The 88,184-nt window shown below is 69.2% G+C and carries 94 protein-coding genes and 3 pseudogenes (1 of these 97 only partly in view); 37 read left to right on the top strand and 60 right to left on the bottom strand.

Features of this window, described 5'->3' with window-relative positions:
* The 3 genes and pseudogenes from ACFRAQ_RS16675 to ACFRAQ_RS16665 form a co-directional block, all read left to right on the top strand.
* Positions 1–401, top strand: a 401-nt coding sequence (locus ACFRAQ_RS16675) for a preprotein translocase subunit SecY (RefSeq protein ID WP_379100147.1), incomplete at its 5' end; no start/stop codon positions are given.
* Between the two features lie 14 nt (positions 402–415).
* Complete coding sequence (locus ACFRAQ_RS16670) at positions 416–1,264, top strand: LuxR C-terminal-related transcriptional regulator (RefSeq protein WP_379100145.1); 849 nt, start codon at positions 416–418, stop codon at positions 1,262–1,264.
* Between the two features lie 60 nt (positions 1,265–1,324).
* Positions 1,325–1,711: pseudogene (locus ACFRAQ_RS16665) on the top strand (response regulator transcription factor); the annotation flags it as partial.
* 174 nt (positions 1,712–1,885) lie between these two features.
* Here the strand turns inward: ACFRAQ_RS16665 and ACFRAQ_RS16660 are convergent.
* Positions 1,886–2,098, bottom strand: coding sequence for a hypothetical protein (locus tag ACFRAQ_RS16660; RefSeq protein WP_379100143.1), 213 nt, complete (start codon positions 2,096–2,098; stop codon positions 1,886–1,888).
* A gap of 30 nt (positions 2,099–2,128) precedes the next feature.
* Here ACFRAQ_RS16660 and ACFRAQ_RS16655 point away from each other — a divergent pair, with 30 nt between their 5' ends.
* The gene (locus ACFRAQ_RS16655) at positions 2,129–3,262 is read left to right on the top strand and encodes a hypothetical protein (RefSeq protein ID WP_379100141.1); all 1,134 of its coding nucleotides are present in this window, start codon (positions 2,129–2,131) and stop codon (positions 3,260–3,262) included.
* Between the two features lie 60 nt (positions 3,263–3,322).
* Entirely contained in the window at positions 3,323–3,811 is a 489-nt protein-coding gene (locus ACFRAQ_RS16650) for a YfbM family protein (RefSeq protein WP_379100139.1), read from the top strand.
* A 27-nt stretch (positions 3,812–3,838) separates the two neighbouring features.
* Here ACFRAQ_RS16650 and ACFRAQ_RS16645 read toward each other — a convergent pair whose 3' ends face one another.
* The 18 genes from ACFRAQ_RS16645 to ACFRAQ_RS16560 all read right to left on the bottom strand — a co-directional run bounded on the left by ACFRAQ_RS16645 (position 3,839) and on the right by ACFRAQ_RS16560 (position 19,785).
* Positions 3,839–4,387 carry a CAP domain-containing protein gene (locus ACFRAQ_RS16645; protein ID WP_379100137.1) on the bottom strand — a complete coding sequence of 183 codons (549 nt, stop codon included), beginning with the start codon at positions 4,385–4,387 and terminating at the stop codon, positions 3,839–3,841.
* A 62-nt stretch (positions 4,388–4,449) separates the two neighbouring features.
* On the bottom strand, positions 4,450–5,160 hold the full coding sequence (locus ACFRAQ_RS16640; protein WP_379100135.1) for a DUF6390 family protein: 711 nt from the start codon (positions 5,158–5,160) through the stop codon (positions 4,450–4,452).
* A gap of 86 nt (positions 5,161–5,246) precedes the next feature.
* Positions 5,247–6,326 carry a hydrogenase expression/formation protein HypE gene (gene hypE / locus ACFRAQ_RS16635; protein ID WP_379100133.1) on the bottom strand — a complete coding sequence of 360 codons (1,080 nt, stop codon included), beginning with the start codon at positions 6,324–6,326 and terminating at the stop codon, positions 5,247–5,249.
* A complete protein-coding gene (hypD, locus tag ACFRAQ_RS16630; protein WP_379100131.1) occupies positions 6,319–7,431 on the bottom strand; it encodes a hydrogenase formation protein HypD in 1,113 nt (370 codons plus the stop codon). The genes hypE and hypD overlap by 8 nt, the downstream gene beginning before the upstream one ends.
* Entirely contained in the window at positions 7,428–7,751 is a 324-nt protein-coding gene (locus tag ACFRAQ_RS16625; RefSeq protein WP_379100129.1) for a HypC/HybG/HupF family hydrogenase formation chaperone, read from the bottom strand. Before ACFRAQ_RS16625 ends, hypD begins: the two co-directional genes overlap by 4 nt.
* Positions 7,752–7,768: 17 nt before the next feature.
* Positions 7,769–10,072: a carbamoyltransferase HypF gene (hypF, locus tag ACFRAQ_RS16620; protein WP_379100127.1), complete on the bottom strand. Its 2,304-nt coding sequence runs from the start codon at positions 10,070–10,072 to the stop codon at positions 7,769–7,771.
* The gene (locus ACFRAQ_RS16615) at positions 10,069–10,311 is read right to left on the bottom strand and encodes a HypC/HybG/HupF family hydrogenase formation chaperone (RefSeq protein WP_379100125.1); all 243 of its coding nucleotides are present in this window, start codon (positions 10,309–10,311) and stop codon (positions 10,069–10,071) included. The genes hypF and ACFRAQ_RS16615 overlap by 4 nt, the downstream gene beginning before the upstream one ends.
* Before the next feature lie 3 nt (positions 10,312–10,314).
* Positions 10,315–10,830 carry a hydrogenase maturation protease gene (locus ACFRAQ_RS16610; RefSeq protein ID WP_379100123.1) on the bottom strand — a complete coding sequence of 172 codons (516 nt, stop codon included), beginning with the start codon at positions 10,828–10,830 and terminating at the stop codon, positions 10,315–10,317.
* The gene (locus ACFRAQ_RS16605) at positions 10,796–10,915 is read right to left on the bottom strand and encodes a DUF6893 family small protein (RefSeq protein ID WP_379100121.1); all 120 of its coding nucleotides are present in this window, start codon (positions 10,913–10,915) and stop codon (positions 10,796–10,798) included. Before ACFRAQ_RS16605 ends, ACFRAQ_RS16610 begins: the two co-directional genes overlap by 35 nt.
* Positions 10,903–12,288, bottom strand: a complete 1,386-nt coding sequence (locus tag ACFRAQ_RS16600; RefSeq protein ID WP_379100119.1) for a hypothetical protein — start codon at positions 12,286–12,288, stop codon at positions 10,903–10,905. Before ACFRAQ_RS16600 ends, ACFRAQ_RS16605 begins: the two co-directional genes overlap by 13 nt.
* Positions 12,285–12,935: a DUF6084 family protein gene (locus ACFRAQ_RS16595; protein ID WP_379100117.1), complete on the bottom strand. Its 651-nt coding sequence runs from the start codon at positions 12,933–12,935 to the stop codon at positions 12,285–12,287. Before ACFRAQ_RS16595 ends, ACFRAQ_RS16600 begins: the two co-directional genes overlap by 4 nt.
* Complete coding sequence (locus tag ACFRAQ_RS16590) at positions 12,932–13,576, bottom strand: DUF5947 family protein (protein WP_379100115.1); 645 nt, start codon at positions 13,574–13,576, stop codon at positions 12,932–12,934. Before ACFRAQ_RS16590 ends, ACFRAQ_RS16595 begins: the two co-directional genes overlap by 4 nt.
* Positions 13,573–14,472 carry a NifU family protein gene (locus ACFRAQ_RS16585; protein ID WP_379100113.1) on the bottom strand — a complete coding sequence of 300 codons (900 nt, stop codon included), beginning with the start codon at positions 14,470–14,472 and terminating at the stop codon, positions 13,573–13,575. Before ACFRAQ_RS16585 ends, ACFRAQ_RS16590 begins: the two co-directional genes overlap by 4 nt.
* A gap of 30 nt (positions 14,473–14,502) precedes the next feature.
* Positions 14,503–16,299, bottom strand: coding sequence for a nickel-dependent hydrogenase large subunit (locus tag ACFRAQ_RS16580; RefSeq protein ID WP_379100111.1), 1,797 nt, complete (start codon positions 16,297–16,299; stop codon positions 14,503–14,505).
* 10 nt (positions 16,300–16,309) lie between these two features.
* A complete protein-coding gene (locus tag ACFRAQ_RS16575) occupies positions 16,310–17,365 on the bottom strand; it encodes a hydrogenase expression protein HypE (RefSeq protein ID WP_379100109.1) in 1,056 nt (351 codons plus the stop codon).
* Positions 17,366–17,453: 88 nt separating this feature from the next.
* On the bottom strand, positions 17,454–18,296 hold the full coding sequence (gene hypB, locus ACFRAQ_RS16570) for a hydrogenase nickel incorporation protein HypB (protein ID WP_379100107.1): 843 nt from the start codon (positions 18,294–18,296) through the stop codon (positions 17,454–17,456).
* Positions 18,254–18,628 (bottom strand): hydrogenase maturation nickel metallochaperone HypA, encoded by a 375-nt coding sequence (locus ACFRAQ_RS16565; RefSeq protein ID WP_379100105.1) that lies wholly within the window; start codon positions 18,626–18,628, stop codon positions 18,254–18,256. Before ACFRAQ_RS16565 ends, hypB begins: the two co-directional genes overlap by 43 nt.
* Positions 18,629–18,663: 35 nt before the next feature.
* Positions 18,664–19,785: a HoxN/HupN/NixA family nickel/cobalt transporter gene (locus ACFRAQ_RS16560; protein ID WP_379100103.1), complete on the bottom strand. Its 1,122-nt coding sequence runs from the start codon at positions 19,783–19,785 to the stop codon at positions 18,664–18,666.
* Between the two features lie 702 nt (positions 19,786–20,487).
* Between ACFRAQ_RS16560 and ACFRAQ_RS16555 the strand changes: the two genes are divergently transcribed.
* On the top strand, positions 20,488–20,934 hold the full coding sequence (locus tag ACFRAQ_RS16555) for a response regulator transcription factor (RefSeq protein ID WP_379100102.1): 447 nt from the start codon (positions 20,488–20,490) through the stop codon (positions 20,932–20,934).
* 189 nt (positions 20,935–21,123) lie between these two features.
* Here the strand turns inward: ACFRAQ_RS16555 and ACFRAQ_RS16550 are convergent, their stop codons facing one another.
* The 3 genes and pseudogenes from ACFRAQ_RS16550 to ACFRAQ_RS16540 all read right to left on the bottom strand — a co-directional run bounded on the left by ACFRAQ_RS16550 (position 21,124) and on the right by ACFRAQ_RS16540 (position 22,740).
* On the bottom strand, positions 21,124–21,909 hold the full coding sequence (locus ACFRAQ_RS16550; protein WP_379100100.1) for an SDR family oxidoreductase: 786 nt from the start codon (positions 21,907–21,909) through the stop codon (positions 21,124–21,126).
* Between the two features lie 29 nt (positions 21,910–21,938).
* A pseudogene (locus ACFRAQ_RS16545) lies at positions 21,939–22,568 on the bottom strand (alpha/beta fold hydrolase); the annotation flags it as partial.
* A gap of 43 nt (positions 22,569–22,611) precedes the next feature.
* Positions 22,612–22,740 carry a hypothetical protein gene (locus tag ACFRAQ_RS16540; RefSeq protein ID WP_379100302.1) on the bottom strand — a complete coding sequence of 43 codons (129 nt, stop codon included), beginning with the start codon at positions 22,738–22,740 and terminating at the stop codon, positions 22,612–22,614.
* Between the two features lie 200 nt (positions 22,741–22,940).
* On the opposite strand from ACFRAQ_RS16540, the gene ACFRAQ_RS16535 reads away from it, so the two are divergent.
* Positions 22,941–23,942, top strand: coding sequence for a LysR family transcriptional regulator (locus ACFRAQ_RS16535; RefSeq protein ID WP_379100098.1), 1,002 nt, complete (start codon positions 22,941–22,943; stop codon positions 23,940–23,942).
* Positions 23,943–23,945: 3 nt separating this feature from the next.
* On the opposite strand, the gene ACFRAQ_RS16530 is transcribed toward ACFRAQ_RS16535, so the two are convergent.
* The 6 genes from ACFRAQ_RS16530 to ACFRAQ_RS16505 all read right to left on the bottom strand — a co-directional run bounded on the left by ACFRAQ_RS16530 (position 23,946) and on the right by ACFRAQ_RS16505 (position 29,950).
* Positions 23,946–24,668, bottom strand: coding sequence for a hypothetical protein (locus ACFRAQ_RS16530; protein ID WP_379100096.1), 723 nt, complete (start codon positions 24,666–24,668; stop codon positions 23,946–23,948).
* A gap of 84 nt (positions 24,669–24,752) precedes the next feature.
* Positions 24,753–24,971 carry a hypothetical protein gene (locus tag ACFRAQ_RS16525; RefSeq protein WP_379100094.1) on the bottom strand — a complete coding sequence of 73 codons (219 nt, stop codon included), beginning with the start codon at positions 24,969–24,971 and terminating at the stop codon, positions 24,753–24,755.
* A 102-nt stretch (positions 24,972–25,073) separates the two neighbouring features.
* Positions 25,074–27,827 (bottom strand): AAA family ATPase, encoded by a 2,754-nt coding sequence (locus ACFRAQ_RS16520; RefSeq protein WP_379100092.1) that lies wholly within the window; start codon positions 27,825–27,827, stop codon positions 25,074–25,076.
* Positions 27,828–27,869: 42 nt separating this feature from the next.
* Positions 27,870–28,748: an alpha/beta fold hydrolase gene (locus tag ACFRAQ_RS16515; RefSeq protein WP_379100090.1), complete on the bottom strand. Its 879-nt coding sequence runs from the start codon at positions 28,746–28,748 to the stop codon at positions 27,870–27,872.
* 67 nt (positions 28,749–28,815) lie between these two features.
* Positions 28,816–29,268 carry a hypothetical protein gene (locus tag ACFRAQ_RS16510; protein ID WP_379100088.1) on the bottom strand — a complete coding sequence of 151 codons (453 nt, stop codon included), beginning with the start codon at positions 29,266–29,268 and terminating at the stop codon, positions 28,816–28,818.
* A 37-nt stretch (positions 29,269–29,305) separates the two neighbouring features.
* Positions 29,306–29,950 (bottom strand): VOC family protein, encoded by a 645-nt coding sequence (locus ACFRAQ_RS16505; RefSeq protein ID WP_379100086.1) that lies wholly within the window; start codon positions 29,948–29,950, stop codon positions 29,306–29,308.
* Positions 29,951–30,192: 242 nt separating this feature from the next.
* Between ACFRAQ_RS16505 and ACFRAQ_RS16500 the strand changes: the two genes are divergently transcribed.
* Positions 30,193–31,212, top strand: coding sequence for an alcohol dehydrogenase catalytic domain-containing protein (locus ACFRAQ_RS16500; RefSeq protein WP_379100085.1), 1,020 nt, complete (start codon positions 30,193–30,195; stop codon positions 31,210–31,212).
* Positions 31,213–31,456: 244 nt separating this feature from the next.
* Here the strand turns inward: ACFRAQ_RS16500 and ACFRAQ_RS16495 are convergent, their stop codons facing one another.
* Positions 31,457–32,410, bottom strand: coding sequence for an SDR family NAD(P)-dependent oxidoreductase (locus ACFRAQ_RS16495; protein WP_379100084.1), 954 nt, complete (start codon positions 32,408–32,410; stop codon positions 31,457–31,459).
* Positions 32,411–32,554: 144 nt separating this feature from the next.
* Between ACFRAQ_RS16495 and ACFRAQ_RS16490 the strand changes: the two genes are divergently transcribed.
* The 5 genes from ACFRAQ_RS16490 to ACFRAQ_RS16470 are packed head-to-tail and all read left to right on the top strand — an operon-like array spanning position 32,555 to position 37,377.
* Entirely contained in the window at positions 32,555–33,145 is a 591-nt protein-coding gene (locus tag ACFRAQ_RS16490) for a lipocalin family protein (RefSeq protein WP_379100082.1), read from the top strand.
* Positions 33,133–34,476 carry an NAD(P)/FAD-dependent oxidoreductase gene (locus ACFRAQ_RS16485; RefSeq protein ID WP_379100080.1) on the top strand — a complete coding sequence of 448 codons (1,344 nt, stop codon included), beginning with the start codon at positions 33,133–33,135 and terminating at the stop codon, positions 34,474–34,476. Before ACFRAQ_RS16490 ends, ACFRAQ_RS16485 begins: the two co-directional genes overlap by 13 nt.
* Positions 34,473–35,198, top strand: a complete 726-nt coding sequence (locus tag ACFRAQ_RS16480; RefSeq protein ID WP_379100078.1) for a DUF1365 domain-containing protein — start codon at positions 34,473–34,475, stop codon at positions 35,196–35,198. The genes ACFRAQ_RS16485 and ACFRAQ_RS16480 overlap by 4 nt, the downstream gene beginning before the upstream one ends.
* A complete protein-coding gene (locus ACFRAQ_RS16475; RefSeq protein WP_379100076.1) occupies positions 35,195–36,502 on the top strand; it encodes a class I SAM-dependent methyltransferase in 1,308 nt (435 codons plus the stop codon). Before ACFRAQ_RS16480 ends, ACFRAQ_RS16475 begins: the two co-directional genes overlap by 4 nt.
* Positions 36,499–37,377, top strand: coding sequence for a MerR family transcriptional regulator (locus tag ACFRAQ_RS16470; RefSeq protein ID WP_379100074.1), 879 nt, complete (start codon positions 36,499–36,501; stop codon positions 37,375–37,377). Before ACFRAQ_RS16475 ends, ACFRAQ_RS16470 begins: the two co-directional genes overlap by 4 nt.
* Here ACFRAQ_RS16470 and ACFRAQ_RS16465 read toward each other — a convergent pair.
* A complete protein-coding gene (locus ACFRAQ_RS16465; protein ID WP_379100072.1) occupies positions 37,355–38,215 on the bottom strand; it encodes a MerR family transcriptional regulator in 861 nt (286 codons plus the stop codon). The two genes, ACFRAQ_RS16470 and ACFRAQ_RS16465, sit on opposite strands and share 23 nt — an antisense overlap.
* 50 nt (positions 38,216–38,265) lie before the next feature.
* On the opposite strand from ACFRAQ_RS16465, the gene ACFRAQ_RS16460 reads away from it, so the two are divergent.
* The gene (locus ACFRAQ_RS16460) at positions 38,266–39,714 is read left to right on the top strand and encodes an SDR family oxidoreductase (protein WP_379100070.1); all 1,449 of its coding nucleotides are present in this window, start codon (positions 38,266–38,268) and stop codon (positions 39,712–39,714) included.
* Between the two features lie 319 nt (positions 39,715–40,033).
* Positions 40,034–40,228, top strand: a complete 195-nt coding sequence (locus ACFRAQ_RS16455) for a hypothetical protein (RefSeq protein WP_379100068.1) — start codon at positions 40,034–40,036, stop codon at positions 40,226–40,228.
* A 400-nt stretch (positions 40,229–40,628) separates the two neighbouring features.
* Here ACFRAQ_RS16455 and ACFRAQ_RS16450 read toward each other — a convergent pair whose 3' ends face one another.
* The gene (locus tag ACFRAQ_RS16450) at positions 40,629–41,051 is read right to left on the bottom strand and encodes a CBS domain-containing protein (protein WP_379100066.1); all 423 of its coding nucleotides are present in this window, start codon (positions 41,049–41,051) and stop codon (positions 40,629–40,631) included.
* A gap of 563 nt (positions 41,052–41,614) precedes the next feature.
* On the opposite strand from ACFRAQ_RS16450, the gene ACFRAQ_RS16445 reads away from it, so the two are divergent.
* Positions 41,615–41,944, top strand: coding sequence for a Zn-ribbon domain-containing OB-fold protein (locus ACFRAQ_RS16445; RefSeq protein WP_379100064.1), 330 nt, complete (start codon positions 41,615–41,617; stop codon positions 41,942–41,944).
* Positions 41,945–42,123: 179 nt separating this feature from the next.
* On the opposite strand, the gene ACFRAQ_RS16440 is transcribed toward ACFRAQ_RS16445, so the two are convergent.
* Positions 42,124–42,279: a hypothetical protein gene (locus ACFRAQ_RS16440; protein ID WP_379100062.1), complete on the bottom strand. Its 156-nt coding sequence runs from the start codon at positions 42,277–42,279 to the stop codon at positions 42,124–42,126.
* Between the two features lie 21 nt (positions 42,280–42,300).
* Positions 42,301–42,798, bottom strand: coding sequence for a hypothetical protein (locus ACFRAQ_RS16435; RefSeq protein WP_379100060.1), 498 nt, complete (start codon positions 42,796–42,798; stop codon positions 42,301–42,303).
* A 213-nt stretch (positions 42,799–43,011) separates the two neighbouring features.
* Here ACFRAQ_RS16435 and ACFRAQ_RS16430 point away from each other — a divergent pair, with 213 nt between their 5' ends.
* Positions 43,012–43,557, top strand: coding sequence for a DUF2267 domain-containing protein (locus ACFRAQ_RS16430; RefSeq protein WP_379100058.1), 546 nt, complete (start codon positions 43,012–43,014; stop codon positions 43,555–43,557).
* Between the two features lie 438 nt (positions 43,558–43,995).
* Here the strand turns inward: ACFRAQ_RS16430 and ACFRAQ_RS16425 are convergent, their stop codons facing one another.
* From ACFRAQ_RS16425 to ACFRAQ_RS16400, 6 genes are all read right to left on the bottom strand, one after another.
* A complete protein-coding gene (locus ACFRAQ_RS16425; protein WP_379100056.1) occupies positions 43,996–45,531 on the bottom strand; it encodes an FAD-dependent oxidoreductase in 1,536 nt (511 codons plus the stop codon).
* A 167-nt stretch (positions 45,532–45,698) separates the two neighbouring features.
* Entirely contained in the window at positions 45,699–46,304 is a 606-nt protein-coding gene (locus ACFRAQ_RS16420) for a UdgX family uracil-DNA binding protein (RefSeq protein WP_379100055.1), read from the bottom strand.
* Positions 46,301–46,936, bottom strand: coding sequence for a flavodoxin family protein (locus ACFRAQ_RS16415; protein WP_379100053.1), 636 nt, complete (start codon positions 46,934–46,936; stop codon positions 46,301–46,303). Before ACFRAQ_RS16415 ends, ACFRAQ_RS16420 begins: the two co-directional genes overlap by 4 nt.
* 185 nt (positions 46,937–47,121) lie before the next feature.
* On the bottom strand, positions 47,122–47,328 hold the full coding sequence (locus ACFRAQ_RS16410; RefSeq protein ID WP_379100051.1) for a hypothetical protein: 207 nt from the start codon (positions 47,326–47,328) through the stop codon (positions 47,122–47,124).
* Positions 47,329–47,644: 316 nt separating this feature from the next.
* Entirely contained in the window at positions 47,645–48,073 is a 429-nt protein-coding gene (locus ACFRAQ_RS16405) for a CBS domain-containing protein (protein WP_379100049.1), read from the bottom strand.
* Positions 48,070–48,489, bottom strand: coding sequence for a hypothetical protein (locus tag ACFRAQ_RS16400; RefSeq protein ID WP_379100047.1), 420 nt, complete (start codon positions 48,487–48,489; stop codon positions 48,070–48,072). Before ACFRAQ_RS16400 ends, ACFRAQ_RS16405 begins: the two co-directional genes overlap by 4 nt.
* Before the next feature lie 327 nt (positions 48,490–48,816).
* Between ACFRAQ_RS16400 and ACFRAQ_RS16395 the strand changes: the two genes are divergently transcribed.
* Positions 48,817–48,966, top strand: coding sequence for a hypothetical protein (locus tag ACFRAQ_RS16395; protein WP_379100045.1), 150 nt, complete (start codon positions 48,817–48,819; stop codon positions 48,964–48,966).
* Between the two features lie 22 nt (positions 48,967–48,988).
* A complete protein-coding gene (locus tag ACFRAQ_RS16390; protein ID WP_379100296.1) occupies positions 48,989–49,453 on the top strand; it encodes a CinA family protein in 465 nt (154 codons plus the stop codon).
* A gap of 43 nt (positions 49,454–49,496) precedes the next feature.
* On the opposite strand, the gene ACFRAQ_RS16385 is transcribed toward ACFRAQ_RS16390, so the two are convergent.
* Positions 49,497–49,907, bottom strand: coding sequence for a low affinity iron permease family protein (locus ACFRAQ_RS16385; protein WP_379100043.1), 411 nt, complete (start codon positions 49,905–49,907; stop codon positions 49,497–49,499).
* Positions 49,908–50,103: 196 nt separating this feature from the next.
* Positions 50,104–50,274: a hypothetical protein gene (locus tag ACFRAQ_RS16380; RefSeq protein WP_379100041.1), complete on the bottom strand. Its 171-nt coding sequence runs from the start codon at positions 50,272–50,274 to the stop codon at positions 50,104–50,106.
* A 214-nt stretch (positions 50,275–50,488) separates the two neighbouring features.
* Here ACFRAQ_RS16380 and ACFRAQ_RS16375 point away from each other — a divergent pair.
* Both ACFRAQ_RS16375 and ACFRAQ_RS16370 read left to right on the top strand, forming a co-directional pair.
* A pseudogene (locus ACFRAQ_RS16375) lies at positions 50,489–50,622 on the top strand (NAD(P)-dependent oxidoreductase); the annotation flags it as partial.
* A gap of 289 nt (positions 50,623–50,911) precedes the next feature.
* Positions 50,912–51,286, top strand: coding sequence for an STAS domain-containing protein (locus ACFRAQ_RS16370; RefSeq protein WP_379100039.1), 375 nt, complete (start codon positions 50,912–50,914; stop codon positions 51,284–51,286).
* A gap of 54 nt (positions 51,287–51,340) precedes the next feature.
* On the opposite strand, the gene ACFRAQ_RS16365 is transcribed toward ACFRAQ_RS16370, so the two are convergent.
* Positions 51,341–51,619 carry a 1-deoxy-D-xylulose-5-phosphate synthase N-terminal domain-containing protein gene (locus ACFRAQ_RS16365; protein WP_379100037.1) on the bottom strand — a complete coding sequence of 93 codons (279 nt, stop codon included), beginning with the start codon at positions 51,617–51,619 and terminating at the stop codon, positions 51,341–51,343.
* A gap of 414 nt (positions 51,620–52,033) precedes the next feature.
* On the opposite strand from ACFRAQ_RS16365, the gene ACFRAQ_RS16360 reads away from it, so the two are divergent.
* Positions 52,034–52,591, top strand: a complete 558-nt coding sequence (locus tag ACFRAQ_RS16360) for a hypothetical protein (RefSeq protein ID WP_379100035.1) — start codon at positions 52,034–52,036, stop codon at positions 52,589–52,591.
* The gene (locus tag ACFRAQ_RS16355; RefSeq protein ID WP_379100294.1) at positions 52,588–53,331 is read left to right on the top strand and encodes a cobalt-precorrin-6A reductase; all 744 of its coding nucleotides are present in this window, start codon (positions 52,588–52,590) and stop codon (positions 53,329–53,331) included. The genes ACFRAQ_RS16360 and ACFRAQ_RS16355 overlap by 4 nt, the downstream gene beginning before the upstream one ends.
* A gap of 24 nt (positions 53,332–53,355) precedes the next feature.
* Here the strand turns inward: ACFRAQ_RS16355 and ACFRAQ_RS16350 are convergent, their stop codons facing one another.
* From ACFRAQ_RS16350 to ACFRAQ_RS16335, 4 genes are all read right to left on the bottom strand, one after another.
* Positions 53,356–53,901, bottom strand: coding sequence for a PadR family transcriptional regulator (locus tag ACFRAQ_RS16350; RefSeq protein WP_379100033.1), 546 nt, complete (start codon positions 53,899–53,901; stop codon positions 53,356–53,358).
* 54 nt (positions 53,902–53,955) lie between these two features.
* On the bottom strand, positions 53,956–55,614 hold the full coding sequence (cobJ, locus tag ACFRAQ_RS16345) for a precorrin-3B C(17)-methyltransferase (RefSeq protein WP_379100031.1): 1,659 nt from the start codon (positions 55,612–55,614) through the stop codon (positions 53,956–53,958).
* Positions 55,611–56,246 carry a precorrin-8X methylmutase gene (locus tag ACFRAQ_RS16340; RefSeq protein WP_379100029.1) on the bottom strand — a complete coding sequence of 212 codons (636 nt, stop codon included), beginning with the start codon at positions 56,244–56,246 and terminating at the stop codon, positions 55,611–55,613. Before ACFRAQ_RS16340 ends, cobJ begins: the two co-directional genes overlap by 4 nt.
* Positions 56,247–56,354: 108 nt before the next feature.
* A complete protein-coding gene (locus ACFRAQ_RS16335) occupies positions 56,355–56,792 on the bottom strand; it encodes an Lrp/AsnC family transcriptional regulator (RefSeq protein ID WP_379100027.1) in 438 nt (145 codons plus the stop codon).
* Between the two features lie 176 nt (positions 56,793–56,968).
* Here ACFRAQ_RS16335 and ddaH point away from each other — a divergent pair, with 176 nt between their 5' ends.
* Positions 56,969–57,841 (top strand): dimethylargininase, encoded by an 873-nt coding sequence (gene ddaH, locus ACFRAQ_RS16330; protein ID WP_379100025.1) that lies wholly within the window; start codon positions 56,969–56,971, stop codon positions 57,839–57,841.
* Here ddaH and ACFRAQ_RS16325 read toward each other — a convergent pair.
* Entirely contained in the window at positions 57,810–58,361 is a 552-nt protein-coding gene (locus ACFRAQ_RS16325; protein WP_379100023.1) for a hypothetical protein, read from the bottom strand. The two genes, ddaH and ACFRAQ_RS16325, sit on opposite strands and share 32 nt — an antisense overlap.
* Positions 58,362–58,837: 476 nt before the next feature.
* On the opposite strand from ACFRAQ_RS16325, the gene ACFRAQ_RS16320 reads away from it, so the two are divergent.
* Positions 58,838–60,046, top strand: a complete 1,209-nt coding sequence (locus ACFRAQ_RS16320; RefSeq protein WP_379100021.1) for a cytochrome P450 — start codon at positions 58,838–58,840, stop codon at positions 60,044–60,046.
* 487 nt (positions 60,047–60,533) lie between these two features.
* The gene (locus tag ACFRAQ_RS16315; RefSeq protein ID WP_379100019.1) at positions 60,534–62,282 is read left to right on the top strand and encodes an acyl-CoA dehydrogenase; all 1,749 of its coding nucleotides are present in this window, start codon (positions 60,534–60,536) and stop codon (positions 62,280–62,282) included.
* Between the two features lie 102 nt (positions 62,283–62,384).
* Here the strand turns inward: ACFRAQ_RS16315 and ACFRAQ_RS16310 are convergent, their stop codons facing one another.
* Positions 62,385–63,347, bottom strand: coding sequence for an AraC family transcriptional regulator (locus ACFRAQ_RS16310; RefSeq protein ID WP_379100017.1), 963 nt, complete (start codon positions 63,345–63,347; stop codon positions 62,385–62,387).
* Positions 63,348–63,697: 350 nt separating this feature from the next.
* Between ACFRAQ_RS16310 and ACFRAQ_RS16305 the strand changes: the two genes are divergently transcribed.
* Positions 63,698–65,158, top strand: coding sequence for a DUF6345 domain-containing protein (locus ACFRAQ_RS16305; RefSeq protein WP_379100015.1), 1,461 nt, complete (start codon positions 63,698–63,700; stop codon positions 65,156–65,158).
* A 153-nt stretch (positions 65,159–65,311) separates the two neighbouring features.
* On the opposite strand, the gene cobG is transcribed toward ACFRAQ_RS16305, so the two are convergent.
* Together cobG and ACFRAQ_RS16295 are read right to left on the bottom strand one after the other, a co-directional pair.
* Positions 65,312–66,511, bottom strand: a complete 1,200-nt coding sequence (gene cobG / locus ACFRAQ_RS16300; protein ID WP_379100013.1) for a precorrin-3B synthase — start codon at positions 66,509–66,511, stop codon at positions 65,312–65,314.
* Positions 66,512–66,707: 196 nt separating this feature from the next.
* Complete coding sequence (locus ACFRAQ_RS16295) at positions 66,708–66,938, bottom strand: hypothetical protein (RefSeq protein WP_379100011.1); 231 nt, start codon at positions 66,936–66,938, stop codon at positions 66,708–66,710.
* Between the two features lie 343 nt (positions 66,939–67,281).
* Here ACFRAQ_RS16295 and cobN point away from each other — a divergent pair, with 343 nt between their 5' ends.
* Complete coding sequence (cobN, locus tag ACFRAQ_RS16290; protein ID WP_379100010.1) at positions 67,282–70,917, top strand: cobaltochelatase subunit CobN; 3,636 nt, start codon at positions 67,282–67,284, stop codon at positions 70,915–70,917.
* A 306-nt stretch (positions 70,918–71,223) separates the two neighbouring features.
* The gene (locus ACFRAQ_RS16285) at positions 71,224–71,763 is read left to right on the top strand and encodes a hypothetical protein (protein WP_379100008.1); all 540 of its coding nucleotides are present in this window, start codon (positions 71,224–71,226) and stop codon (positions 71,761–71,763) included.
* Positions 71,764–71,838: 75 nt separating this feature from the next.
* Here ACFRAQ_RS16285 and ACFRAQ_RS16280 read toward each other — a convergent pair whose 3' ends face one another.
* Together ACFRAQ_RS16280 and ACFRAQ_RS16275 are read right to left on the bottom strand one after the other, a co-directional pair.
* Entirely contained in the window at positions 71,839–72,219 is a 381-nt protein-coding gene (locus tag ACFRAQ_RS16280; RefSeq protein WP_379100006.1) for a PPOX class F420-dependent oxidoreductase, read from the bottom strand.
* Positions 72,220–72,228: 9 nt separating this feature from the next.
* A complete protein-coding gene (locus tag ACFRAQ_RS16275; protein WP_379100004.1) occupies positions 72,229–72,969 on the bottom strand; it encodes an alpha/beta fold hydrolase in 741 nt (246 codons plus the stop codon).
* Positions 72,970–73,061: 92 nt separating this feature from the next.
* Between ACFRAQ_RS16275 and ACFRAQ_RS16270 the strand changes: the two genes are divergently transcribed.
* Positions 73,062–73,646, top strand: coding sequence for a TetR/AcrR family transcriptional regulator (locus ACFRAQ_RS16270; RefSeq protein ID WP_379100002.1), 585 nt, complete (start codon positions 73,062–73,064; stop codon positions 73,644–73,646).
* Positions 73,647–73,733: 87 nt separating this feature from the next.
* Positions 73,734–74,432: a glyoxalase gene (locus ACFRAQ_RS16265; protein ID WP_379100000.1), complete on the top strand. Its 699-nt coding sequence runs from the start codon at positions 73,734–73,736 to the stop codon at positions 74,430–74,432.
* On the opposite strand, the gene ACFRAQ_RS16260 is transcribed toward ACFRAQ_RS16265, so the two are convergent.
* A complete protein-coding gene (locus ACFRAQ_RS16260; RefSeq protein ID WP_379099998.1) occupies positions 74,433–75,089 on the bottom strand; it encodes a TetR/AcrR family transcriptional regulator in 657 nt (218 codons plus the stop codon).
* 111 nt (positions 75,090–75,200) lie between these two features.
* Positions 75,201–76,151, bottom strand: coding sequence for an FkbM family methyltransferase (locus ACFRAQ_RS16255; RefSeq protein ID WP_379099996.1), 951 nt, complete (start codon positions 76,149–76,151; stop codon positions 75,201–75,203).
* A 221-nt stretch (positions 76,152–76,372) separates the two neighbouring features.
* On the opposite strand from ACFRAQ_RS16255, the gene ACFRAQ_RS16250 reads away from it, so the two are divergent.
* A complete protein-coding gene (locus ACFRAQ_RS16250) occupies positions 76,373–78,103 on the top strand; it encodes an amidohydrolase (protein ID WP_379099994.1) in 1,731 nt (576 codons plus the stop codon).
* A gap of 4 nt (positions 78,104–78,107) precedes the next feature.
* Here ACFRAQ_RS16250 and map read toward each other — a convergent pair whose 3' ends face one another.
* On the bottom strand, positions 78,108–78,875 hold the full coding sequence (gene map, locus ACFRAQ_RS16245; RefSeq protein WP_379099992.1) for a type I methionyl aminopeptidase: 768 nt from the start codon (positions 78,873–78,875) through the stop codon (positions 78,108–78,110).
* 79 nt (positions 78,876–78,954) lie between these two features.
* Between map and ACFRAQ_RS16240 the strand changes: the two genes are divergently transcribed.
* Positions 78,955–79,224, top strand: coding sequence for a helix-turn-helix domain-containing protein (locus ACFRAQ_RS16240; RefSeq protein WP_379099990.1), 270 nt, complete (start codon positions 78,955–78,957; stop codon positions 79,222–79,224).
* 29 nt (positions 79,225–79,253) lie between these two features.
* Here ACFRAQ_RS16240 and ACFRAQ_RS16235 read toward each other — a convergent pair whose 3' ends face one another.
* The 4 genes from ACFRAQ_RS16235 to ACFRAQ_RS16220 form a co-directional block, all read right to left on the bottom strand.
* On the bottom strand, positions 79,254–80,156 hold the full coding sequence (locus ACFRAQ_RS16235; RefSeq protein WP_379100292.1) for a S1C family serine protease: 903 nt from the start codon (positions 80,154–80,156) through the stop codon (positions 79,254–79,256).
* Between the two features lie 191 nt (positions 80,157–80,347).
* Positions 80,348–80,944, bottom strand: a complete 597-nt coding sequence (locus ACFRAQ_RS16230; RefSeq protein ID WP_379099988.1) for a dihydrofolate reductase family protein — start codon at positions 80,942–80,944, stop codon at positions 80,348–80,350.
* 130 nt (positions 80,945–81,074) lie between these two features.
* Positions 81,075–82,472 carry a metallopeptidase TldD-related protein gene (locus tag ACFRAQ_RS16225; RefSeq protein WP_379100290.1) on the bottom strand — a complete coding sequence of 466 codons (1,398 nt, stop codon included), beginning with the start codon at positions 82,470–82,472 and terminating at the stop codon, positions 81,075–81,077.
* Between the two features lie 21 nt (positions 82,473–82,493).
* Complete coding sequence (locus ACFRAQ_RS16220; protein ID WP_379099986.1) at positions 82,494–84,020, bottom strand: TldD/PmbA family protein; 1,527 nt, start codon at positions 84,018–84,020, stop codon at positions 82,494–82,496.
* Positions 84,021–84,207: 187 nt separating this feature from the next.
* On the opposite strand from ACFRAQ_RS16220, the gene ACFRAQ_RS16215 reads away from it, so the two are divergent.
* Complete coding sequence (locus ACFRAQ_RS16215) at positions 84,208–84,939, top strand: TetR/AcrR family transcriptional regulator (RefSeq protein ID WP_379099984.1); 732 nt, start codon at positions 84,208–84,210, stop codon at positions 84,937–84,939.
* 6 nt (positions 84,940–84,945) lie between these two features.
* On the opposite strand, the gene ACFRAQ_RS16210 is transcribed toward ACFRAQ_RS16215, so the two are convergent.
* Complete coding sequence (locus tag ACFRAQ_RS16210; protein WP_379099982.1) at positions 84,946–85,713, bottom strand: TSUP family transporter; 768 nt, start codon at positions 85,711–85,713, stop codon at positions 84,946–84,948.
* An 88-nt stretch (positions 85,714–85,801) separates the two neighbouring features.
* Between ACFRAQ_RS16210 and ACFRAQ_RS16205 the strand changes: the two genes are divergently transcribed.
* The 3 genes from ACFRAQ_RS16205 to ACFRAQ_RS16195 all read left to right on the top strand — a co-directional run.
* Positions 85,802–87,025, top strand: coding sequence for a sensor histidine kinase (locus tag ACFRAQ_RS16205; protein WP_379099980.1), 1,224 nt, complete (start codon positions 85,802–85,804; stop codon positions 87,023–87,025).
* Positions 87,026–87,102: 77 nt separating this feature from the next.
* The gene (locus ACFRAQ_RS16200) at positions 87,103–87,765 is read left to right on the top strand and encodes a response regulator (protein ID WP_379099978.1); all 663 of its coding nucleotides are present in this window, start codon (positions 87,103–87,105) and stop codon (positions 87,763–87,765) included.
* Positions 87,766–87,847: 82 nt separating this feature from the next.
* Positions 87,848–88,184, top strand: the 5' portion of a protein-coding gene (locus ACFRAQ_RS16195) for an FxsA family protein (protein WP_357085757.1). The gene runs 158 nt beyond the window's last position; 337 of the gene's 495 nt are visible here — the first part of the coding sequence; the start codon lies at positions 87,848–87,850; the stop codon falls past the right edge of the window.

Here is an 88,184-nt window from a genome sequence, read left to right as displayed (position 1 = left end):
AGAAGTATCTGGTCAACCCGAGCAACCCGGTCTATGTGGCGATCTACTTCGCCCTGATCGTGTTCTTCACCTACTTCTACGTCGCGATCACCTTCGACCCGGAGGAGCGCGCGGACGAGATGAAGAAGTTCGGCGGCTTCATTCCGGGCTACCGGCCGGGCAAGCCGACCGCCGATTACCTGAACTATGTCCTGAGCCGGATCACCCTCCCCGGCTCCCTCTACCTCGGTGCTGTCGCGGTCCTGCCGAACGTGTTGCTGCGCTTCGGCTCCGGCGGCCCGGCCCAGAACCTCGCGTTCGGCGGCACGTCGGTGCTGATCGTGGTGAGCGTCGCCCTCGATACGGTCAAGCAGCTCGAGAGCCAGCTGATGAACAGGAACTACGCGGGATTCCTGCGCTGAAGCAGACTGTGCGTATGTCCACGACTCCATCGACATCCCCGCTGCTGCTGCGGCTGGTGTCCACGCTCGTGCTCGCGATCAGCGCCACCATGCTGTCGGCGCCCAGCGCGCAGGCCGCCACCCCGGTCGCCGGTCGCAGCGCCGCGGTGGGCTCGGACCCGCTCGCCGCGGGCAGCGATAGCGTTGCCGCCCGGCAGGATTCGACGATCTCGGTGCTGCTCGCCAACGATCAGATCATCTTCCGCTCGGGCCTGCGGTCGGTGATCGAATCCGAACCGGACCTACGATGCGTCGCGGAGGTCGGCGACGGCGCGGCCGCGATTCGCGACATGCGGCGGCTGCGACCCGATATCGCCATCCTCGATCTCGACATGCCCGGTCTCGACGACCCGACCGCGATCGACACGGTCGCGGAACTCGGCAGCACCAGCCGCATTCTCACCCTCGCCACCGAGGACACCGACGAGAACCTCTACCGCGCGCTACGTCTGGGCACCAGCGGATTCTTCACCAAAGCGGTGCCCGCGGCGGACCTGGTCGCCGCCATCCGGACCGCCGCGCACCGTGACGCGTTGATCGACCCACGCCGGACCAGCCGTCTGATCACCCGCCTGACCCACGGCGGCGAACCGTTCCCCGCCGCGCCCGAAATCGCCACGCTCACCCCGCGCGAGCATCAGGTCCTGGTGTTGATGGCCGAGGCCCGCACCAACCCCGAGATCTCCGCGGCCCTCGGCGTCGGCGAGCAGACCGTCAAAACCCATGTGTCCAACGTTCTCGCCAAACTCGGTGTCCGTGACCGCGTGGAAGCGGTCGTCTACGCCCACACGCGCCGTATCGTCACCGGCAGCCGTCCAGGCTGAGCGCATGGGTGACGAATTCGTGGTCACCGCAACGCTTCCGATCGAACTCGACGCACGCCGATGATCGCCGTTCTCATTGTCGACGACCAGGCCATGGTGCGGACCGGGTTCACCACCTTCCTGAGCTCCCGGCCCGACATCGACGTCGTGGGTGAGGCGGCCGACGGCCGGCAGGCGGTCCGGCGGGCCGCCGAACTCGAGCCCGACGTCGTGCTCATGGACGTGCGAATGCCGGTGATGGACGGGCTAGAGGCGACCCGCGCGATCGTGTCCGCGTCCACGGACCCGCCGAAAGTCCTCGTCCTCACCACTTTCGACCTCGACGACTACGTCTACGCGGCGTTGCGGGCGGGTGCGAGCGGCTTCCTGTTGAAAGACGCTTCCACCGAGCAGCTCGCCGAGGCGGTTCGAGTCATCGCTGCGGGCGACGCGCTCCTCGCCCCGTCATGATCGTCTACGCCTACGAAACCGGTCTGGTCCGTCCCGGTTGGTGAATCATGGGCGCCCGGCGGGATGGTAAGGCTCCCCGCAGGATTCGCATTCGGCGCCCGGATACAGGTCGTTGAGGAATTCGCCCAGGTCGGCCTGCCCCCGCAGGCGGGATCGAGCGAGCCGAGGCGATCAGGTGTGGCACCGCGGATAGGCGGCCGGCCAGGCGGTTCCCTCGGAACACAGGTACGGCCATAGGTCGTCGAAGCGTTTCGCATCCTGCGGATCCTCGGCGATCCACCGCTGCTCGTGCGGTACGAACACGACCTCGCCGCCGAGAGGCCGACCGTTCGACCAGTGGCGGTGGTCGAGTTCGAGCCCGCGCGGGTCATCGAGGGGCAGCATGGGAACGAGAGTGGAGAGTAGATTCCGGTCGTGACCGTCGACATCGATGCCGCGCAGTTCGGCAACCTCCTGCACGCGTACGGACGGTCCACCGATACACCTGCGCACCTGGCTGCGCTGGCCGGTGCGGACCCGGACGCGCGTCGCGCCGCGCTGGAACACTTGTGGTCGGCGGTCATTCACCAAGGCACGCCGTGGACCGCCACACCGCCCGCGGCCGTCGTGGTCGCCGAGCTGCTGGCGGGCCGGTTGCTGGCCGACGCCGAGTTGCGGGCCGACCTGCTCGGTTTCCTGGCGGCCGTCGCCGAAGCCGGTTGGGTGTACGAGGACCTCGACGAACTGGCCCCACCAGCGGATTTCGATTTCGACTCGGCCCTCGCTGCGGCGCTCGACAGCGGCGACGAGGAGGAGCTGTACGGCGACGAGATCATGGCGAACGCGCTCTACGGCCGTGCTGTGGGCGGTTGCCGCGCCGCCGTCCCCGCTCTCCTCCCGGCCATCATGTCGGCACTGTCCGACCCCGAGGCCCCGGTCCGCGCGGCAGCAGCCCACGCGCTCGCCGCCTGCCGCGCCTCGCTCACCGACCCGGACACGGGTGATCGGCTCGACGAATTGGCCGCCCGATCCGGCTCCGACGAGCGAGCCGCGCTGGTGCTGGCCATGGGCGAGCTCGGTCTGAAACCCCGTGCGTACCTGGATGATCCGCACCCCGGCGTGCGGGCGTGCGCCGCGCTGGCGCCCGGCTTGGCCGGCGACGAGGTCGCGACCGCCGAGATCCTCGCCGCGCTGCGGGACCCGGCGGCCACCGACGACTGGTTCACCCGACGTCCGCCGCAGCTGGGTATGCGCATTCGCTTCACCCTGGTCGCGGCGGCGATCGACCGCATCGAGGACACAGCCCGATTGCTCCCTGCCGCACTGGCCATCGCCGCGATCGCCCACCGCCACACCGTCGACCACGACTGGGGACCGCTCCTGCGCGCCTTCTTCGCCGACTACACCGGCGGCAGCCCGACCGACATCCAAACCGGCTTCCTCGCCGCGCTGATCGACAACCCCGACCTGTGGGACCCCCGACACGGCAACGCCGGCCTCGTCTTCCGCGACGCCGGGCTGCCGTATGACCGCGACACCTGCCGCGAGCTGATCCGGGCGGGAGAGTAGCGCGCGACAGCTGTGCGCGTGACCGAGTCTGCACCGATTCATTCGGATACCGTCGAGTCCATGTTGGGAGTGCACTTCGCCATTACCGCCGAGCAGGAGCGGGCGCTACTCGCCGCCGACGACCGGGATGATGTGGACGCGATCGACGAGTTGCTCGGCGACATCGAGGAATCCTGGTCGGAGCCCGACCTGAAAGTCGACACCGACAAGGCCTGGGACGCTATTCATCGCAGCCTGACCGACGGCACTCTCGACCCCAGCAGCGGGCAGTATCCGCTTTCGCCCGCCATTCTCGGCGGCCGGCATCTGCATGACGACTACTACGCGGTATATGTCGGAGCGGAGCAGGTGCGGGACGTCGCGAAAGCGCTGCACGAGGTTGTCCGTGCCGATATGCGGTCGGCCTTCGACGCCATCGATGACGAGGAATACGCCGGGGCACTCGACGACGAGGACTTCGAGTACACCTGGAGCAATTTCGTCGACGTCCGGTCCTTCTACCACCGGGCGGCCGCGGCGGGACGAGCCGTGATCTTCACTGCGCAGTGACGATCCCACCGTGATCGGAGTGGCGGGTCATAGCGGGGCGCCGAAATCTTGTGTCCACAAGGGTCCGTCGGCGCCGAAGTGGACTCCGATGCCGATATCGGTGTACGCGCAGTTGAGGATATTGCCGCGGTGGCCGGGGCGCGACAGCCACTCGGCCATCACCTCGGCGGCGTCGGCCTGGCCGTGGGCGATGTTCTCGCCGATGGTGCGCCACAGATAGCCGGCGGCCACGACTCGCTGGTGCGGCATCCACCCGTCGGGGTCGCGATGATCGAAGTAGCTGCGAGCGGCCATATCATCGGAATGGCGCTGTGCCGCGTTCTGCAGGCGCGCGTCGGGCCGTAGTGCGCCGCATCCGTGCTGCGCGCGTTCACTGTTCACGAGTTCGAGCACACCGGCTCGCGCCGCATCGGTCTGTGGATCGGACGGAGCGGGCTGCGCCGAACCGACGCCCGGTCCCTGGGACGAGCCGGTTCCGATCCACACGGGCGGGTCCGACAGGGCAGCGGCCTGGGAAAGCGCTGCCCCGGCCATCACGCAGGTGATGACGGTGGCGGATCGCTTGAAATACACCACTGATGCTCCCATTGTCGTGTTGCTCCCGGATGTTTCGAGAACGGTCGGCGGCACCGGCACGACTATTCGTCGACGTCGAGGCGGTGATTGGTGGCGGCCAGCTGTCGGAGGGTGCTGTCGGTCAGGTTCGCGGTTTGGGTGCTGTTCAGCAGCGCCGTCAGCCGATCCCAGTGGAGGGCAACGTGATCACCGGGTTGCGGGTCCGTGGTCAGGCGGCCGTCGGCGGTGAGGGTCGCGGTGCTGGTGCCGGGTGGGCCCAGGTCGAGGTGGTGGCCGTCCCAGGTCAGGTGGCTGGCTTCCAGCCGGACGTGGGAGCCGTCGCGGGCCACGACGCGCGCCGGGGTGATGCGGCATTTGTCGAGGACTTCCAGGGCGGTGGGGGTTGCCGCCGTGCCGAGCAGGCGGCTCCACGGGTAGACGCCGAAGACGTGGAAGCAGTGATTGGGGGCGGCTTCGGGGGCGAGCCGGGGGGTCAGGTGGGTCCAGTACAGGCCCGCGGCGGGGCCCAGGATGGCGAGCAGTTCGGCGCAGAAGGCTGCCGGATCGAGGGTCGAGCCGATTCCTCCGCCGTGCCAATAGGATTCGACCAGGCGCAGGTCGAGGGGGTCGGCGATGCCGGTCATGGCGGACATGACCTGGAGGTAGGGCCAGGCGCCGGTGAAGCGGCGGGCGGCGGCGCGGATCAGCGCGGGCGATCCGTCGGACAGGGCCGTCGTGTCGGGTGGTCCGCAGTAGCCCAGCGCGTTCGGCGGGTAGGCGTAGCGCGCGAACATCGTCTCCCCGGCCCCCGGGTCGGATGGCTGGGACCTGCTGGAATGCGGGCGGGGGGCGGTGATGGCGGGCCTCCGTGAGTGGGGGGTCAGCAGATGCGTGGAAGCTGTTCTCCTGCGGGTAGATCGACGACTCGCGTGCCACCGAGCGCGGTGTGCGCGGTCACCATGCCGGGATGCTCGGCCACACAGCGGCCGATGATCTCGGCGTGCACCCCGAGCGGATGGGCGCGCATGGCGGCGAGCACCCGATCCGCGTCCGCGGCGGGTACGAAGGCCACCAGCTTGCCCTCGTTGGCCACGTACAGCGGGTCCAGGCCGAGCAGCCCGCACGCGTCGCGGACCCCGGCGGGAATCGGAATCGTGTTCTCGTCCAGCGCGATTCCCACGCCCGCTGCGCGCGCGATCTCGTTCAGGCTGGCGGCCAGTCCACCGCGGGTCGGGTCGCGCATGGTGTGCACGGTCGCGCCGGTCGCCAGCATCGCCGCGACCAGACCGTGCAGTGGAGCGGTGTCGCTGCACACGGTGGTCCCGAATTCGAGTCCCTCGCGGCACGACAGTACCGCGACACCGTGCAATCCGATCTCCCCGCTGACCATGACCACGTCCTCGGGCGCGGCGAGTTCGGGCCGGATGTCGACTTCGGGATCGAGGACGCCGATGCCCGCGGTATTGACGTAGATGCCATCCCCGTGCCCGGCGTCGACGACCTTGGTGTCGCCGGTGACGAGCGCGACCCCGGCGCCGAGCGCCGCGGTGCCCATGGCCGAGGCCACTTCCGCGATCCGCACGAGCGGCGTGCCCTCTTCGAGAATGAACGCCGTCGACAGAACCAGCGGCCGCGCCCCGGACATCGCGAGATCGTTGACCGTGCCGTTGACGGCCAGATCTCCGATGGATCCGCCGGGAAACGTCAACGGCTTCACCACGAACGAGTCGGTGCTGAACGCCAGCCGCGTCTCGCCGACCGTCACGACCGCCGAGTCACCGAGCCCGGCCTGCGCCGCCGCTCCGAACGCCGGCAGGAACAGGTGCTCGATCAGCTCGCCGGACATCGCGCCGCCGCCACCGTGCCCCATCACGATGGTGGGTGAGTCGCGCAGCGGCATCGGGCATACCCAGTTCTCGAAATCGACGGCGCCGTTGCCGGTTCCGGCAATGTCAGGCATGAGCCACCTCCGCGGGCAGATCCAGCCGCCGGTACAGGTAGTAGGCCGCGCAGGCGCCCTCGGAGGACACCATGGTGGCGCCGAGCGGATTACGCGGTGTGCACTCCTTGCCGAAGGCCGCGCACTCGTGCGGTTTGATCAGGCCCTGCAGCACCTCGCCTGACCGGCAGATCGGCGATTCCTCGGTGTGCAGATCACTGACCGCGAACCGGTGCTCGGCGTCGAACTCGCGGTAGCGCGGCGAGAGCCGCCAGCCGCTCTGCGGGATCACCCCGATGCCGCGCCAGCCCCGGTCGGTGATTTCGAAGACGTCGGCGAGCATGGCTTTGGCCGCCGGGTTGCCCTCGGTGGTGACCGCGCGCCGGTAGGCGTTCTCCACTTCGGCGCGGCCGTGTTCCAGCTGGTCCACGGTGCGCCGGATGCCCTCGAGGATGTCGAGCGGCTCGAATCCGGTGACCACCACCGGAACCCGGTACTTCTCGGCCAGCGGCGGGTATTCGGCGGTGCCCATCACGGTGCACACGTGCCCGGCGGCCAGGAAGGCCTGGACCCGGCAGCTCGGCGATTCCATGATGGCGGCGATCGCCGGGGGCACCAGCACGTGCGAGACGAGCAGCGAGAAGTTGCGTACGCCGAGCTTCTGCGCCTGGTAGACGGTCATGGCATTGGCCGGTGCGGTGGTCTCGAACCCGATGCCGAAGAACACGACCTGGCGGTCGGGGTTGGCGCGGGCGAGTTCGAGAGCGTCGAGCGGTGAGTAGACGACGCGGACGTCGCCGCCTTCGCTCTTGATCCGGAACAGATCCTTGGAACTGCCCGGCACGCGCAGCATGTCGCCGAAGGAGCAGAAGATGACATTCGGCTGGGCGGCGATGGCCAGGGCCTTGTCGATCAGCTCGAGCGGGGTCACGCAGACCGGGCAGCCGGGCCCGTGGATCATCTCGATCTGGTCGGGCAGCAGTTGGTCGATCCCATGGCGGATGATCGAATGCGTCTGCCCGCCACAGACTTCCATGATCGACCAGCGCCGCGTGGTGGTGGAGCGGATCCGATCCAGCAGCAGCTTCGCGAGTTCCGGATTACTGAATTCGTCGAGGTATTTCATGGTTTCACCTCCGGATCGGCGGTCGGGGTGGTTTCCGGGTTGGCCACTCCGGCCTGGGCTGCGGCGATCGCGAATCCGTCGCCGAATTCCTCTTTCAGCACGCCGAGGTGTTCGAACTCGGCGAGCGTCTGCATGGCCGACTCCTCGTCGAGCCGCTGGATGGCGAAGCCGACGTGCACGATCACGTAGTCGCCGACGGCGATGTCCGGGATGTACTGCAGGCAGACATCCTTCTGGACGCCGCCGAAGTCGACCACCGACATCCGCGTGCCATCCCGCTCGTGAACACTGAGCACTTTGCCGGGGACTGCCAGGCACATCGCTGTTCTCCTTCCGCTCAGCTCGCCGCGACGGCGAGTAACTGGCCGAACGCGATCCCACCGTCGTTGGGTGGCACGCGATGGTGGGTGAGGACGTGGAAACCGTGCTCGCGCAGCAGCCGCAGCACGGTGGTGAGCAGCAGCGCGTTCTGGAACACGCCGCCGGACAACGCGACCGGTTGCTCCGGATCGCCGTAGCGCGTCGCCAGATCCAGGACCAGGTGGGCGACGCCCGCGTGGAACCGCGCGCCGATGACACCGGCGGGCACCCCGCCGCGCACATCGGTGATCACCGCGGCGAGCACGGGCGCCGGATCGATGGCGGCCGTCTCGTCGGCGGGGTCGCCGGGCAGGGCGAACCGGTAGGCGACCGCACCCGGGTCGGCGTCACGGGACAGGCCCTCCCATTCGATGGCGGCCTGCGCCTCGTAGTCGACCTCGTGCCGCACCCCGCACAGCGAGGCGACCGCATCGAACAACCGGCCCATGCTGGAGGTGGGCACGCAGCCGAGCCCGGTGTCGAGCTGATGCGCCAGCACCTGTGCCTCGCGCGGCGGGCAGGCGCGCACGCACGGCAGATCCGGCGACCAGTCGAGGTTCGCGGACCGCAAGTGCGCCAGGGCCATTCGATACGGCCGCTGCACGCTGAGGTCACCGCCGGCGAGCGGGACGTAGCGCAGGTGCGCCAGGCGGCGGAACCCCTTGTAGCTCGCGGCGAGCACCTCCCCGCCCCAGATGGCGCGGTCGGGCCCGTAACCGGTGCCGTCGAAGGCGAATCCGAGCACGGTCGCGCTCGCGTCCAGGCCGTGCTCGCCCATGACGGCCGCGACGTGCGCGTGATGGTGCTGCACCAGCCGGATCGGCCGCCGGCCCGCGTGTTCCGCGGCCCAGGCGGTGGACCGGTAGCGGGGGTGGGCGTCGGCGGCGAGCTGCTGCGGGGCGACGCCGGTGAGTTTCTCCAGATGCCGCTCGGCGGCGGTGAACGCGCGCAGGGTCGCGACGTCGTCCATGTCGCCGATGTGCTGGCTCAGCCAGGCGTAGCGGCCGTCGGCGACGGCGCAGGTGTTCTTGAGGTCCGCGCCCACGGCGAGGGTCGGCCCGGCGGGCATCGGCAGGGCGAGCGGCAGGGGGGCGTAGCCGCGGGAGCGCCGGAACGGCACCTCGACGCCGTCGACCACCTTGACCACCGAGTCGTCGCACGGGACCAGGATCGGGCGGTTGTGGGACAGGACGGCGTCGGCGAGCCCGGACAGTCGTTCCCGGGCGTCGGAGTCGGTGTGGCAGATCGGTTCTCCGCCGAGGTTGCCCGACGTCATGACCAGCACGCGCGGGCCGGGGGCGTCGCCGGGCAGTCCGAACAGCAGCAGATGCAGCGGCGTGTAGGCGATCATCACCCCGAGATCGCGGTTGTGCGGCGCGACCGCGTCCACGGGCTGCGGCGGCGCGTCGGGGTCCGCGGACGCGCAGGTCCGGCGCGGTAGCAGCACGATGGGCCGGGCCGGGCCGGTGAGCAGGGCGGCGGCGGTCGCGTCCACCTCGGCGATGGCGGCGGCGGTCGCCAGATCGGGCACCATGACCGCGAAAGGCTTGTCGCCGCGGCGTTTCCGGCGGCGCAGCTCCGCCACCGCGGCGCTGTCGGCGGCGTCGCAGGCCAGGTGATAGCCGCCGATGCCCTTGACGGCCAGAATTCCGCCGTCGCGCAGCATGTTCCGTGCCGCTCGCAACGGCTCCCCGGCCTCGGGGTCGGAGAAGGTCAGGGTCGGGCCGCACTCGTTGCAGGCGATCGGCTGGGCGTGGAAGCGGCGGTCGCCGGGATCGGCGTACTCGCGCGCGCAGTTCTCGCACATGGCGAACCCGGCCATCGAGGTCTGCGGGCGGTCGTAGGGCAGCGCGGCGATGATGGTGAACCGCGGACCGCAGTTGGTGCAGGTGATGAACGGATGCCGGTAGCGCCGGTTGCCCGGATCCTGGAGTTCGGCAGCGCATTCCGCGCAGATCGCGACATCGGGCGACGCGAGGGTGCGCCCGTCGCCCCGGGTGGTGCCGGAGATCTGGAAGCCGGTTCCGCCCCGGACGGGGATCTCGGTCTGCTCGACGGTCTCGACGACCGCCAGCGGCGGCGGCCGGTCCCGCAGGCGCGCGACGAAGGCGTCCACGCCGTCCGCCGCCCCCTCGATCTCGATGACCACCCCGGAGCTGTCGTTGCACACCGATCCGGTCAGCGCCAGCTCGGCCGCCGTGGTGTACACGAAGGGCCGGAACCCGACGCCCTGCACCACGCCGCCGACGATGATCCGCCGCCGGACCCGGGCCCCGGTCACGGTTCCTCACCCGACCCCATCAGCCGCAGCCCCGCCAGCGCGGCGGCGGCCCCGGCCTCGTCGGTCTTCTCGACCGCGAACCCCATGTGGATGATCACCCAGTCGCCGGGCCCGGCCGGATCGTCCTCCAGCAGGCCGACATTGACGGTCCGCCGCTCGCCGGAGACGTCGACCAGCGCGATCTGACCGTGATAGCCCTCGACCGGTCCGACGACGCGGCCGGGAATGCCCAGGCACATCGTTCACACCTCCTGCGGGTGCCGCAGCGCGGTCACCACGGATTCGACGGCGGCCATCGCGGGGTCGACCGCGGCGGCCACGGGTTCGGTCAGGCCGATGCCGTCGGCGACCGAGCTGATCTGGCAGCCCACGATCACCGTCGGCGGAATGGTTCCGCCCATCGCCCGGACCACGGCGAAGACCGCGTCCGGGTGCATGGCGTGCGCGTCGAGACCGACGCCGCCGCCACCCGGATCGGCGTGGAACACGTCCACCTGACCGGGCATGCCGCGGTCGGGCAGCGCGTCGACGAGCACCAGCGCGTCCCAGCCGTCGAGCAGGTCGTAGGCCAGGTGCAGACCGCGGATGCCGTAATCGGTCACGCGCACATCGGGTTCGGTGCTCGCCGGCATGCGCCGTACCACCTCGGAGCCGAACCCGTCGTCTCCGAGGAAGATGTTGCCGATGCCGGCGACCAGCACTCTCGTCGTGGGAATCACCCCGCTACATGTGCCGGATTCGTATGTATCGGCGCACATCCGGTATCGACCGGATGCCCACCGCTGCCACCAGCAGCGCTGCCAGGGCCACGAGCACGACGGCGATCACACCTACGATTTCCATGGCGGGATTCCTTTCTCGATCGGTTCGACTTCGTCGGGCGCGAAATACAGGTAGCGGCCGTACCATTCGTGCAGTTCGGCGGCGGGATCGTCCTCGACGACCACCGCCAGGTGGAGCTGCCCGTCGACGTCCTCGTGCACCGAGGCGACGCGCGCGGTGCGGCCCGCGTAGAACAGGTCCTGCGCGTCGGCGCGGCGGGAGGGATGCAGCCGCACCCGGCTGCCACGGGCGACCGGCGTTCCGCCGATCACCACGGTGTCGGAGTCGGGATCGACGGCGGTGTCGGACAGCGGATCCCACCACGGGGTGTCCGGGTCGAGCGCCGGCAGGACGCGCGGCGATCCCGGTGCGGCGTCCACGAGCCGGTTGTCCTCGCGCAACAGGCTGTCGTCGCGGAGAAGTCCGTGCAGCCCCTGCATGCTCTCCGGTGTCATGGCCTCGCAGCGGTCGATCAGCTCGGCGGCGCGCGGATCGGTGGCGCGGGCCTGCTCCTTCTCCTCGTCGGTGAGCGTGAGCACGCGCAGGGTCAGGATCTCGTCGATCTCGGTGGAATCGAACAGCGGCCCTTCGCTCTGCTCGGCGATGCGCGGATGGTCGTAGAGGATGATCGGTGAGATCAGCAGCAGGTCCGAGGTCCCCTCGGGACCCGCGAGCACGGGGAAGCAGCGGCGCTGGGTGCACGCCTCGGCCGCCTCGACGGCGTCCTCCGGCGGGTCGATCAGCGACAGGAAGACACCGTCGCGCAGTTCGCAGAGTACGTGCGCGCCGAGGAAGGATCGGGTGACGGCATCGTCCTTGTCGACCGGGGGGACACCGAGATTGCGGACGGTGACGCTGATCCGCTGATAGCGGCCGACCGGCTCGACGACGGTCTCGGCCAGGCCGGTCAGGGTTCGGCGCGTGCGCACGAGGCTGCCGAAGGGTGTGCCGTCGTCGTCGGCGAAGTCCTCGATGTCCACCCCGCCGTCGACGTCGATGCGGAACGTGGTGTCCGACAACGGTCTCGGCCCCGAGTCGATCTCCTGCTCGACGGCCTCGTCCCATCCGGTCCAGACTCGCGCGCCCGCCCGTAGTTCGGGCACCGTCCGCCCGGTGGCGTCCTCGACGGTGCGGCGTTGCAGTTGCAGGAACCGGACCGTCAGGCGCAATGTCGCGGCGGGGCTCGCGTCGACCAGGAATTGCGCGGCGAGCGCGGACTCCTCACCGAAGCCCGCCGCGGCCGCGCCCTCGGGACCCAGGACCCCGAATTGCCAGCGGGACTGGTTCTTTCGCGCATTCGCGTGGTACGGGTAGAGCAGGTAGCCCTCGTACAGCACGGCATCGGCGACCGCCCGCGCCTGGTCGCGGACGCTGCCGGGCTCGTGCCCGCTCACGACGGCTCCCGCGACGGGGTCGACAGCAGTTCGGTGACCGCCTGGTCGTAGTCGAGAAAGCCGTGCCCGGACTTGTAGACGGTGAGGGCGTCGACGGTCTCCCGCCGCATCCGCACCCAGCCGGTGTCGGGGTAGTGGGTGTCCATGAGCTGCCGCCACACGGACACAGGCATTTCGAAGCGGTCGTCGCGGTCCCACGGGATCTGCTGCACCGAGAAACCCGACGCGCCTTTGAAGAACACGGTTCCGCTGAACAGGAACAACAGCGGTACCGTGCCGTCGCGCAGGGCGTGCAGGTACTTCGATCCGGTCACCTCGAGGTCGTAGGTGCACGGCAGCGGCAGGTCCACCTCGGCGCCGCCGGTGAAGCCGGGCACCGTCGTCGTGGTGTGCATCCACAGGAAGGTTCGCTGGGTGTCGTGCCAGCGGTCGCGGGTGCCGAAGAGGTCGAGCAGTCCACTGCCCTCGGCGTCGGTGTAGGCGCGCCGATTGGGCTCGATGCGAACCTGGGCCCGTAAGGCGATGGCGTGCACCGGTTCCTCGCCGAGCGCCGCGATCCCGACGCGCGCCGACAGCGTCGGCCCGATGGCGTAGGGCTCGGGTTTGATGTCGAGCACCGCGAAGGTGATCGAGTAGGCGGGGCTCACGGCCGCCCACCGCCTCGGGCGAGAGCGCGGGCGTTCATGGTGGCGAAGAACTCGTCGATGTAGTGCCGGGCCTCGGAACCGCCGTCGAATCCCTTCCACAGCAACCGCATTCGCCCGACGAACTCGTAGCAGGTGTCGATGGGAAGCAGCAGGCAGTCGCCGGGGCTCTCGCGCCCGGCGCTGCCGGGCATACGGATCAGCAGCGCTTCGACATCGTCGGCGAGCACGTCGAGTTCGGGATGGTTGCGCAGCAGGTCCCGCCAGTGCTCGGGCGGCAATTCCGATTCGGTCGCGCCGGCCGGGCCCGGATAGAACGCGACGGTCCGGCCCTGCGCGGAATTCGCGAACAGGAACGCCAGACCCACCGGGATCTCGAGCGCGTCCCACTCGGCGGCCGTGATCGCGGTCTGCCCGAACGCCAGATACCGGTCCGGGACCGCGCGGTAGCGCAGTGCCGCGGCCGGCTCGGTGAACAGCAGATAGCAACTGGTGCAGACACATTGCAGGTGGCGGCTCTCGACATCGACCACATGCCGGTGCGGTGCGCCGATGAGCTCGGCGCACATCTCGCAGCGCTCACCGGCCGGGGCTGGATCCGGCCGGTTCGCGAGTCGGCGCAGCACCGAGAACGAGGCGCTCATGCGGTGGGCTCCAGCGCGGGCACCGCCACCGTGGGCACGCCCTCGCGCAGCAGCACCGGCAGGGGTCGCAGGTGGCCCTCCCCGTCGAGCCGGTCCCCGGCGTGCACGGCGTCGTAGTGCGCCCGGCACGACGGGCAGCGCAGCACGGCGTCGCCGACCGGATACCCGGGCCGCCGATGCAGCTGGGCGCCGGTGAGCGAGCCGCCGCACGCCGGGCAGGTGTCGCGGTACACCAGCAGGTTGTCACCGACGCGGCAGGCCAGCAGGGCCTGCCCGGCGACCTCGTAGCCGGCGACCTCGCCCGGACTCAGTTCCGCCAGCTCGGGCACGGGAATCCAGTCGGCGGCGGGCGCGGCGTGCACCCGGGTGAACAGGGACTCGGCCGGAATCACCGCCGAGGTCGAATCGGTCTGCGCGGCAACGACTTCGATCCGCTCGATCTCCGGCGCCGCGGCCCGGACGGCTTCCTCGACCGCCAGTTCCAGGGTCACCGAGGACGACGGGCAGCCGCGGCAGCTGCCCGAGAGCTCCAGCCGCACCACGCCGTCCTCGACGTCGACCAGGCTGACGTCGCCGCCGTGGGAACCCAGGTAGGGGCGGACGCTGTCGAGGGCGGACCGCACCCGGGTGGGAACGTCGTCGGGGTGCAGTCCGTGCACGATCAGCAGGCTGGCCACCAGTTCGTCCGCGGCCAGCCGCCGCACCGCGTCGTCGTCGAGCAGGTCGACGACCCGTCGCAGTCCCGCGCCGTACAGCTCGACGAGTTCACCGACGAGTTGTTCGGCGCGCTCGCGGGCGATCGGCCCGCCCGCGGAGCTCGCGTCGAGGAGGTCTTCGATCCGGTCGCCGGCGTGCCGCCAATGGTCGTCGCGCGCCGCCGGACGATCGTCTCCCATCGATGTCCCTCCTCACGGTCGGGGTCCTCGTCACTGGGTGACGGGCGTCTGGGTGGGGGAGTGCAGCAGGTCCAGCGACTTGCCACCGCCCAGATACATGTGCACGCCACACGGCAGGCACGGATCGAAACTGCGCACGGTGCGCATGATGTCGATCCCCTTGAAGTGCTCCCGGTCGTTCTCCTCGAAGATGGGCTGACCCTGCACCGCGTCCTCGTAGGGACCCGGCGTGCCGAAGCTGTCGCGCGGGCTCGCGTTCCAGGGTGTCGGCGGGTACGGGTGATAGTTGGCGATCTTGCCGTCGCGGATCACCATGTGATGCGACAGCACCCCGCGGACCGCTTCGGTGAATCCGCATCCGATGCCCTCGTCGGGGACCTCGAACGCCTCCCAGGTCTTGGTCCGGCCCGCCCGGATCTCGACGAGCGCCTGCTCCGCGAAATGCAGGGCGCAGGCAGCGGCGTAGGCCTGGAAATAAGTGCGAGCCCGGTTCCGCTCGATGGTGTTCGAGCCGAAAGCCGGTATCTTCCACTCGAATTCGACCGGCCCGCGCAGGGCGGTCTTGGGCAGGTTGATCTGCACGCTGTGGCCGGTGGACTTCACATAGCCGATGTCGACCAGCCCGGCCAGCGCGGTGGCCCACAGCCGGGCCAGCGGTCCGCCGCCGGTATCGAGGGCCAGATGGTCGGTGCCGTCGAACCAGCGCGGCGACATCACCCAGCTGTACTTGTCCTCCAGATCGCGTTTCTGCGGTTGAGGGTTGGTGTGCTGGTTCCACGGGTGCCGCCGGTCCACCGGATTGCCCAGCGGATCCTGGGTCACGAACATCTCCTGATCGGTCCAGTCCTCGTAATACGAACTGCCCAGCAGGATTCGGAGGCCGAGGTTGATGTCGACCAGCGAGGTGGTGAGGAGCTTGCCGTCCACGACCACGCCCGGTGAGACGAACATGTGCCGACCCCAGTCCTCCATGTCACGGTAGGAGAAGTTGCAGAACTCGGGGTCCTGGAAGGAGCCCCAGCAGCCGAGCAGCGTGCGCCGCAGACCGACCTTGTCGTAGCCGGGCAGGGCCTCGTAGAAGAAGTCGAACAGGTCGTCGTGCATGGGTACGACCTTCTTCATGAACTCCACGTACCGCATCAGCCGCGTCATGTAGTCGGTCATCAGCTGGATCGTCGCCACGGTTCCCACACCGCCGGGATACAGCGTCGACGGGTGGACATGACGTCCCTCCATGAGACAGAACATTTCTCGCGTGTACCGGCTGACCTGCAGCGCCTCCCGATAGAAATCGCCGGTGAAGGGATTGAGCGCGCGCATGATGTCGGCGATGGTGCGATAGCCGTGCGCGTCGGAGTGCGGCGCGGCGGTCTTCTCCGCCAGCGCGAGCACGCCGGGATTGGTCTCGGAGACCATCTTCTCGCAGAAGTCCACGCCGACCAGGTTCTCCTGGAAGATATTGTGGTCGAACATGTATTCGGCGGCCTCGCCCAGATTCACGATCCATTCGCCGAGGTTCGGTGGCTTCACGCCGTAGGCCATGTTCTGGCAGTAGCACGAGCAGGTGGCGTGATTGTCCCCGCAGATGCCGCAGATGCGGCTGGTGATGAAGTGCGCGTCACGCGGATCCTTGCCGCGCATGAAGATGGAGTAGCCGCGGAAGATCGACGACGTGCTGTGGCATTCGACCACTTCGCGATTCGCGAAATCGATTTTGGTGTAAATGCCCAGACTGCCGACGATGCGGGTGATCGGATCCCACGCCATTTCCACGAGCGAATCGGGCTCGATGAGGCGATGTGAGGGTTCCGGAATGATCTGAGTCATCGGAATTCTCCTACCAGGTGCGTCGCGCACCCGTCTCGAGCTCGGTGCCCCGATGCCGCCAATGCGGCTCCTTGTCCACGGTGCGCGCCGTGATGTGGCGCAGACTGCGGATCACCGATCCGTATAGTCCGGAGGCGGCGGAGGACAGCTTTCCGCCCGGCGGTTCGTCCATGAACGGCATGAACTTGTCCGGGAATCCGGGCATGGTGCAGCCGATGCAGATACCGCCGACATTCGGGCACCCACCCACGCCGTTGAGCCAACCGCGCTTGGGCACATTGCATTTCACGACCGGACCCCAGCAGCCGAGTTTGACGATGCACTTGGGTGAACCGTATTCGTGCGCGAAATCGCCCTGCTCGTAATAGCCGGCCCGGTCGCAACCCTCGTGCACGGTCGCGCCGAAAAGCCATTTCGGGCGCAGCGCTTCGTCGAGCGGAATCATCGGCGCCTGGCCGGTCGCCATGTACAGCAGATAGGTCAGGGTCTCGGAGAGATTGTCCGGTTGGATCGGGCAGCCGGGCACGCACACGATCGGGATGCCCGCCTTGCTCTGCCAGTCCCAGCCGAGATAGTCCGGGACACCCATGGCCCCCGTCGGATTGCCCGCCATGGCGTGGATGCCGCCGTAGGTGGCGCAGGTGCCCACCGCCACGACCGCGGTTGCCTTGGGCGCCAAGCGATCCAGCCATTCGCTGGTGGTCATCGGTTGACCGGTGTCGGGGTTGTTGCCGAAACCGCACCAATAGCCTTCGGTGTGCAGCTGCTCGTTGGGAATGGAGCCCTCCACGACCAGCACGAACGGCTCGAGTTCACCGCGGTCGGCCTTGAAGAACCATTCCAGGAAGTCATCGGCGCCCCCGGTGGGGCCACATTCGTAATCGATCAGCGGCCAGTGGACGGCGACCTTCGGCAGTCCCGGAAGGGATCCGAGAGCGATCTCCTCGACACTGGGTTGGGTGGCGGCAGTCAACGCCACCGAGTCACCGTCACAACTGAGGCCTGCGTTGATCCACAGAACATGGATCAGCGTCTCTTCGGCTTTGACTGCTTCGCCAGTTGGCATGAATGCCGCCCTTCAGAAGCTGGTGGCCACCTGCGTGGTTCCGGTACAGCTCGGAATCCCGTCGAAATGTGACCCTGATCACGCCAGTCTATTCTCGGCGCAGACCTTCCTCAAGATCGCTGAGCAGGGCGGACGTCTGTTCGAACAGCCATTCGTACCAGTTCGCCAGGCCCATTCCTGTCGTCGCCGACACCGTCAGCACGCCGATCCCGGGATTGATGGAATTCGCGTACTCGCGGCACCGCTCCACATCGAAATCCACGTACGGCAGCAGGTCCATTTTGTTGATCAGCACCAGTGAGGCGGCCGCGAACATGTGCGGATATTTCAACGGTTTGTCGGTGCCCTCGGTCACCGAGATGACCACGACTTTCGCGTGCTCGCCCAGGTCGAAAAGGGCGGGGCAGACCAGATTCCCGACATTCTCGATGAACAGCAATGTGCCCGGGTCGGGGGACAGCGCCGTGAGCGCGGTGTCCATCATGGCGGCGTCCAGGTGGCATCCGGCGCCGGTATTGACCTGGACCACCGGCCGCCCGGTCGCGCGGATGCGCTCGCCGTCGAGCATGGTCTCCTGATCGCCCTCGATCACCGCGATCGAGGTGTCGGCGAGGTCGCGCAGCGTGCGCTCGAGCAAGGTCGTCTTGCCCGAGCCGGGGGAGCTGGTCAGGTTGATCGCCAGGATGGCCTGCTCGGCCAGCCGGCGCCGGACCGAGTGGGCCAGTGCGTCGTTCTTCGCGAGCACCTTCTGTTCGAGGGTGATCGTCTCGGTCGGCGCGAGGTGCACGTGCTCGCCGGGACCGTGCCCGTGCACATGGTCGCCCGTGTCGCCGTCGTGCCGGTGCGGATGATCGTGCTCGGGTGAATGATGGTGGGGGACAACGGTGATCACGGCTGATCCGTCATCACCGCAGCCGCAGGTGGCGCACATTCCCGGCTCACCTCCAGGGACCGGATACGCAGCTCGCGCCCCGCGGTGATTTCCACGTCGGCGCTGCCGCAGGGACACAACAGGATCGGATCGGCGACCTGGAATCGGTCGCCGCAGGTTCGACACGACGCACTGCCCGGAATCACGGCGATCTCGAGCCGCGCGCCCTCGGCCACGGTTCCCTCCGCGGCGATCTCGAAACAGAACTCCATCGCGGCGGGGATCACCGCGCACAGCACCCCGACCTCGACGGTCACACCGTGCACCCGCCGACCGGCCGCGTGTTCACACACCGCCTCGACCAGGCTGCAGGTTATCGCCATCTCGTGCACACGTGCCTCGATTCGACGATCGGAGAAGACCCACGCTACTCCCCGGCCTCGGGTGCGCGGGCGGTTGTCTCCGCACGGGGCGCACCGGCCCACCGCTGCTCGATGCGGCCGAAGCGCCACCCGGCCAGCGCGATCACCCAGACGCCGACGAAAACACCGACGACCAGGCAACCGAGCAGCGTCGAATCGATGCCACCGGGGTCGGAACCCGCGCCACGCAGGCTCAGCAGTTCGACCGTGCCCACGATCAGGGCGACCGCCACCGACAACGCCGTCACGGTGAGGTTGTAGTAGACCTTGCGCAGCGGCTGCGTGAAGGCCCAGCCGTAAGCGAAGTTCATGAAGGTGCCGTCGATGGTGTCGAGCAGGCTCATGCCGGCCGCGAACAGCACCGGCAGGCACAGGATGGCGTACCAGGGCAGCCCGGCCGCCGCGCTGGTCCCGGCCAGCACCAGCAGCGCGACCTCGGTGGCGGTGTCGAAGCCCAGGCCGAACAGCAGGCCGATCGGGAACAGCTGCCATGGCCGGGAGATCGACTTCATCACCGGGCCCAGCAGCCGGGTCACGAATCCACGCCCGGCGAGCCGGTCCTCCAGCTCCGCCTCGTCGAAGCGGCCCGAGCGCAACCCGCGCACCGACCGCAGAATCCCGGTCAGCACAACGAGATTGATGATCGCGATGAGATAGAGGAAGCCGCCCACCACCACGGTGCCGATCACGCCGGAGTAGTGGTGCAGCGCCGAGGAATCGTCGGACACCGGCCCGGCCACCGCTTTCACGCCCACCGACAGCAGCAGCGCCAGACCGAACACCACGGTGGAATGCCCGAGCGAGAAGTACAGCCCGACCGACAGCGGCCGCTGCCCGTCGTGCATGAGCTTTCGGGTGGTGTTGTCGATGGCGGCGATATGGTCGGCGTCGAAGGCATGCCGCAGCCCCAGCACGTAGGCGGTGAGCCCGACCCCGAACCCGAGCGTCCGGTCGCCGACGCTGAAATGCTGTGGGGCCACGATCCCGATCAGCGTGCCCCAGCCGATCACATGCAACCCGACGACCACCGCGACGATCCCGGCCAGGCGGAGCCATTCCTGCCTGGTGATGGTGAACCGATCGGTCAGAAATCCGATCGGACCACGTCGCTGCACTGTCGACGCCACGGCTGACTCCCTGCGACCCGGGTTCCTCGACCGTAGACTCCGCCGACCGCGCGCGGCAAGACCGCTCGATGCTCGGCGTTCGGACAGCGCCCGGGATCTGATCCGCCTTAGCCCGAGGCCAGGCCCGATTGCGGGGTGTGTCGGCTCGATGCGTTGACCGCACCCCAGCAGGACGCGCTGCGGATCGCGTTCGGGCTCGCCGACGGGTCGGCGCGGGATCGCTCGCTCGTCGGCTTGGCGGTGGTGGGCTGCTGTCCGAGATATCCGGAACATCGCCGCTGCCGTGCGTGATCGACGACCATCAATGGCTTGATCAGGAGTCCGCGCAGGCGCTCGGCACCCCTGCGCGCGGTCAACCGCCGTGAATTCGATTGGGTCAGTACGCCGCGATCGGCTCTGTCCCGGCAGCGCTTATGTCGAACGCCTGCAACGCAATTCGATGGCGAGCTCTCACGTGGGGGCTGCGTGATCGAAAATTGTCTCGACACTTACGGGCTGCGCATCACCTGTCAGCGCACGAAGCGCTGGCATGTGAACGCCATGAAAACTGTCGACAAATTCATTGCCGAGAGATTGCTGGTTGACATAGTGTCGAAGAACATTCGATCGCGACGCTGCCATTTCCGGTGAAGCGCCGGTTTCTATTCAGCTTCGTAACGCTGCGGATTCGACGGTCGTGGACCCGGCAGCGAAGGATCCACCATGAGTCAATTCTCCTATTCTGCAACAGAATTCATGCTGTCGCCGATCGCTGCGGCTCAGCCCGGCAAGGTCCTTGTGGTCGAGAGCAACCCGGCGACGGCGGAAATTGCGGTACTGGTGCTGGCCAACGCCGGCGATGAGGTGATTTCGGCCAGCAGCGCGCAGCGCGCCCTGACCGTCGTCCAGCGATGGAATCCGGACTTGGTGCTGCTCGAGCTGGCCCTGCCGGACCAGCCAGGCGCGAGTGTGTGCCGACAGCTGCGAAAGCGATCACCGATTCCGGTCATCGCGACCTCTCTCGACGGCGATCCCGATGCCATCGACGACGCCTACGCCGCCGGCGCCGCGGACTACCTGGCCAAACCGCTGCGAAGCGATGAACTTCTCGACCGTATCCGAGTCCGTCTCGAGGCACCGCAGGCGGTTCGAGGCGATGCTGCCGCCTAGAGGACACCAGCCCGTTCAGCTCGGCGGGCGACATAACCCATCCATCGCGAAGTCCAGCAGGCGTTCGGCCTGCTCACATTGCTCGGGCTTGCCCGAGGCCCGGGCGATGCCGATGCATGCGGCGAACATGTCGGTTTGGCCCAGGTGTGATCCGATCGGGCCGCAAGGCCGAGCCTCGAGGACGGAGGCTCAGGTAGTCGTGAGCAGGCCGCCGTCGATCACGAAGTCCGAGCCGGTGATGTTCGCGGCGCGCTCGCTGGCGAGAAAGACCGCGAGGTCGGCGATCTCGTCGGGGCGGGTGAAGCGGCCGGTGACGGATGCCGCTGCCGCGGATCGCGCGACGTCGTCGGCGTCGCCGCCGGTGGCGTGGGCGATCGCGTGGGCGACACCGGTGTCGCCCAGCCACAGGTCGGTGGCGACGGGGCCGGGGCTGATGGTGTTGACCCGGATGCCGTTGGGGCCGAGCTGTTTCGACAGCGACTTCGCGGTATTGGTGAGAGCGGCTTTCGCGGCGCTGTAATCGATCACCGCCGGATCGGCGAGCGTGGCATTGACCGAACTGATCATGACGATGCTGCCCTGGCCCGCGCCGAGCATCGCGGGCAGCACGGCGCGGGTGGTTCGGATCGCGGCCAGTAGATCGAGGGTGATGGTCCCCAGCCAGTCGTCATCGGTGACGTCGAGAAAGCCGGTCAGGCGGGGCGTGACCTTGCCGACATTGTTGACCAGAATTCTTGTGTCACCGAGCTTCTCGGCGGCGGCAGCGACATCGGTCGCGCCTTCCGGGGTGGACAGATCGACCTCGACCGGATGCACCCGGCCGCCGCCGGCGAGTGCGCGCAACTCGTCGCCGGTGTGGCGGGCGGCGGCGACCACGATCGCGCCTTCCTCGACGAGGGTCCGGGTGATGGCCAGACCGATACCCCGGCTCGCGCCGGTGACCACCGCGAGAACGTCGGTCAGTCCGAGATCCATGGCAGGCGCTCCTTTGTCCGGTCGGTTACTTACAGGCCCTGGTCGGCCAGCCAGGCGAGTACGGCGTCAGCGACGTCCTTCCAGCCGCTGTCCACCGTCAGTGAGTGGCCACGGCCCTCGAACTGCTTCAACTCGGTCACCGCGGTGGAGTCGCGGTACTGCTTCAATGTCGATCGAGTGACCACATCGGGCACCGTGTGGTCCTCGAGACCCGAGATGAGCAGCAGCGGACCTCGATCCGCGTTGCCGGTGTTCACCTTCGCCTGCGAGTGCAGCACGAAGTTGGCGGCGGCGGCCTGGAACAGCGGGCGGGCCGGTGAGGGAATGGTCCACCGTTCGAACAACTCGTCGGATTCCTGCTCGGAGACCGCGTTCCCGAATCCGAACCGAAATTCCTTCTCGGTCAAGGAGACCGCCTTGTGCAGGTTGGCCGGGTTTCCCAATGCGGGCAGGCCGGCGCGCAGCTGCGCGAGAGGCAGCGGCAGGACTCCCTTGATCTGCGCCGGATCGATCGCGACTCCGGCGACGCCGCGTCCCTCGCCCAGGAGCTTCTCGGTGATGAGGCCGCCGAAGGAATGACCGACAATGATCGGTGCGGCAGGCAGAGCGTCGATCATATCGGCGAAATACGCTGTGGCATCGTCGATTCCAATGTCCGCGACCGCCTCCGGATGCTCGCGCGCGGCCGCGACCGTATCGGGCTCACCCGGCCAGCCGGGCGCGAATCGGGGCGTATCCGGCGGCGCGGAAGTGGTCGACCCACGGGCCCCAACTCGTGGCATGCAGCCACAAGCCGTGAATGAACATCACCGGGGTAGCGGACTGCGGCATGTCGATCCCTCTCTGCGCGAACCTTCGGCGGCGCCAGCGGTTCGACGGCGCATCGCCCGGCGCCCACGGCCCCTACCGAGTCCAGCATCGCGTCCGCACGGATGTCCAAGTCATATCCAGCCCAGATCGATAACCGAGACGGCATACTTGCTGGCGAAGATGCATTCGAGGCCGCGGGGACCGAAGAGTGAGGGCGAATTGTGGACCTGGACCTACGCCTGCTGCGCTACTTCGTCGGCGTCGCCGACGAGCTGCACTTCGGGCGCGCCGCGGCCAAGCTCTACATCAGCCAGCCGGCCCTGTCGAAGCAGATCCGCAAGCTCGAGGACCAGCTCGGCGTGCGACTGCTGGAACGTGACAGCCGCCATGTGACGCTGACCGCGCACGGACACCGGGTCCTCTCCGATGCTCGGGAGATGCTCGCCCTGGCCGCACGCATCGGCGAACACCCCGTCGAGTCCGCGACGGTGCGCATCGCCCACATCTTCGAGCTGCAGACCAGCCGGATCGTCGCGGACGCCTTCGCCGCCGCCTACCCCGATGTCCGGCTCGTCGAGCGCTCGCTGGACAGCCGGCGGCAATTGGACGCATTGCTGGACAAACGGCTCGATGTCGCGATATTGCGCGTCACGGCCGAGATGGTTGCGCTGAATCCGACCGGCTGGCAGTTTCATCGTCTGCGTCTCGAACCGATGTTGCTGGTCGGCCGCCCGGGCGATCCGCCGAAGGCCTCGGTATCGCTGTTCGAACGCCCGGTGGAGGTCTTCGCCGACACGCCCGCGTCCGGGCTGTACAACGCGCACGGCGACTATCTGACGACCCTCGAACGCGCCAGCGGGATGTCGATGCGATGGCTGGGCAACCCGGGTACCTTCGGGCATTGCCTGGCCGCCATGCACCGTGCCACCGAGTCGGGCTATGTCCTCGAATTCGAAAGTTACGCAGCACGATACGCAGAGTCTGGAATACCGGTTCACCATCCCGCGGAGCTGCAACCGTACTACCCGTGGTGTATCGCCTGGCGCGACGAACCACACAACGCAGCCGTCGCCGACTTCCTCCGCATCGCTGAACACACTGCCCGGCAGCACCATTGGCACCTCCCACCCCACCGTCCGGCGCGGCCCTGGGTGCCTCCTGACGACCCGACGGACTCGCCCCAAGCCGTGGCCGCGACCACCGCGCCGCGGCCACGGCCGTGAGGGTCAGCTGACCTTCACGTTGTCGAGGTCGATCGAGACCAGCACCGGCTCTTCGACGCGGTGCCCGGTCACGTCACGGCCGTAGACGACACGCTTGGTGGGTAGCACGATGCCATCGACGGTCAGGAAGTCGCTCGAGTAATGGGCGGCGGGCGAATTCGCCGAGATCTCGACGGAGTAGTCGCGCCGGCGGATCAGACCGTCGGCATCGATGTAGAGCACCTGGTGCGCGCTGTGGGTGGCGATGGCGTCCGGGTACCGGACAGCCAAACGCCGCCAGGTCTCGCCGTCCTCGTGCCAGGTGCTCAGTTGCTCGGTATAGACGCCGGGCAGGGTGAGCGAATACGGCTCGGACAGGTAGGTCCACATCGCGTAGCCCGAGAAGTAGGCCAATTGCACGGTCGACCAAGGGGTTTCCAGCACGTGCCCGGCGAACGAGTTGCGCGGCGTGGTCAGTTCCTCGACCGTGCGGGGTTCGGGTTCGTCGGATTCGATCGCCACGCGGTCGGGGCTGAACGACAGCCGAGTGCCGGGTGTGGGCGCCGGTCGGAGCCAGGTGCGCTGTTCGGGCAGCCGGATCTCGACGGTCGAATCGTTGATGATTCCGTCGACGCCCTTGAGCGCCCACAGCACCCCACCGACGCGCTGATGCACCGAGATGGCGTCGATCCGCCGCCAGCGCTCGACACCGCCGTACGCGCCGATCACATCGTCGAGTAGATCCATGACAATCGCTCCTTGTCTCGCCCGGCGGGAACCTCCCGCGGTATAACCACGGTCCGGCAATCCGGTCGTCCTTCGCGCCAGTGATCACCCCTGGCCCGTGGCCCGCGCTGCCCGAGCCAGGGATCGTCGATTCACCGGGCGCCCGAAGCCGTCCAGGTCCTCGGCCGGGACGTTGTGCCCGACTTCGAGCACCCGGTGGTCGTATCTGCCGGTGAAGGCCGCGTCGTCTCCGGGCGGCGTGAAGGAATCATGCTTGCCGTCGTGGTGATCGTCGGCACCGAGGTGTCCTTGGCGAATTCCCACGTGGGGGAGTTGAACTTCCAGATGAATCGGCCGAGGTCGTCACGGTTGGCGGTCAGCCCTGCCACGCCGCGATGATCCTGCGAGAGGGCTTGCGCGTCGGGATCAGGTGGCGCGCGCGACCTCCCGGTCCGGGAGCGCGTCACGCAACTCGCGTCGAGAGCTGATCCCGAGTTTGCCGAAGACCTTGCGCAGGTGCCATTCCACGGTGCGGGCACTGATGTACAGCTCGCTGCCGATCTCCTGGTTGGTGCGGCCGTCGCGCGCCATCCGGGCGATCTGGCCCTCCTGCGGGGTCAGATCATTGAGCGTGTCGGAGGTCCGCTTGCGGACCTTCTCGCCGGTGGCGAGCAGCTCGTGCCGGGTGCGTTCGGCGAAACCGTCGGCCCCCATCGCGACGAACTCCTCGAAGGCCGCCTTCAGGTGGGCGCGAGCATCGCTGCGCCGGCGTTCCCGCCGCAGCCACTCGCCGAACAGCAGTCTCGACCGTGCGAGCTCGAACCGCAGGCGCGTGCGGCCGAGGTGCTCGACCGCCTCCGCGTAGGAACGCTCGGCCGTGTCGCCCACGCTGACCAGGGCTCGTGAGCGCGCCAACAGCCCTGCTGCCCAGTCTGATTCGGGAACCGCGGCGTAGGCGGTCAACCGGTCCAGCGCGCTCATCGCAGTGTCGGTGTCCCCACCGCGCACGGCGGCCTCCACCAGATCCGGCAGCGCCTGCGCGGTGAATGGCCCCAGGTTGCCCTCGGCCGCTCGGACTGCGGCGTCGAACGCCAGGTCGTAGTGGCCGAGGCCGAGATGGAGAAGCGCGGTCGCGCGATCGGTGATCTGCAGCCCGAGCCCTTCGCCACGAGCCGTCGCCTCCGCGGCCGCGGCGGCGAGCACCGGCGCGGCCTGGGCGGCGTTTCCCTGATAGGCCAGGAGGAACAGATCGCCATAGGACGCTCGCAGCGTTCCGGTCACCTCTTTCACCCGCTGCTCCTCGAGGCCGAGGTCGCGCGCGTGCTCGACGTCGCCTCGCCACAATGCGACCACTCGATGCGCATTGAGCGCGTTGGCCAGCGGCGCGAGCGCTCCGGCTTCGCGCGCCAGCGCCACATGATGGCTGCTGGCCGCATCCCAGGCCTCGAAGTCCCACAGTGACAGAGCGGCGTTCGCGACCAGGACGCCGCGGCGCAGGAACACGTCGGGGGCGACATCGGCGTCGAGGAAGGACGTCACCGCCGCTCGGAGCGCGGGCGCCGCGGCGACCGTTCCGTCGGTGACCAGGGTGGCCAGTCCGAGGCCCAGCGAGTCGCCCGGGCTCGAGGAACTCGCCGACCGCGCCGAGCAGGCGGCTCGCGAGACCAGCGTCAAATCGCCGTCCGGATGCGCCAGGCCGCCAGCGACGAGTGCGGCGCCCCAGGCGTCGAGGTAGGTGTCGCGGGCCAGGCTCGGGTCCAGGGACTCGAGCCGCCGAGCCGCCCGCACCAGCGCGACCGGAGCGTCGCCGCTCGACCTCGCCGCGCGTCCGGTGAGCCCGCGCACCAGATCCGCGCGGGCGCGTTGCAGGTCGTCGACCGCGTATGCCTCGGCTTCGGCGACGAGTCCGAGCGCCGTGTCGTAGCGGCCCGCGTCGAGGTGGGCCTGGGCGGCCTCCAGGGTGCGTTCGGTGCGGTGGCGCGCATCGGCGGTGAGCGTCGCGGCGCGCTGCAGGAACGACGCGGCCGCGGCGACTCCGCCACGCGCCCTGGCCGATTCGGCGGCGTCGTGGAGCGCGGTCGCGACGTCTTCGTCGGGGCCGGTGGTCGCGGCGGCGAGGTGCCAGACGCGGCGTTCCGGCTCGGCCTGGGCATCGAGAGCATCGGCCAGCGCCGCGTTCACGGTGCGACGCTCCTGCGGCGTTCCGGCGGCGTAGGCGGCGCTGCGGATCAGCGGGTGGCTGAACCGTACTTGTTCCCCGGCCTCGAAGAGCCGCTCCTCCTCCGCGGGCGCTGCCGACGCCGGGCTCAGGCCCAGCGACCGGGCGGCCCGCCACACGACGGTGGCGTCTCCGGTGGGTTCCGCGGCAGCGAGCAGCAGCAGTCGGCGCGTCGGGTCGGGCAGCTCCCGGATACGCCGCACGTAGTGGTCGTGGAGGTTACCGGTCCCGACCGCGGGGAACGCGAACCCGCCCATCAGCTCGGCCGTCCCCCGCTGGGCCAGTTCCAGTAGTGCCAAAGGGTTTCCGTGAGTCTCGGCGACGATCCGGTCGCGGACGCGGCGGTCGAGCTGTCCGGGGAGGGTCGCGGTCAGCAGTGCGACCGCCTCGTCGTGGCCGAGACCGGAGATGGCGAGTGCCGGAATACCCGCGAGGAGTTGCTCGCCCGCGGGCTCGCGGACCGCAAATACCATCAGCACCGATTCGGCTGCCAACCTTCTGGCCACGAAGCCGAGGACCTGGACCGATGCCTCGTCGAGCCACTGGGCGTCGTCGACAAGGCACACGATCGGCCGGTTGGCCGCCGCTTCCGAGAGCAGACCGAGGACCGCCAGACCGACGACGAACTTGTCGGGTGCATCTCCCGCGACATGCCCGAAGACCACCCGGAGGGCGTGCGCCTGCGGATCGGGGAGAACGGGAATCAGGTCGAACATCGGCAGGCACAGTTGGTGCAGGGCCGCGAACGGCAGCTCGAGCTCGGACTCGATGCCGGTCACCTGGACGACCCGGCACCCGGTCGCCTGACCGGAGAGGTACTCCAGCAGTGTCGTCTTGCCGATGCCGGCTTCGCCGCGCAGCACGAGCGCGCTGCTCTCACCGGTGCGAGCGCCCCGCAGCGCCTCGTCGAGGCGGTGGCGTTCCTCCGTGCGCCCGCGAAAAGCGGTGGTCCGTGCGGCCATTCCGCCACACTAGCCACCGCCGTCGCGTTGTACCGCACGCTTCTATCGGGCCGGTCCGGCGAGGAACTCGTCGACGAGCGTCGCGAACTGGCCGGGGTACTGGAAGAGGAACCCGTGGGCGGCGTCGCTGAAGATGCGCAACCGCGCGTTCGGCAGGTGGTCGACGAGCAGCTGCGAGTTCACCGTGGGGATCATCAGGTCGTTGTCCCCGGTGGCCACGAGTGTCGGCTGGGTGATGCCGGCGAGGCGGGCCAGGCGGCTCGGGTCCGGGATTCCCCACTCCACGATCGCGTCGTACTGGGCTCGCGCGACCTCGGGGCCGGTCGGCCGATCGGCGTTCTCGGTGCGACCGAAAATGCGCTGCACATAATCGATTCCGAGGGCGCGGCTGCTCTCGGTGACCCCGAAGAAGATGTGCAGCAGATCCTCGAGACCGTTGTCGGCCTGATTCGCGGTGCGCTCGATGTCGAAGGTCCAGCCGTGCATCTGGCGGCCGCCGCGCGGCCCGGTGCCGGCCAGAACCAGCCGGCGCACGACGCGCGGGCGCAGGAGTGCGATCTCCTGGGCGACCATGCCGCCGAGGGAGAACCCGAGCAGGTCGACTTCGCCGAGGTCGAGTGCGTCCAGGAACGCGATCGCGTCGCGCGCCATCTCGGTCACCGTCACCGGGACCGTGCCGGTGGACAGACCGACTCCGGTGTTGTCGAGCAGAACGACCTCGCGGTGCTCGGCGATACCGTCGACCAGGATCGGGTCCCAATTGTCGAGGTTGCCTCGGAAGTGCTGCAGGAAGACCAGCGGTGGCCGGCCGGCGGCGGCATTGCCGAAGCGGCGGTAGGCATAGGTGACACCGTTGGCGGCGTCGATGGTCTGGATCCGGGCGGTCATCTGCGACTGCCCGGCGATCTGGGTGGTGGTCATCTTCTTCTTCCTTTGTTTCAGGCCCGGGCGGCGGGGACGATGAGGACCTTCACCTTGTCGACGACGGTCACGACCGCACTTCCTTCCGGGCCTCGATCGCGGACACCGAGTTGCGGAACGCCTTGGTCAGCACGCCTCTGCCGACGGTGGCGAGCACCGCGCCGAGGAACCAGCCGCGCGGGTTCTTGCCCTCGCGCACCACCACGTAGTCGATATCGGTGGTGCCGTCGGCGCGCCGGGTCAGGTCGTAGGTGTGGCCCGAGGCGCGGCCCCACGCATTGGACGCGGTGGTGGTCAGCACCACGTGTTGCGGGTTGCTCCAGTCGTACCGGAGCCGCTCCCAGACGCCGCCGGATCCTTCGGTGACGTCGGCGTGGTGGTCGTCCCGGGCGTGCACCTCGAGGTAGGCGTCGTCGCTGTTGCCGAACAGCTTCGAACGCTCCGGACCGAAGTCGGTGAGGGCCGCCACGAATTCCTCGGGCGTCACACGCGTGTTCGCGTGCATGCGGATGGTGGTCATGGTCGTTCTCCTTGCTGGATCTCGTTGTGGTGGTGTGTCATTCGGGCAACTGCTCGCCGTGGTGTTCCGCGACCATGTAGGCCGCGTACCACTCGGGCCAGGCCGCGTCGTACTCGCCGCCATTGCGGGCCTCGTGCTCGCCGTGCGCGGCGGCCGCCCGCTTCAGCGCGTCGACCAGGTCGCCCGTGGTCGCGTACGACGTCTCGGTGGCTTCGACGCGGCCCGGGATGCGGGCGGTGACCTCTTGGAGCAGGAAGGCATTGCCGTCCGGGTCGGTGAAGGTCGCGAACGATCCGTAGCTCGCCCGCTCGTCCGCGGGTCCCGCCACGCGCCCGGCGCCCGATGTGGGCTGGAACTGTGCCCCGGGGGCGCCGGGATGGAAGACCTCGCTGATCTCCGCGCCCTCGGCCGCGAGCGCGTCACGCGCCGGCTGAATGTCGGAGACCACCAGGTACAGGCCTTGGGCCGTGCCCGGGGCCGCGGTCGTGATGTCGGTGCCGAACTGGATCGACGTCGGCGAGCCCGGGGGTGTGAACTGCACGACCCGGAAGCCGTTGTCGAATTCGAAGTCGGCGTCGAGGCGCCAGCCCAGACCGTCGTAGAACTTCTTCGACCGGTCCACGTCGGCGACCGGGATGACGACCGCTTCGAGCTTCAGCGCGGGAACCCCTGTGGTTGTCATTGCCTGCACTCCCTGTTCTGTTGCCGGCGGTTGCTTACCTGTCCGAGTCTGCGATCCGGCCGGATTCGTCGAACCAGTGCCGAACCCTGGTCAGGCCCCGGGCACGGTCCCTGGCCGTCGGATGTCCATGTGCAGGAAGGGCTGGGGGCATTACCCTCGAAGGTGCCCCGGCGGTCCGATGGAGGACCGTGACCGACAGGACTGCGTTTCAGGCCCGATCACAGCCGGAGGGAGTTCTTCTGATGCCCAGCATCCGATCCGTCCAGGTGGACCATCCGGACGGCGAACTGTTCCTGACCACTCGCGACATACCCGATCCGGGGCCGGGACAGGTGCGGGTCACCGTCGAAGCCTGCGGTATCTGCCACTCCGACAACGCGTTCGTCACCAACGCGTTGCCGGGTGTGACGTTCCCGCTGACGCCCGGCCATGAGATCGCGGGTCGTATCGACGCGGTCGGCGACGGCGTACCGCGCTGGCGTCCCGGCGACCGGGTGGCCGTCGGCTGGTTCGGCGGTGCGTGCCTGTACTGCGACCACTGTCGTGATGGGGACTTCATACATTGCGAGAACCTCCAGGTGCCGGGCTGGCAGTATCCGGGGGGTTATGCGGAAGCGGTGGTCGTGCCGGCCAGCGCGATCGCCCGCATCCCCGACGAGTTCACCGCGGTCGACGCCGGACCGATGGCCTGTGCGGGAGTGACCACCTACAACTCGCTGCGCCGGAGCCAGGCCCGCCCCGGCGATCTGGTCGCGATCCTCGGCATCGGCGGGCTCGGGCACCTCGGTGTCCAGTTCGCCGCGAAGATGGGCTTCGACACCGTCGCGATCGCACGGGGGGAGGACAAGGAACCGCTCGCTACGAAACTCGGGGCCCGGCACTACATCGACTCCACAGCCCAGGATGTCGCCGCCGAACTCCGTCGTCTCGGCGGCGCCCGCGTCGTTCAAGCCACCGCCGCGAACGCCGAGGCGATGGCCGCCACGATCGACGGCCTGTCCACGGACGGTGAACTGATCGTCATCGGTGCGGTTCCGACGCCGATCCCGGTCAGCCCCTTCCAGCTGATCTTTCAGTCCCGCGCAGTGCGCGGGCACCCGTCCGGCACCGCCCGCGACATCGAGCGCACCCTCGACTTCGCCGCCGTCACCGGCATCCGGGCCATGATCGAGGAGCGGCCGCTCGACGACGCGCCCGCCGCATATCGCCACGCCCTCAGTGGGAAAGCCCGGTTCCGCGTGGTCCTGACAACAGGACTCTGACCGCAGCCCGGTCGCCGGGCGGAGTCGAGGCTGTGGGGCCGTCGGACGGTCGTGGCGAGATCGGCGGCTATGTGAATTCCCTTGCAGGATAGTGGGATTGGCTCATCGCTGATCCTTTGCATCTGTCGTGGCCTGCCATGTTCATCGCGGGGCGGTCGCGGCCATGGCACTGGGCGAGCCTCGGTCCAGCACTTTGCCGCTGCGGATACCGATGCACTGTTTATGCATCGATAAGCCGGTTGAGTCACCTGGCAGGCAGGCCCGCCGCGGCGGCGCAGTACTGCCACACCCGTTCCCGGTCGGCGGCCGACGTGCGGGTCCGCGCCCGGTAGTGCTCCGCCCGGGCGCGGCGATCATGCCAGAACCGCCCGGACGGGACGTCGGTGGCCGCCAGCCAGACCGCGGTGTCCGCGCCTTGCTCGGGTGTGCGCAGGAGTGGTCCGGCCAGCCGGCGGAAGCGGGGCAGTGCCGCCGAGATGCCGGGGGTGTCCACCCAGCCCGGGTGCATGCAGTGCACGGAAATACCCTGCGGCGCATACCGATCGGCGAGTATCGGGGTGAGGGCCACCTGGATGCGCTTCGAGCGCGCGTAGGCCGTCGCGCCGCGATAGGGGGTTGCCCGGTACTCGATGTCGCCGGGGTGCAGCGCCTGGGTGTACATGCCGCCGGAGGACATCAGGATCACCCGCGCCGCCGCCGAGCGGGCCAGCAGTGGTGTGAGCGCCTCGGTCATCAGCAGGGGGCCGAGCACGTGGGTCGCCAGGCAGAGTTCGTGGCCCTGAGGGTTCTCGGTTCGCCGCGGCGGCAGCACTCCGGCGTTGTGGACCAGCATGTCGACGCGATCGACCTGTCGGGCCAGGTCGGCGGTGAAGTCGCGGACGGCGGCCAGGTCGGAGATATCGCAGCACGTGACGCTGACCGCCGCGCCGGGCACGGCCGCGGTGATCTCCGCTGCCGCGGCGACGCCGCGCTCGCGGTCGCGCACGACCAGGGTGAGCGCCGCGCCGAGTTCCGCCAGGCCGGTCGCGATGGCCTTGCCGATCCCGGAGTTCGCGCCGGTGACCAGGGCGGTGCGGCCGCGCAGCGCATCGGTGGCGATCGGCGGCCACGACCCACGCCGGAGCCGGTGACCGAGGCGGCCGTAACCGAGGACGACCGTGCGGTCCAGGAGGTCGTCGAGGACGTGCTGTGCGCTCATGCCGTCGTCTCGCCTTTCGCTCGCATCGCTCGAAGCCGGGCATAGATTGAACCGATGCATCGTTTTTGCATCGATTGAATGCTAGCATCGACAGCCAGGAGCCGGGAACAACCGACCGGCGCACGCCCAACCGGCGGAGGAACCATGCACACCAGTCCATTGCGCGGCCGCCGATGGCTGCGCGCCGCGGCCGCGGCCGCGGTCCTGCCCGCCTGCTGGCCGCTCGCCGCCCGGGCGGCCGCCGCACCTCCGCCGCCCGTGCCAACGCTGGAGGTGTCCCGGTACACCGGAACCTGGCTGCAGCTCGCGGCGATCCCGCAGCCGTTCAATCTCGCCTGCGCACGCGACACCCGGGCCGACTACACCCCCACACCGGACGGGCTGACTGTGCGGAACTCCTGCACCACCTGGCTCGGCACCCGCGACGAGATCACCGGCACCGCGCGCATCACCGATCCGGACACCAATGCGCAACTGGGGGTGAGCTTCCGGGGCGAGTCCGATCCGGCGACCAACTACATCGTCACCGCGCTGGATCCCGACTACCGCTGGTCGGTCGTCGTGAACCCTGGCCGCACAGCCGGTTTCGTGCTCTCCCGCATGCCCGCACCCGACGCCGGGCAGTGGAGCGACATCCGCGCCGGCATCGACGCGGCGGGCATGGATCCCTGCCTGTTCCTGACCTCACCGGTGACCGGCGGCTTCGACGGAATCGAGCCGTTGTGCGCGCGCTGACCGGGGCGACCCGCCGCCGCGTCGCGGTGATCGGCAGCGGAGTGTCCGGCCTCACCGCCGCCTGGGTCCTGGCCCGCGACTGTGAAGTGGTGCTGTACGAGGCGGCTTCGCGGCTCGGCGGCCACGCCCACACCCATCGGGTGCCCGTGCGCGCGGACGGCTCCGGCGATCGCCTCGGCGTGGACTCGGGATTCATCGTGCACAACGACCGCACCTACCCGACGCTGCTGCGGTTGTTCGATGAACTGGGCGTGCGCACACAGGAATCCGACATGTCGATGTCGGTGCGCTGCGAGGGCTGCGGCCTGGAGTATGCCGGAGCGAAGGGGCCGCGCGGACTGATCCCGGAACCCGCCGCCCTGCTGCGCCCGCCCTATCTGCGCATGCTCGGTGAGATCACCCGCTTCCACCGGCTGGCGCGAGCCGAATTGGCCACCGGCGCAGACGAACCGCGCACCCTGGGCGAGTTCCTCACCGACTGCGCCTTCACGCCCTACTTCACAGCGCACTTCATGGTGCCGCTGGTGGCGGCGGTCTGGTCGTGCCCGCCACGACTGGCCCTGCGCTACCCGGCCCGCTATCTGTTCACGTTCCTCGATCATCACGGCATGCTCACCGTGTTCGGATCGCCCACCTGGCGCACCGTCACCGGCGGCTCGGCGAGCTACGTGCGGGCCGTGGCCGCCCGCCTGCACCAGGTGCGCGCGGGGGTTCCGGTCCGCTCGGTGCACCGTGGCGCGCACACCGTCGGCGTGCGCGACGATGCCGACGAGGTGGAGTTCTTCGACGCCGCGGTCATCGCCACCCACCCGGAACAGGCACTGTGCCTGCTGGATTCGCCGACCATCGCCGAGTCGCACATCCTCGGCGGGCTGCCCTATACGGCCAATCGAGTGCTGCTGCACACCGATGATTCGGTGCTGCCCCGGCGGTCCGGTGCGCGCGCCTCGTGGAACTATCGGCTGCCGCACTGCACGGCCACCCCGGAGCGGGTCCAGGTCAGCTACGACCTGACCCGGTTGCAACGCCTGCCCGATGGTCCGGGCGATCGGCGGTTCCTGGTCACCCTCGGCGACGACGGCCGGGTGGCGCCCGAAACCGTCCTCGCGACCATGGACTACGAACACCCCCGGTACACACCCGAATCCATGACCGCGCGCCGCCGGCTCGCCGAAATCGGGGACCACACCGTGGCGTTCGCCGGGGCCTACCACGGCTGGGGATTCCACGAGGACGGCGCACTCTCGGGCGTGCGCGCCGCCGAACGGATCGGCGGCCGGTGGCACGGGAGCCCGTCGACCCCGGCTGTCACCATCCGGGAGTCGTCATGACCCGAGCGAGGCTGGTGCGCACCGTCATTCACCACACGCGGCTGGCGCCGGTGCGACACGCCTTCACCTATCGCAGTTACAGCTGGCTGGTCGACCTGGACGAACTGCCCGCACTGCCGTGGCCGTGGCGCTGCTTCGCGAGCTTCCGGGCCCGCGACCACCTCGGCGACCCCGCTGCCACCCTGCGCGCCAACGTGATCGACTACCTGGGCGCAGCGGGGATCGAGCTGGGCGACGGACGCGTCCTCATGCTCGCCAACGCCCGGGTGCTCGGATACGTCTTCAATCCCCTCACCGTCTACTGGTGCCACGACGCGAACGGCACACTGCGCTGGGTGATCGCCGAGGTCCACAACACCTACGGCGAGCGGCACCGCTACCTGGCGCCCGCGCAGCCGGAAGCGATTGTCGCCAAGGAGTTCTCCGTATCCCCGTTCACTCCCGCCGCCGGGCGGTACCGGCTGCGGGCTCCGGAACCCACCGATCGGCTCCGGGTGGCGATCACGCTGGAAGGAACCGACGGCCGCGCCGTATTCGCCGGGACCGTCAGCGGGCGGGTGCTGCCCGCGAACCGGCGCACCGTGGCCCGGGTCCTGGCAGCGCATCCGGTCGAAACGCTGCGGGTGACCGCCCTGATCCGGTGGCAAGGGCTGCGGCTGTGGCGCCGGGGCCTGCCCATCACGCCGCGCCCGTCCGCTGCCTCCCGGGAGGTCCTGACATGAGCCGACGCTCGTTCGCGCGGCCGCCCGCCGTTTCCGGTGCCCACCGCATCGCACCGCCGCCGGTGCCGATCGGCACGCGGTCCGCACTCGGCCGCCCGGTCGTCCTGGCCCTGTTCGAGCGTGCGGTGCAACGCCTTCCGCTGCGGATCGAACTGCCCGGCGGCGCATGGTGGGGCGGCGCGCTCGACGATCCCGGTGCGCCCCGGCTGGTGCTCCACGATCCCGACGCCTTCGCCCGGCGGATCGCGGTCTCGGGTCTCATCGGGTTCGGCGAGGCGTACATGGCCGGCGAGTGGAGCGCCCCGGATCTGCCCGCGGTGCTGACGGTGCTGGCCGCCGACATCCGCGCCGTGGTGCCCAGGCCACTGCACGTGTTCCGGCCGCTGCTGCTCCCGCGGCACCCGCGGGCCACCAAGGCGACCGCCTCGGGTGCCCGCCGCAACGCGGCGCACCATTACGACCTGTCCAACGACTTCTTCGCGGCCTTCCTGGACGAGACCCTGACCTATTCGGCGGCGCTGTTCGAACGCCTGGAACCAGCGCCGACCTGGGATGATCTCGCCGCGGCGCAGCATCGCAAGATCGATCGGCTGCTGGACGACGCCGGGGTCGGGCCGGGCAGCACGGTGCTCGAGATCGGCACCGGCTGGGGCGAATTGGCGCTGCGGGCGGCCCGCAGGGGCGCGACGGTCCGGTCGCTCACCCTGTCCTCCGAGCAACAGCGTCACGCCCGGCAGCGGGTCGCGGCCGCCGGGCTGACCGACCGGGTATCGATCGAGCTGCTCGACTACCGTCACGTCGACGGGCGCTACGACGCCGTCGTCTCGGTGGAGATGATCGAGGCGGTCGGATACGACTATTTGCCCGGCTACCTGGCCACCCTCGAACGGGTGCTCGCACCCGGCGGGCGCATCGCTCTGCAAGTCATCACCATGCCGCACGACCGCCTGCGGGCCGCGCGGCGAACGCACACCTGGATCCAGGAGTACATCTTCCCGGGCGGGTTCCTGCCCTCGGAAACCCTGCTCGCTCAGCTTCTTTCGGTGCACACCGGTCTGGGGATCACGCATCGCCGCAGCCTGGGCCACCAGTACGAGCACACGCTGCGCCTGTGGCTGGAACGATTCACCGCCGCCGCCGACCACGTCGCCGACCTGGGGTTCGACGAGGTCTTCCAGCGGATGTGGCGGTTGTACCTGGCCTACTCCGAGGCCGGATTCCGCTCGGACTATCTCGATGTCGTGCACCTCGTGCTGTGCGAGCGGGACCGCGGTGCCGCCGATCTCGCCGCGGTGCGGACGTGAATTCCGGACCGGGCGGGACGCAGCTAGGGGCGGTGGCCGAGTTCACCGTGGGTGCGGTCGCGCGGCGGCTGGGTGTGCCGGTGGCAACCCTGCGCAGCTGGAATCGGCGTTACGGGATCGGTCCGCAGCGGCATCGGCCCGGAAAGCACCGGTACTACACCGGGACGGACCTGGCGACGGTCACCCGCATGGTCGAGTTGGTGCGGGCCGGCGCCAGTCCCGGTAGTGCCGCGCGGGCCGCGCGGGCCGTCGCCGAACCGGCCCCGCACCGCGGCGATGTCGGACCGGTGCTGGCCGCGGCGGAGAGCATGGATATCGCCCGGTTGCTGACGCTGCTGTCGGCGCACGTGGCCCATCACGGGGTGGTCGACACCTGGAATCTGTTGTGCCGCCCCGCCTTCGCGGAGATCGTCGATCGCCAGCGCCGCGGCGAGGGCTATATCGAGGTCGAGCACCTGCTGTCCTGGGCGTCCACGACGAGCCTGCATCGTGCGGTTCCGGCGGTGGCGGACGCGGCGGGGGAGCCGCGAATCGTGTTGGCCTGCACCGCCGGAGAGCAGCATGTGCTGCCGCTCGAAGTCCTGCGCGCGGCCTTGGCCGAGGGTGGCACCGCGGCGCTGCTGCTCGGTGCGTCGGTTCCGGCGGAGGCACTCGAGCGCGCTCTGTCCCGGCGGCGCCGCCCGGCCGCTGTCGTGCTGTGGTCGCAATCGCCGGGCACCGCGTCGCTCGAATCGCTGCGGGTGGCCACCGCCGCGGCCGGGTCGGTGTTCGTCGCCGGGCCGGGCTGGGAACACACCGGCGGCGAGGCCGACGTCTCGCGATTGCGCTCGTTGGAGGAGGCGCTCGATGCGCTTACCGCGCCGCGGACGCGCTGAGCAGTTCGACCGCTTCGGTGAGGTCGGCGAGCCGCCGGGCGGATTCGGGCAGGATGAGGGTGTCCCAGCCGGGACCGCCGACATAGACCGTCGCTTGGGCGTCGGCACAGGCGCGGATCGCGGAGGTGAGGGCCGTCGCCTCCTGCTGCGACCACAGCACGACCGTGGCCGGAACCGGGACGCGGGCCAGCGTGTCGGCGAGGGCCGCGGTCGGGACATCCGGCCCGAGCATGCGCGCCCCCACCTCTCGTTCCGCGAGCGCCGCGCGCAGCACTTCCAATGGCAGAGAATGGGTTTCACCGCCCGTGCAGGCGAGGATCAGCGGCGCGGACAGACGGGCGGTGGCCGGCGGCACAGTCCGGTGCAGGGCCGCGACGATGCCCCAGGACAGCAGATGTTCCACGTCCACGCAACCCTCGCCCCCGCGCTGGCGGCCGACGATGTTCGCGAAGGCGGGGCGGCACAAGCCATCCCAGGTGTCGATCACCCCGTACATGCGCACATGCTTCTCGACCAGATCGCAGACCACGTCGGTATCGAGATCGAACGCCGCCGACACCAGCGCCGCCGCATCACCGAACGACAGAGCCGAACCCCGGGCGGCCGCAGCCGCGCCGGCCGGCGTGGAACCGGCGCGGATCAGCTCGACCATCCGCGTCAGCAGCGCGATATCGCCTTCGGTGTAGAGCCGGTGTCGGCCCGGGCGATCCTGTGCGGGGCCGATACCGTAGCGGCGATTCCAGCTGCGCAGGGTCGCGGTCGGGATGCCGAGCCGTTCGGCCGCCGCGCGGACCGAGAAACCGGTCTGTTCGGGGGCGGATATCGGGCGGTGCGACATGCCTTGATTGTGCCTGTTCATGATCGGAAGGGGTGATTACGGTGCGGTGTGTGGTGTTCGGGGCCACCGGCTATATCGGTGGCCGCCTGGTGCCGGAACTGCTGGAAGCCGGGCACAGTGTGCGCGTCCTGGCCCGCGACGTCGGCAAACTCGACGACGTGCCCTGGCGGGATCGGGTGGACGTGGTGCGTGGCGACGTGACCCGCCCCGACGACGTGCGCAGCGCGCTGGCCGGGCAGGACGTTCTCTACTACCTGGTGCATTCCTTGGCGCGCACCGATTTCGAGCATGTCGATCGGGAAGCGGCGCACACGGTCGCGGCGGCGGCGGACAGTGCGGGACTGCGGCGGATCGTGTACCTGGGCGGCATCACGCCCGCCGATCAGGAGCTGTCACGCCATCTGGCGTCGCGCGCGGAGGTCGGCGAGATCCTGGTGCGGGCGGCGACGCCCGCGGTGGTGCTGCGGGCCGCCGTCATCATCGGTTCCGGCTCCGCGAGTTTCGAGATGCTGCGCTATCTCACCGAACGCCTGCCGGTCATGGTGACCCCGCGGTGGGTGCGCAACCGCATCCAGCCCATCGCCGTGCGCGACGTGCTCTACTACCTCGTCGCCGCCGCCGGTCTGGCGGGCGACGTGAACGACGCGTTCGACATCGGCGGCCCCGACGTGCTCACCTACCTCGGCATGATGCGCGGCTACGCGGCCGTCGCCGAGCTGCCCCGCCGGTTGATCGTGCCGGTTCCCGTGCTCACGCCGTGGCTGTCGGCGCAGTGGGTGAATCTGGTGACGCCGGTGCCGCGGGCGATCGCCGTACCGCTGATGGAATCCCTGGTCAACGACGTGATCTGCGCCGATCACCGGATCGCCACGGTCATCGCCGACCCGCCCGGCGGGCCGACGCCGTATCGCCGCGCGGTGGCCCTGGCCCTGCAGCGGGTCCGGGCGCTGGACGTGCCCACCCGCTGGTCGGACGCGAATCCGCCGCACGCCCCGGCCAATCCGTTGCCCACCGACCCGGAATGGTCCGGCGGATCGATGTATTGCGATGTGCGAGAACAGGATACGGCGGCCGACCCGGAAGCGGTGTGGTCGGTGCTCGAGGCGATCGGCGGCGCCAACGGCTGGTACTCCTTCCCGCCCGCCTGGGCGCTGCGCGGCTGGATCGACCGCCTGATGGGCGGCGCCGGGCTGCGCCGGGGCCGCCGCCATCCGCACCGGCTGCGCGAAGGCGACGCCCTGGATTGGTGGCGGGTCGAACGCCTCGAACGTGGCCGCCGGATCCTGCTCCGCGCGGAGATGCGGGTCCCGGGCCGCGCCTGGCTGGAACTGTCGGTTTCCCCGGCCTCCGGAGGCGGAGCGCACTACCGTCAGCGCGCCCTGTTCGAACCCCACGGCCTGGCCGGGCACCTCTACTGGCATGCCATCGCCCCGTTCCACGCACTGATCTTCGGCGGCATGGTTCGCAATATCACCGGTGCGGCACAGCGAGCGCGGTGAGCACCAGGCCGGGTGCTTCGAGGGTGCCTTCGGGCGGGCCATCTGTCCGCAGGGTGCCCCGCACGTCTCCGTTCAGGCCGTGGGCGAAGCGGCGACAGTTCGGGGGGAATTGGGCCGACCGTAGCCTGCCATTGACCTTGAACGCCTACCCTGGGGCAGGTCGGCCCCCTCCGCGGTGGCGCAGACCCCTCGGCAATTGCCTTTCGGGCCCTCGTGGCATTCCTCGCGCGTGGTCGACCTCGGCGTACACCGCCGCCGCGAGTTGAGAATCCAGCCCGCCCGGTGAGACCGGCGTCGGGCACGGATTCGGAGGTACGCCATGACAGCAGCTCCACGCGAATCACACGGTGACGGCCCCGCTCGGCGGGCCGGACGCTGGCACCGGACACCACCCACCATCACCCGCGGTTCCGACGACGATGCACCGGTGGTGCGCTGGCCGGATCCGAGCCGGCTCGAATCGTGGTGGAACGCGATCATGCATCACGCCGACGAGCCGCCCGTCGGCACGTGACACACCTGGGCGGCTGATGCGCGGCCCGGACACGAGCGTGACCATCGCAGGCTCGGTTTGCGGCGAGCCGCGCCGAAGACCTCATCCGGGCCGGGCCCGGGCGCTGACTGATCCGTAGCGCCCGGGCCCCGCATTCGGTCGGTGAGAGCGAACATGGTCACCGGTCCGTCGGCGGCCGACGGCCCGCCCGATTCGACCGGATCCATTTCCGCCCGCATCGTGGTGACACACCGTCATGCGCCCAACTGCCAAGTCGCCCAACGAATTCCATCAACAATGGACGGCTGTCTAGGTTGCCGAGGGCAACCGCAACTCGGTGATCGGGCACTCTGCCGGCTTCCGGCGCAGATGGCCGGTCTCAGGTCACACCTCCTCCAGAGCCCGTGCCTGGCGGTGGCGCTCACGCTCTGCCGTAGATGGCGGTGACGAATTCCCCGAGCGTGTGTTCGTCGAGGTGCCTGGCCAGATCGGCTTCGCTGATCATGCCGACCATGCGCTTGTGCCCGTCGATCACCGGCATCCGCTTGACCCGGTGGCTCTCCATCGACCCGAGCACCTCGGAGATGTCGGCGTCAGCGGCCACCCAGCGTGGTGTGGCCTCGCACAGCTCACTGGCTCGGGTGGTCTCAGGGGGCAATCCCCGGGCAACGCATTTCACCGCGATGTCGCGGTCGGTGATGATGCCGACCATTCGTTCGTTGTCATCGGCAACAACCACCGATCCGACGTCGAGCTCGGCCATCACCTGGGCCGCGTCGGCGACGGTCTGATCCTGGGATATCCACTGGGCGCCGGGTCTCATGATGTCGCGTGCCGTGGTCATAGAGCTACCTCCTCATATCCAGCCGGTGCTGATCAATGGGATGAAGCGACCCAATTCTCCGCGCTTATCGCCAGGGGTGCGAGATTCCGGAGCATCACGAAGCTGTGACTGTTCGGCATCGTCAGCAAGGATCCGGCCTTGGGCGCGGGAAATGGAATCCGAGGGTTATCGGATTCGGATGTAGCTTCTGCAGGAGATCGATGAAGCCCCCCAGGCTGGCTGGTGAGATCCCGGGAGTTCCTCCCGCCCGCGTCTACGGGCGGGGTGGGAGGGCATCGATGATGCGGGTTGAGAGCTGCGGCGCCAGGCGGGTTCGGATCGGCCACTATTGCCGTTGGATCAGCCATGGTCGGATGAATGGCGAGCCAGTACTGGGTGGGGATTTTGCTGGAGCACGGACTGCTTGTTCCGGCAGGCGTACGAGAAATAGGTATATCGGGGGTAGTTCGACCGTCGTGGTCGTGCCCACCGGCGACGAGGCTGAGAGGTGTCCCGTTGGCAACCCTCGAGCGGAGGAACCGATGTCTGCACCCACCCTTCAGCACAGCTCTCATGACGTCGGCATGGTCGCGGAAGAGATCTTGATGATCCGCAGATGCGTGACCTGTGACAAGTTGTTCGCGCCGACGACCGCCGGATGTTCCTCGTGTTTGTCCGACGACCTGGAGTTCGTGCCGTCGTCCGGTGTCGGGTCGCTCGTGTCGTGGCGGGTGGTGGATCGCGCCGGTGCGCGTGGTGAGTTGACGCCGTTGACGGTTGCGATCGTGGAGCTCGACGAGGGGCCGTGGGTCTATGCCTCCCTGGAGGGTGAGGTGCCGCCCGCGGAGGGGCCGGTGCGTGTGCAGTTTCAGCCGAGGCCCCGAGACGACAGGTTTCCCGTCTTCGTGGTGTGACGCCCCCGGAACGTGCGGTGTGACGAATTCGATCTCCCTGATGCCAGGCGCATCAGTGACCCCGCCGGCACCGCTGCGGGTGCGGGGGTCAGCGGAGATCTTTCCGATTCTGTGGGGGAGTGGTCGACCCGGGGCAACCGTCGAAATCTTCGGCAAGGATCCGGTGTCTGGCGCGGGAATCAGAACTTATCGGGGAATTGGGTGATGATGCCCTGGCTGAGAATGTCGGCGACATCCATCATGTGGGCCTTGGCCTCGCCGAATTCGGCGGTCGCGGCACTGTTGTCGCCGCCGATCACGGCGCTCGAGTAGGTGACCGTCTGGTCGATATGCATGCGCATCGCGTCCCGCATGTCCTACTGCGGCCAGCTGGGATTGATCCCGGCCAGGAAGTCCGCGATGTCTCGCGCGTTGGATTGCCAGTTCGCGACCGCGGCGTCGGGGGCCGGTTGGCTGTTGATCCTGGCGGCGGTGAGGACCGGCACGGCGTCGAGGATATGGATCGTCAACAAGCCGGTGAGTTGCGAGGCGACCTGCCTGCCGTAGTACGGCGCGAACGCGTTCCCGATGTCGACCTGGTTGCTCAGCAGCCCGGCCAGACTGGGCACCAATGCGACCGGATCGTTGGCGAACGCGACAACGACCGCCCAGGTCCCGTCCATGTGCTGATTCCACAACGACCGCATGCCGGCGTAGAGCTGGGTCTGCGCTTCCGTTGCGGGAGCGGTGTGCAACACCTGTGCCGACGCGAGGGGCACAGCATCGCAGACAGGAAGAACGCCTGCGGACAATGCGAGAGCTGCCATCGTTGCCGCAGTGACCGCGCGGTACTTGGCAGTGTGCTGGTTGGCCATGATGGTGCCTTCCTCAATGGGTTCACCATTCTTCGGGCCTGGTATGACACCCGACCCGATGTGGCACTACCCGATAGCCGATGATCTACGCGCCAGTTCGCGGTGACCGATTGCGCGCGCCACGGAACAGCGGGACCAATCCCACGATCGAGGTCACGGCGAGGACCGTCCGAGTTATCGATCGATCGCGGTTTCGGCCGTGCAGCCCGGGGAATGCCGTTGATGATCAACTACGGCAGACTTCCCGCGACCGAGCAGACCGGGCCGTGCGGGGGCGGCGGGCCGTCGCGATCGCCGAAACGGACCGGACTCCTCATGAACTACCGCGAATTGCTCGACGCCGTGCAACCGGCGGCTGAATTGGACACCAGCGACCAGGCTCGCAACGCCGTGAGCGCGGTCCTGGCCACCTGCGCGCATTGCTTGCCGCCTCCGGTCCGCCACCGCCTCGCCGACCGGCTGCCCGGCTTCCTCGAGTCGGCGTTGAGCAGGTACGGGACACCGCGCGCACTCGATTGCACCGCGGTGATCGCCGAGGTCGCCTGGCGCCTGGCGGTCTCACCCGAACGTGCCCGCCACCTGATCGACGTGGTCTTGCGCGTGCTGCGGCTCCAGGACCCAGAACTGCTCGCCGACCTCACCGCGCACTTGCGCGTCGACGTCGTGGACCAGTTGACCACCGCTCCCGAGCCGCTCCGCCCGATCGTCACCCCGCTGCCACCTGCGGTACCGCCCGGAACGCTCCCGGAGAGCGCGTGAGCGCGTGGCGATCGCGGGAGCTGGTCGTGGTCGGCCCGGGCGCGAAGGTTGGGTGCGCCCGGGCCTGGCCCGGATGTGGGTCGTCGGCGCGGCCTGCCGTGAGCTGACCGGTGGGTGTCGCGCAGTCGCAGGCGGCCTGGCCGCGACGGCGGGCACCCGGGGGGTGTCGGCGATTCGCTCGTTCAATCCGGTACGTCGTGCCTCGCACCGCCCGGACCAACCGGCACGAAGCACGACGCCGGTCCGCTCCAGTATGAAACTCCAGCGCCGCCAACACCTCCTCCCGCGCCGCCCGGTACGAATCCGATGCCGGAGTACGAGAAGTTCGCGCGGCCGTCGCGTGTTCGAGGCGTTCCGGACATGCGAAACGGCGCACAGTCGTGCCGATCCCATCTGATCGGGCTCGCAGGTCATCGCGGGTCTCGCGCTGCCATGCGGTCAGTGCTCATCCGGTTGCGGGATGTGTGCCGACGGTCCGGTGAAAGGTGCTGACAGCGGGGTGAGATGGTGGGTGGCGGGGCCCTCGAGCCGGGTGCCGTCGGCGCTGAAGCGGGAACCGTGCAGTGGGCAGTCCCAAGACCTCTCGGCCGGATTCCAGCGGACCACGCCCGCCAAATGGGGGCAGATGGCGGAGACTGTGGTGGTCGTGCCGTCGACAGTGCAGGTAGCGGCGGGGCGGCCCAGCCTGCGTTCGACTCGCCCATTGCCCTCGGCAGGTGGAACGGGCTCGTGAGCGGTGCGGGCCAGCTGCCACCAGCCCGCGCAGAATTCCAGTGCCACACCGGAAGTAGCGCGGGCCGCGGCGGGTAGCGACCGTAGTTCACCAGGCCGCCAGGTCGCGAAGACGCCCGCCCAATCGGGCCGCTTGCCGGTGATCCGGCCGGCCAGGACTTGGGCGGCGGCGACGGCATTGGTGAATCCCCATTTGGCGTATCCGGTGGCGAGCAGGATGCCGTCGTGACCGGGTAGCAGCGGACCCGCGTACGGGAGTTCGCCGATCGGCTGATAGTCCTGCGCGGACCAGCTGGTCAGCAGGGTCGCGGACGGGAACCAGCGCTCGGTCCAGCGACGCAGGTCGGCGACGAGCTCGTCGGTGTGGTCCGCGCGGCCGACCACATGACCGTTGCCGCCGACCAGCAGCACGTCGCCGTCGGGGTCGGGAACGGTGCGGATCGAACGAGTCGGCTCTCCTGCGGTGATGTACATGCCCGAAAACGACTGTGGCAGGCGGTAAGCGGTGAGGTAGGAGCGCAGCGGTAGCAGGCGTGTGAAGAATCCGCTCCGGTCCAGGATCGGAGTCCCGGTGGCGAGGACGACGGTCCCGGCCAGGACCGGCCCGTGCTCGGTCTCGACGAGGTGGTCGCCCGTCGCGGCGGTGCGCACGCCGTGGACCAGGCTGGATTCGTAGATCGGCACCGCGTGTGATTCCACGTCGGCGGCCAGACTCGCCAGCAGCGCCATCGGATTCAGCTGCCCCTGCCGCGCGAGCCGCACCGCGCCCACGGCGGGGAACGGCGCATCGATCCGGTCGGTGAACTCGACCGGCATCTCGGCCTCTCGCAGGGCGCCGAATTCCCTTCGTACGGTGGCTAGTTCGCGTTCACTCTGGGCGTAGGTGTACGCGTCCGCGGGCTGCCAGGCGACACCGCGGCTGCCGCAGTACTCCAGCAGCCACTGCTGGCCCGCGTGATTGGCGTCGAGGTAGGCGCGCACCATGTCGGCGCTGTGCCGATGCCGGATCCGCTGGGCTCGGATACCTTGCAGCAGGCTGACTTTGGCATTGCTGGCACCGGTGGTTCCGTCGCCGATGCGGCGGGCCTCGATGACGGAGACCTCGACTCCGCTCTGCGCCAGCAGCAGTGCCGTGACCAGGCCGGTGAGCCCGCCGCCGATCACGACCACGTCATAACGCGCCCCGGGTGTCACGCGCAGGCGGGCCGCAGCCGTGTTCTCGATCTTCCAGACTGGTGTCATGGTGACGCTATAGCCCGATGGCGGCCGCCGAAACCGCAGGGCCACTCCGTCGCAGCGCTGCTGTGTGGCACTTCGACCTTGATTCGGCACCCTCACGGGTAGGCCCCTGGTTGTCTCTGCAATCCGATCATCGGACCGCGGAATTCTGTGTGCGCACGTCCTGACCTTCAGCGAGCCAGTCTCGGTGCGACGCATTTCAAGTCGGCGACGAATGCGAGGTAGGCCCGGTCGCGGTCGGGGTTGCGCAGGACCGACGCCGGGTGCACGGTCGGCAACACCACGTACCCGGCGTGCGGGAGGAACTGCCCCCGGTGGCTGGTGATCCGGAACGAGGGTCCCAGCAGCGATTGCGCCGCCACAGCGCCCAGGCAGACCACCAGGCGCGGTCCGATCGCCCGGATCTCGGCGTCGAACCACGGTGCGCACGCGACCACCTCGGTGCGGTTGGGCTGCTGGTGAATTCGCCGTTTGCCGCGCTCGGTGAACTTGAAATGCTTGACCGCGTTGGTCACATACACCTGGTCGCGGTCGATTCCGGCGTCGGCCAGCGCCCGGTCGAGCAGCCGCCCGGCGGGTCCGATGAACGGATGCCCCACCCTGTCCTCCTGGTCGCCGGGCTGCTCACCGAGCAGCACGATGTCTGCGTCGGCCCGGCCCTCACCGAAAACCGTTGGCCCGGCGAAGCGGTACAGAGCGCAACCCTGGCAGTCCCGAGCCGCCTTCCGAAGGCCCGGCAGCCCTGCGTGCTGGGGAACGAAGTCCGCGGCGGTCACGGTGCCGGGTAGTTCTGTGCGGTCAGCAGGCGGGCCAGGTGGGCGGTGTTGCGGGCCAGTGTGGCTGTGGCGTCGGCGACCGCGTCGGGCTCGGCGGGCAGATCGCGATAGTCGGTGCCGCCCATGGCCTGATCGTTCCAGTAGGTGCAGCCCTGGGCTGGGATGGTGAAGCCGATATCGTCGAGGCCTTGGAAGAGGTCGGCCACGATCTTGTGCGCGCCGTCCTCGTTACCCACGACCGCGGCGACGGCTACCTTCCCGGTCATGGCCGGTCGGCCCGCTGCGTCGGTAGCGGAAAGTTCGGCATCGAGCCGTTCGAGTACCCGCTGCGCCACCGAGGACATGTGTCCGACCCAGGTCGGGGTCGCGATGAGCAGGATCTCCGAGGCGAGAATCTCCTCGCGAATGGCCGGCCATTGGTCCCCGTCTCCTTCGTCCGCGCTGATTCCCGGACGGACGTCGTAGTCGACGACCCGGACGATCTCGCCTTTCACGCCGTGCTCGGCGAGCCGATCGAGGATGCGGCGGGCCATGAGGTCGCTGCTGGACTCGTCCGGCGACCGCTTCAGCGTGCACACCAGGGCGACGGCGTTCAATTCGGCCGCGGGCGATTCGGCGGTTGTCGAGGTCATGGCGACTCCGTTCCCAGTGGCGGTGTTGTGCAGGAATTACCCCCGTGATCGCGAGGTAACCGGGCCGGATTTCGCGGAATGGTGAGCAGCGCGCCGAGAATGCCGAAATCTATCCAGTGTGCGACACCAGTCATCGCAAACACCGACTGGTCGAGGCCGAGCGCCGGGCCGGTATTCCCGTTGCTTCAATGGCCTTGCCGTACAGCGGATCCTGCCACATCCCGGGCTCGGCGATGCCGCCACTCGGTGACGATCACAGCGCCGCCGGTCAACAGGAACGCGGCGCACGCCACACCGGCCACTATCGCCCACCCGCCGAATCCGGTCCCGGCGGCCACCAGCGCCAAACCCATGCTCACGATCCCCAACCCCAGCAATACGATTCCGACCACATTGACACTGTCCTCGATGCCCTCGCCGGAATGACGACGCCACAATCTGCGCTGTCGACCAGGCGATTCTTGCGATATGTTCCGTCCTGCCATCATGGGCGCCTCCTTGCAAATGTGCCGAATCCGGTCACCGTCGGGAACTACCCGCGGGCGCGCATTCGAATCGCGGAGGCCGGAAGGTGGCGCACCCGGTCAGGCCGGACGACCTGCCCTCAGATCCACGACGGCGTCGTAGCGCATGGGCGATGTATCAGCGGAGCCGCGTCGCCCAGGTCGGAGCGATCAGAAATCCGAGATCGTCCCCGAAGTCGTCGTGTTACCGATCGCCCTCCTCCTGGGAGATCGCCTCGATGGTCTTGCCGGCCACTTTGTGTTTCAGGGCGCGTGCGATATCGGCTTGAGCGATGATCCCGACCAGCTCATTGTTCTCGATCACGGGTAGCCGCCGGATCTGGTGGTCGGCCATCAGATGCAGCACCGTGGATACGTCGTCGTCGGCGTTGACGAGCACGGGAGTCCCTTCGGCGAGGTCGCCGGCCTTGATACCGAGCGGGTCCTTCTGCTGTGCGACGACTTTGACGACGATATCGCGGTCGGTGAGCATGCCCTTCAACCGGAGGTTCTCGCCGCAGATCGGCAGGGCGCCGATATGCAGGTCGGCCATCTTGCGCGCGGCGTCGAGCACGGTGTCGCTGGCGCGGACGCATTCGCAGTCAGGTGTCATCAGTTCGCGTGCGGTTGTCATTTCCTTGTCCTCCTGGGTGTTTCGTCGAGAATGGTGTCGCCCCGCCTGATATTGCCGGTTGTCGGGACGGGTGCGCGGTCGACCGGATCGCGAGCGCCGATGCCGGAGGTGAATTCGTGAATCCGCAGTGGTCCCCCCGCGGTCCGCGATAATGGTGGGGTGTCGATCTCGGCGGCGGCGCGGATTCCGTCGAGCACCTCCAGCAAGGCTTCGACTGAGCTGTAGCGAGGGCTCCAACCGAGTTCGGCGTGGGCATGGACGCGGATGTCGACACCGGCCCAGGACGTCTTCTCGATTCGAAGCCGTGGTTGCCGGCGTGCCAATCCGATGGTCGAAGTCACGACGGGATCGGCAGACAGGGCGTGGACCACCGAGATTCCGACATTGCCGGTTGCGCCGACTACGACGACACGCACAGGAAGCTCCTCTCAGCGGGTGAACCTCGCCCCTACGCCATACCCGGGCTTGTCGCGATCACACGACGGCGCGATGAATACCTGATCGCCAGCGGGGTAGGCGCATGGATACGACGGTTGACCGACCCCGATCAAGGCTCGATCCACGCATGGGAGGTGCGATCATGAATCCACTTCAGCGCGATCGCACAGCTATCGGCTCGGTAGCCTTCGGCCCCAGCGGGGCATGGTCGGTGCGGGTTGCCGTCGGAGCCGACCGAGTCGACATCGAGTCCGGCGACATCGACTCTCGGACGCGTCGCAGTCGCGTTGGGCCCGATCGGTCGCATGATCGCCGAACACGTTGCCGCTTTCGTGAATTCACGGTTCTACGGTCCGATTCTGGCCGAGTTGACGGACATCCGTGTGATCGACCTGATCGATCGTGCGTGGAACGCCGGAATTCTCACTTCTGGTGCAGTACAACCGATTGCCTGAGCTACTTCGAAAGGATGAGGTGATGGTGCGGATCGGTGAGCTCGCGGAGCGGGTGGCTGATACGGCTGTGCGGACGGGGCGTACCGTGGCTGTCACGGAGTCGTTGACGTGTGGGAAGTTGTCAGCGGCGCTCGGCGCGGCACCGGAGTCCGCCCGCTGGTTGCGTGGTGGGGTAGTGGCCTACAGCGCACACGTCAAGCATCGCGTGCTGGGCGTTCCCGACGTGCCTGTCGTCTCGGAGCCGGCCGTGCGCGCAATGGCAGCGGGAGCGCGGTCGCTGCTGGATGCAGATATCGCGGTGGCGGTGACCGGCGTCGGAGGCCCTGGCGCGCAGGACGGTGAGCCCGCGGGCTCGGTGTGGTTCGCGGTGGACGCTTTCGGCGAGACGAGGGTCCGGCACGAGCAATTCGACGGTGAGCCAGAGCAAGTTCTGGCCGCGGCCGTCGAAGCCGCGATCGGCATGCTGCTCGATGCGGTCGGGAACTGAGAGATTCAGCCTGTCGATTCAGTGGCGCAGCCGTGGTGGGTCGTCATCCGGGGTGCTGAGAACCTTCGCGACGCTCGAGTCCGACGGCGTCTGCGAGTTCAGCCCGGTGCCGGTCGAGTTCGGGGTATTCGGCGCTGAGTTCACCCATGAAGGCGGCAAGAGCGCCGGCAATCGCGTTGAGTTTCTGATGGAGCGCGGTGTCACTGCGGCTCTGCGTGTTCTGCAACAGCGCCACGAGCAGGAACGTGATGATCGTGGTGGCGGTGTTGATGACCAGCTGCCAGGTGTCGATGTTCGGCAACACGATGATCGACGGCGCCCAGACCGCGACCAGGACGACGCAGAACACGAAGAATCCTGCCCGGGAAGCGAATTCGCTGGCCTTGGTGGCGAATCGATCGAAGAGGGACAACCTGTCGTCACGCTCTGCCGACATGGGTGGCGGTACGTCCATGTGTACGCTCCTCGCGCTGGATGGATTGGCTGGTCGCGATGGCGATACCACAGCCGGCATAACGGCAAACGAGACTCATGGCCAGAGTTGATGGTTCCGGACCGGGCCCATGGGCACGCCGCCCACTTATCGACCTGTGGGCAGCGTTTCCAGGACTGTTCTGGTCATCGATGATGATCGAATCGGCGAACGGACCTCACCATCGGTACCACCGTTTGCGGGCTCCGGACTCGCCCGCGCTGGCGAAGACAAAACCGGAAATCCACACCACCAGGACGACGACCGCGACCCACCACAAAGCTTTCAGTGCGAACCCCGCTCCGAACAGAACCAGGGCGAGCAGCAGTACCAGCAGTAGAGCAACCATTTCTTTGCACCTCCTGGCTACCGCGTACCCGATAACGCCTTTCGATAACTGCCTGGCCGGCACACACTCAACGGCATTTGTCGCGATCGTTGCCAATCCCCGGCGAAGACAGCGGCGCGGGCGGCAATTCCGGAATCCGTGGCGGCTCTGCCCGAGCTGTTGCCGGGTACGTCGGCACCGGCTACGCGCCAGATCGTCAATCCGGACGGAGCCCAAGGGCATGCGCGTGAACAGCGTTGCACCGGGACCGATTTGGACTGGTTGATACCGGCCACCATGCCGCCGGAGAAGGTCACCTCCTTCGGCGACAACACCCCACTGGGTCGCGCTGGCCAGCCCGCCGCACTCCGCAATGGCGTAGTCGTCTCGCTGGAACTCAGGGTCGGGCGATTACCCATCTGGGACGGCGGCAATCATCTGTCTAGGTTGCAGGTGTATCTCACCGTCAGGCTGGGAACTCCATGATCACGGTTGAAACAGCAGCCCAGTCTGTGCCTGTTCGGCAGGGCGATACATAGTGCGGCGACCCCGAGCGGGCCCCACATGCAACCGGACAAGGGATCTGATCCTGATGTCGAACTCATTCCTCGCTGAACGCCGACCGGCTCGAGCTGGGCGATGCGGGTCGAACACCCTGATGCGAGTCACCCGCAGCAGGCCGTCGCGGTCAACAACGATCCTGACCGTCACCGGCGAGATCGACGCCACCACCGTCGACGAACTGCGCGAACACCTCCGCTACGGCATCGCCACCCGCGGCCGGCTCGTCGTGGTCGACCTGTCGCGGGTGACCTTCTTGAGCCTTTCGGGCCTCCAAGCCCTCCTCGACGCCGACGACCACGCCCGAGAGCACCACCGCGCCCTGTGCGTCGTCGCCGGACCACGCTGTGTGAACCGCGTGCTCGAAGTCTGCGGCCCCACCCTGACCACGGCCGGCACGATCGCTGAGGCCTTCATGCCGATGATCTGGGCGGCGTCCTGTAGCGCGCGACCGCTGCCCACGTCGTCCTGATCGCACAGACCCCAGCAGCGCGCCCTTCGGTTTGTTCGGTGGGTACGCTGCTGGTCACGGTGCGCCATCCGGCCGGTATCGCAGAGCAAGAGCGCCCCGCGGTGATGACAAGACACGATGCGAGACGAACGCTGGTTCGACCACACGCAGATCCGGCCCGACATGCCCTCCCGTCACCGAGATAATCTCGGTCGGCAACGCTCGTATCTCGTCGGCCAACTGCCTGAGCTGGGCGTCATAGAGCGGAACGAGTGCGTCCGGGCCCGCAGATGGCGGGCAGCATCGATGTCCGCGAGGGCTAGATGAGGGGGGCTCTGTGTCCTGGAGATCCATTCGCGCTTGGACTGAGAGTGGTTTTCTCCCGAGTCATTTCAATCCGCTGTCGAACAGGAGGTCGGTCCGATAGCCGACTTCGCGCCGGCGGGCCAAGAGCTCGAAGACGGGGATCGCTGAACTGAGATGAGATGCGACCGCGGGGTCATGTGGATTGCCTTCCTGACAAGCGCCGGGCGAGTGCGCAATTGGGCCATTCGCGTGATGTGAGGTTTGGGTCGGGGCACTTCGGTGACCAGGCTGAACGCGTTCCGGCGGCGGTTGACTACGGTGTCGGACAGCGGAATCCGTGTCCTCCCTGAGCCATCCAAACTGAAACATCACTACGTCAACGGTAGGGTTACGAGCTGGAATCCGAGGGTTATCGGATTCGGATGTAGCTCTTTTAGGAGATCGATGAAGTACACAAAGTTCGTGGCTACCGCATTCGTCGCCGCGGCCGCGACCGGCATTGCCGCGGGCACCGGATACGCCGTTCCGCTCGACCAGGCTCCGGTGGTGGAGCAGGCCGCGTCGCCGCTGCACGGCACCCAGCAGGGCGTCGGCTACGACGTCGTGGTCAGCGATGCCAACGACATCGTCACCACGGTCACCGGCGGGCAGTTCAGCCTGGACGCCGCCGGCCAGACGGTGTTCCTGAAGAACCAGGCCGGGGACGTCGTCACCCAGGTGCCGCTGACCGGCACCCTGGCCGGCAAGCAGTACGGGCTGACCGCGGCCATCGACACCACCGGCACCCAGCTGACGCTGACCTCGGTGTCGGCGCCGCTGGCCACCGCCAAGGACATCGACTCGCAGGGTGACTTCTTCGGGCAGCTGCAGCACGCGGCGCTGGGCGGGATCATCGGCGGCATCCTCGGCGCGTTCCTGTTCGGGATCGGCGCCATCCCGGGCGCGATCATCGGGCTGCTGGTCGTCGGCGGGCAGCCGCTGATCGATTCCGGGTCGGCCTACTTCAGCGGGCAGCCCTGAAAACGCTGATCCTCGGCGGCACCCGGGAAGCCCGGGAACTCGCCGACATCGCGTCCGGCGAGCGGGGATTCGAGATCGTGTCCTCGCTCGCCGGGCGGGTGCGCGCACCCGTCCTGCCGGTCGGCGAGGTGCGGGTGGGCGGATTCGGGGGTGTCGACGGGCTGCGGGAGTGGCTGTCCGGCAACGGCATCGAGGCCGTGGTGGACGCCACCCATCCGTTCGCGGGCGGGATCACCGCCAATGCGGCGGTCGCGGCGGCGGAGCTCGGACTGCCGGTGCTGCATGTGCGGCGGCCGGGGTGGATCGAGCGGTGCGGGGACCGGTGGGTGCGGGTGCCGGATCTGGAATTGGCGGCGGAAGCCGCTGCGGCGCTCGGTAAACGGGTATTTCTGACCATCGGCCGCCAGGGTGTGGCCGCCTTCGAGCACTCCGACGAGTGGTTCCTGATCCGGGCGATCGACCCGCCCGAGGGCGCGGTGCCCGCGCATCACGAATTGCTGCTCGCCCGTGGACCTTTCAGTGTCGAGGACGAGATCGCACTGCTCGTCGAACGGCGCATCGACGTCCTGGTGACCAAGGACAGCGGGGGCGCGCTCACCGAGGCCAAGCTGACCGCGGCCCGGGAACTGGGCCTGGCGGTCGTGATGATCGACCGGCCGCCACTGCCCGCGGGCGCGCAGCAGGTGGAAACAGTTGCGGCCGCGTGGGATTGGCTGCGGGCCCGGCGCGACGAAGCGTAGCGACAGCGCCGGGCGCGAATCCGGTCAGGACAGGCGGCTGGTGCGGTCCAGCAGCTCCGGCAGGCGGTCGAACCATTCCAGGACGGCCCGCTCGTAGCGGATGCCGAAATCCAGTGTGGCCCGCTCGTAGGGCGACATCCGCTGCTCGTCGTGACCGGACAGATAGCCCGAGAGCCGCTGTTCGTGCACGGTGCGGTTGGCGGCGACGATGCGTTCGAGGCGGGCGGCGTCCACGAATTCCCCGAAGGACAGGGTCAGCAGCAGCGGCACCCGGATGGTCTCCGGGCCGGGATCGCGGGCGATCCATTCGGCGAAGGCCTCGCGGCCGTCCTCGGTGATGCGGTACGGGGTACGGTCGCGGGCGCCCGACGCGCCCTTCTCGACCAGGCCGAGGCCGTGCATGGTGGCGAGCTCGCGATACACCTGGCTCTGGGTGATGGTCCAGAAGTCGCCGATGCGGTCCTGGGCCAGCGCCACCAGATCCCACCCGGACATCTCGCCCTGGTGCAGGAATCCGAGTAGGGACGCGGCCGTCGAGTTGAGCGGGCGTCGAGCGTGATCTTCTGGCACCGGCACTCCTTCCACAGCCTACGTTCTACATAGGAATATTACGGGGCCGGGCGTTCAGACCTCGTAGCGACGCGACGTGAACACGCGCGGACCGCCGGCCGCCTCGAACACCGTGGTCGTGGACGCGCCCACGATCAGCAGCGTGCGCATGTCCACCACGGCGGGATCCAGCTCGCCCAGCGTCACCACCCGCACCGACTCGGTCGGGCCGCCCACATCGCGGCCGATCACCACCGGCGTCTCGGGCTTGCGGTGCTCGAGCACCAGATCCCGCATGGCCGCCACCTGCCAGGTGCGCTGCGACGATGCCGGGTTGTAGACGGCGAACGCCATATCCGCCGACGCCACCGCCGAAATCCGTTGCGCCACCGTCTCCCACGGCTTGAGGCGATCCGAGAGCGAGATCATGGCGAAGTCGTGGCCCAGCGGCGCGCCCAGCCGGCTCGCCACCGCGCTCGCGGCGGTCACGCCGGGCAGCACCCGCACGGGCACCTCGCGCCACTGCGGATCCGCCGACTCCTCGATCACCGCGGCCGCCATGGCGAACACGCCCGGGTCTCCGGACGACACCACCACGACCTTCGCGCCCTGCTTGGCCATGTCCAAAGCCATTCCGGCGCGCTCGGATTCGACGCGATTGTCACTGGCGTGGCGCCGCTGACCCGGTCGCACCGGCACGCGGTTCACATACGTGGTGTAGCCGACGATGTCGGTCGCCTCGGCCAGCGCGCGCGACACCTCGGGGGTGGTCCAGCCCTCGTCGCCCGGTCCCAGCCCGATGACGACGACCTCGCCCACCCGATCCTGGCGCGCCGCATCCGGGTTCGGGGCGGCGTGGTCCGCGCGCTCACCCGCCGCGGTGACCGCGCCGACCTGCGCCGCGGCGGTCCCGGTGGCGTGCGCGATCGGGTCGGCGGCTTCCGAAGGCTGCTCCGCCGCAACCGTTTCGGCGGGAATAGCGGCGGCCTGAGCGGAATCGGTCAGGGTGATGCGGGTCTGCGGGGTGGGGCCCGGAACCACCGCGATCGCGAAGTACGGGACGCTCGACTCGTCGACGTCGGCGGCGCGCAGCACGCGCTGCCGGTCGGAGCTGGCGCGCTCGACGTAATAGGCGTCGTCGAGGCGGCCGGAGTCGGCGAGGGCGCGGCGCACGCCGGGGTAGGTGCGGCCGAGCTTCATGATCGCGGCGGCGTCGGTCTCGCGCAGGCGGCGGGTCAGCTCCTCGGGCGGCAGCGTGCCCGGAAGCACGGTGAGGACCTGCTTCTCCTCCACCAAGGGGGTGCCCAGGGCGGCGGAGGCGGCGCTGACCGAGGTGACACCGGGGATGATCTCGGTGTCGAACCGGTCGGCCAGGCGGCGGTGCATGTGCTGGAACGAGCTGTAGAACAGCGGGTCACCGGCGGCGAGCAACGCGACGGTGCGGCCCGCCGCGAGGTGCTCGGCCAGGCGGGCGGCGGCGGACTCGTAGAACTCGTCGATCGCGCCCTGGTAGCCGCCGGGGTGGTCGGTGGTCTCGGTGGTGACCGGGTAGATCAGGTGCTCCTCGAGCTGACCTTCGCGCATGTAGGGGGCGGCGATGGCGCGCGAGATGCTGCGCCCGTGCCGGGCGCTGTGGAAGGCGATGACGTCGGCCTCGCCGATCACCCGGGCGGCCTTGACCGTCACCAGTTCCGGATCGCCGGGTCCGAGCCCGACACCCCAGAGCTTGCTCATTCTTGTTCGCTCGCAATCGCATTGAGGGCGGCGGCGGTGATGGCGCTGCCGCCGCGCCGGCCTCGCACGGTCAGGAATTCGACGCCGCCGTATTCGGCCAGCGCCTCCTTGGATTCCGCGGCCCCGATGAACCCGACCGGGATCCCGAGCACCGCGGCGGGGCGGGGCGCGCCCGCGTCGATCATGTCGAGCAGGTGGAACAGCGCGGTCGGCGCATTGCCGACGGCCACCACCGCGCCGTCGAGCCGGTCACTCCAGAGTTCCAGGGCCGCAGCCGATCTGGTGTTGTCCATGCGCGCGGCCAGGTCGGGCACGCGGGGGTCGTCGAGCAGGCACAGCACGTCGTTGTCGGCGGGCAGCCGCTTGCGGGTGACGCCGGAGGCGACCATCTTGGCGTCGCACAGGATCGGCGCGCCCGACCGCAGCGCGGCCCGCGCCTTGGCCACCACATCGGTGCTGAACTCCACGTCGCCCGCCAGATTCACCTGCCCGCAGGCGTGGATCATGCGCACCACCACCTGTGACACGTCCGCCGGGAACCGGGCCAGATCGGCCTCGGCCCGGATGGTCGCGAACGAGCGCCGATAGATCTCGGCCCCGTCTTTGAGGTAGCTGGCACGCACGTCGGACATGGCCTCCACCCTAGATTTCGCCGCCGGAGCGGCGCTGGGCGGGTAGTGCGCCCGGCCACAGTGGACGGTCCGCAGCGGGCGCGGCCGGTGCTGTCGGGCCCGGCCGGGTCAGGTGCGAGGGCGTTCGAGCAGGCGGGACATGACGATATTGCTGCGGGTGCGCCCGACGCGGGCGTTCTCGCGGATGCGTTCGACGGTGGCCTCGATCTCGGCCATGTCGGTGGCCATCACGTGGACCAGTGCGTCGGCCTCACCGGCGATGGTCCACACGCCGACGACCTGGGGAATCGGTTCGAGGCCGCGGCGTAGTTCGGCGGGGGAGATGTTGTCGCGGTAGAAGACCTCGACATACGCCTCGGTGCGCCAGCCCAGGGCAGCCGGGTTCACGACGGCGGTGAAACCGGTGATCTGGCCCGCCGCGACCAGTTTGTCGACCCGGCGTTTGACGGCGGGGGCGGACAGGCCGATGACCGCGCCGATCTCCTGGAACGAGGCGCGCGCGTTCTCGAGCAGGTGGGCCAGGATCCGGCGGTCGAGATCGTCCACGGTCGCTCCTTCTCGAGGATCCGGGCATATCGGGCGCGATGATGCACGCGCATCGTTCAGACGCAACGAATCGCTGTTCATGAGTCGATCAACGCAACGTTTCGCTATTCCTGACGCAACGGTACGCCACTTATCTTCGTGTCAGAACCGTCCGCGCCGCTTCCGAGGGAGTCCCGTTGACGTCCGTAGCCACGCTGCCCGCCCGCGATCCCGCCGCCCGCCGGCCCGTGCCCCGCCGCTACCTCATGTGCCGCCCCGACCACTTCGACGTCACCTACGCCATCAATCCGTGGATGGACACCGCCGACCCCGTGAACCGGGGGCTCGCCCTGGCCCAGTGGGACGCGCTGCGCGTCGCCTACGAGGGGCACGGACACCGGGTCGACGTCATCGAACCGGTGGCGGGGCTGCCGGACATGGTGTTCGCCGCCAATGGGGGACTGGCCATCGGCGAGCGGGCGCTCTCGGCCCGCTTCGCCAATCCCGAACGCGCGCAGGAAGGCCCGGCCTACCACGACTGGATGGCCGCCCAGTGCTTCACGAGCGTCGCGCGCGCCTGCGAAACCAATGAGGGCGAGGGCGATTTCGCCATCGCGCCCGACCGGATCCTCGCCGGGACCGGGTTCCGCAGCGCCCGCGGCGCGCACCAGGAGGTGGCGGAGTACTTCGGATTGCCGGTCGTCTCACTGGATCTGGTGGATCCGCGCTTCTACCACCTCGACACCGCGCTCATGGTCCTTGATGACACCATCGCCTACTACCCGGCCGCATTCAGCGGACCCAGTGCGCGGCTGCTCGCGAGCCTCTACCCGGACGCGATCATCGCCACCGAGGCCGACGCGAATGTGCTGGGCCTCAACGGGGTCTGCGACGGGTACCACGTGTTCCTCAGCGACCAGGCCGTCGACCTGGCCGCGCAATTGCGGGCGCGCGGCTACGAACCGGTCGGGATCGACCTGTCGGAGCTGCTCAAGTCCGGCGGCAGCGTCAAGTGCTGCACCATGGAATGGCACTCGGTCAGAACGGCAGTCGCGTCTGGAACGGACTGACCTGCGGATCGTGCAGCGGGTGAGCCAGGATCAGGAAGCGCAGCAGCATGATCGCGCCACTGATCTGCAACGCCGCCAATGGGATCTCGCCGAGGACCGCCGTACCCAGCGACAGCCAGAAATCCCCGGCGTCCGCGGTGACGATGTCGAACCAGGCGTCCACCACCAGCAGGATGCCGGTGCCGAACGCCGGGAGCAGCAACACCACCCGCCGCTTCCAGCCCAGATACGCGGTGGCCGCCATCATCAGCACGAGCACGATGTCGAACCCGATCCAGGCCAGCGACCAGTTACGGGCGTGATACTCCGCCGGCAACGAGAACCCCAGGTACACGATCCACGGAATCAGCCCCAGACAGCCGCCGACCATGAGCGCCAGCCGCACCCGCCGATGCAGCCGCACCACCTCCGGGCGTGGCAGCACCCGCTCCGGCGGCGGCTGCAACCGCCGGATCAGCTCGCGACGCTCCTCATCGGACATCGCCAGGATCTCCTGATCGCTGAGCTTCGCGATGGTCATGGCCGCCTCCAGCATCCGATGGTCGTCGCAGCGCGGATAACCCCACTGTGCACCAGCAACCGCGCCGCGTGCACCCCGCACCCGTCCCGGAGCGGTCGGGCCCGTCCGTGCGCGGGTCGGCGGTGGAATCGAGTAGTCCGCCACCCGGCCCGGTCGGTGTTGTCCCGCGTTCTCCCGACCGGCTCGCCACCGGGTGCCGAGTAGCCGGGACCGTGGTGCTCACCCGATCGCCGCGGATCGTGAGGGACCTGACCTTCCCGCCGACCTCGCGGTCCGACGCCCGATCGTGTCCGGCCGTTCCGGCAGCTCGCTGGCGGTGCACCTCGGCTCCCGGACCACGTGACCGCCGGTGCGACCGGGCCTTCGTCGATGTGCCCGCGACCGGCCTGGGTTATATTTTGCCGCAACCAATTTCATGCCACACACTGGGAGACTACGTGGATCCGCAGCACGCGCATCAGGGTGCAACCCTCGGCGTGAGGCCGACCGACATCGTGCGAGTCCCGATCTACAGTCCCGAATTCGCCGCCGACCCCCACGGGCACTATCGGAGAATGCGCAGCGAGTTCGGGGCGCTGGTGCCGGTCGAGATGTGGCCCGGAGTGCCCGCGACGCTGGTCATCAACTACGCGACCGCGGTGCGAATCCTCAACGATCCCTTCCATTTCCCGGCCGACCCCCGACTGTGGCAGAAGACCGTGTCCGCCGATATCCCCATCCTGCCGATGGTCGAGTACCGGCCCAATGCCATCCGCACCAGCGGACACGAACACGCGCGCTACCGCCAGGCCGTGACCGACGCCCTGTCCGGCATCGACCTGCACACGGTGCGGGCCATCGTCGAACGCTCCGCGGTGCCGATCATCAACGGGTTCGCCACCCACGGCCGCGCCGACGTCCTCAGCCAGTACGCCCTCCCGATGGTCTTCTCGTGCTTCTGCGAAATCCTGGGCTGCCCGCCGGATATCGGCCAGCGGGTCGCCGCCGCCAGCGCGGCGATGTTCGACGGGGTGGACACCGCGACGGTCAACGCGCAAATGGGTGAGGCCTTGCTCGACCTGACCGCGCTCAAACGCTCGTATCCGGGCGTCGATGTCACCACGAGGCTGGTTCAGCACCCCGCCGGGCTGACGGACGAGGAGATGGTGCACCAGTTGGTGTTGCTCTTCGCCGCCGGTGTCGAGCCCCCGCTCAATCTCATCGCCAACACGCTGCTGCTGATGATGACCGACGGTCGCTTCATCTCCGCCGCCGACTCGCCGCCCTTGTCGACCGGCATCGCCATCGACGAGCGTTTGGCGACGGACCCGCCGATGGCGAACTACTGCATCACCTATCCGCCCCAGCCGGTCCTGATCGACGGTGAGTGGCTGCCCGCCCACGAGCCGGTCATCATCAGCATGGCCGCGTGCAACACCGACCCGGCGCTGGCCGGCGGCGGCAGCATCGACAACGGCTGGAACCTCGCGTTCAGCTCGGGTGAGCACGCCTGCCCGGCGGCAGCCCGCCCCTACGGGCGGCTGCTCGCGCAGGAGGTGATCGACCAGCTGCTCGACTACCTGCCCGAGATCGGACTCGCGGTCCCGCAGCAGGACCTGGTGTGGCGGCCGGGCCCGTTCCACCGCGCTCTCACCGAGCTGCCCGTGGTCTTCCCGCCGATGCGTTACCCGTTCCCCACGCCGTAGCCACCCGAACGCGCTGAACCGACGTGGGTGACCGCACTCGCGGCGTGTCTGTTCGCGACACACTGTGATGGTTCACTGCGAACTTTCAGACAATCTGTGTAACACTACAATTCGTGACTTTCGGGCCGAACGTGGCACTGTGGCAACGAATCACGCGAGCGACCCTGGTCGCGACCGTGGTTCAACAGCCGCGTCCCGCTACCGGCCTGCTCACGCGAATCTCTCTCCCGCGCAACACCGTGATCCGGTCGGGCGCGCGTGGCCTCCCGAACCTTCCCCAGCCCACATCGCTGGATGTCGCGTGAAGGTGAGTGGTGCGTCGAACTTCTGACAGGTAATCGCCCGGCTCTCTGTTCCGGACCCGTCACGGTGCCCGCGTAATCACGCAGCAACGCCGGGCGCCGGTGCGTCCGAGCGCCGCGATGCCTTCTATGCCCTCGGCGGACCAGTTGCCGACGGGATCGATTGAATGAGTAGGAGAAGGATCATGCAGCATGAGCAGACCCCCTTGGCCGGAGTTCTCCGCCACGGCAGCCTCGAGTTCGACGAGCACTTGCAGAAGATCCTGAACAACCCGGCCTACTTCGTCACCGAGGCCCAGAGCCAGGAGCAGCGCCGCCAGAACGCCTACGACCAGCTGCACAATTTGGTCGCGGAAGTCGGCAGCACCCGCGACATCGCCACCGACCTGCCACGACTCTTCGCCGTCTTCGACTGGTCGGCGGTGCTGGCGACGGATCTGATCCCGCTGATCTCCGGGCACTACAACCTGGCCTCGGGCAGCCTGTCCACCCTGACCGACTCCGATTCGGCCGCACCGTATCTGCAGGACCTCGACAACGGCTCGAGCGTCGGGGTGATGCTGCTGACCGAATACGGGTGCGGGTCCAACATCCAGTTCATGCAGACCCGCGCGACCTGGGACGGCGACGGATTCGTCATCGACACCCCGAACCCGCGGGCCCGCAAGTTCATGCCCAGCGTCGGCATCCCCGTGGCACGCGTCTGCGTGGTCGGTGCGCGCTTCATCGACGCCGCGGGCGTCGATCACGGGGTGCACCTGTTCGCGGCACGACTACGTGGCCCCGACGGCGCCCCGGCGCCCGGTGTGACCATCACGCAGCTCGACCATCAACCGCTGGTCATCATGGACAACTCCGTCATCGGGTTCGACAAGCTGAAGGTCGACCGCAGCGCCTGGCTGAGCAACGACCTCGCCACCATCGACGACCAGGGCGTGCTGACCTGGCGCGACGAGGACAGCCGGAAGCGGTCGTTCGCCTCGGCGATCAGTCAGCTCACGGTCGGTCGGCTCGCGCTCGCGTCCTGCCTCAACGCCACCGCGCGGGCCTCGCTCTACATCGCGCTGCGGTACGCCGCCAAACGGGTGGTGCCGCTGACTCCCTCGGACTCCCCGTACATGGTCGAGCTGCCGCACGTGCGCGACACCCTGCTCACCGACCTGGCCGGCACCATCGCGCGCACGCTCTACGGCAACACGGTGAAAACCTCGCTCGCCAACGCCGACCTCACCAGCCGTGACACGGTCGTCTCGGTGATGCTGGCCAAGCATTACATCCAGTTGCACGCGCTGGACACGGTGACCCACGCCAGAATTCGGATGGGCGCCCAGGGAATGTTCAGCGCCAACCGGGTGGCCGACTACCTCGGGGTCTGCCACGCGGCCATCACCGGCGAGGGCGATTGCCACGTCCTCGGCTCCGTGGCCGGTCGCGTCCTGGCCAAATACCTGGCCGGAAAGCCGGTACCGGAAGTCGTTCTGCACGATCCCACCGATCAAGCCGACCGCCTGAGCCTGTTCAGCGCCCGGACCTTGACGATCGTGGAAGAGACCCAGCAATACCTGACGACGCCCGGACTGGAGGGGCGCTTGGCGGTCATTCCCGAAGCGCTCGCCCTCGCCGAGGCCTACTCGGCCGAAGAAGCCCTCCAGGTGCTCCACCGATTCGCCGATCACCCCGAGATCGCCGCCGTGCGTGACGTTTTCGCGCTGACCTACCTCGATCAGCACGCCGTCTGGTATCTCACCCACGGACTGCTCGACATCGCCGCGGTCGACACCATCAAACAGCGACTCCGCCTGGCCATCGACACCCTGGCTGAGCACCTCCCCGCGTTGCTGGACGCTTTCGGTTTCGACGATGAAATTCTGGCGGCGCCGGTCCTTTCCGACGACCTGCCCGCTGCCTGGGAAACTCGCTGCCGCGATCGGTGACGACCCTGACCTAGGCGCCACCGGCCAGGCCCGCCCGCGAGCCTGGCCGCTGGCTGTTCACCAGGTCCGAACCCCGGACCGACGACACCGCGGCGGCTGCGGTCAGGCCGACCTGCTCCGTAGCCGGCCCGGCGGAACGCCGAATCTGTCGCGGCAGCCCTTGGTGAAGACGGACAAGGCGACAAATCCGCTGTCGTAGGCGATATCCGCGATCGTGTGACCAGCGTTCCGAGGGTCGGCCAACCGTTGCGCGGCACGGTCGAGGCGGGTCGCGAGCAGGTAGCTGTGAGGTGATGTACCGAAATCACGCATCGCCCGCTCGAGTTGGCGCCGGGTGATGCCGAGATGTTCGGCCACCGCATCCACGGTCAGTCGCGGATCATCCGAACATCGTTGAATGTACAGACGCGCGTCCCGGGAAATAGCCGCGAATTTCGTGTCTTCCGGGGCTCGGCGTTCGTCGAGGGCGCCGGCGAGCAGACCCGTCCAATGCGTGCTGATCCTCAGGAACTGGCTGGGCGTCATGGAGTCGCCGTGACGGGAGAGTTGTTCGGTCAGCGCGAGCACGGAACCGAGCAAGGGGTCATGGGTGTCGAGCGCCAGAAACGAGCGGCTGACCGGTGCTTCGGGAAGCCGAAGCGCGTCGGCGGGGATGTTGAGGATCCAACCCCGCACATGGTCGGCATGGGCGAGCACCATGCGTTGCCCCCAATCGACCACACCCATCTGCCCGGGTCGCAACGACACCCGAGTGCCGTGCTGCTCGATGTCGAGGGGGCCACTACGAGCGACGAGCAGCCGAGCGCTGCGGTCACCATCGGCATCGATGTCGGCCATGGTGCGCTCGTACGAAATTCCAGTCGATTCGAAGGCGACATTCTGGAAGTCGCCGAGCCGATAGCTCGCCAGACGTTGAACCCGCAGTGCGCCATGGAAGTTCGGCCAATCGGAGAAGTCGACCCGTGCCCCGCCCTGGTTCGCCGACACCTGCTCACGCCAGTATCCAGGCCGGTCATGCTTCGACAATTCCGTTGTCGTGTCGCTCACCACGACGAGTTCGGACACCGGCGACCCCTTCTGTCGTCGCAAATCCGGACGCGGGTCGTCGCGAATCCGGTGGAACAGAATCTATACGCGCACATAGTCTTTGGCCGAAGCTCCGGTCGATGACGCCGACGTCGACGACCGGGAACGCCGCTCGCGGTCGACGAGGCCCGCGGGCGGCGTCAGGCCCTCGCTCAGGTGCTCGACGAAACCGCGCCCGCGCAGGGTCGCCGCGCCCGGGGCTGGCGTGTGCCGGCGGTCTGCTGATGGGGGGCAGATCTCGGGCATCTACCAGCCCCGGGCGGGTCGGCGGGGAAAACGAGTAGTCCGGTACCCGTGCCCGCGAGCCCGGCATCGGTGACCATTCGACAATGTCCGACAACATGTACGGCGGCGCGTCGGTGCAGGTCTACCCGAAAGATGCCACGTTGACCTACCCGCACGCGTGCGTGAGCGGCTTCCTCGACTACGTCGCGAAGTTCAATGGCGTCAACTTCCACGCCAAGGACGACGATGTGCGCGAATGGCGGTACGACCAGGAGTACGACAACTGGCAGGACAGCCTCGGCATGGACTCGGTGCGGGTCTTCTACCACTACGCGCACAGCACCACCATGAGCAACGGTGTGTATCTGACCTCGATGGGCCGTACCTGGGACAACACCATCTACGCCGAATCCGACCGGATGGGCTTCGGCGATCAGCGTCTGCGCTACCTGTTCCTGCACGGCTGCGAATCGCTGCGCACCAACTTCGGACACAGCCCTTACCGCACCTGGCACACGCCGAACCGGGGCGCGCGAATGCTGTTCGGATTCGACAGCCTCACCTTCGACACCGATCAGCAGGGGACACGGTTCTTCAAGGAATGGAACACCGGCAAATCGTTCAGCCAGGCGTGGCAGGACGCGGCGCTGTCGATCTTCCACAACAATCACCGGGTGTCCTCGGCCGCCTGCGGCGCCACCGACCGTGAGGCGCGGGACCGGCTCTGGAACGAGCGGCTGTTCCATGGCGGCGCGGTCTCCGACGACTGGTACTGGTGGCGCTGGGCGGGTCAATTCCCCCTCGAAGTCGACCTGAGCATTCCCCTTCCGCGCCAACCGATGTCACTGCGCCTGGCCCGCCGCAGCGCCGACGCCGACACCGCGGCCGCGCTGGGTGAACGGCGCGGGCTCCGCGGCCTGCTCGCCGAACCCGCGTCCCCGGTTACCGAGGAGACTTGCGCGCGAGCCGAATTCGAACCTCGGCTGGTCATGCACCCCGACGGCAGCTATCAGGCGTTCTACGCCGAGCCGGACCGCACCGCCAACGGCCGCACACCCGAAGAGATTCGCGACCTCGCCGACCGGGCCCTGCGAGAACTGGACCTCGGCCACGACCTCGCCCTGGCCGGAATGTCGGCCACCTTCCACGCGGGCGCGAGCCGCGACGGCGACACGGTGGCGGCCGCGGTGGCCGACTACACCCTGCACTACCGCCAGCTCCACGACGGCGTCCCCGCCGTCGCGGGCGGCGACGGCCAGCTCACCATGACCCTCGACCCGACCGGCCGACTCTGCTCGATCTCCGACACCACCGTCCCGATCCTGAGCGCCGAGCAGGCCCACCCGCCCACCACGGACGACGCCGACGCCTGCACGGCCCTGACCGAGGCGACCGCCGCCCGCGCCGAATGCCTCGGCGGCCGTGCCCGTCTCGCCGTCGTCCCCGACTCCCGCGAGATCGGCTACCGCTACGACCGCGACGACGCGGCCCTCGTCGCCCGCCAGACAATCGAGATCACCGGCGGCCGCTTCCGGATCCGCGACATCGTCGAGGTCACTGTCTGAGGGCGCACCGAGCCGCCGCATGTCGTGCCGGGAGTCGTCAGCAGAACAGCCGAAGGCGCGCGGCCGCCTCGAGTTCCGCGGTGGCGTGACGGGAGGATGGGGCATCCCGTCACACCGTGCGCTCCGCCCGATCCCGCCGGTTCGGTCCCTCGGCTAGTCGGCGGGGATGATGCGGTAACCGTCGGCGGTGGCGATGACGTCGGTGACCGCGCCCTTCGGGCGGCCGCAGCGGCGGTCGCAGCCGGACCAGTGCTGGCGGCCGGCGACCACCACGTCGGCGGCGTCGAGACCGTCGCGGGCGAAACCCGGTGCGCCCGTGGGGAGCACGCGGGCGGAGTCGACGGCCTCGGCGACGTCGGCGCGGACGTCGGTGAGGGACTTCGCGCAGCCGGGCATGCCCGCGCAGGCGCTGACCTGGAGCCATGGGGACGCGGTGTCGAAGATCAAGCCCATGGGAGCCAGCACTCGGACCACCTGTTCGGCGGGCCATTCGTCGAGGTCGGCGAGGATCAGGCTGCGCCACGGGGTGACGATGATCGGGCATTCGACGGCGGCGAGGAATTCGGCCGTGCGGGCGGGGAGCGAGCCGAGGCGCACGCCCGCGCCGAGGGCCACCCGGCCGTCGGACTGGGTCATCCAACCGATCGGAAGGTCCTGGGGGCCGGGCGGTTCCAGGAGATCGCCGGCGACGTCGAGGTCGGGGTGGGCGGTGTGGAGGCGGTCGGTCAGCCGGGCCGCGCCGTCGGGGATCTCGTGCAAGCGCCAGTGGCCGTCGCGGAGGTCGAGGAAGCCGTCCGCGGCGGCGAGCATGAGGTCGACCGCGGTGTCGGTGGGCAGGCGGAGGCCGGAGTCCTTGCCCGCCAACAGGAGTGCGCAGGTGCGCTCGTCGAGCGCGTGCACGCCGATGTCGCCGCCCAGGCCGCTGACATCGCCGCGGCCGTCGTCGAGGGTGAACAGGACCCGGCCGGGCAGGTCGGCGTAGCGCGGCTGTGCGCGCAGTCCTTCGTCGAGAGCCGGAACCAGGGGATGCACATCGGTCCAGCCGCCGACGCGTCCCGACAGCGGCGAGGCGATGATGTTGCGCACCCGCTCGTGGGTGGCGCTGGGCAGCAGTCCGGCCGCCGTGAGCCGTTCGGTGAGCGCGGCCGCGTCGCGGACCTGCCGAAACTGGATGTTCCCGCGCGAGGTGAGCTCGATGTTCCCGTCGCCGAGGTCGGCGGCCGCTTCCGCGAGGGCCTGGAGCTGGGTGGGGGAGAGGAGTCCGCCAGGCACCCGGATACGGGCGAGGGGACCGTCGGCTGCTTCGTGCAGGCGCAGCACGCCCGGGCAGGAGTCGGGATCGGTTCGCGTCATGACGCCACCCAGCGTACGGAGGATGCCGAGGCCGGGCACGGCCGCCCGGGGGTCGGGTTCACCGGTGACTATCTACATTTGGAGATATTGCAATCTAAATATGTGTTTCGGCATGGCGGGACGAGGACAAAGAAAAGACTCCGGGACGGGGGAGTCTCGGAGTCCGGTTGCCGGATCGGTCGATTCGCCGGGCGGTTCAGCCCGCGCGGTGCGGTTCGATGGCCGCCGGCGCCCCGCGGCGGCGGGCGAAAGCGGGCGTCGTTTCCCAGGTGTCGTTGAGCAGGCTGGGGACATTGTGGTGGTCGGCGTGGTCGCGGTGCACGGTGGTGCTCATGACCGTGAGGCCGAACAGGATGGTCGACGCGCAGATGATCCCGGCGATGAGCGCCCACTGCGAGTGACCGGTGCCGGCGGCCGTGAGAGCCATGGCCAGCGTCGCGAAGGCAACCAGTACGCAAAAGTATCCCGACCAGGCAGCAAAGCGGTTCCGCCTGACCCATCCTGGAGTGAGTGGCATACCGGCAGCGTACGCGCCGACCGGTCGGTTCCGCAGGGGTGCGAGCCAGGATTGGCCGCACTGTGATCGGTGCCCGCCGGCGCCGACGCGGGCGCGATATCGGGCCCGCGACGGCGGCGCGATAGCATCGGCGAGCTCGTCGAACGGAAGAAAGCCGGTGCAATTCCGGTGCGGTCGCGCCACTGTGACAGTCAGACCTTCCCGGCGAGCGCCGAACCGTGCTGGGCGCGTCACCCTAGGAAGGCCGAGACCCTTGATCCTGTTGCTGTCCACCTCCGACACCGATCTGCTGAGCGCGCGCGCCAGCGGCGCCGCCTACCGGCTGGCCAATCCGGCCCGGCTGCTGCCGGACGACCTGCCGGTCCTGCTGAACGGTGTGTCGCTGGTGATCGTGCGTGTGCTGGGCGGGAAGCGGGCCTGGGAGGAGGGCCTCGAGACGGTGCGCGCCAGCGGAATTCCGATGGTCGCCCTCGGCGGTGAGATCGCGCCCGACGCCGAGCTGATGGAGTGCTCGACCGTGCCCGGCGGTGTCGCGGCCGATGCCCACAACTACCTGGCCGCGGGCGGCCCGCGAAACCTGCTGCAGCTGCACCACTTCCTGTCCGACACGGTGCTGCTCACCGGCGAGGGGTTCGAGCCGCCGGTCGAGATGCCGAGCTGGGGCGAGCTGGAACGGCACGCCTGCCCGGTTCCGGACGACGCGCCGACCGTGGCCGTGGTCTACTACCGCGCCCAGCACCTGGCCGGGAACACCGCCTACATCGACGCGCTGTGCACCGCCATCGAGGCCAAGGGTGCTCGCGCGCTGCCGATCTACTGCGCCTCGCTGCGCACCGCGGAGCCGGAGCTGCTCGCCACGCTCGGCACCGCCGACGCTCTGGTGGTGACGGTGCTGGCGGCGGGCGGCACCAAGCCCGCGACCGCCTCGGCGGGCGGCGACGACGAGGCCTGGGACGTGGGCGCGCTCGCGGACCTGGATGTGCCGATCCTGCAGGGCCTGTGCCTGACCAGCGGGCGTGAGCAGTGGGAGGCCAATGACGACGGCCTGTCGCCGCTGGATGTCGCCACCCAGGTGGCGGTGCCGGAGTTCGACGGCCGCATCATCACGGTCCCGTTCTCGTTCAAGGAGTTCGACGCCGACGGGTTGTCGTCGTATGTGCCCGACGCCGAGCGTGCGGCCCGGGTGGCGGGTATCGCGGTGCGCTACGCGCGGCTGCGCCACATTCCGGTCGAGCGCAAGAAGGTCGCGATCGTGCTGTCGGCGTACCCGACCAAGCATGCCCGCATCGGCAATGCCGTCGGCCTGGACACCCCCGCCAGCGCCATCCGGCTGCTCACCGAGATGCGCGAGGCCGGTTACGACCTCGGCGCGCCCGGCGAGATCCCGGGCCTGGAGGCCGCGGACGGCGACGCCCTGATCCACGCGCTCATCGCCGCCGGCGGGCAGGACCCGGACTGGCTGAGCCAGGAACAGCTGGAGGGCAACCCGATTCGCATCGGCGCGGACCTCTACACCGGCTGGTTCGAGACCCTGCCGGAGGACCTGCGCGAGGCGGTCGTCGAGGCGTGGGGCCCGCCGCCGGGTGAGCTGTACGTGGACCGCTCCGCCGACCCGAAGGGCGAGATCGTCATCGCCGCCTTGCGTTTCGGCAATGTGGTGCTGATCGTGCAGCCGCCGCGCGGTTTCGGTGAGAACCCGGTCGCCATCTACCACGACCCGGACCTGCCGCCGAGCCACCACTACCTGGCCGCCTACCGCTGGCTGGCCGCCGCGGAGGGCTTCGCCGCCGACGCCGTGGTGCACCTGGGCAAGCACGGCAACCTGGAGTGGCTGCCCGGCAAGACCCTCGGCATGTCCGCCTCCTGCGGCACCGATGCCGCCCTCGGCGATCTGCCGCTGATCTACCCGTTCCTGGTCAACGACCCGGGCGAGGGCACCCAGGCCAAGCGCCGCGCCCACGCCACCCTGGTCGACCACCTGATCCCGCCCATGGCGCGCGCCGAGACCTACGGCGACATCTCGCGGCTCGAGCAGCTGCTCGACGAGCACGCCAATATCTCCGCGCTCGACCCGGCCAAGCTGCCCGCCATCCGCCAGCAGATCTGGACGCTCATGCGCGCGGCCAAGATGGACCACGACCTCGGGCTCACCGAACGCCCGGACGAAGAGGTCTTCGACGACATGCTGCTGCACGTCGACGGCTGGCTGTGCGAGATCAAGGACGTGCAGATCCGCGACGGCCTGCACGTGCTCGGCCAGGCCCCGGCGGGGGAGGCCGAGGTCGACCTGGTGCTGGCCATGCTGCGCGCCCGCCAGCTGTGGGGCGGCGAGGTCAATGTGCCGGGTCTGCGAGAGGCGCTGGGGCTCAGCGAATCCGGCGACGAGAAGCGCGAGCGGGTGGACGCCTTCGAGCAGCTGGCGCGCGAACTGGTCTCGGGCATGCTGGAAGTCGACTGGGACGTCGACGCCATCGACGCGGTGACCGAGGGCGTGTTCGGCGGGGAGGCGGCCGTGGCCGCGGGCCTCACCGATGTCGCCGCGCGCCTGGCCGAGACCCGCCGGGTGCTGGGCTTCGCCGCCACCGAGGTGGTGCCGCGGCTGCGGCAGACCGGTGTCGAGGTGGCTCGCATCCTGCACGCGCTGAATGGCGGTTTCATTCCGGCCGGACCGAGTGGTTCGCCGCTGCGCGGTCTGATCAACGTGCTGCCCACCGGCCGCAACTTCTACTCCGTCGACCCGAAGGCGGTGCCGTCGCGGCTGGCGTGGGAAACCGGTCAGGCCATGGCGGATTCGCTGCTGGCCCGCTATCTGGCCGACCACGGCGAGTACCCGCGGTCGGTGGGCCTGTCGGTGTGGGGCACTTCGGCCATGCGCACCTCGGGCGACGATATCGCCGAGGTGTTCGCGTTGCTGGGCGTGCGGCCGGTGTGGGACGAGGCCAGCCGCCGCGTCACCCGCCTGGAAGCCATCACGCTCGAGGAGCTGGGCCGTCCGCGCATCGACGTGACCGTGCGGATCAGCGGCTTCTTCCGCGACGCCTTCCCGCACGTGCTGGCGCTGCTCGACGACGCGGTGCGCCTGGCCGCCGGACTCGACGAGCCCGCCGACCGGAACTACGTGCGCGCCCACGCCCAGGCCGACCTGGCCGAGCACGGCGACGAACGCCGTGCCACCACACGCATTTTCGGCTCCAAGCCCGGCACGTACGGGGCGGGCCTGCTGCAGCTCATCGACTCCAAGAGCTGGCGCACCGACGACGACCTGGCCCGGGTGTACACCGCGTGGGGCGGATTCGCCTACGGTCGCGACCTCGACGGCGCGCCCGCCGCCGACGACATGCGGACCGCGTACAAGCGAATCGCGGTGGCGGCCAAGAACACCGACACCCGCGAACACGACATCGCCGACTCCGACGACTATTTCCAGTATCACGGCGGCATGGTGGCGGCGGTGCGCGCGTTCACCGGGTCGAATCCCGAGGCGTACATCGGCGACAGCACCCGCCCGGACGCGGTCCGCACCCGCACCCTGTCGGAGGAGACCACCCGGGTGTTCCGGGCGCGCGTGGTGAACCCGCGCTGGATCGAGGCCATGCGCCGGCACGGCTACAAGGGCGCCTTCGAGATGGCCGCCACCGTCGACTACCTGTTCGGTTACGACGCCACCACCAATGTGGTCGCCGACTGGATGTACGAAAAGCTGGCCGAGTCCTACGTTTTCGACGAGACCAACCGCAAGTTCATGGAGCAGTCCAATCCCTGGGCGCTGCACGGGATCGCGGAACGTTTGCTGGAGGCGGCGGAGCGGAAGCTGTGGGAGCAGCCCGACACCGCCACCCTGGACCGGCTGCGGCAGGTCTACCTGGAGACCGAAGGCGAACTGGAGTAGGCGATTTCGCGTACCCGGACCGGGGTGGCCCGCAGGACAGCAGCGGACAACCCCGGTACAGGGGGGTTCCCACCGCCGGTTCGTAAGAGGAGTATGAGAACCGGACCCGGCGTCGGGCTCGGGGAAGCGGCGGGGCCTCCGGTGATATGCGAGTCATATTGCCGGACCGAATAATTCGAAGTGGGGAATCCCCGATTCGCAGCGGTCCGGGTGTGTGCGTCCGAGTCGTGTCTCACGGCGTCCCATGATGGTACGGACGTTTATTCGGTCATGCGGTGAATCGGTCCCTCGACGTAGGGAACCATCATGAGAATCGCCAAGATCGCCGCTACCGCTCTGCTGTCCGTCGCCGCGCTGTGCGTGGCCACGGTGACCGCTCACGGCGAACCCGCTGTCGCGGCGCCGGGAATCAGCGGGGTGGACCGGGGTGTCGACTACTCCATCTCCCTGGCCCAGGACCGCAGCGCGGTCACCACCACGCTGGCCTCGGGCCATTTCGAGCTCGCCGGCGGCGCGGTGAACATCATCGCGCCCTCGGGGGCGACCCTCGCGGCGCTGCCGCTGGTCTACCAGGCCGCCGACCGCACCGTCACCGTCGTCCCCGAGGTGAACGCCGACGCGACCGAATTGACGGTGCGACCGGCGAATCCGGCCGATGTCGCCGCACCCAACGGTGATGTCGTCGCCTTGCAGACCGTGGCCAATGCCGGATCGGTCGTCGCCGGGGCGCTCATCGGCTGTGTGGTCGGGGCTGTGATCGGCGTCTGGTTCTTCCTGGTCGGCGCCGTGATCGGTTGCGGTGTCGGCGGTTTGATCGGCGCGATCATCGCGAACGACCAGCCGTGATCGACCTATCCGGAAGCAGGTAGCGCGAAACCACGTCGCCGGACCGGTCGGTTCGGCGACGTGGCGTGAATTCGCTTATGCCGGAAGGATCTCGATGCCGATGGTGCCCGCGTCGCCGCGGCGCAGCTTGCTTCCCATGATGGTCAGCCAGCCCAGGATCCCGTACTTGCGCTTGATGAGATCCCGCACGCGGTCGCTGCCCGCGTCGTCGAGCACCGTCGCGCGCCCCTTCACGATCTCGCCGTGCGTCTTGCCGCGCACATCGCAGGGTTGCAGCGTCACGTCGGGGTTGCGCCGGATGCGCTTGACCTTCCAGCTGTCGGTGACCGTCCACACGTAGAGGCGGCCGCCGTCGAGCGCGGCCCACAGCGGCGTCGCCACCGCGGTGCCGTCCTTCTTGTAGGTGGTCAGGTTGACGTAGTTCGCGGTGCCCACGGGCCCGAACGGGTTGTCCACGCCCGCAGCCTATCCGGTATGGCCGCCGGACGCTCCCAGGCGCACGAGGTCCCGGGACGCGGCGAAATCGGCGACCAGGTCGGCGAAGGCCGCACCGTGGGTGAGCGGGAGATAGTGCCCCGAACGCGGCACGACCAGCAGCCGGGCGTCGGGGGCGGCGTGCAGGAAACGCTGTTCGCCGAGGCGGAAGTGGTCGTGGCCGCCGTTGATCAGGCGCACGGGCCCGCGATACCCGGCCAGCGCGGCGAGCGGATCGAATGCGGTGAGGGCGGCCATCACATCGGGAATGGCCTCGGTCGTGATGCCCCCGCGCGCGATGTCGGCGGCGACCCGGGGCGGCAGCACCCGGTCGAAGACCCGCTCGCTGACGGCTTTTCCGCCGTCGGCGCGGGCGGTCAGGACGCGGTGCATGAGCAGGAACGGGGTCGCGAGGGCCCGGCTCGGAGTCACGCTCGCGCCCGCGACGACCAGGCCGGTCACCCGCTCCGGGTGGGCCGCGGCGGCCGCGATCGAGACCTGGCCGCCCAGTGAATGGCCGACGACCACCGCCTCGCCGCCGAGTTGATCGATTCCCGCGCGCACGGCCTCGATCGCGCCCGGCAGCGTGAATCGCTCGCCACGGCGGCGGCCGTGCCCGGGTAGATCGATGGCCAGTACCGGATGCCGCGGGGCGAGGTGTTCGCTGACCTGCCCCCAGCAGGCGGAGCTCAATCGAATGCCGTGGACCAGCAGGATCGGTGTTGTCGTCATGGCGTCCTCCCGACTCGAATGCAACGCTACGTTGCGTTGCAATCACAGCAGGGATCGGTTCGCAACGCAACGTTGTGTTGTATTTTGGTGGGGTGACGACACCGGAACGGCGAACCGCGGGCGCGCCGCGGCAAGCGGCCGCGATCTTCGCCGCGGCCCTGGAACTGCTGGCGGACAAGGGATATGACGGCCTCACCATGGAGGCGGTGGCCACGCGATCCGGGGTGAACAAGACCACGCTGTACCGGTGGTGGCCCGCCAAGGACGCGCTGCTGGCCGCGGCGCTCACCGACTCCGACCTGCTGAGCTTCCCGATGCCGGACACCGGCAGCCTGCGCGGCGATCTGCTGGGCCTGGCGGGGGCCATCGCCGGACTGCTCACCGACCCCGCGACCGCCCCCGTGGCGACCGCGGTACTGGCCGCGGCGCCCGCGCGGCCGCAGCTCGCGGCGGTCGGGTCCGCGTTCTTCGCCGAACGGCTCGGCCGCGAGCAGCCGGTGTTCGAACGGGCCGTGGCGCGCGGCGAACTCGACCCCGGCTGTGATCCCGCCGCCATCATGGACCTACTGGCCGGGGCCATCTGGTTCCGGCTGCTCCTGCGCGGCCGGCCACTGACACCCGAATATCTGTCCGGCGCGGTCGATCTCGTGGTGGACGGGCTGCCCGGAGCGGGCTGACCCGGCTCGACGCTGGGTCATAGGCGCGTGCCCGCCCCGATCCGTACGTTGGGTTCCGACGACCCGAACGGCACGAGGAGGCGCACGATGGCGGCAGTTTCGGTACCGATGCTCTGGGGTGGCGAGCTACCCGAGACGCTGGATTTCTACCGGACACTGGGATACACCGTCACCTACGAGATGACCCGGCCCTACACCTACGGAATCGTCGAACGCGACGGCTTCCAGCTGCATTTCGGGCCCACACCGAAGGATCTGTCCGCGGAAGGAGCCCATATCGGCTGTCTGGTGCTCGTGGACGAGGTCGAGCCGTGGCACGCGGAATTCAAGGCCGCGCTGCGTGCCCGCTACGGCAAGGTGCCCGGCCGCGGCTCCCCGCGCATCACCCGATTCCGCACCGGGCAGACCCGTTTCACGGTCGTGGATCCGGTCGGCAATACCGTCATCTATATCCAGCGCGACGAACCCGATCCCGAATACGGCGGCTCGAAACAGCTCGACGGCCTGGCCCGGGTGCTCGACAACGCGCGCATCTTCCGTGATTCGAAGAACGACGACGCCACCGCGGTCCGCGTACTCGACACCGGGCTGCGCCGTCACGCCGCCACCGCACCGCTGATCGACCGGGCCCGGGCGCTGGCGATGCTCGCCGAAATCGCCACGGTCGCAGGCGAAGCCGCGCGGGTGGCCGAACTACGGGCCGAGATCGAGGGATTGGGACTCTCCGACGCCGATCGTGCGGCGGTGGCGGGAGATCTGGACGCCATCGCCGCCGCCGGGGAGTGATCAGGCGGGGCGGGCGCCGACTATTCGCAGGGCCACGGCCGCGTAGTCGGCGCCGATCTCGTCGGGGGTGCGGCGGTAGTCGCCGTGGTACCAGCGGGAGGTGTCCACGCACAGCGACATGAGAGCCAAGGTGGCGGCGTGGGTGTCGGCGACATCGAACACGCCCGCGCCGACCCCGCGGGCGACGAGGTCGCGGACCAGGCGGTGAATGGCGAGCTGGAGGTCGGTGACCTCGGCGCGGTGCTCGGGGGTGAGGTCGGTGAGGTGGTGCAGGACGACCCGGACCGAGGCGGCGTGCTCGGCGTGCCAGACCGTCAGGTCGCGCACCACGGCGGCGAGCCGGTCGGCCACGGTGCCCACATCCCCGGCCGCGGTGGTGGCGACCTGTTCGGTCAGCCGCATCGACGACAGCGAGATGCGGTAGAGGACTTCCTCTTTGGAGCCGAAATGCACGTACAGCCCGGCCGGGCTCAGACCCGCGCGGGCGGCGATGTCGCGGGTGGTGGTGGCGTGGAAGCCGCGTTCGGCGAAGGCGTCGATGGCGGCCAGGAAAATGCGGCGCTGGCCCTCGGGAAAGCGGCGCTGGGTGAGCTCCTGCTGCGCGACCGCGACCGTGCCCCGGGCGGCGTCACGCGCCGCGTCGTCGTCGATACCCATCGAATGAGTATCTCTCAGAGAGTGTTTCACCCGCTCACCGGCCGGGGGTGCCAACCGTGAGCCGGCGGCGCCGCCGGCCGTTGGAGACGGGTGCGACGGGTGCGACGCCGATCATTCGGGAAGTCCGTCGCGCCAGTAGAGTTCCACGGGGTTGAACCCGGCCGGGTCGGGACGGCGAGGTGCGATGCGGTGAAACCCGGCTTGTTTCATGGTGCTTCGAACACCGTCGCCGTCGATGTACTTGTCGTGGACCTCGAGCACGATGCGGTCGACGGTGTCCATCCACGGCTGTGGGGTGGCGAAGATGTCGGCCTCGCTGCCTTCGACGTCGACCTTCAACAGGTCGACGTGGTCGAGACCGTTCCGGTCCAGCAGCTGCGCCACCGTGCACGCGGGCAGGGTGCGCGGCGGGCGGGCGAGGCTGTTCTCGAGCCGCCAGGGCCGTCGCCGGCGCAGTTCGTACACCGCGGGGACGGCGGTACAGGTGTCCCAGAACGCGCTGACGGCGAACTCCAGCTCACCCGGTGCGCCGGACACGGCGCAATCCTCCACGATCCAGTCCATCCCCGACAAGGACCGGTTGCGGTACAGCACCTGCCGGCTCTCGGCGATCGGCTCCACCGTGAGCAGCAGTCTCGGCCGGTAGCGGGCGGTGAAATAGGCCGCGGCCTGCCCGGTGTTGCCGCCGAGATCGACGATGGTGTCCAGGGTGCCGATGACGGCGTCGAGGTCATAGACCGCATTGAGCTCGTAGTAACGGTGCAGGAAGATCTGCCAGAGGATGAGCAGGTCGCTCTGATTGCGGCGCACCATGATCGACGCGTCCTCACGCGGGGTGGCGAAACGCAGCGGGATCAACTCCTCGCCCGTCAGGGGCGTGCCGGCCATGCCGAGAACGCGGCGAGCCATCCAGAAGGGCGCGCGCACCCGGCTGCCGCCACGGGCCGTGGCGACAGCGATGCCCAGGTCACGGGCTGCGCCGACGACTTCGCGCGCCAGGACCCGTGCGGTGCCGACCCCGAAGGCGCGGTCGGCGTCCGTGCGCAGGTAGGCCAGATTCATGACATCTCCTGTCCGAGTGTGCGATCCGGATGTGACTGTCGATCAGCTGAGGCTCGGGACGGCAAGACGCGCAGGTGAACCCACCCATGGAGATAGCTGAATGGTAGCCAATGGCTCAGCTGCGCGACACACGCGCCGGCGGCTTGGCTCGTCGCCGGGGTTGGCGACCGTAACTTGGTGGTCGAACCCACGTCGTGGGCGGACGGCCAGGGAAGGGACGCATGGCGATGAGCAGGCGGAGTTTCGTGGTGGGGAGTGCCGTGGCGGCGTCGGCCGTGGCGTGCGGGACTGGCGGCTCGGGATCGGGCGCGTCGGCGGATGTCATCTTCTCCGGTGGATCGATCGTCACGGTTGCGGGCAGTGCGCCCGAGGTCGAGGCGCTGGCCGTCACCGGCGGGCGGATCAGCGCGGTGGGCGCGGAATCCGAGGTGATGGCGCACCGTGGGCCCGCCACGAAGCTGGTGGATCTGCGCGGGCGGGCATTGTTGCCCGCGTTCGTGGAACCGCACAGTCATCCCTCGCAGATCGCCGCCGCGCTCGCGCCACCCGCGGTGGATGTGCGGCCGTTCACCGTGCCGACCGGCGACGGGGTGAACGCGAAGCTGGCCGAGGCGGTGCGGAACGCGCGGCCGGGGGAGTCGGTCCTGTTGTACGGGATCGATGTGCTGCTGCAGACCGGGCTGGTGCTGCCGACCGTGCGGAGTCTCGATGCCGTCGCGCCCGCGAATCCGGTTGTGGTGGTGGCCAACAGCGGGCACGCCGCGTACGGCAATACGGCGGCACTGACACAGGCGGGGATCACCCGCGACACCCCGAATCCGCCGGGGGCGGAGTACGTGCACGGGCCCGACGGCGAACTGACCGGCGAGGTGCGGGAGGCGGCCGCGATCCTGACGCTGACCGAGCCGTTGCAGGCGTCGGTCAGCGGCGGGATGCCCGACCGATTGCGCTGGGCCTATGGGCAATTGGCGGCCGCCGGATACGCCACCGCCAGCGAGCACACCGGCAGCGCCGACTCCGGGACGCTGTACACCGCGGTGGCGGCGGACCCGGCCTGCCCGATCCGGATTCGCTCCTACACCATGGGAACCCCGGAACTGGCCACCGATGCCGCCCATGTGCCCGGCCCGGCCGTCGGCGGGGACGCCCTGTTCGGGGTCATCGGCATGAAACTGTGGGCGGACGGATCACCCTGGCAGGGCAATATCTTCACCACGTTCCCGTATCTCACGAACGAGGCCACCGCCCGCATGGGTCTCGAGCCGCATCACCACGGCGGCATGAACTACACCCCCGAACAGATCACCGACCTGTCCGCCGCGTTCGTCGGGCAGGGCTGGCAGCCCGCCTGCCACGTGCACGGCGACGCGGCCGTGGACGTGGTGCTCGACGCCTACGAGAAGGCCCTGGCCGGGAAGAGCAGCGAGCTGCGGCCGCGGCTCGAGCACTGCGGGGCGATGCGGCCCGACCAGTTCGCGCGCGCCGCCAAGCTCGGGGTGACGGTGAGTTTCTTCATCGAGCACGTCTACTACTGGGGTGACGTGCTGCTGGACGACCTGTTCGGTCCCGAACACGGCGCGCACTGGATGTCGGCGAAATCGGCGCTGGAGGCGGGGTTGCGGATCTCGTTCCACAATGACGGCACCGTCACCCCGCCCGACCCGATCGGCAATATCGCCACCGCTGTCACCCGCACCGCGCGGGGCAGCGGCCGCGTCCTGGCCGCCGAGCAGTGCCTGAGCGTCGACGCCGCGATCAAGGCGCAGACCCTCGACGCGGCCTGGCAGCTGCACCTCGACACCGAGATCGGCAGCCTGGAACCGGGCAAGTACGCGGATCTGGTGGTGCTGTCGGGCAATCCGCGCGCCGTGCCGCCGGAGTCGTTGCGCGCCTTGACGGTCGAGGCCACCTACCTCATGGGCCGCCAGACCTTCGGCGAACCGCTCGCCTGACCGGTCACCCGACGCGGGTCAGCACCTGCGGGCCCGCCTCGGTGATGGCGATGGTGTGCTCGGAGTGGGCGGTGCGCGAACCGTCGGCCGAGCGCAGGGTCCAGCCGTCGGGGTCGGTGACGATGCGGTCGGTGCCGCGCGCGAACCACGGCTCGATCGCCAGGGTCAGGCCCGGGCGCAGCCGGAAACCGCGCCCGGCGCGCCCGGCATTGGGGACATGCGGGTCCTCGTGCATGGTGCGGCCCAGGCCGTGTCCGCCGTATTCGGTGTTGATCGGGTAGCCGTGGTCGCGGGCCACGGCGGCGATGGCCGCCGACAGGTCGCCGATGCTGTTGCCGGGCTCGGCGACCGCGATGGCCGCGTCCAGAGCCTCTTCGGTGGCGCGGATCAGCCGTTCGTCCTCGGGATCGGGGCTGCCCACGATGACCGTGACCGCGGAGTCGGCGACCCAGCCGTCGACGCTCACCGCCAGATCCATGCTCAGCACGTCGCCGTCGCGCAGCGTGTAGTCGAACGGGAGTCCGTGCAGCACGGCATCGTTCACCGACAGGCAGATGGTGTTGCGGAACGGCCCGCGACCGAAACTGGGGGAGTAGTCCCAGTAGCAGGAGACCGCGCCGCGCTCCCGGATGCGTTCGCGGACCACGGCCTCCAGCTCCAGCAGATTGACCCCGATCCGGGCCCGCTCCCGTAGTTCGGCGAGCACGCTGGCCACGAACTGCCCGGTCACGCGCATGCTGTCGATCTCGGCGGGGCTCTTGAGTTCCACCATGACTACCTCCATCAATCGGTATTTTAATACCGACCCTAGCGGCTTGCGGTATTTAAATACCAACCGTAGGGTGGCCGGTATGGTCCGACTGCCCCTCACGCCCGCCCAGCTCGAAGCCGGACGCCGCCTGGGCGCGGCCCTGCGTACCGCCCGCGACGGCCGCGACCCGGTGGAAGTGGCCGCGAGCGCGGGCATTTCCCCGGAGACCCTGCGCAAGATCGAATCGGGGCGCCTGCCCACGCCCGCGTTCGGGACCGTGGTCGCGTTGAGCCGCACCCTGGACATTTCCCTCGACGAGCTGGCCGAGATCTGGCACCCCGGCGACGCGGAGCAGCGCTCGGCCTCGTAACCGATTGCCGGGGACCGCGACCGGCCGGTTCAGTCGCCGGCCAGCTCGACCGGCACCGCCAGCACATCCACCATCGCGCCATTGCGCAGCACCGTCACCGGCAGCGTGCGCCCGATGGCGTCGGCGAACAGCTGTCGCTGGATGCCCTGCGCGTCCCGGATCTCGGTGCGCGCGATGCTGAGCACCAGATCCCCGCGCCGCAGCCCGGCCTGTTCGGCGGGCCCGCCGCGCACCACCTCCACGATCCGCAGTCCCGCGTCCTGCCCGGTGCGGGCGGCGACCGCGGTCGGCAGGGGCGCTGGCACGCCGACCACGCCCAGATAGGCGCGCCGGACCCGGCCCTCGGTGAGCAGCGTGCTGATGATGCGGCGGGTGGTGACGTTGATCGGAATCGCCAGACCCAGCCCGATCCCGGCGACCGCGGTATTGATCCCCACCACCCGGCCCGCCGAATCCGCCAGCGCGCCACCGGAATTGCCGGGATTGAGGGCGGCGTCGGTCTGGATCACGTCCTCGATGACGCGGGCGGTGCGCCGGTTGCCGACCGGCACCGAGCGGCCCAGCGCGCTCACCACGCCCGCGGTCACCGACCCGGCCAGCCCGAGCGGAGAACCGACCGCCACCACCAGCTGCCCGACCACCAGGCTGTCGGCGTCCCCGAGCCGCACCGCGTCGGGCGCGCCGCCGCGGGCGCGCAGCACCGCCAGATCCGAGAGCGGATCCACCCCCACCACGTCGAAGGCCGATTCGAGGCCGTCGGCGAACACCACGATCCCCTTGCTCGCCTCGCCGACCACGTGCGCGTTGGTGAGCAGGAATCCGTCGGCGGTGAACACCACCGCGGAACCGCCGCCGCGCGGGGTCTGCACGCTGGCCACGTGCGGGGTCACCGAGGCGGCGACCGCGATCACGGTGCGCGAGTAGGCGTCCATGGCCTCGGGGTCCGGCGGGCCGAAGCCCGGAGGCGGCACGGGGTTGGGGTTCTCGTCCCCGGGCGAGAGGGCAGCTTCGTCGTCCACGACGACCACCATCCGATTACGTGATTACAGTGGGTAATCCCAGGATGCGCGCGACCGCGGCGCCGCGACAACCGGTTCGCCGACAGCGCAAACCGGGACGCGGTTCAGCGCAGGCGGTACTTCAGGTGGGTGACGCGGGAGCCGGGCACGATCTCCGGATCGTCCAGCAGCACCGGCGCATTCGCCAGCTCACCCAGCAGCGGCACCCCGCTGCCCAGCAGCACCGGCACCAGATCGACCCAGACCTCGTCGAGCAGGCCCTCGTCGAGGCACTGCCGGGCCACGTCACCGCCACTGACACCGACCATCCGGTCCCCGGCGATGCCGCGCGCCACGTCGATGGCCTCCTTCACCCCGCCGGTCACGAAGGTGAACGGCGCGTCGGGGTGCTCGGCGATCCACTGCTCGGGCACGGTGTGGGTGACCACCACGATCGGCTTGTCCGCCGGATGCACCCCGCCCCAGCCGTTGGTCAGCGTGAACAGCCGCTTGCCGACCACGTACACCCCGACCCCGTCGAGCCAGGCTCGCAGGTATTCGGCGTCGGAGGCGGTCAGAGTGAACGGGATCTCGGGGTGGGTGCTGGCGATCGGCACGTCGCCACTCTGGTACCAGGCGAACAGGTGCTCGAAACCGGTTTCGCCGGGGCCCGCGATGAACCCGTCGAGGGACATGCTCGCGCCGGTGACTACCTTGCTCATGGCCGTACTCCTTCAGCAGGGGAACGAATCGGCGTGTGCCGCCGCCTCTGCCTGGAAGTCGGCGCCGCCTCCCGGAAATCATCGTTGTCGTGCGACGAAAGTTTCCGGGAAACGGACCGGTTCGACCGGATCAGGTCGCCTGGCTCACCGAGGACATGTGGAAATCGGGAATCCGCAACGGCGGCATGGCCGTCCGGGTGAACCAGTCCTTCCACTCACGCGGCAGGGTGATCTCGGTGCGGCCCGCCTCCGACACGCGCCGCAGCAGGTCCAGGGGGCTCTCGTTGAAGCGGAAATTGTTGACCGCGCCGGTCACCTCGCCGTTCTCGACCAGGTAGACGCCGTCGCGGGTGAGACCGGTGAGCAGCAGCGTGGCCGGATCGACCTCGCGGATGTACCACAGGCAGGTCAGCAGCAGTCCGCGCTCGGTGCGCGCGATCATGTCGGTCAGAGTGGCGTCGTCGCCGCCGGTCAGGAGCAGGTTCTCGCCGGGCAGAGTGACGGGGGCGTCGAATTCGGCGGCGGTGGCACGCGGATACACCAGCGACTCGATCACGCCCTGGCGCACCCAGTCGGTGCGCTGCGCGGTCAGGCCGTTGTCGAACACCGACAGCGACTCCGACGACGACGGCGTCGCCACGAACGGCCGGTACTCCAGACCCGCCGCGCTCGGATCCGAGGACAGGGTCAGCGGAATCCCGGTGAGCCGCTCCCCGATTCGGGTGCCGCCCGCGCGGGAGAAGGCCGTGTGGCCCTCGTGCGCGCCGCGGCCCTCCATGGACCAGGCCAGGTAGATCATCAGATCCGCGACCGCGGACGGCGGCAGCAGCGTCTCGTAGCGGCCTGCGGGCAGCTCGACGCGCCGCGTGGACCAGTCCAGCCGCCGCGACAACTCCGCCAGCAGACCGGGGGTGTCGACATCGGCGAAATCGGTGGTGCCGGTGCCGACCCACGCGCTGGCCAGCTCCGCGCCCTCACCGCGCTTGCCGTTGATCTCCACCGAACCCGTCGGCTGCACCCAGCGCCGCCGCAACCCGGTGGAGGTGCCCAGCCAGGTGGAGTGCATCTGGTGGTGGGCGAACCCGTACAGGCGGTCGGAGCCGTCGAAACCGGCGGCGAGATCGCTTGCCAGCGTGGTGAACACGCCGATATCGGTGGTGGCCGGATCGCCGTCCCAGTCCAGCAGCCGGTCCAGGGTGTCGGCGTCGACGGCGTCGGGATCCAGCAGCGGCATGGCGTCGCGCGCCGGCTCGGCGTCGCGGGCGGCCTGCTCGCTGGTCCGCACCACGGCCTCGATCTCGGCCGGATCCACGCTCGTGGAACTCACGCTGCCGACCCGCGCGACGGTCGGGCCCTCCCGGAACACCGAGACCACCGCCCAATCGCGCGCCACCGAGGAACCGTTGGTGGTCATGGAGTTTCCGGCCCAGCGCAGCGACGCCTCGTACGCGTCGGTGACGATCACCATGGCCTCGTCGGCGCGCGAGGCCCGCAGCGCGCGTTCGACGACCTCGGGGGCGGGGAGCACACTCACCGTGTCGGTCCTTTCCTACTGTCCGGCTTCGGCGCGGGTATTGAGAATATTGATGCCGCGCACCAGCACCGACGGGCAGCCGTGCGAGACCGCCGCCACCTGACCGGGTTGCGCCTTACCGCAGTTGAACGCCCCGCCCAGCACCCAGGTCGAGGGCCCGCCGACGGCCTCCATCGCACCCCAGAAGTCGGTGGTGGTGGCCTGGTAGGCGACATCGCGCACCTGCCCGGCCAGCTCACCGTGACGAATCCGGAAGAAGCGCTGACCGGTGAACTGGAAGTTGTAGCGCTGCATATCGATCGACCACGATTTGTCGCCGACGATGTAGAGGCCGTTCTCCACCCGGGAGATGAGCTCGGCGGTGCTGGTGTCGCGCTCCGGGTCGGGCTGCAGCGACACATTGGCCATGCGCTGGATCGGCACGTGGTGCGCGGAATCGGCGTAGGAGCAGCCGTTGGAGCGTTCCAGGCCCAGCTTGGGCGCGAACACCCGGTCGAGCTGGTAGCCGACGAGTACGCCGTCGCGCACCAGATCCCAGCGCTGCCCGGCCACGCCCTCGTCGTCCCAGCCGACGGTGGCCAGGCCGTGCTCCTGGGTGCGGTCACCGGTGACGTGCATGATCGGCGTGCCGTAGCGCAGCGTGCCGAGCTGGTCGGGGGTGGCGAACGAGGTTCCCGCGTAGGCGGACTCATAGCCGATGGCACGGTCGTACTCGGTGGCGTGGCCGATGGACTCGTGGATGGTGAGCCACAGATTGCTCGGATCGATGACCAGATCGGTGGGGCCCGCCTCGACGGTGGGGGCCTTCACCTTCTCCGCCAGCCACTCCGGCATCCGCGCGAGTTCGCCCGCCCAGTCCCAGTGTCCGTCCGCGCCGGTCACGTACTCCCAGCCGCGCCCGGCCGGAGCGGCCAGGGTGCGCATGGTCTCGAACACCCCCGCCGCCGGATCGACGGTGATGGCCTCGAACTGCGGGTGCAGGCGCACCCGCTGCTGGGTGATCCGCGAGCCGAAGGTGTCGGCGTAGAAGGTCTGCTCCTTGACCTGCAGCACCGCCGCCGTCACGTGATCCACGCCGTCGGCGGAGCTCAGCCGCCCCGAATAGTCCAGCAGCAGCGCCACTTTCTCCGGCGTCGGCACCTCGAAGGGGTCGACGTCGTAGGCGGAGACGTACTCGGCGTCGTCGTAGCGTGGCTCCGGAGCCAGTTCCACGCGTTCGCGATTGAGCGCGCGCAGGGTTCGCGCCACCGTCACCGCGCGCCGCGCCACCTGGGCGGCGGTCTCGGCGGTGAGATCGGCGTGTGAGGCGAAACCCCAGGTGCCGTCGACGATCACGCGCACCGCGAACCCGAGATCGGTACTGTCGGACACCGATTCGACGCGGCCGTCGCGCAACCTGATGGACTGCTGCACGAGTCGATGGACCCGCAGGTCCGCGTACTCGGCCCCGGCCGCGCGGGCCGCGCTCAACGCGGCGTCGGCGAGCGCGGACAGCGGCAGCGCGCGGAACTGGCCGTCGATGACCTTGGTAGCGATGCTCACCCGCACCACGCTAGAGGGCGACACGCCGGGGGTTCAAGAAACCACGCAGCCCGAACGAAATTCACCCCGCGCATATCTGCATACGCTGCAACGATGCGCGAAGTGCGAAGGAGCACACCGGGAAACGGCACGCTCAACGGCCTGACATTCCGCGGATTGCCGATCGGATGCCGTACTGTCTGCCCGCGTGCCGCCATCCGCACTCCGCGATCGCAAACGGGAACGCACCCGCCGAGCCCTGCTCGAAGCCGCCGTAGAACAGTTCGAGAGCCGAGGATACGAGGCGGCTACCGTCGCCGACATCGCGGCCGCCGCCGAAGTCGGCACCCGGACGTTCTTCAACTACTTCGCCAGCAAAGAGGAACTATTGTTCCCCGAGCCGGACGAACGCGTACAGGCCGCCGTGCGCGCCATCGCCACCCGCCGCCCCGGTGAACGACCCGTCGAGGTGCTGCTGCGCGCGCTGCGCGCCGCCGGTGACAATCCCGGCGACCACCTGGGCGACGACCTCGCCGCCCGCATCGCCGTACTGCGCGCCCAGGTATCGCGCACCGTGCCCGCGGTGTCGGGCCGCGCCGCCTACGCCCAGCTCGCGTCGCAGCAGGAGATCGCGCGCCAGTTGCGCGCCGCGTTCCCCGAGGAACTCGACGACGTCGGCGCGGCCGCCCTGGTCGGCGCGGTCGTCGGCGCGGTGTCCGGCGCGCTGACCGTGCTGTTCCAGCGGCCCGGCCTCGAGGACGGCGAAGCGCTGCAACGCAAGATCCAGGAGACCACCTCGAAGGTGCTGGCGCCGTGGCTGTCCCAGCCCGCACCGGAGCTGCCCGCCGAGCACCTACCGGTGATCGCCGACGTTCCACTACGTCCGGAGCCCGAAGCCTTTCGCCCCCTGAGCTCGGTGCACCGGCTGGCCCGCGTCTGAACCCGGTCAGCCGAACTGCTGCCAGCCCAGGCGGATCACCATGGCGGTGACCACCACCAGCAGGACGACCCGGACGAAACCGGCGCCCTTGGCCAGGGCCATGCGGGACCCGGCGATCGAACCTGCCACGTTCGCCACCGCCATGGACAGGCCCAGCGCCCACAGCACGTGACCCGTGCTCGCCAGGAACAGCAGCGAACCCAGGTTGGATCCGCAGTTGATCACCTTCGCCATGGCCGCGGCCCGCACGAACTCGGTGCCGAGCAGGGTGGCGAAGGTGATGATCAGGAACGTGCCGGTCCCCGGCCCGAGAATGCCGTCGTAGAGGCCGATCAGGCCCGCGGCCAGCGCCACCACCAGGATGGTCTTGCGGCGGGTCGGGCGATGGGTGGCCATCGTGACCCCGATCGAGGGGCGCAGCGTCACGAACACCGCCACCCCGATCAGCACCACCATGACGATCGGGATGAAGTACCGGCGGTCGATGAGGGCCACCGCCGCCGAACCGCACGCGGCCGCCACCGCCGCGATGATGGCGCCGGGGATCAGCACCTTCCAGCGCATCGGCACCTTGCGGGCGAAGGTGAACACCGCCGCGCTGGTGCCGGAGAACGCGGCGATCTTGTTGGTGCCCAGGGCCGTCTGCGGCGCCAGGCCGGGCAGCACCACGAACAGGGTGGGCAACACGATCAGCCCGCCGCCGCCGACCACGGCGTCGACCCAGCCGGCCGCTATCGCCGCGGTCAACAGGATCGTCCAGTCCACAATGCTCACTCCGCGACCCAACCAGACGCCGCCACCTCGATTCAAACCGTCGGGTCTGTCAGCGAGTTGTCAGCGAACCGGCCCGTAGGGTGGACGGGTGCGCCGATTCAGTCTCTGGCTGCGCGGAAAACCGCTGATCACCGATTCGGCGGTCGCGCTGCTCTTGTTCGTCATCGATGTGCTCGCCCTGAGCAACAGCCAGTACAAGCCCACCTACCTCGTGCTCAGCGTGCTGCTGCCGCTGCCGATCGTGTTCCGCCGCACCCACACCCGTGCCGCCGCGGCCGCCATGGTCGCGCTGTCCATGACCGCGTCGCTGGTGCACTGGAGCGTCAGCGACCACGCCGTGCACCCGGCGCTGCTGGGCCTGGGCATCATGCTCTACACCCTCGTCGCCTACGTCGGCCGCCGCCAAGGACTCGTCTACCTGGCGATCCTGCTCATCGACGGGGTCGTCGCCGCGGCCGCCATCGGCACACCGCAGGGCACCGACATCCTGTTCAACGCCCTCTACTACGCGCTGTGCTGGACCCTGGCCGAATTCGTCGGCGCCCGCCACGCCTACGACGCCGAGGTCGCCGCCCGCCTGGCCGTCGCCGACTACGACCGCGAACGCCGCGCCCACGACGCCGTCGCCGCCGAACGCACCCGCATCGCCCGCGAACTGCACGACGTGGTCGCGCACGCGGTCAGCGTCATCATCGTGCAGGCCGACGGCGCCCGCTACGCCCTGCGCCACGACCCCGACACCGCCGAGCAAGCGCTCACCACCATCGCCGGAACCGGCCGCGAAGCCCTGCGCGAACTGCGCCGCACCGTCGAGCTGCTGCGCACCGAGCATGCGCCCGAACAACTTCCGCAACACGGCACCGCGGGCATCGCCAAGGTCGCCGACATGATGCGCAGCGCCGGACTGGACGTGTCCCTCGAACTGCGCGGCGAACTCGACGCCGTCACCCCCGAGGTCAGCCTCGGCATCCACCGCATCGTGCAGGAATCGCTCACCAACACCCTGCGCCACGCCGGATCCGACCCGCGCGCCGAAGTCCGCGTCACCCGCCGCGACACCGACGTACTGCTCGAGATCACCGACACCGGCGGCGCCCCGCTCACCACGCCCCCCGACAGCGGCTGCCACATCGGGTCCGCCACCGCCCCGCCCATGCCTGCCACCCGCATCCCCGGCAGCGGACTGGGACTGGTCGGCATGCGCGAACGCATCGCCGTCCTGGGCGGCACCCTCACCACCGGCCGGAATCCGCACGGCGGCTGGACCGTCCGCGCCACCATCCCGCTCGACCGCGACGACGTGCAGGACTGAGCCGCCCACCTGCACCGACCGTGATGGGCCGCCGCCCGGCTACCCGCCCGCATCCTCGCGCCGGATAGGTTGGGGGCGTGCCGATCACCGTGCTCGTCGTCGATGACCAGGAACTCATGCGCGCCGGATTGCGAATGGTGCTCGGCGCGCACCCCGACATCGACGTGGTGGGAGAGGCCGACAACGGCGCCACCGCCATCGCCCGCGCCACCGAACTCGTCCCCGACGTCGTCCTCATGGATGTCCGCATGCCCATCACCGACGGCGTCACCGCCACCGCCCGCATCATCGAATCCGGCTGCGGCAGCCGCGTTCTCGTCATGACCACCTTCGACCTCGACGAACACGCCCTCGGCGCGCTGCGCGCCGGAGCCAGCGGCTTCCTGCTCAAGGACACCCCGCCCGAAGACCTCATCTCCGCGATCCGCAGCGTCGCCGCCGGCGACGCCGTCGTCTCCCCGAAGGTCACCAAACGCCTGCTCGACCGCCTCATCGCCGAGGACCCGGCCGCCGGCCGCGACCCCGGCGTCCTCGACGTCCTCACCGCCCGCGAACGCGAGGTCCTCGAACACATCGCGGCGGGCCGCTCCAACGCCGAGATCGCGGGCGCCCTCTACCTCTCCGAGGCCACCGTCAAAACCCACGTCGGCCGCGTCCTCACCAAACTCGGCCTGCGCGACCGGGTCCAGGCCGTCGTCCTGGCCTACGAGACCGGCCTGGTCCGGCCCGGCGGCGCCTGACCGGTGTGACCGGGAACGCACCCGGGAGAAAAATCGGGGCCTCGCGCGTTGTCACGGGTAGACCGATCGAAAGGATCGCCTGATGCCCGCCCTGTTGTTCCTCGCCTGGTTCGCCGCCGAGATCGCCACCCTGATCGGGGTCGGCCACCTCATCGGCGTCTTCCCCACGATCCTGCTGCTGCTGGCCGGATCGGCCGTGGGTCTGGTGCTCGTGCGCTCGCAGGGCCGCCGCGTGTTCGAAGGCTTCCGCCGCGCCGCGCGCGGTGAACTCGAACCCAGCACCGCCGTCGCCGACGGCGCGCTGGTCGGCGTGGGCGCGGTCCTGATGTTCGTGCCCGGCCTGCTCACCACCGCGCTCGGCCTGCTGGCCCTGCTGCCGTTCACCCGATTCCTGCTCCGCCCGATCGTGGCCGCCTTCG

Origin of the sequence: Nocardia sp. NPDC056611 (genome assembly GCF_042792755.1) — a bacterium.
In the GTDB taxonomy this organism is placed as follows: domain Bacteria; phylum Actinomycetota; class Actinomycetes; order Mycobacteriales; family Mycobacteriaceae; genus Nocardia.
The sequence above is the reverse complement of the archived record's forward strand: the minus strand, read 5'-3'. Positions and strand labels throughout refer to the sequence as shown.

What these genes read in the sequence shown, in the direction of transcription:
- ACFRAQ_RS16390 (WP_379100296.1), top strand. Translation starts at nt 48,989, where the DNA reads ATGGTGCGGATCGGTGAGCTCGCGGAGCGGGTGGCTGATACGGCTGTG.
- ACFRAQ_RS16505 (WP_379100086.1), bottom strand. Translation starts at nt 29,950, where the DNA reads ATGACAACCACAGGGGTTCCCGCGCTGAAGCTCGAAGCGGTCGTCATC.
- ACFRAQ_RS16510 (WP_379100088.1), bottom strand. Translation starts at nt 29,268, where the DNA reads ATGACCACCATCCGCATGCACGCGAACACGCGTGTGACGCCCGAGGAA.
- ACFRAQ_RS16590 (WP_379100115.1), bottom strand. Translation starts at nt 13,576, where the DNA reads ATGAGCGCCTCGTTCTCGGTGCTGCGCCGACTCGCGAACCGGCCGGAT.
- ACFRAQ_RS16250 (WP_379099994.1), top strand. Translation starts at nt 76,373, where the DNA reads ATGGCGATGAGCAGGCGGAGTTTCGTGGTGGGGAGTGCCGTGGCGGCG.
- ACFRAQ_RS16440 (WP_379100062.1), bottom strand. Translation starts at nt 42,279, where the DNA reads ATGCATATCGACCAGACGGTCACCTACTCGAGCGCCGTGATCGGCGGC.
- ACFRAQ_RS16230 (WP_379099988.1), bottom strand. Translation starts at nt 80,944, where the DNA reads ATGAGCAAGGTAGTCACCGGCGCGAGCATGTCCCTCGACGGGTTCATC.
- ACFRAQ_RS16500 (WP_379100085.1), top strand. Translation starts at nt 30,193, where the DNA reads ATGCCCAGCATCCGATCCGTCCAGGTGGACCATCCGGACGGCGAACTG.
- ACFRAQ_RS16340 (WP_379100029.1), bottom strand. Translation starts at nt 56,246, where the DNA reads ATGTCCGACGTGCGTGCCAGCTACCTCAAAGACGGGGCCGAGATCTAT.
- ACFRAQ_RS16605 (WP_379100121.1), bottom strand. Translation starts at nt 10,915, where the DNA reads ATGGAAATCGTAGGTGTGATCGCCGTCGTGCTCGTGGCCCTGGCAGCG.
- ACFRAQ_RS16515 (WP_379100090.1), bottom strand. Translation starts at nt 28,748, where the DNA reads ATGACCACCACCCAGATCGCCGGGCAGTCGCAGATGACCGCCCGGATC.
- ACFRAQ_RS16585 (WP_379100113.1), bottom strand. Translation starts at nt 14,472, where the DNA reads ATGGGAGACGATCGTCCGGCGGCGCGCGACGACCATTGGCGGCACGCC.
- ACFRAQ_RS16575 (WP_379100109.1), bottom strand. Translation starts at nt 17,365, where the DNA reads ATGCCAACTGGCGAAGCAGTCAAAGCCGAAGAGACGCTGATCCATGTT.
- ACFRAQ_RS16405 (WP_379100049.1), bottom strand. Translation starts at nt 48,073, where the DNA reads ATGACAACCGCACGCGAACTGATGACACCTGACTGCGAATGCGTCCGC.
- ACFRAQ_RS16365 (WP_379100037.1), bottom strand. Translation starts at nt 51,619, where the DNA reads ATGGATCTCCAGGACACAGAGCCCCCCTCATCTAGCCCTCGCGGACAT.
- ACFRAQ_RS16490 (WP_379100082.1), top strand. Translation starts at nt 32,555, where the DNA reads ATGCACACCAGTCCATTGCGCGGCCGCCGATGGCTGCGCGCCGCGGCC.
- ACFRAQ_RS16530 (WP_379100096.1), bottom strand. Translation starts at nt 24,668, where the DNA reads ATGGATCTACTCGACGATGTGATCGGCGCGTACGGCGGTGTCGAGCGC.
- ACFRAQ_RS16380 (WP_379100041.1), bottom strand. Translation starts at nt 50,274, where the DNA reads ATGGTTGCTCTACTGCTGGTACTGCTGCTCGCCCTGGTTCTGTTCGGA.
- ACFRAQ_RS16240 (WP_379099990.1), top strand. Translation starts at nt 78,955, where the DNA reads ATGGTCCGACTGCCCCTCACGCCCGCCCAGCTCGAAGCCGGACGCCGC.
- ACFRAQ_RS16385 (WP_379100043.1), bottom strand. Translation starts at nt 49,907, where the DNA reads ATGGACGTACCGCCACCCATGTCGGCAGAGCGTGACGACAGGTTGTCC.
- ACFRAQ_RS16465 (WP_379100072.1), bottom strand. Translation starts at nt 38,215, where the DNA reads ATGTCGCACCGCCCGATATCCGCCCCCGAACAGACCGGTTTCTCGGTC.
- ACFRAQ_RS16580 (WP_379100111.1), bottom strand. Translation starts at nt 16,299, where the DNA reads ATGACTCAGATCATTCCGGAACCCTCACATCGCCTCATCGAGCCCGAT.
- ACFRAQ_RS16455 (WP_379100068.1), top strand. Translation starts at nt 40,034, where the DNA reads ATGACAGCAGCTCCACGCGAATCACACGGTGACGGCCCCGCTCGGCGG.
- ACFRAQ_RS16315 (WP_379100019.1), top strand. Translation starts at nt 60,534, where the DNA reads ATGCAGCATGAGCAGACCCCCTTGGCCGGAGTTCTCCGCCACGGCAGC.
- ACFRAQ_RS16520 (WP_379100092.1), bottom strand. Translation starts at nt 27,827, where the DNA reads ATGGCCGCACGGACCACCGCTTTTCGCGGGCGCACGGAGGAACGCCAC.
- hypB (WP_379100107.1), bottom strand. Translation starts at nt 18,296, where the DNA reads ATGTGCGCCACCTGCGGCTGCGGTGATGACGGATCAGCCGTGATCACC.
- ACFRAQ_RS16255 (WP_379099996.1), bottom strand. Translation starts at nt 76,151, where the DNA reads ATGAATCTGGCCTACCTGCGCACGGACGCCGACCGCGCCTTCGGGGTC.
- ACFRAQ_RS16540 (WP_379100302.1), bottom strand. Translation starts at nt 22,740, where the DNA reads ATGCCGCAGTCCGCTACCCCGGTGATGTTCATTCACGGCTTGTGGCTG.
- ACFRAQ_RS16550 (WP_379100100.1), bottom strand. Translation starts at nt 21,909, where the DNA reads ATGGATCTCGGACTGACCGACGTTCTCGCGGTGGTCACCGGCGCGAGC.
- ACFRAQ_RS16445 (WP_379100064.1), top strand. Translation starts at nt 41,615, where the DNA reads ATGGTCGCGGAAGAGATCTTGATGATCCGCAGATGCGTGACCTGTGAC.
- map (WP_379099992.1), bottom strand. Translation starts at nt 78,875, where the DNA reads ATGGTGGAACTCAAGAGCCCCGCCGAGATCGACAGCATGCGCGTGACC.
- ACFRAQ_RS16625 (WP_379100129.1), bottom strand. Translation starts at nt 7,751, where the DNA reads ATGTGCCTGGCAGTCCCCGGCAAAGTGCTCAGTGTTCACGAGCGGGAT.
- hypE (WP_379100133.1), bottom strand. Translation starts at nt 6,326, where the DNA reads ATGCCTGACATTGCCGGAACCGGCAACGGCGCCGTCGATTTCGAGAAC.
- ACFRAQ_RS16495 (WP_379100084.1), bottom strand. Translation starts at nt 32,410, where the DNA reads ATGAGCGCACAGCACGTCCTCGACGACCTCCTGGACCGCACGGTCGTC.
- ACFRAQ_RS16450 (WP_379100066.1), bottom strand. Translation starts at nt 41,051, where the DNA reads ATGACCACGGCACGCGACATCATGAGACCCGGCGCCCAGTGGATATCC.
- ACFRAQ_RS16265 (WP_379100000.1), top strand. Translation starts at nt 73,734, where the DNA reads ATGGCGGCAGTTTCGGTACCGATGCTCTGGGGTGGCGAGCTACCCGAG.
- cobJ (WP_379100031.1), bottom strand. Translation starts at nt 55,614, where the DNA reads ATGAGCAAGCTCTGGGGTGTCGGGCTCGGACCCGGCGATCCGGAACTG.
- ACFRAQ_RS16435 (WP_379100060.1), bottom strand. Translation starts at nt 42,798, where the DNA reads ATGGCCAACCAGCACACTGCCAAGTACCGCGCGGTCACTGCGGCAACG.
- ACFRAQ_RS16285 (WP_379100008.1), top strand. Translation starts at nt 71,224, where the DNA reads ATGAGAATCGCCAAGATCGCCGCTACCGCTCTGCTGTCCGTCGCCGCG.
- hypD (WP_379100131.1), bottom strand. Translation starts at nt 7,431, where the DNA reads ATGAAATACCTCGACGAATTCAGTAATCCGGAACTCGCGAAGCTGCTG.
- ACFRAQ_RS16670 (WP_379100145.1), top strand. Translation starts at nt 416, where the DNA reads ATGTCCACGACTCCATCGACATCCCCGCTGCTGCTGCGGCTGGTGTCC.
- ACFRAQ_RS16275 (WP_379100004.1), bottom strand. Translation starts at nt 72,969, where the DNA reads ATGACGACAACACCGATCCTGCTGGTCCACGGCATTCGATTGAGCTCC.
- ACFRAQ_RS16235 (WP_379100292.1), bottom strand. Translation starts at nt 80,156, where the DNA reads ATGGACGCCTACTCGCGCACCGTGATCGCGGTCGCCGCCTCGGTGACC.
- ACFRAQ_RS16305 (WP_379100015.1), top strand. Translation starts at nt 63,698, where the DNA reads ATGTCCGACAACATGTACGGCGGCGCGTCGGTGCAGGTCTACCCGAAA.
- ACFRAQ_RS16430 (WP_379100058.1), top strand. Translation starts at nt 43,012, where the DNA reads ATGCCGTTGATGATCAACTACGGCAGACTTCCCGCGACCGAGCAGACC.
- ACFRAQ_RS16475 (WP_379100076.1), top strand. Translation starts at nt 35,195, where the DNA reads ATGAGCCGACGCTCGTTCGCGCGGCCGCCCGCCGTTTCCGGTGCCCAC.
- ACFRAQ_RS16555 (WP_379100102.1), top strand. Translation starts at nt 20,488, where the DNA reads ATGAGTCAATTCTCCTATTCTGCAACAGAATTCATGCTGTCGCCGATC.
- ACFRAQ_RS16480 (WP_379100078.1), top strand. Translation starts at nt 34,473, where the DNA reads ATGACCCGAGCGAGGCTGGTGCGCACCGTCATTCACCACACGCGGCTG.
- ACFRAQ_RS16325 (WP_379100023.1), bottom strand. Translation starts at nt 58,361, where the DNA reads ATGACCATCGCGAAGCTCAGCGATCAGGAGATCCTGGCGATGTCCGAT.
- ACFRAQ_RS16370 (WP_379100039.1), top strand. Translation starts at nt 50,912, where the DNA reads ATGCGAGTCACCCGCAGCAGGCCGTCGCGGTCAACAACGATCCTGACC.
- ACFRAQ_RS16610 (WP_379100123.1), bottom strand. Translation starts at nt 10,830, where the DNA reads ATGTGCGCCGATACATACGAATCCGGCACATGTAGCGGGGTGATTCCC.
- ACFRAQ_RS16640 (WP_379100135.1), bottom strand. Translation starts at nt 5,160, where the DNA reads ATGTTCGCGCGCTACGCCTACCCGCCGAACGCGCTGGGCTACTGCGGA.
- ACFRAQ_RS16295 (WP_379100011.1), bottom strand. Translation starts at nt 66,938, where the DNA reads ATGGCTCTCACGGCCGCCGGCACCGGTCACTCGCAGTGGGCGCTCATC.
- ACFRAQ_RS16660 (WP_379100143.1), bottom strand. Translation starts at nt 2,098, where the DNA reads ATGCTGCCCCTCGATGACCCGCGCGGGCTCGAACTCGACCACCGCCAC.
- ACFRAQ_RS16415 (WP_379100053.1), bottom strand. Translation starts at nt 46,936, where the DNA reads ATGACCTCGACAACCGCCGAATCGCCCGCGGCCGAATTGAACGCCGTC.
- ACFRAQ_RS16650 (WP_379100139.1), top strand. Translation starts at nt 3,323, where the DNA reads ATGTTGGGAGTGCACTTCGCCATTACCGCCGAGCAGGAGCGGGCGCTA.
- ACFRAQ_RS16260 (WP_379099998.1), bottom strand. Translation starts at nt 75,089, where the DNA reads ATGGGTATCGACGACGACGCGGCGCGTGACGCCGCCCGGGGCACGGTC.
- cobG (WP_379100013.1), bottom strand. Translation starts at nt 66,511, where the DNA reads ATGACGCGAACCGATCCCGACTCCTGCCCGGGCGTGCTGCGCCTGCAC.
- ACFRAQ_RS16395 (WP_379100045.1), top strand. Translation starts at nt 48,817, where the DNA reads ATGATCGCCGAACACGTTGCCGCTTTCGTGAATTCACGGTTCTACGGT.
- ACFRAQ_RS16425 (WP_379100056.1), bottom strand. Translation starts at nt 45,531, where the DNA reads ATGACACCAGTCTGGAAGATCGAGAACACGGCTGCGGCCCGCCTGCGC.
- ACFRAQ_RS16615 (WP_379100125.1), bottom strand. Translation starts at nt 10,311, where the DNA reads ATGTGCCTGGGCATTCCCGGCCGCGTCGTCGGACCGGTCGAGGGCTAT.